Source organism: Mangrovibacterium lignilyticum, from assembly GCF_010882175.1.
Classification (GTDB): Bacteria; Bacteroidota; Bacteroidia; order Bacteroidales; family Prolixibacteraceae; genus Mangrovibacterium; species Mangrovibacterium lignilyticum.
Genome location: NZ_WKLH01000002.1, coordinates 692058 through 807400 on the forward strand (window position 1 = coordinate 692058; position 115343 = coordinate 807400).

Annotated in this window: 82 protein-coding genes and 1 pseudogene (2 of these 83 cut by a window edge); 19 read left to right on the forward strand and 64 right to left on the reverse strand. The window is 45.0% G+C overall.

The window, feature by feature from the left end; translation table 11 throughout:
* The 12 genes from GJV22_RS10140 to GJV22_RS10190 form a co-directional block, all read right to left on the reverse strand.
* A protein-coding gene (locus tag GJV22_RS10140) for an alpha/beta hydrolase family protein (RefSeq protein ID WP_163712518.1) crosses the window boundary here: on the reverse strand, nt 1-1010 show its 5' portion. It extends 379 nt beyond the left edge of the window; the window shows 1010 of its 1389 coding nt (coding positions 1-1010); the start codon lies at nt 1008-1010; its stop codon lies beyond the left edge, outside the window.
* A 96-nt stretch (nt 1011-1106) separates the two neighbouring features.
* On the reverse strand, nt 1107-2195 hold the full coding sequence (locus GJV22_RS10145) for a sialidase family protein (RefSeq protein WP_163712520.1): 1089 nt from the start codon (nt 2193-2195) through the stop codon (nt 1107-1109).
* Nucleotides 2196-2212: 17 nt separating this feature from the next.
* Complete coding sequence (locus tag GJV22_RS22165; protein WP_205461825.1) at nt 2213-3778, reverse strand: MGH1-like glycoside hydrolase domain-containing protein; 1566 nt, start codon at nt 3776-3778, stop codon at nt 2213-2215.
* A 3-nt stretch (nt 3779-3781) separates the two neighbouring features.
* Entirely contained in the window at nt 3782-5626 is a 1845-nt protein-coding gene (locus GJV22_RS22170; RefSeq protein WP_205461826.1) for an exo-alpha-sialidase, read from the reverse strand.
* Between the two features lie 84 nt (nt 5627-5710).
* Nucleotides 5711-6643 carry a glycoside hydrolase family 43 protein gene (locus tag GJV22_RS10155; protein ID WP_163712523.1) on the reverse strand — a complete coding sequence of 311 codons (933 nt, stop codon included), beginning with the start codon at nt 6641-6643 and terminating at the stop codon, nt 5711-5713.
* A 7-nt stretch (nt 6644-6650) separates the two neighbouring features.
* Nucleotides 6651-8048, reverse strand: a complete 1398-nt coding sequence (locus tag GJV22_RS10160) for a glycoside hydrolase family 140 protein (RefSeq protein ID WP_205461827.1) — start codon at nt 8046-8048, stop codon at nt 6651-6653.
* Between the two features lie 20 nt (nt 8049-8068).
* Nucleotides 8069-9640 (reverse strand): sodium:solute symporter, encoded by a 1572-nt coding sequence (locus GJV22_RS10165; protein ID WP_163712527.1) that lies wholly within the window; start codon nt 9638-9640, stop codon nt 8069-8071.
* Between the two features lie 57 nt (nt 9641-9697).
* A complete protein-coding gene (locus GJV22_RS10170; RefSeq protein WP_163712530.1) occupies nt 9698-10852 on the reverse strand; it encodes a four-carbon acid sugar kinase family protein in 1155 nt (384 codons plus the stop codon).
* Between the two features lie 11 nt (nt 10853-10863).
* Nucleotides 10864-11892 (reverse strand): 4-hydroxythreonine-4-phosphate dehydrogenase PdxA, encoded by a 1029-nt coding sequence (pdxA, locus tag GJV22_RS10175; RefSeq protein ID WP_163712534.1) that lies wholly within the window; start codon nt 11890-11892, stop codon nt 10864-10866.
* 4 nt (nt 11893-11896) lie between these two features.
* Nucleotides 11897-12814, reverse strand: a complete 918-nt coding sequence (locus tag GJV22_RS10180) for a dihydrodipicolinate synthase family protein (RefSeq protein WP_163712537.1) — start codon at nt 12812-12814, stop codon at nt 11897-11899.
* 37 nt (nt 12815-12851) lie between these two features.
* Entirely contained in the window at nt 12852-13997 is a 1146-nt protein-coding gene (locus tag GJV22_RS10185; protein WP_163712540.1) for an iron-containing alcohol dehydrogenase, read from the reverse strand.
* Nucleotides 13998-14191: 194 nt separating this feature from the next.
* Complete coding sequence (locus GJV22_RS10190; protein ID WP_163712542.1) at nt 14192-15187, reverse strand: LacI family DNA-binding transcriptional regulator; 996 nt, start codon at nt 15185-15187, stop codon at nt 14192-14194.
* Nucleotides 15188-15403: 216 nt separating this feature from the next.
* On the opposite strand from GJV22_RS10190, the gene GJV22_RS10195 reads away from it, so the two are divergent.
* Nucleotides 15404-16594 carry a glycoside hydrolase family 88/105 protein gene (locus GJV22_RS10195; RefSeq protein ID WP_163712546.1) on the forward strand — a complete coding sequence of 397 codons (1191 nt, stop codon included), beginning with the start codon at nt 15404-15406 and terminating at the stop codon, nt 16592-16594.
* A gap of 79 nt (nt 16595-16673) precedes the next feature.
* On the opposite strand, the gene GJV22_RS10200 is transcribed toward GJV22_RS10195, so the two are convergent.
* From GJV22_RS10200 to GJV22_RS10345, 31 genes and pseudogenes are all read right to left on the reverse strand, one after another.
* Nucleotides 16674-17144: a helix-turn-helix domain-containing protein gene (locus tag GJV22_RS10200; RefSeq protein ID WP_163712549.1), complete on the reverse strand. Its 471-nt coding sequence runs from the start codon at nt 17142-17144 to the stop codon at nt 16674-16676.
* 532 nt (nt 17145-17676) lie between these two features.
* Nucleotides 17677-19716 (reverse strand): aceric acid hydrolase, encoded by a 2040-nt coding sequence (locus tag GJV22_RS10205; RefSeq protein ID WP_163712551.1) that lies wholly within the window; start codon nt 19714-19716, stop codon nt 17677-17679.
* Nucleotides 19717-19719: 3 nt separating this feature from the next.
* The gene (locus tag GJV22_RS10210; protein WP_163712554.1) at nt 19720-22443 is read right to left on the reverse strand and encodes an alpha-L-rhamnosidase; all 2724 of its coding nucleotides are present in this window, start codon (nt 22441-22443) and stop codon (nt 19720-19722) included.
* Between the two features lie 18 nt (nt 22444-22461).
* Nucleotides 22462-22653 (reverse strand): hypothetical protein, encoded by a 192-nt coding sequence (locus tag GJV22_RS10215; protein WP_163712557.1) that lies wholly within the window; start codon nt 22651-22653, stop codon nt 22462-22464.
* Nucleotides 22650-24161 (reverse strand): purine-cytosine permease family protein, encoded by a 1512-nt coding sequence (locus GJV22_RS10220; protein WP_205461828.1) that lies wholly within the window; start codon nt 24159-24161, stop codon nt 22650-22652. Before GJV22_RS10220 ends, GJV22_RS10215 begins: the two co-directional genes overlap by 4 nt.
* 173 nt (nt 24162-24334) lie before the next feature.
* Complete coding sequence (locus GJV22_RS10225; protein WP_163712560.1) at nt 24335-25393, reverse strand: L-rhamnose/proton symporter RhaT; 1059 nt, start codon at nt 25391-25393, stop codon at nt 24335-24337.
* Between the two features lie 10 nt (nt 25394-25403).
* Nucleotides 25404-25730, reverse strand: coding sequence for an L-rhamnose mutarotase (locus tag GJV22_RS10230; RefSeq protein WP_205461829.1), 327 nt, complete (start codon nt 25728-25730; stop codon nt 25404-25406).
* A complete protein-coding gene (locus GJV22_RS10235; RefSeq protein WP_163712563.1) occupies nt 25727-26773 on the reverse strand; it encodes a uroporphyrinogen decarboxylase family protein in 1047 nt (348 codons plus the stop codon). The genes GJV22_RS10230 and GJV22_RS10235 overlap by 4 nt, the downstream gene beginning before the upstream one ends.
* A gap of 34 nt (nt 26774-26807) precedes the next feature.
* On the reverse strand, nt 26808-29129 hold the full coding sequence (locus tag GJV22_RS10240) for a DUF5703 domain-containing protein (protein WP_163712566.1): 2322 nt from the start codon (nt 29127-29129) through the stop codon (nt 26808-26810).
* Nucleotides 29130-29227: 98 nt separating this feature from the next.
* A complete protein-coding gene (locus GJV22_RS10245; protein WP_205461830.1) occupies nt 29228-30658 on the reverse strand; it encodes a sialate O-acetylesterase in 1431 nt (476 codons plus the stop codon).
* Between the two features lie 2 nt (nt 30659-30660).
* Nucleotides 30661-34071: a glycosyl hydrolase gene (locus tag GJV22_RS10250; protein ID WP_163712569.1), complete on the reverse strand. Its 3411-nt coding sequence runs from the start codon at nt 34069-34071 to the stop codon at nt 30661-30663.
* A 19-nt stretch (nt 34072-34090) separates the two neighbouring features.
* Complete coding sequence (locus GJV22_RS10255; RefSeq protein WP_163712571.1) at nt 34091-37390, reverse strand: glycoside hydrolase family 2 TIM barrel-domain containing protein; 3300 nt, start codon at nt 37388-37390, stop codon at nt 34091-34093.
* Nucleotides 37391-37418: 28 nt separating this feature from the next.
* Entirely contained in the window at nt 37419-38183 is a 765-nt protein-coding gene (locus GJV22_RS10260) for an SDR family NAD(P)-dependent oxidoreductase (RefSeq protein WP_163712574.1), read from the reverse strand.
* 22 nt (nt 38184-38205) lie between these two features.
* On the reverse strand, nt 38206-39279 hold the full coding sequence (locus GJV22_RS10265) for a mandelate racemase/muconate lactonizing enzyme family protein (protein WP_163712577.1): 1074 nt from the start codon (nt 39277-39279) through the stop codon (nt 38206-38208).
* Between the two features lie 30 nt (nt 39280-39309).
* On the reverse strand, nt 39310-41724 hold the full coding sequence (gene galB, locus GJV22_RS10270) for a beta-galactosidase GalB (RefSeq protein ID WP_163712579.1): 2415 nt from the start codon (nt 41722-41724) through the stop codon (nt 39310-39312).
* Nucleotides 41725-41749: 25 nt separating this feature from the next.
* Entirely contained in the window at nt 41750-42874 is a 1125-nt protein-coding gene (locus GJV22_RS10275; protein WP_163712582.1) for a glycoside hydrolase family protein, read from the reverse strand.
* Between the two features lie 30 nt (nt 42875-42904).
* Entirely contained in the window at nt 42905-45691 is a 2787-nt protein-coding gene (locus tag GJV22_RS10280; protein ID WP_163712584.1) for a glycoside hydrolase family 78 protein, read from the reverse strand.
* Between the two features lie 339 nt (nt 45692-46030).
* A complete protein-coding gene (locus GJV22_RS10285) occupies nt 46031-47128 on the reverse strand; it encodes an alpha-L-fucosidase (protein ID WP_163714965.1) in 1098 nt (365 codons plus the stop codon).
* A 111-nt stretch (nt 47129-47239) separates the two neighbouring features.
* Complete coding sequence (locus GJV22_RS22410; RefSeq protein ID WP_394367541.1) at nt 47240-47440, reverse strand: RagB/SusD family nutrient uptake outer membrane protein; 201 nt, start codon at nt 47438-47440, stop codon at nt 47240-47242.
* A gap of 50 nt (nt 47441-47490) precedes the next feature.
* A pseudogene (locus tag GJV22_RS10290) lies at nt 47491-48783 on the reverse strand (RagB/SusD family nutrient uptake outer membrane protein); the annotation flags it as partial.
* A gap of 12 nt (nt 48784-48795) precedes the next feature.
* Nucleotides 48796-51981, reverse strand: coding sequence for a TonB-dependent receptor (locus GJV22_RS10295; protein ID WP_163712590.1), 3186 nt, complete (start codon nt 51979-51981; stop codon nt 48796-48798).
* A 151-nt stretch (nt 51982-52132) separates the two neighbouring features.
* Nucleotides 52133-53125 carry a FecR family protein gene (locus tag GJV22_RS10300; RefSeq protein WP_163712593.1) on the reverse strand — a complete coding sequence of 331 codons (993 nt, stop codon included), beginning with the start codon at nt 53123-53125 and terminating at the stop codon, nt 52133-52135.
* A 104-nt stretch (nt 53126-53229) separates the two neighbouring features.
* The gene (locus tag GJV22_RS10305; protein ID WP_163712596.1) at nt 53230-53778 is read right to left on the reverse strand and encodes an RNA polymerase sigma-70 factor; all 549 of its coding nucleotides are present in this window, start codon (nt 53776-53778) and stop codon (nt 53230-53232) included.
* 408 nt (nt 53779-54186) lie between these two features.
* Nucleotides 54187-55836, reverse strand: a complete 1650-nt coding sequence (gene pgi, locus GJV22_RS10310) for a glucose-6-phosphate isomerase (RefSeq protein WP_163712599.1) — start codon at nt 55834-55836, stop codon at nt 54187-54189.
* Nucleotides 55837-56255: 419 nt separating this feature from the next.
* Nucleotides 56256-56576 carry a RagB/SusD family nutrient uptake outer membrane protein gene (locus GJV22_RS10315; RefSeq protein ID WP_163712601.1) on the reverse strand — a complete coding sequence of 107 codons (321 nt, stop codon included), beginning with the start codon at nt 56574-56576 and terminating at the stop codon, nt 56256-56258.
* Between the two features lie 120 nt (nt 56577-56696).
* Complete coding sequence (locus GJV22_RS10320) at nt 56697-58256, reverse strand: glycoside hydrolase family 28 protein (protein ID WP_163712604.1); 1560 nt, start codon at nt 58254-58256, stop codon at nt 56697-56699.
* A gap of 35 nt (nt 58257-58291) precedes the next feature.
* Nucleotides 58292-59671, reverse strand: a complete 1380-nt coding sequence (locus GJV22_RS10325; RefSeq protein ID WP_205461831.1) for an MGH1-like glycoside hydrolase domain-containing protein — start codon at nt 59669-59671, stop codon at nt 58292-58294.
* A gap of 154 nt (nt 59672-59825) precedes the next feature.
* Nucleotides 59826-61235, reverse strand: a complete 1410-nt coding sequence (locus GJV22_RS10330; RefSeq protein WP_163712607.1) for a RagB/SusD family nutrient uptake outer membrane protein — start codon at nt 61233-61235, stop codon at nt 59826-59828.
* 33 nt (nt 61236-61268) lie between these two features.
* The gene (locus GJV22_RS10335) at nt 61269-64757 is read right to left on the reverse strand and encodes a TonB-dependent receptor (RefSeq protein WP_163712610.1); all 3489 of its coding nucleotides are present in this window, start codon (nt 64755-64757) and stop codon (nt 61269-61271) included.
* A 95-nt stretch (nt 64758-64852) separates the two neighbouring features.
* Nucleotides 64853-65866: a FecR family protein gene (locus tag GJV22_RS10340; RefSeq protein ID WP_163712613.1), complete on the reverse strand. Its 1014-nt coding sequence runs from the start codon at nt 65864-65866 to the stop codon at nt 64853-64855.
* Between the two features lie 61 nt (nt 65867-65927).
* Nucleotides 65928-66509, reverse strand: a complete 582-nt coding sequence (locus tag GJV22_RS10345; RefSeq protein ID WP_163712615.1) for an RNA polymerase sigma factor — start codon at nt 66507-66509, stop codon at nt 65928-65930.
* Between the two features lie 262 nt (nt 66510-66771).
* On the opposite strand from GJV22_RS10345, the gene GJV22_RS10350 reads away from it, so the two are divergent.
* Nucleotides 66772-67521: an enoyl-CoA hydratase/isomerase family protein gene (locus GJV22_RS10350; RefSeq protein ID WP_163712618.1), complete on the forward strand. Its 750-nt coding sequence runs from the start codon at nt 66772-66774 to the stop codon at nt 67519-67521.
* 85 nt (nt 67522-67606) lie between these two features.
* Nucleotides 67607-68383 carry an enoyl-CoA hydratase-related protein gene (locus GJV22_RS10355; RefSeq protein ID WP_163712621.1) on the forward strand — a complete coding sequence of 259 codons (777 nt, stop codon included), beginning with the start codon at nt 67607-67609 and terminating at the stop codon, nt 68381-68383.
* 74 nt (nt 68384-68457) lie between these two features.
* On the opposite strand, the gene GJV22_RS10360 is transcribed toward GJV22_RS10355, so the two are convergent.
* The 13 genes from GJV22_RS10360 to GJV22_RS10420 all read right to left on the reverse strand — a co-directional run bounded on the left by GJV22_RS10360 (nt 68458) and on the right by GJV22_RS10420 (nt 88164).
* The gene (locus GJV22_RS10360) at nt 68458-70533 is read right to left on the reverse strand and encodes a beta-galactosidase (RefSeq protein WP_163712624.1); all 2076 of its coding nucleotides are present in this window, start codon (nt 70531-70533) and stop codon (nt 68458-68460) included.
* Between the two features lie 114 nt (nt 70534-70647).
* Nucleotides 70648-72186 (reverse strand): rhamnogalacturonidase, encoded by a 1539-nt coding sequence (locus GJV22_RS10365; RefSeq protein ID WP_163712627.1) that lies wholly within the window; start codon nt 72184-72186, stop codon nt 70648-70650.
* A 366-nt stretch (nt 72187-72552) separates the two neighbouring features.
* On the reverse strand, nt 72553-73899 hold the full coding sequence (locus tag GJV22_RS10370; RefSeq protein ID WP_205461832.1) for a glycoside hydrolase family 88/105 protein: 1347 nt from the start codon (nt 73897-73899) through the stop codon (nt 72553-72555).
* Between the two features lie 118 nt (nt 73900-74017).
* Nucleotides 74018-75382 (reverse strand): glycoside hydrolase family 28 protein, encoded by a 1365-nt coding sequence (locus tag GJV22_RS10375; protein WP_163712630.1) that lies wholly within the window; start codon nt 75380-75382, stop codon nt 74018-74020.
* A gap of 36 nt (nt 75383-75418) precedes the next feature.
* Nucleotides 75419-77236 (reverse strand): alpha-L-rhamnosidase-related protein, encoded by a 1818-nt coding sequence (locus GJV22_RS10380; protein WP_163712634.1) that lies wholly within the window; start codon nt 77234-77236, stop codon nt 75419-75421.
* A gap of 172 nt (nt 77237-77408) precedes the next feature.
* Nucleotides 77409-79376 (reverse strand): RagB/SusD family nutrient uptake outer membrane protein, encoded by a 1968-nt coding sequence (locus GJV22_RS10385; protein WP_163712637.1) that lies wholly within the window; start codon nt 79374-79376, stop codon nt 77409-77411.
* 30 nt (nt 79377-79406) lie between these two features.
* Entirely contained in the window at nt 79407-82844 is a 3438-nt protein-coding gene (locus tag GJV22_RS10390) for a TonB-dependent receptor (RefSeq protein WP_163712639.1), read from the reverse strand.
* Between the two features lie 112 nt (nt 82845-82956).
* Nucleotides 82957-83973 (reverse strand): FecR family protein, encoded by a 1017-nt coding sequence (locus GJV22_RS10395; RefSeq protein WP_163712642.1) that lies wholly within the window; start codon nt 83971-83973, stop codon nt 82957-82959.
* Nucleotides 83974-84042: 69 nt separating this feature from the next.
* Entirely contained in the window at nt 84043-84630 is a 588-nt protein-coding gene (locus GJV22_RS10400; protein WP_163712646.1) for an RNA polymerase sigma factor, read from the reverse strand.
* 134 nt (nt 84631-84764) lie between these two features.
* Nucleotides 84765-85760: an ATP-binding cassette domain-containing protein gene (locus tag GJV22_RS10405; RefSeq protein ID WP_163712649.1), complete on the reverse strand. Its 996-nt coding sequence runs from the start codon at nt 85758-85760 to the stop codon at nt 84765-84767.
* Nucleotides 85757-86452 (reverse strand): GTP-binding protein, encoded by a 696-nt coding sequence (locus GJV22_RS10410; protein ID WP_205461833.1) that lies wholly within the window; start codon nt 86450-86452, stop codon nt 85757-85759. Before GJV22_RS10410 ends, GJV22_RS10405 begins: the two co-directional genes overlap by 4 nt.
* Nucleotides 86453-86461: 9 nt before the next feature.
* Nucleotides 86462-86965 carry a tRNA (N6-threonylcarbamoyladenosine(37)-N6)-methyltransferase TrmO gene (gene tsaA / locus GJV22_RS10415; RefSeq protein WP_163712652.1) on the reverse strand — a complete coding sequence of 168 codons (504 nt, stop codon included), beginning with the start codon at nt 86963-86965 and terminating at the stop codon, nt 86462-86464.
* Nucleotides 86962-88164 (reverse strand): ABC transporter substrate-binding protein, encoded by a 1203-nt coding sequence (locus tag GJV22_RS10420; protein WP_163712655.1) that lies wholly within the window; start codon nt 88162-88164, stop codon nt 86962-86964. Before GJV22_RS10420 ends, tsaA begins: the two co-directional genes overlap by 4 nt.
* 426 nt (nt 88165-88590) lie before the next feature.
* On the opposite strand from GJV22_RS10420, the gene GJV22_RS10425 reads away from it, so the two are divergent.
* The 7 genes from GJV22_RS10425 (at nt 88591) to GJV22_RS10455 (ending at nt 94644) form a co-directional block, all read left to right on the forward strand.
* Nucleotides 88591-89064 (forward strand): transposase, encoded by a 474-nt coding sequence (locus GJV22_RS10425; RefSeq protein ID WP_163712658.1) that lies wholly within the window; start codon nt 88591-88593, stop codon nt 89062-89064.
* A gap of 307 nt (nt 89065-89371) precedes the next feature.
* Nucleotides 89372-90028, forward strand: a complete 657-nt coding sequence (locus GJV22_RS10430; protein WP_163712661.1) for a Crp/Fnr family transcriptional regulator — start codon at nt 89372-89374, stop codon at nt 90026-90028.
* Between the two features lie 542 nt (nt 90029-90570).
* Entirely contained in the window at nt 90571-91197 is a 627-nt protein-coding gene (locus GJV22_RS10435) for a hypothetical protein (protein WP_163712664.1), read from the forward strand.
* Nucleotides 91198-91557: 360 nt separating this feature from the next.
* On the forward strand, nt 91558-92097 hold the full coding sequence (locus GJV22_RS10440) for a hypothetical protein (protein WP_163712666.1): 540 nt from the start codon (nt 91558-91560) through the stop codon (nt 92095-92097).
* Between the two features lie 56 nt (nt 92098-92153).
* Nucleotides 92154-92672 carry a hypothetical protein gene (locus GJV22_RS10445; RefSeq protein WP_163712669.1) on the forward strand — a complete coding sequence of 173 codons (519 nt, stop codon included), beginning with the start codon at nt 92154-92156 and terminating at the stop codon, nt 92670-92672.
* A gap of 341 nt (nt 92673-93013) precedes the next feature.
* Nucleotides 93014-93520 (forward strand): YybH family protein, encoded by a 507-nt coding sequence (locus tag GJV22_RS10450; RefSeq protein WP_163712672.1) that lies wholly within the window; start codon nt 93014-93016, stop codon nt 93518-93520.
* A 248-nt stretch (nt 93521-93768) separates the two neighbouring features.
* Nucleotides 93769-94644 carry an alpha/beta hydrolase gene (locus GJV22_RS10455; RefSeq protein ID WP_163712675.1) on the forward strand — a complete coding sequence of 292 codons (876 nt, stop codon included), beginning with the start codon at nt 93769-93771 and terminating at the stop codon, nt 94642-94644.
* A gap of 72 nt (nt 94645-94716) precedes the next feature.
* Here GJV22_RS10455 and GJV22_RS10460 read toward each other — a convergent pair whose 3' ends face one another.
* Nucleotides 94717-95130 (reverse strand): hypothetical protein, encoded by a 414-nt coding sequence (locus GJV22_RS10460; RefSeq protein ID WP_163712678.1) that lies wholly within the window; start codon nt 95128-95130, stop codon nt 94717-94719.
* A gap of 248 nt (nt 95131-95378) precedes the next feature.
* Between GJV22_RS10460 and GJV22_RS10465 the strand changes: the two genes are divergently transcribed.
* On the forward strand, nt 95379-96317 hold the full coding sequence (locus tag GJV22_RS10465) for a family 43 glycosylhydrolase (RefSeq protein WP_163712681.1): 939 nt from the start codon (nt 95379-95381) through the stop codon (nt 96315-96317).
* A 126-nt stretch (nt 96318-96443) separates the two neighbouring features.
* Here GJV22_RS10465 and GJV22_RS10470 read toward each other — a convergent pair whose 3' ends face one another.
* The gene (locus tag GJV22_RS10470; protein WP_163712684.1) at nt 96444-97247 is read right to left on the reverse strand and encodes an AraC family transcriptional regulator; all 804 of its coding nucleotides are present in this window, start codon (nt 97245-97247) and stop codon (nt 96444-96446) included.
* A gap of 105 nt (nt 97248-97352) precedes the next feature.
* On the opposite strand from GJV22_RS10470, the gene GJV22_RS10475 reads away from it, so the two are divergent.
* The 7 genes from GJV22_RS10475 (at nt 97353) to GJV22_RS10505 (ending at nt 106269) form a co-directional block, all read left to right on the forward strand.
* Complete coding sequence (locus GJV22_RS10475; RefSeq protein WP_163712687.1) at nt 97353-98681, forward strand: TolC family protein; 1329 nt, start codon at nt 97353-97355, stop codon at nt 98679-98681.
* Nucleotides 98681-99742, forward strand: a complete 1062-nt coding sequence (locus GJV22_RS10480; protein WP_163712689.1) for an HlyD family secretion protein — start codon at nt 98681-98683, stop codon at nt 99740-99742. Before GJV22_RS10475 ends, GJV22_RS10480 begins: the two co-directional genes overlap by 1 nt.
* A 3-nt stretch (nt 99743-99745) precedes the next feature.
* Nucleotides 99746-101347, forward strand: coding sequence for an MFS transporter (locus GJV22_RS10485; protein ID WP_163712691.1), 1602 nt, complete (start codon nt 99746-99748; stop codon nt 101345-101347).
* A gap of 482 nt (nt 101348-101829) precedes the next feature.
* A complete protein-coding gene (locus GJV22_RS10490) occupies nt 101830-102285 on the forward strand; it encodes a (2Fe-2S)-binding protein (protein WP_163712694.1) in 456 nt (151 codons plus the stop codon).
* 72 nt (nt 102286-102357) lie between these two features.
* Nucleotides 102358-104613, forward strand: a complete 2256-nt coding sequence (locus GJV22_RS10495) for a xanthine dehydrogenase family protein molybdopterin-binding subunit (RefSeq protein ID WP_163712697.1) — start codon at nt 102358-102360, stop codon at nt 104611-104613.
* 23 nt (nt 104614-104636) lie between these two features.
* Nucleotides 104637-105653 (forward strand): XdhC family protein, encoded by a 1017-nt coding sequence (locus GJV22_RS10500; RefSeq protein WP_163712701.1) that lies wholly within the window; start codon nt 104637-104639, stop codon nt 105651-105653.
* Nucleotides 105646-106269, forward strand: coding sequence for a nucleotidyltransferase family protein (locus tag GJV22_RS10505; RefSeq protein WP_163712703.1), 624 nt, complete (start codon nt 105646-105648; stop codon nt 106267-106269). Before GJV22_RS10500 ends, GJV22_RS10505 begins: the two co-directional genes overlap by 8 nt.
* Before the next feature lie 5 nt (nt 106270-106274).
* Here GJV22_RS10505 and GJV22_RS10510 read toward each other — a convergent pair whose 3' ends face one another.
* On the reverse strand, nt 106275-106466 hold the full coding sequence (locus GJV22_RS10510; protein WP_163712706.1) for a hypothetical protein: 192 nt from the start codon (nt 106464-106466) through the stop codon (nt 106275-106277).
* Here GJV22_RS10510 and GJV22_RS10515 point away from each other — a divergent pair.
* Nucleotides 106465-107583 (forward strand): helix-turn-helix domain-containing protein, encoded by a 1119-nt coding sequence (locus GJV22_RS10515; protein WP_163712709.1) that lies wholly within the window; start codon nt 106465-106467, stop codon nt 107581-107583. The genes GJV22_RS10510 and GJV22_RS10515 overlap by 2 nt on opposite strands.
* 211 nt (nt 107584-107794) lie before the next feature.
* Here the strand turns inward: GJV22_RS10515 and GJV22_RS10520 are convergent, their stop codons facing one another.
* The 5 genes from GJV22_RS10520 to GJV22_RS10540 form a co-directional block, all read right to left on the reverse strand.
* Complete coding sequence (locus tag GJV22_RS10520; RefSeq protein WP_163712712.1) at nt 107795-109216, reverse strand: TolC family protein; 1422 nt, start codon at nt 109214-109216, stop codon at nt 107795-107797.
* 21 nt (nt 109217-109237) lie between these two features.
* The gene (locus GJV22_RS10525; protein ID WP_163712716.1) at nt 109238-112360 is read right to left on the reverse strand and encodes an efflux RND transporter permease subunit; all 3123 of its coding nucleotides are present in this window, start codon (nt 112358-112360) and stop codon (nt 109238-109240) included.
* Nucleotides 112357-113400 (reverse strand): efflux RND transporter periplasmic adaptor subunit, encoded by a 1044-nt coding sequence (locus tag GJV22_RS10530; RefSeq protein WP_163712721.1) that lies wholly within the window; start codon nt 113398-113400, stop codon nt 112357-112359. The genes GJV22_RS10525 and GJV22_RS10530 overlap by 4 nt, the downstream gene beginning before the upstream one ends.
* A gap of 205 nt (nt 113401-113605) precedes the next feature.
* Complete coding sequence (locus GJV22_RS10535; RefSeq protein WP_163712724.1) at nt 113606-114688, reverse strand: PKD domain-containing protein; 1083 nt, start codon at nt 114686-114688, stop codon at nt 113606-113608.
* Between the two features lie 141 nt (nt 114689-114829).
* On the reverse strand, nt 114830-115343 hold the end of the coding sequence (locus GJV22_RS10540; protein ID WP_205461834.1) for a glycoside hydrolase family 30 protein. It continues 956 nt past the right edge of the window; the window shows 514 of its 1470 coding nt (coding positions 957-1470); its start codon lies off the right edge, out of view; it ends in the stop codon at nt 114830-114832.

Sequence of the window (115343 nt, forward strand, 5' to 3'; positions counted from 1 at the left end):
TCAACGTTATTGGTTCCGCCTCCGCAAAGATGAATCGGGTTACCGCTTTCACACGGACAACCGCCATAATGAATGGCCGATAGCATCACAACAGGAACACTCACATCAATCCGGTCATCGATGGCTAAAATCAGCATCGTGTGACTGCCACCTCCTGAACCTCCCGTAATTCCTACCCGATCAGTATCTGCGTAATCAAAGTTGAGCAGATAATCCAGCAGGCGGATACTGTTTAGAGCCTGCACCGTATTGGCCAAACTCTTCCGGTGATATTTCATTGGGAACTGCAAGCCGGATTCACCCCAGCCAAACAGATCGTAGCTAATGCTCATCGCTCCCATGCGGGCCAAACCGGCACAACGCTTTTGAATATCTGGATTGTAACGTCCATCACCAAAATGACCATTTGGGCAAAGTACAACCGGAATTTTTCCTTTGATCTTTGCAGGGCGATAGATCGATCCGCAAACATAAACTCCGGGCAATACTTCCAAGGCTATGTTTTGAATGGTGTATCCGTCCATCTCCCTTACTTTGGTCAGGATTGGCTTCGAATCAGGCTTTGCAGGAGCTTTATCCAAACGAACAGCCGTTGGCAAGCAACTTCTTAGCTCAGCTCGGCGAGCTTCCCATTCTTCCTTATTCGAGTACAACCCACTCAGATAATCCAAAAACTCGCGGGCTTCGGCAACTGTTTTTCGGTGATAACGAAATTCTTCAACCTTATAAACTCCTGATTTTTCATCCTGATTCGCGACCAAATCGAAAGGTGACAAAACGTTTTTTAAGGTTTCTTCCAACTCCGGACGCAAACGCCAATCGGCATAGTTGAGCATTAATCCGGCAACATCTTTCTCTGAGAACTTGATTTGCACATCGTAACGCTGCTCAATGTCCTTTAATACTTCGTTTAAAGGACGTTGATATTTATTATCAGAATTCACCAGTTGCGCATTGGCACAGAATGCCAGCAGTACGATTCCGATGATTGCAAGTTTGATTCGTTTCATCTATTCTTATTTTGAGGCTAAGTGATTAAACATTCACTCATAGTCATTGATGGTCAACTGACTGAAAACGAAGGATGATCACTGCGTACTTCTTCTCTATTCCGGCCACTGTTCGTAAACTATTTTCTCAGTGTCCAGCTGTGTTGGATCGATCACCACGTGTTTTATACGTTCGCGTCGCCAGGTATAAACCACATGCACCAAACCATCGGAGGTTTGAATAACCGACGGATAAGAATACTGGCTAATTTCCGAATCTTCCAGAACCAAAGCTGCCTCCCAATGCTTGCCGTCTTTCGAGATCGCCACGTTCAACGGTGTCCGGTAGCCTTTGGGAGCATTCACCGGCGTCTTCACGTGATTGTACACAATGAGCTGACGGCCGTCTTTCAAACTTACCGCATCGATTCCTGAGTTGTTACTCGGCAAACCGGAAGGCTGCATCAGCGACCATGTTTTACCCTGATCAGCCGACCAGGACGAACCGATGACAGCATTTCTGGTACGGGTAAGGCTTTGCATCCGTCCGTCAGCATAGATCAGCAATGTGGGCTGTATAGCCGAATATATTTTACCATCGTTGATGTAGTCGCCCTTCTCCCAAGTTTTTCCTTCATCCTGAGTAAACTCAAAATAGGTCCTCCACCCGCCATCACCTTCGACACTGGTTGGACAAATCAAAGATCCGTCGGCCAGCAAAAGCGGTTTATTTTTCACTGGCCCGTAAATGCCTTGTGGCAGGCGTTCAGGCTCCGACCATGTTTTTCCATTATCAGACGAACGTATCATCAGTCCCCACCATTCCGAAGGTTTCGGGCCAACTTTATAAAATAACAGCAGATCACCGCCAGGCATTTGAAACAACACCGGATTCCAACTCGGGTAACGCAACGTGTCGTTTTGCACGCCGTTTGCCACCTCCACTGCTTCAGTCCATTTGCCGTTTTCATTGCGGCTCACCCAAATACCAACGTCGGGATTTCGTTCGCGGGTTCCTCCAAACCAAGCAGAGACTAATCCGGTCGGAGTTTCGGCAATCGTTGCAGAATGACAGGATGGATAAGGCGCTTCAGTGTAAATAAACTCGTCAACCAAAATGCCTTTTTTCCATTTATTTTTTTGAGCTGATGCCGGCAAACTAAAAATGAGCCCAAGCAATACAGCCACCAATACTGTTTTTTTCATCTTCCTACCTTTTCAAATTACAATTTGCACTCCAGTTTATGAAGTGTTGCTGTGCGACCAACTTCTTTGCCATCAACCAAGATGTAAAGACCTTTGCCATGATTGTATTTTTCACCGGTTTTATCCCAAACGATGGTCAGCATTTTACCATGATAAAGCACGTTATCGAGGCAAAACCAGTCCCATTTTCCTTCCGGAATCAATGGGTTTACTTCAATCATTTCATCAGCACGCGGACGTAATCCAACCAAGCCGGTGATGACCAAATCGTTAAAGGTTGAATGGTTGTAATAGCGGCTACGTTCCTGGTCGCCTTTCAGCCAGTAGCCGGTAACTTCATCCAGGTACTCACCCACATACGGGCGTCCGCGGTAATATTGCGACTCGACATACAATTCCATTTGGCGGAAGTAGACGCTATCGGTCACTACATCCTGATTATAATTGTTGAGCAAATTGGCTAAACCAGTCAATGTTTGAGCTGTTGCGAACGGCCAAATAGCGCCATCCCACTCACACTTACAACAACCATGCGATCGGAAATCGGGATGGCGACGCTCAGCAGTCGTCAATCCGAAAGGAGCTGAGAAGCCATTATTATCGATAATCTGGTCCCAAGCCACCGACTGCGATGGGGTAGGTAAATTGAAATACCAGGGAATGAATCCAATCTGTTCGCGGACCTTTGCAAAACCACCCGACTCCTTCACTGTCTCAAAAAACTGATCTTCCGAATCCCAAAGATTTTTATCGATCAGTTCTTTCAGCGTATCGGCTTTTGCCGCATATAAAGTTGAAGTTTCATTATCGTCCTTCAGGCGGGCAATTTCTGAAATCGCTTCAGCATTTCCGCACATATAACTGTTGATCGTAGGACGTTCATTTTTCACGTGTCTTCCACCGCTGATTTGTTCTTCCATGCCATCCTTCACATCGTTCTGCCAAAAAAGCCCGTTTGATGTGCGTCGTTCCTGCTCCCAGCGGTTGTAGTCAGTTGTCAAATCCGGTAATAGATCCACCAAATAGTTTTTATCGCTATTCACGTAGTAAGCTTGCAATAAAGCATAAGGAGTCCAGCTACTGAATTTGTGCAATTTACCCATTGGTTTGCCATCATTACCACGGTACCAAACATGTACATATTGCTCAATGTATTCAGGATTATGTAACCAACGGCCCTCCATTATATGGTGCCCCATGGCACAAGCAATCAAGTTATACTTATCGGCATAAGGACGGTCAATCAAAAATTCAGTGATTCCCCAACCTGCCGGAGTTTCTCTGATGTGCTTGCGGTAAGTCCACCAGCGATAGTAATAGATTTCTTCGAAGTTATCCTGTGGGCATTCAAACAAAGGAATATTTGTTTTCATCCAATCCCAGGCTTCTGCGTTCGGAATGGCAAACGATAAATTCTCATCTTCCATGCGGTTGAAATAATCCACATAGTGTTTAAAATCGTCAACCTTTAAAATGCTCTTATCTTTCGATTTTCCGGCGGCTAAAAGGTTTCCCTGGCTTAAACCTGTCAGGGAAACTAACAAAACCATGATGTATAAAGAGACTGTTCTATTGAAATTCATTTTCTATAAATCTTTTGTCGTTAACGAATAAATTGAAAAGCGAGCAAGCGGCGCCGGTTTTCCGGTTTCCTTCAGGTCATAATCCTGATCGGTAGGCGTATCCACATCCGGGAACCGACGAACATCTCCGGTCCGGAAAGTCACGCGCTCAACAGCATGCACTGGAGCGAAACAAAGGCCGGTCGACTTTTTCTCACCATTTACAAAGACATGATAAAAGCGATTTCCCGCAGTCAATTCAATCTTAATGTCATATTCTTTTCCATCTTCATAGCTCAGGATATTCTTCATCCGGTAACCATTCTTTTGCTGCAATTGCCCCTCGCCGTTGAAAGATAAACGTAAAGCGGCTGTTCCCTTTTCATCAACCAGCTCAACATCCAACTGCCCGTGATCATTTTGAGCTGCTGCTATTTTGAACTCGACAGAAACGTTGGCTGTCCGCGGAAAAAGACGTTCTGCTTTGGCATAATCAGATTTATCCTGATCGTTCAACACCAGGCACCGCGTTCCGCTGGCATCTTTCTCGATAGCAACACGCGCCCAAACAGGGCTAAAAATGTTCCACCGATCCAATTCTTTTCCTTCCGGCATCTGGTTGAAAACATCGTTAACATCCGAAGTTTCTTTGTCAACAACCGGAACAGGAACCTTGGAAACCCAAATATCTTCTTTGTTCATGCTGTAAGTCACCCACATATTACCACCGTTAGGAGTACCGTTTCCTTCGGCAATACCTCGGACATATTGCGGTCCGTACGATTTGTAGTTTCCGCCGTAACGCATCGGCGAAATTTCGCCATTCACTAAGAGCAAATTCGTATAATTCAAACCATCGTCGCTGGTCGAAACAGCCAGAGGCCAACGAAAGTCAGAAGGATTGTAAACCGTAGCATAATGACCATCAGAAGTGCGTTGTCCCCAAATTTTTGCGTTACTGTTTACAAACCCCGGTGCACGCGTTGGTTTTGTCCAGGTCTTTCCCTCATCTTCACTAATTGCAGTAAGGGCGTGTTTCCATAAACCAACCACTTTACCGTCAGCTAAATGATAAAAGTTAAATGCTTTGTACTCGCCTTTCAGTGAGATCAACGGATCGTCACGGTCTGCTTCCTCGTTCCATTGTTGCACCATCAACCGGTTCGCCAACAATTCGTCGCAAGCCTTTACAAATGCTTTTTCCTTGCTCTTCTTATAAAAAGGAAGTGTTGTATTTTTTTCGTTCCAGTTGTGGTTGTATCGAATGAAATAAATTGGTCCCCAGCTACCATCTGCCTTTATTTCGCGAACCACGCGACCGATTCCGTTTCCGTCGTTCGGACTGTCCTTTTCATTTAACGAAATAGCCATGTAGGCCAATACCAATAGTTTGTTGTTTGAACTGACATAAAAGCCCATGCGCTGGTGATTCACCGATTGCAAATTGCGTGCAACGGCTGTATCTCCTTCCTTACTGAATCCATCGGGAATATCATATGCCGGGAAGATGACCTCTGGTTTCGTCCACTCGCTACCTTCTTTCGATGTCTGAATCAATGTGGCACCCGGAGCAATGTGCTCACCCACCGGGTCGCTCAAATATTCGAGGAAGAAAGTGTTGTTCCAGTAAGCGATCATTGGCGCATGGTTATAGGTCCAACCCAAGCCATCCGCCATCTCCGGGAATTCGCGATTTGCTCTGAAAGTTTCAATGTTGTGAACACCTAAAACAGGTGCTAGCTGCCCGTGGTGATAATCGGGATTATTTAAGGTTTTTCCGGTATAAGAAGGCAATTCCTGAGCCTGCGACAGCCCGGTTACAGCCGTTACCAGAAAAAACAAGTTGATTAATTTCTTTCCTAAGTTCATGTTTCTGATTATTTATTCAATTGAGTTCAGAAAAAAGCGAATCCGGCTGCATCAAACCCTCTAACCGGACTCTGCTTTTTTTAACTAATTCTCAGTGTCTGCAATCGTCTTTTTCATCAAGGCGTCAACAACCGATTGTTTCGCCTTAAAAATCGTGCCATGTTTGTGTCCTTCCGGCAACGATACCTGGTCGGAAATATCCTCGAACGATTTGAAATCGCCCGTACGAGCACATCCGTATTTCTTGTTCCCATAGTCGTCGTAGTAAATCAGGTAGTCCTCGCCCACCTTCACTACTGTTGGTCCTTCGGATAAAAATCCGGTGAACGGCTCCGAAATATCATTCCATGGGCCTAATGGTGTTTCACCAAAAGCCACTTTTATGTTTCGGTTCGGTCGCGTGTTGTCTTTTAAAACCAGCACATAATCTTTTACTCCCCGCTTCACAATTACACAATCGATCACGCTAAAGTCCGGATCGAGAAATAATTTGGTGTCGGTAAAGCTTTTGAAGTCTTTCGTGGTGGTGTAATACATCCGGTGGTTATTCTTTTCTTCTTCCTCCCCTTTTTCAAATTTGAACGGGATAGTAGAAGCCCAAATAATGATGAAGCGGTCGTTGTCGTCATCGTAGAAAAGCTCGGGAGCCCAAACGTTCACCGTTGCCGTATCGGTCATCACCGTGATGAACTGTTCTTCCGACCAATGAATCAAATCCTTTGAGTTGGCATAGCCAAACCCCAGATCACCGCGCCAGGATGATGTCCAGACCATGTGAAAAGTGCCGTCTGGTCCTTGCACCACCGAAGGATCACGCATCACTTTTTGCTGGCCAACTTCTGGTTTTAGCCAGGGACCACCCAAATCGTTCCAATGGTAGCCATCTTCGCTGTATGCCAGAAACAATCCCTTGTCGGCCGGTTCGCGAAATGTACTGAAAACGTATACTCCCTTTTCCTTCGAGCAGGAAATCAGCGCCAAAAGAGCAATTCCAAATGCTACTATTTGATTTCTCATGATCATCCTATTTTACGCTATCCAAGACCAAAACGTAATCATGACCATCTCCGGCGTCGCCGGGAGGATCAAAGGCCTGCACACCTGTATTGTCAAAAACTCCGATTTCTGCGTATTGCCCGTTTCTTGGATTAAACCAACTGGCCTTCACCTTTTCGCCTTCAATTTTGCCCATGTTGACCGGAATATTGCGCCCGTTGTAAGTATATACGAAAGCATAATCAGAGCCACGAGTAGCAATCAGAAAATCGTACTTTTCGCCATTCTCGCCGGCAATCAGACTTTGATCCGGTACACGCTCAAAATACGGACGCGACAACATCAATTCTTTGACATATTTCATTTGGGTTGCTCCCGGATCATTGATCGCGGCATCCCAATATTTCTTAGCTCCGTAAGCAGCTCCTTTATCCGAAGGTTGGTAAAATTGCATTACTGCACTGCTGCCGTAAGTGTAGCCAAAGGCTCCGGCAAATACCGACCAATAGGCATAACGACGAACATCCGCATCGTTCCAGAAAGGTTGCAGCGTATCGTGTAAACCTTGCGGAATTCCTTCGTAGGAAGGTTCTCCGTCAATTGTAGGACGAACGGGAGTCAAGTCCCAGTCTTCGGTAATGTAACGCCAGTTGTCCTGTCCGTAAGCACGCTCGGTATCATCCTGATCATATCGACGGTGTCCGGATTGAATCATGTTGAAATCCATCCAGGAGGCATCCAAAAACCAGTCGTTCGATTGCATGCGGCCACGAGGGTGAAACGTAATCAGGTGGTTCGAATCATTGTCCCGTAAGGCATTCCCTAAAATATTCCAGGTTGCGATAGAGTCGCTTCCCATGGTATCACCACCATTTAGCCAAATAATATTTTTGCGGTCTTTGTAGCGCTCAGCAAGCCATTTCCCGTAAACAGCGGCCTCATCGCGCGATACTCCTCCGTCTTTCACGTTGTTTCCCCAAACCGGAACCAAGGCCATGTAAAGCCCTTTTTGTGCTGCCAAATCGATGGCATAGTCCATATTGTCCCAGTAATCGTATTGTATTGAATCGTTGAAATCATTTCCGGCTGTCACCTTGGGCATTGCCACATTGTGATCAACCAAAGCAGAATCGCCATAAACGTTAACCGCGCCTAAACCATGCAAAACCATGACCTGAATAACATTAAAGCCCTGTTCTTTGCGGGTTTCAAGGTATTTCCCGGTTTCTTCCCGATTCAATTTCGTAAAAAGTAACCAGCCTGTATCTCCCAACCAGAAAAACGGTTTTCCATCCTCTGTTTCGAAATAGCGATGGTTATCAGAAACTTTTAATAATTCAAGTTCATTTGATTCTTCCTTTTTCACCTGCTGTCCGCATGAGGCCAGCAGCAAAAGGGACAATCCCACAAAAATTAGATTTTTCATGTTCATTCAGTTTTTCAGTTTTATGCTTTGTTTAGTTGCTTTTTCATTTGTTTCCAGCCTTTCCATGTTAAGGATAAATCCACTTCATGACTGCTATAAAGCAGGCTTCCCAGGTAACCGAAAATTATCAGTACTACATGGCTATACACGCCAATCATGTATTTATGATGGGCATAATTAAAATTCCCCAAATCGAGGATGATTGATTCTTTCCCGCTTGTTCCTATCGGCGTTGAAGTGAGCAAAGCCCATGCCGTAAAGACAACGCTTGCACCAATTCCCCAGTACAATCCTTTTTTGTTGGCACGACTACTGAAAATGCCCAACAGGAACATTCCGGCGATACCACCCGAGAAGATCGAATACAGGGTGAAGATGATTCCGAGCACTCCTTCACTTCCGGCATTCACATAAAACAGAGCGACAGCAATTGCTCCCAGACCAGCCAGAACGATGAAAATTCGTCCTGCCATCAGTTGTTGTTTGTCGGTGCTTCTTGGTTTGAATCGTTTGTAATAATCTTCAGTCAGAATCGCAGATAAACAGTTCAAATCCGAGTCCAGACTCGAGATCGCAGCAGCCATCAATGCAGAAAGAATCAGGCCGACAATTCCAACGGGCAATTTCGTTAGGATAAAATACGGGAAAACGGCATCTGCCTCGATCCCGGCAGGCAAGCTATCGCCTGTAATTTGGTAATATGAAAACAGTGCTGTACCAATAAACATGAACATTCCCCACACAGGCACACTCAGCAAAACGCCAATCAGTGATGCACGAATCGCATCCTTATCAGACTTCGCTGTTAAATAGCGTTGGACAATGGTTTGGTCGGTTCCGTATTTCTGAATGGCATAGAATACACCATTCAGAGCCATCACAATAAAGGTGAGATTGACGAAGTCCCAGTCGAAAGGTCCAAAACCGATGTGACCGTTCGCCATCGCAACATTCCACACAGCGACAGGGCCACCTTCCGGAGTAAAAAGTAAGATCAACATAGCAATTACTCCCCCAACAATCAAGAGAAATCCCTGGATCACATCCAGCCAGATAACTGCTTCGATACCTCCCAGCATGGTCAGTAGAATTACAGCAGCACCAATAACCCAGATGATGGTACTTGTTTCAATCCCAATCATTTTACTTAAGGCCAGAGAGATCAAAAAGAACACGGTTCCCATTTTTGAGAAGTGTGTTAAAATGAAACTCAGCGACGTGTAGAAACGAGCAAAAAGGCCGAAACGCTTTTCAAAATACTCGTAGGTACTAAGACGGATCACGTGACGGAACAAAGGCACCACAACTCCCACAATTGCCACCAGTACGATGGGGACCATCAACCCTTGCACTAAGCGAATCCAGTTGGAAGTAAAACCTTCACCCGGATAAGCTAAAAAAGTAATACTACTAATCAGCGTAGCTAAAATAGAAATCCCGATTGCCCATGATGGGATCGAGCCGGCTGCCTTAAAGTAGTTGTCTGTATCTTTCTGTTTTTTCGAAAACCAAAATCCGACTCCCAGCGATACCGCCAGGGTCAGAAACATGATAAAGTAGTCGAGAAAATGTATACTCGGAACAGGATTCATTGGTTTAGATTTGATTTAGTTTGATTGATTCGTTTGATTTAATTCCTTACTGTTGGTTTAATTTGTATCCGGTATAATACTCTCGGGCCAATTATAACTTCCTGGTTTTGTAATGAGGCTTAAACCCGGATAACCGGCAACCTCCATCTGAATTATTCCATAGTCTAACTCCCGTATCGGAGTCAACTGTTTGATGTTTAGATTTTGGATGATTTGAGCTGCTGTTGCTCCTCCTTCAATATACAAGGCATTGATCTCAGCCAAATCGAAAACTTCTTTCACTAAAAGGCCAATTTCATTTCGAACGATTTCAGGCGGAAAATTAATTTCTTCCTGAAAGATCGTTGTAACCACGACTTTGCGGTTTTGCACCAGCCAGCCAGCTATATTCTCCGCTATTTCACGGATATGATCTTTCATCTCATCCAAATGTTGAAAATACTCCTCGGACAAGTTGATAAACATGACCCCGGCGAGCTTTAACTTTGTCATAAACTCAACGGTTTTTGGAAATGTGCTGCCAAAGATAAACAAGGCTTTAGAATCTTCAGCAATTTCCAGACTTCCGTCAACAGGTTTTTCGTCAAATTCCTTCCGAAGAATTGCGTCGAAGAACCCCGCACCACCGGCATAAACAGTATCACTATTCATTCGTGACACCCATTGCTCCAAGTCTTCCTCCGACTCCACATCAGCAACCATAAATCCGGTCGTAACGATATCTTCGCCAAGCCCAACACTTGACACCTGTTCCGGGTAATCACAAAGCAGCTCGCAAACATTGCTCGATTTGGCCGGGAATTCAGGATCGTTGGCAAATGAGGTTTCAGCAAGCGGCGTCCCCTGAATGTAGTAAATACCTTCTTTTATAATTCGTTCGAAATGTGGATTTGCCGGGACAACCAACACATTATCCTTTTTCGAAATATCTTGTTGTGTAATTAATTCTTCGTAAACATTACCGCGCAGTACCGAGTCAATTTTCTTGAAAATGAAGCGAGGCTTCAAATCCAGCAACTGGCTGGTTATCTTTTCAATTCGGGCCTTGGCATCCACCACCGTCTTTGAACGTGAGTCAGCGACAACAACCAACAGATCGGGATTACCTTTTCCAGTCACCTCGGTTTCCAACAACACATTCAGACCGTGTTTTAAGCCTACTCCTCCAATTTCTGCAGCACCGGTAAAATCATCTGCTATAACTGCTATCATATCATTCCGGATTACTGGTTCTCGTGAAGTTTGATGGCATAATCGATTGCATACACCAATGCATCATGACTCGCAATACCTTTTCCGGCAATTTCGAATGCTGTTCCATGGTCAACCGAAGTGCGAATAATTGGCAGTCCAAGCGTGATATTTACTCCTTTCACACTCTTCATGGCTTGTTTTTCCTCATCCCAGATGAAGCCAACCAATTTGAACGGAATATGCCCCTGGTCATGATACATCGCCACACAACCATCGAAACTGCCTCCATTAGCCAATGAAAATAAAGTATCCGGAGGGTACGGGCCTGCTGCATCAATCCCGGCTGCTTTAGCCTTTTCAACTGCTGGTAAAATCTCTTCGGTTTCTTCAGTTCCAAAAAGTCCGCCATCGCCGGCATGCGGGTTTAAACCAGCAACGCCAATCCGGGGATTCTGAATGCCAATACGCTTGAGTGCGTCATTCGTTAAACGAATAACATCAAACACCCGGTCTTTTTTTACGCGGTCGCAAGCCTCACGAAGCGAAACATGCGTGCTGACATGTGTTACTTTAATTTTGTCATCGGCCAACAACATGGTGAATTTTTCGGTATTGGTAAAGTGTGCATAAATCTCGGTATGCCCCGAGAAGTGGTGCCCTGCTTTATTAATGGCTTCTTTGTGGATTGGCCCGGTAACGGTTCCGTCAACCTTACCATCCATTGCCAACTCAATGGCTTTTCGCACAGCTTTAAAAGCTAAGTCACCGGCCTCAGCGCTTACCACGCTGTGTTGTATTTTTTCGAGATCGGCCGGAATGTGAAAAACATCCATTGTTCCAAATTCGAATTTCGCATCTTCAACTTTAGTTACCGGATTCAACTTCAGATCAACACCCGTCAATTGAATCGCCTTTTCCATCACTTCTGCATTTCCGATTAAAATAGGACTGCATTTTTCAAAAACAGATTTATCTGCAAAAGCTTTGGCTGCTATTTCAGGGCCAATTCCGGCAGGATCCCCCATGGTAACAGCAAGTATGATTGAATTATTTTTCATCTTTTTATAATAAGTTCAGGTTTTTCAAAAAGGCGATTACATCTAAGCGGTAGGCTGTTTCGGCCGGTTCTTCCATTTGATATATTGGCGGCATCACCTGTGTTCCGCAAAGTTCTTTTACTTTCATAACCACTTTTAAGGCCGCCAAAGATTCCCCTAGTGTCCGATCTTTTTGGTAAAGCGCTCCCAACTTGTTTGTTAGTTCCTGCAAGCGGTCCGCCTCATCCCAATTTCCTTTTAGAGCGTTGGCATATAAATCAGCATACAATTCAGGTGTAAAGTTTCCGGTGCTTGGCACAATACCGTCCGATCCATTTTTCAAGGCGTAAGAAGATATAGCCGCCCAACCGATTAAATGCACAAAATCAGGGCGATCTTTCCAAAGCTTCAATGCCTGGTCCAATCGCTCCACATCGCGTTCCGAATCTTTCAAGCCAACAACATTCGGGTGATAGCTTAGCTTATCGACAATATCCAGGGGAATTGAATACCCCGTTGTAGCTGTTATATTGTAGAAAATCAAGGGCACCGGGCACGCATCAGCCAGGCTTTCGCAATATTTCGCAGCCTGCGCATCGGTGATCGGATAATAAGAGGGGACATTAGCCACAACGACATCAGCCCCCAAATCGGCGAATCGTTTAGCCATATCAACCGTTTCAACAATACAGTTTGAAGCAATACCGGCATAAATCACCGCTTTACTTTTAGCGTGCGCCACAGTTGCTTTTACCAACTCCTCTTTTTGAGGAATCGAAAGAGAACTTGCCTCCCCAGTTGTTCCTCCAATAAAAGGAGCAACATCGTAGCGCAAAAAATTGTCGACAATTCGCCCAACAGCTTCCGTATCAACTGTAAAATCATCTTTCAATGGTGAAATCATCGGAACGATGACTCCTTTATAGCGATTATTTTCTTTCATTTCATGTATTTGATCAGGCTTTTCAATTGCTATGTCCTTAAAAAGCTCGTTTATAAATTTCTTTCGCATCCTTTAGTGCGATATCACGCACATTGTTTTTCAACAAGCGTTGAACTTTAATCGCCGATTTTGCAATATCATTCAATGCTGATTCCGGGATACCAATAGCTGACAACTTAACCGGAACATCCATGGACTCCATCCATTGTTGAATAGCGGCGATCCCTGCCGAAGCATATTCCTCGTTGGTTGAACACCCTGTAATACCCAAATTTTTAGCCAGCAAAGCAAAGCGCTCGACTGCAGCGGGCATGTTGTATTCCAATACATAGGGCAACATCACCGCATTCGATAAACCATGAGCAATCTTATACTTACTTCCGAGCGGGTAAGCCAAGGCATGAACAGCAGCCGTATTTACCGGTCCAAGACACATTCCGCCGTAAACACTACCAAGCGCCACCGCGGCGCGAGCCTCCAAATCATTACCATGATCGTAAGCCTGTTTAAGATTTTTGAAAATAAGCTGCATGCCATCCAGCGCAAAGCGATCGACTACAGGATGTGCGAAACGGTTGATGAAAGCTTCCAGACAATGCGTGAAAGCGTCAATCCCGGTAAAAGCAGTCACTGCCGGTGGTACGCCAACAGTCAATAGCGGATCAACGTAAGCAGCATCAGGCATCAAAAACGGACTAATAACGCCTTTTTTTTCGTTGTCGGTTGTGTCAAGAAAAATCGCATTCGGTGACACTTCGCTTCCGGTACCTGCAGTCGTTGGCAAACAAGCCAAGTAGGTTGACCTCCCGTTCAGATTACCAATGCCAATGATCTCGGTTGTAGTTTGTGTATTTCTTAGCTGCGCAGCAATGAATTTTGCAGCATCCAGCACACTTCCGCCTCCTATACCAACCACAGCGTCGGCTTCAAACTGTCTGGCTTCAGCCAGAATCTCTTCAACTTCGGCGAAACTTGGCTCAGCCGCTATTTGCTCATTTACACAAATGATGATACCAGCCTGTTCTATTTTATCGTAATATGGTTGTAACAACTGGCGGATAACCGGGATGCTCACGACAAACAAACGCTGCTGTCCCGATTTCAAGAAATCTTCGAAAAACTGAGAAAGACTACCGTCTCCGATAACCAATTGTGAAGGCGTATTTAATTTGATTAGATCCATTAATTTATGTTCTTATTGATGACGATTCCGCGGAAGCATAACTGTTCCGACCTCAGGAAAGAATGCTCTTGATCGAATACTGTGATAGCTTCCAAAGACAGGTCGAAGATAATGTAAACGTTTACATTTTCCAAATTAAACCAAAAAAATAATGTCTTATTTAAAGGACATTATTTCATGTAAACGATTTTCAACTAGCAGGAACTGCGTACTTTCAGTTCGCTGTTTAAAGTCATTTGAATACAGGGACGTTTGGGGTCTTTAATGCGTTGGATCAGCAATTCTCCGGCCCGCTTGCCAATTTCGTAGGCCGGTTGACGAACAGCAGTAAGCGGTGGATTCAGGGCGTTTGACCAATTCATATCGTCAAAACCCAAGACAGCAATATCACCGGGGATATCCAGTTTCCGCTCGTTAACCGCTTCCAAAGCTCCTAAAGTAATCAGGTTGTTACCGGTAAACAATGCATCGGGGCGATTCGCCATATTCAACAGTTTTCCAGTGAATTCAATACCACTGGTATAAGTTGAGTCACCTTGAACAATCAGGTTTTCATCGATTTCCAGACCATGATCTTTCAAGGCTTTCCGGTAACCATCCAATCGTAATCGGCTGGAAGGGATCGTAGGCAAACCACCGATATGAGCGATCCGTTTGTATCCTTTTTCAATCATATAGCTGACTGCCTGATAGGCGCCTTCTTCGTTATTCACCCAAACCACATCTACATCCACACCTTTTAACCCACGGTCAACACAAACAACAGGCAACCCACTACGCAAAAACTTCTTGATCCGCGGGTCATCCTCATGAGCAGGTGCTGCGATTAATCCGTCAATAGCTTCCGACTCAAGAATATCGAGGTACACCGCCTCTTTCTTTTCATCCTGGTTGAAGTTACACATGATGATCACATAATTGTTCTGATAGGCTATGTCTTCGATACCACGCAATACATCAACATAAAAAGGGTTTTGAATATCGGGAATAAGCACACCAAGCAAATTACCGGCACCACTTTTCGAACGCAGACGTTTGGCTACCCTGCTTGGTTGGTATTTAAGCTCTTTAATGGCTTTGAGAATTTTCATCCGGGTTTCTTCATTAACACTGTCGCTGTTATTCAATACCCGGGAAACAGTCGCGATAGAAACACCCGCCCGTTTGGCGACTTCATTCATACTTGCCATAAAATGGATACAATTTGAGGTTTACATTTATACTGATTTCCCTAAAGTAGAAAAAATCACGGCAAATGTAAACGATTTCATTCAGATAATTGTATTTTTCACACAATTTTCCGGAAACAGCCCAATCGTTTTAACTGAAGATTCTTTTTTTCGTTTGGGGGACCTGCTCAAGCAAGATTTTCCGAAGAGATATTATTCAATAAAAACTAAACAAACATGAAGTATTTCGCTTATTTCTGCTTACTGGCACTTTTCACGGCCTGTTCATCGGGCAAACCAAAGCAGAACGATGAAAAAGACACTGAACAAGTAAAATGGAGTATCAAAATGGCTGACGCCGTTATGGAACGCAGCGACAGCCTAGGCCATTACAACGGCCGCACCCGACGCGGCTGGTCGTACGATGTTGCCCTGTTAGGAATGGCGATCGATAAACTGGGAAATGTTGATCCCAAATATTCCGCTTACATGAAAGCTGATATGGATGCGATGGTTGACAACGACGGCCATGTTGCCCGCTACGATTCAACAAAATTCAACATTGACTATGTCAACCCAGCCAAAAACCTCTTGATCTTGTGGGAGAAAACCGGCGACGAAAAGTACAAAAAGGCGCTTGGCCAGTTTGTACGGCAGATGGAGAACCATCCGAAAACCAAAACCGGAGGCTATTGGCACAAGAAAATTTACCCCTGGCAAATCTGGCTCGACGGTGTGTACATGGGAATGCCTTTCCTGGCTGAATATGCCAAAGATTTCGACGATCCGCGCTGGTTCGATGTGGCCACGCACGAAATCATCTTGGTGCACGAGAAAACCCTCGATCCCAAAACCGGCCTGCTGTACCATGCGTGGGACGAAAGCAAGGAGCAAAAGTGGGCTAACCCGGAAACCGGGCAGTCGCCACACTTTTGGAGCCGGGCCATGGGCTGGTATGTAATGGCCATTGTCGATGTGTTGGATTATTTGCCGGAAGACCATAAAGACCGCGCAGAAATCATCAAAATCCTGCAGGAAACCTGCGATGCTTTGTTGAAAGTTCGGGATCCGGAATCGGGCGCCTGGTACCAGGTGCTGGACCAGGGCAACCGCAAAGGCAACTACCTCGAAGGTTCGGGAACGGCCATGTACATTTATGCGTTTGCCAAAGGAGCGCGACTGGGTTATCTCGATCCGAAATACACGGAAATTGCAGCCGATGCATTTGACGACATGGTGGCAACATTCATTGTAACCGGGGCCGATGGCTTGCCCGATATGGTGAATATTTGCGGCAGCTGCGGTTTGGGAGGAAAACCAACCTATCGCGACGGCAGCTACGAGTACTACACCACCGAAAAAATCAACACCAACGACACCAAAGGAGTGGCTCCGTTTATTCTGGCGGCCATTGAAACGGACAAATAACAATCAAACAAAACCACGAATACCAGGGCTCTGATCGTTTGATCAGGGCCTTTTTTGCCGTAATTAGTTGCCCAACGAGCTAGCGTCCGCTGCCTCTAAAATGGTAGCGCCGGCTTCGCCCCTGCTGCTTGAGATTTCGATACTGGTAGGGTTGCATGTTCCGATAAGCCTGGAAGAACTGCGTAAAACTACTGGATGACATGTGGAGAATCTTTCCGATTTCGGTAAACGAGTGGTCTGTTTTTTCCAGCAAGTCGCAGGCCACCAAACAGAGGTATCCGTTAATCCAATCGTGTGCACTCATCCCTGCCATACACCGGATCGCCCCGTCGAGCCATTGCACATCCACGCCGAACTGTTTGGCGTACCAACTCACCGGTCGCTTTCCGTATTTCCGTGCCAGGTTGGCAAACAAGTCCATATAACTGTTGCCGCAGGGATTGTGCTGCCACATCTCGCTTTTCGCTTGAGTTGCCTCATTGGCGGCCTCGCCGGCCAAACCGGCATAAATCATTTCGGGGGTAACGGGTGAATATTCAACAGCTGTCATCGGTCTGATTTTTTGGTTGTTTCCTTCAATTTACGACGATATTTAATGAAAATCAATGTTTTTATAAAAACAACGCACGCACATTTTACCAATTCCCCCATATTCATAAAAAAACCGCGCAGGTTTTTAATGAAATAGCACGAATTCCTAAAAACATCGCGCACAGTTTTTAGGAATTCAACCAACGAGATAAAAACATGGCGCACAGTTTTTAGGAAACCTACCCGATTCATAAAAACTACACGATTTTTAGGACTATTCATACCTGGCGAGGCCAAACATATCATGTAATTCCGGTCCAATTTTCCCGCTTCAACCCACCAGAACAAACAGCCGTTCAATTTGTCAACCTTTTGAAAATAAAAAGCCGCCAACTGTGTTTAAAGCAAAGAAGGCGGCAAACTTAAACTAATCGCTATACTAAAACTATGACGTTCACTAAATTTCGGGTTGAAACGAAGAGGTTCGGAGCGAATCAGATCCGCCCCAAACTCTTCATACAATCAAATAACAATTATCATATCAACAAAAACTATCTCCTAACGGGAATCCAAACGCTCATCTCCCCTCTTCCCCGGTTGTCCCAAGCGTAGTAGGGCACAAATTTGAGCGGGATCCGCTCAGCCGGTTGAACCGAGTTGATGGGCTGGTACAATTTATTTTTCCAACTGTTACCGGTCAGTACAACACCTTCGCCTTTCAAGGCAAGCATTCTGGCACCATCGATTTCGATCGCTTCCGGCTTCAGCTGCGTGGCGGCATCAACAGCGACATTGAACACATCGACCGCGTTGGGTAAATCAGCCGTTTCCACACAATACACTACCGGTCCACGCTGCACAGCCACCAACCCGCGGGTTTCTTCCACCATCGGGTTCGCTTCCATCAACTGCACCGGCATGGGCAAGTTCAGGCTGATTTGGTCGCCCTTTTTCCATTTGCGCGAAACGGCAACATAAGTTCCGGCTTGCACTTTCTCCGAAACAGGCTGCCCGTTCACCTTCAGTTCGGCTCCCGGGCACCAGGCCGGAATGCGCAGGTGCAGGGTCATTTCATTTTTCAACGTCTTTTGCACGTCCAACTCAACCGCCCCGTCCCACGGGTAATCTGTTTCCTGGTTTAGTTGAAGGACATCGCCATTTTCCAATGTTGTGTTCAGCTCATTCGCCCCGTAGAAATTCACATACAAACCATCGTTCGACAAACTGTACATGTAATTGTTGATCTCGGCAATGGTGCGAATGGTATTGGGCGGGCAGCAGTTGCAATAGCTAATGTAGGGCTCTCGATCCTTCGACCAGCGCAGATCGGGCGAAACCTCATCGGCAACGGCCAGCGGATTGGTGTAAAAATGACGGATGCCGTCGAGGCTGATGGCAGCCAGCAAACTGTTGTACATGACCTGCTCCATCACATCGGCATACTTCGCATCGGCAGTCACCTGCAGCATGCGATAGTTCCACAACAGGTTCCCAATGTTCGCGCACGATTCGTTGTGCGCCGTCAGGTTCGGCAGTTGGTAATCCTCGCCGTACGCCTGGTGCACCTGTTGAATGGAAGGCTGGTCGTAGGTGGTTCCGTTGGGCGAAACACCGTCGTACAGTGCGCCGCAGGCCCCGGTGATGTATAGTTTATTCTCAACCAGGTCGTGCCAAATAGCATCCAGTGCTTTCATCAGCGACTCATCGCCCGTTTCGGCATACACATCGGCTGCTCCGGCGTACAGGTAGTTGGCGCGAACAGCATGTCCTTCAGCTTTGGTTTGCTGGCGGAAAGGAATGCGATCCTGGTTGTGATCGTGCCCGTTGTCAACCTGGTCGCGAATATCAATCAAGCCCTGAGCCAGCTCCAGGTAACGCGGATCACCCAGCGTGCGGTACATCTCGGTTACGCCCATGTAATGCGACGGACAAATGGCATTTTGCGCCAGTTCGTACGCGTGCTCTTCGTAATATTTAAACAAAAAATCGGTCGCTTTGATGGCAATATCCATCAGGTTCATTTTCCCCGTCAGGCGGTAATGCACACTAGCCGCCGTCATCAGGTGCCCCATGTTGTAGGTTTCAAAGTCCATGCGCTCGGCAAACTCCGCTTTCTTCTCCGGGTGCTCCCGCTCATTAATCATCACCGGCGTGTGAATGTAGCCATCGGCCCGTTGCGTCATGCCAATCACAGCAATGATGGAGTCGATCTTTTGATCTAACTGTTGATCGTTTGTTTCCGCGGCCACAACAATCGCTGCTTCAAGCATTTTGTAAAAATCGCCGTCGTGAAACGGAGGACCAATATGCTCCCCATCTTTCAGTCCTGCGGCAATCTCGAAGTTGGCATAACCATGGCTGATCGAGTCGTTCAGGTACATGTCCAGCATATGCGGCATCATACTTTTCGCACACACCTGGTAGCGGTCGGCCCAAAAACCGGTGGTCCACCGCACATCCGTCAGGTTCACAGACTCCAGTTTCGCGAATTTGCTTTTCGAGGTGTTCACCAGGCTTTTATCCTGTGCCTGTGCCAACTGAAAGGTCACCAGAACCAGTAAAACCGGCGTAACAAAATATCTTTTCACCATGATTTAATTCGGTTTTTGAATTTGAAATACATACGTTCCGGAGCCAACTTCGACCACCAGATAGTCGCCCTCGCGCCCTGAAACGCGAATGTCTTCTCGGTTCCCGATCGGCTTACCGTCTTCCAGAACAATCGATTTTTCATCGGCCAGTAAATAAACCCGGGCCGACGTATTCGCCGGAAATTCTACGGTTTGCGTAAAACAACTTTCGCTCCGTTCCCATTCCGACCGAATCCAGCCGTACATGGATTGAAACTTCGCTTTGGCAAACTGCAATTGCTCCGTAGGCGTTGGTTTGACGACAATCTTTTTGTAGCCCGGTGTTTTCGGGTCAGCCTGCAAACCGGCAACGGTTTGATACAGCCAGTCGCCCACCGCACCGTATGCGTAGTGGTTAAACGAGTTCATGCCTTCGGTTTGAAAAGAACCATCCGGCTTAATACAATCCCAGCGTTCCCAAATCGTCGTCGCCCCTTTGGTAACCGGGTACAACCACGACGGATAACGCTTATTGAAGAGCAATTTGTAAGCAACATCGGGATAACCGTGATCGCTCAAAGCCTTGCAAAGCAGCGGCGTTCCAACAAAGCCGGTTGTCAAGTGGCCGAAATAATTCACATCGTCGGCCAAGCGTTTAGCCACTGTCGTAACTAGCTTGTCGGGTAGCAAGCCAAAGCACAAAGCCATGATGTATGCCGTTTGTGTTCCCGAGGTCAAGCGCCCGGTTTGGGTTACAAACTCCCGGTTAAAGGCTGCTTTTATTTTGGGTAGAATGTCGGCATATCGTGCTGCATCCTCGCTATTACCAACCAAACTAGCAGTTTGTTGCATCAGCCCGGTCGTGTAATAGAAGTAGGCAGTAGCAATGAGTTCCTTATCGGTGTGTGCGCCTGCATAGCCATAGTCGGGCGCGTTGTAGTTGTACGAGTAATATTCGGCAAACGAAAGCCAGTCGCCAAAATGAAAACCGGTATTAAAGATGAATCCGTCGCCCGATTCAGCAATCATATATTCCACCCAGCTTTTCATGGAGCTGTACTGTTGTTCCAGAATCCGGGTGTCGCCGTAAACGCGGTAAACAGTCCACGGAATGATCACAGCGGCGTCGGCCCATGCTGTTGAGCCAAATCCATCGGACCAACCGGTTCCTCCACCATCTTCCACAACGTTGGGTACCACCCAGGGCACGCTACCGTTGGGCTTCTGGTCGATCGGAAAGTCCTGCATCCATTTGGTGTAAAACGAAGCTGCATCGTTGTTAAAACAAGCCGTTGGCGCGAAAACCTGTGCGTCGCCGGTCCATCCCAGACGCTCGTCGCGCTGCGGACAATCGGTTGGTACATCCAGAAAATTGCCTCGCAATCCCCATTGAATATTTTTCTGCAGCCGGTTGATCAGCTCATCCGAACACTCAAAATCGCCGGTTGGCGCCATGTCCGAGTGAATGGCACAAGCCTCCAAATCTTCAGCATTCACCTCTCCGGGGTAATCACTGATTTTCAAATACCGAAAGCCGTGAAAGGTAAAGCGTGGCGCGTATTCTTCAGTCCCTTCGCCTTTAAATATATATTCATCCTGAGCTTTGGCAGCACGCAGGTTGGCCGTGTAGAAATTGCCATTCTGATCGAGCACCTCCGCATGATTCAGAGTAATTTTGTCCCCTTTGTTTCCTTGCAGTTTAAACTGAACCCAGCCCACCAGGTTCTGCCCGAAATCGAAGACCATGTCACCGTTCGGTGTAATCATCTTTTCAATCGGTTTCAGTCGCTCGGTAATCCGGACCGGCACACCATCCGACGAAACCAAACTCTGATAGCCATAATCGCGAACCGAGACCGGCTTCCAGCTTTGGTCATCAAATCCGGCACGATCCCATCGGTCCAACTCCAGGCGGGCATCGTAAGTTTCGCCATTGTAAATATCCGATTTCAGAATCGGACCGGTGTTTGCCTTCCAGCTGTCATCGCTGCCAATCAGCTCCGTGCTCCCGTCAATGTATTCAAGTTGAAGCTGAAATAATAAACCCAGCTTATCGCCGTATAAATTCTTATTGCCCTGCCATACCAGGAACCCACGATACCAGCCATCTCCTAAAATAGCGCCGATCGCATTCTCCCCTTCGCAAAGCAGGTCAGTTACATCGTAAGCCTGGTATTGCAACCGATGTCGGTAACTGGTCCATCCGGGGGTAAACAAATGATCGCTCACCACCTTCCCATTGAAGCGAAGTTCGTATAAACCATGACAAGTCACATACGCCGTTGCTTTGCGAACCAGTTTTTTCGTCGGGAATTCTTTGCGCAAATACGGACTCGGTGTCGATGTCGAAGTATCTTCATCTAAATCCGGTTCGATCCACTGTGCTTCCCAATCCGATTGAGCAAGCAAACCGGTTTCGAACCAGGCAACTTCACTCCAGTCAGTTTTTTCGCCGTGATTGGTTTCAACCTGAACCTGCCAGAAAACCCGCATCCCCGAGCTTAGCTCGTGACCGGCATATACCATTTGGTTGGACTGCGAACTTTCCAGTTTACTGCTATCCCAAAGCAAGTTATTGCCCGCCACTAAATCGGCTTCCGACAAAGCGCATCGGATTTGACAGGTTTGCTGCAGACTTCCACGCAACTGATCCTCTAATTCCCAGCTGAAACGTGGTTCAGCGGTTCCTACGCCAACTGGGTTGTTTTTATATTCTGTTCTTAAATTGAATAGTTTCAATTGCTTCATGCTTTTCGATCTGAAAACTTAATTACTCTCCTCCTCATCCAACGATTTGCTCTTCATCCAAAACGGGGCCGTTGCAAACCACATAATCATCCCTGCAACCATCAGATGGAAATGCGACTTCAGCTCAATGAACTGTTCGAAAACCAGGATGGAAGGAATAATCGTCAACAGCAATCCGATAAAGGAAACGATGATCAATACTTTTTTCATGACAAACCTCCTTCTGCAATTAGTTGCGTATTCTTTGCTGATTTTTGTTGGTAATAACTGAAGCCGACGTACATCAACGAGGCCAAAATCCATTCGGGGGCAATCAGGTAAGTTAAATCCATATTTATGGCATCCAACCAGCTTGGCAATCCGCCGTTAAGCATGCTCTTCATCCAGGCTAGATGATCTTTTCCGTAAACAATAAAACAAATCAGAAATGATCCCACCCAAGCAATGGCTGCAGGCCAGCTAAAAAGTTTTCTCGATTTTTCGGTGAAGTTGCTGATTAACCCAAGCTTTGGAAAGACCCAAACGTCCATCAATACAAATGCACCCAGCGGTACGAAAAACAGGGCATTGTAACTCACAATACGATCAAGATTGGCATTCACCGCCGGGATACAGGCTGTAAAAATCATGAATGCTCCGGCAGCAAAAGTCACTTTCCAGCGTTTCCAGTTTGGCGTAGCCACCTGAATGGCCAAGCCTGCACGGTACAATGTCGGGTTAGCGGTCGTCCATCCGGCAATAACAACGCTAATCGCTCCGGCGATGCCGGCACCATACAAACCAATTGCACCCGGTTGCGGGTTCACAAAACCTTCAGAAAGGAATGCAGCACATAAGATGCCTGATGCAATCCATGCTCCGAAGTGACCTAAAAACATACCGAAAGCAGATGCAAAACCTTGCGTCCAACTCTTCGCATATCGGAAAATAGTCACATCCGACATTCCAAGATGCTGAGGTGCATTACACAACCACGCAAAGCCGGCCACGTGCCAAAAAGTATACTTGGAGTTATTACCGATCGGAACGCCGGTGAAAATCTTATCGTTGGCAATTTGCCAAAAATCGCTAAAAGAGGTAGCTCCCAGTTTTCCCAGCACGGCAATAGCTGCGGCGAAGAAAACCAACACCATCCACGGTGCACAAATTTTAGAGAAAGTCGCGATCTTTTCGAAACCCAAAACAGCCAGAGCAGCAATAACCACTCCCACGACTAAAGCCAGCCCCATCCATGGAATTGATGGTATCAAATCGCCGGCCACATAATCCGGATTCGGAATTCCAAAGGGAATGGAAATGGCGGTTACAGCCACGGTAACCATTGCTCCTGCCAATAGACAAAGAATGACAGCATAGAATGCACTGTAAGCAATCGTCAAATAAGGTCCGATTATTTTTCGAAGTTGCCAGTATATGGTCAGGCGGGTTTTTACTGCGACCGGCGCTGTCATTAATGCCCAGCTCAAAACGGCCAAAATGTTGCCGACCAATAACCCCAGAAAAAAATCTTTCGCTGACACACCGTGCATCACCATTAATGGGCCAAGTACAAACTCGGTACCGGCAACGTGTTCGCCGGCAAACATGGCAATAAAGGTTTTCCAACCGTGTAATTTCTTTTCGGAAACAGGTTCCCTGTCATATTCATAAAGCGCATCCAGCCGTTCAATGAGGCTACCAGAGCCCCCGCCGGATACTGCTTCTCCTTTCATCTGCATAGTTATTGATTTAGTTTGATTATTATCTTTTGGTTCGAAAAATTTGATGCCCAATTTAGCAAAAACAATTCTAAATATTTTCGTTTATTTTTGTTTTATTTCGTTTTACTTTCTTTTAAAGCACTATTCTTTAAAAAAATGCAAAATATCAACTGCATTTTCTTTCTCTTCAACTACATTTTACTTTCACCAACCATACTTCCGTATGCTATTATTACAAATGAAATTACCAAAATAAAAAGGGACACAAGAAGCAAGACGTAAGTCGAACGGTGAATATTTTTCCATTCTTTCATCAGAACTCCAATAATATAGCTGAAGAAAATAAGCATTGACATGTGCAACACCCAGCTGGCAAACTGGAATCGGCCCATGCTAACATGCCCCAGTCCGTAAAAGAAGAATTGCAAAAACCACATGGTTCCAGCTAAAGCTGACCAAACCAGATTTTTAAATAGCACTTTGTTTTCGATTCCGAGCTTGCCCGTAAACTCACGCAAGGTGTTTTGCTGAATGCCAAGCACCAAAAACCAAATCATGTTCACCACCCAGCATCCTGCTGTTGAGACAATCAATTTGGCATTGCCTTCAAAATGGCCGGCTCCGTTCGCTGCAGCCATGTCGGCAATAGGTTGCCCAAACTCCAGCGAAATGTTGAATACCCCAGACAGCACTCCGGCAACGATTGTCAGAAACAAACCAATCATCATATTGGATTTTTGCCCTGCATCAGTACTCGGTGCCAATTCCTTTTCCCGACGAAAACCGGCCCAGCCACAACCGGCAACACCAATAACTGACACCAGCATTCCAGCCAGCACAATGCCACCTCCGGGGTTGGTAAAATAATCAACCAGCCCTCCGAAGATCACAAGAGGAAGCACGGTTCCGACAATCGCAGAAATACCAATCGCCAATGTATAAGTTAGTGAGTAACCTATGTAGCGAATTGCCACACCGAATGACATACTACCAAATCCGTAAACTGCTCCTAATATAAAAGCTCCCCATAAAGCATGAGAAGGGGCATTTTTCAGGATCGTAAAAAAATCGTTCACCGTAAGCAATCCGATAATTACCGGCATCAAAATCCAGGCAAACATGGCCTGAACTAACCAGAATGTTCCCCATGACCAATTTTTCGTTTTTTGAAAGGGCACATAACACGACGAGGCAGATACGCCTCCAATCGCATGTAACATTGTTCCTAATATTGGGCTTGATGGTACCATAGTATTTCTTTTAATCGAGGTGAAAAATTTCATGCATGGTACTCCAAAACTCGCCGGGTTCCCGATTCTCAATTGGCTCCATCAGTGGTTTTACCACATCCCACCAACGCTGAGTTTCCGCATGAGCAGCCATCTTAGTCATATCCTGTTCAAAGTCAGAACCGTCATATTCAAAGTAAGCGAACAGGTAATTATCTTTGAAAAAGATTGAATAGTTCGCCAGCTTACATTCTTTAATTTTGTCTAAAACACCAGGCCATACTTCAGCATGAAGTTGAATGTATTTGGCTGTTCCCTCCGGCTTCAGCCGAATCATTTGTCCAAATCGTTTGCTCATGATTTACCGTTTAATGCGTCGAACATAGCCTGAATATTTGCCGGTGGAATATCAGGTAAAATAGCTTCATGACTAGGAGAGACAATTAAGCCCGTTGGGAATAGTTCTTTCAATTCGTGAACTTTCTGAGCTACTGACTTTGTATCTCCGTTGACCAGTAAATACTGGGCATCCACGCCTCCGCAAAATGCCGTTTTTCCGTTGAAATGCTTTTTCAGATTGGGTGCATCCATATCGGCCGCCAGTGCCTGAATGGGATGAATAATATCCACCCCCAGTTCAATCAGGTCATCAATCACCGGAAAGATGGAACCACAGGAATGGTGCATTACTGCCAGCCCGTAGCTTTTTGCCTGATCGATCAGCTTTTTTGTTCCGGGGAACACCATGGTTCGCAGCAGATCGGGATCAACCATCAAGCCGTTTTGACTCCCAAAGTCGTTACCAATCAACACGGAATCCAAATAGCCTTTGGTTGCTTCAAAAAATAATTCGTTTGCTCTTAGGTAGAAATCCGTGATTCGATCAATCACTGCCTGAAACATTTCCGGATTCATCAGCATATTCATGAGGGCCGTCTCCATTCCAAAAGCAGAGCATGCGTCCTGAAAGTGGGCACTCCACAAAATCCCCATACGCACGTATTGCGGATCAACGGCTTTTACGCGTCGTAGCGCCTCCTCGCAATCCAGGTATTTGGCCGGATTGGGCCAATCAAAAAGATCCACATCTGCCGGATCGCTGTAATCTTCGAAAAATCCCGGAGCCGTCAATGTCCGTTCATCCGGACTGTCTAAATGCACTGCTTTAGCAAATTTAAAAGCACAGGCAATATGGTTTGAAGGCGGGAAATTGTAGGGCACTTCAACGGGATACACATCATCGTCAATCAGCTGTCGAAGTTCATCCACCGATTTGACACCAAAGTGCGATATCAATGCTTTCTCTGCCTGTGGAACGGGGAGCCCGAGCCAGGAAGCCGGCCGATCAACCGGTTCATTGTTGATGGTGGCATAAAAGCGTTCTTTGTGCGTTAGTTTCATTGTTTATTAGGTTTTTTGGTTTGACTTGTCCGTATCATTCCAAACAATTCACGACATCAGCGCTTCTCTCTTCAGGCCACACATCCAACGTCACTAATTGTCCTCTCTCCCACTTCGCTTCAATCGTGGTTTTATTGGGTAGATGCAGCTTAAACTGCACATCTTTTTCTTTTGGCCAGGCCGGAAACAGGTAAATTTTATCACCGACATTTTGCACCAACATTTCCTGCAAAGCAATCATTCCAGAGCCACCCCAGTTGTGGTCCGGTGTCCAGTCGAAACCAGGCCCCCAGAATGCGGGAAACCGACGACCAGAGTCTTTCAATTTCAACGTCACCAACGAATCCGCTTCGTGAGTCAGGCCGAGGCGGGCAGCGAAAATGGCGTCTTGTTTCCAGCCTTTATGACTGCGAAATTTCAGCGCATCCGGATCATATTTCCAAGTGTTCAGCGCAACCTCCAGATCCGGCAGTCCAACGCCATACATTCCCCACGGATAAATCGGGTATAGTTGTGGCACTTCCGTGTTGTTTACCCGCTCCCACAGCTTGGCCGGAGCGATTGCTTGATGTCCGTCTATTTCCCGAAAATTAATCGATGGAATACGCGTCGCCATCTCTGCGAAAAACTCGCGATTAAGTTGTACTGCATACTCCTCCGGTAATTCCAGCAATTCTTCCAAAACTGTTTTTAGCGCTGCAATTGTGGAGGTGGAGTTGTAGGCCATTTTATATGTTTCACAAGCTGATCCCGGGTATAATACCAACTGTCCGTCACCATTCAATTCCTTTGCACCGCGCTGGCGTGCCAGATACCGGTAATGTTCATCGAAGAACTTAAGCGAACTCTCAATCAGAGGCAGATATTTTGAGATATCAGCTCCCGAGTACTGCTGATCCTGCAGGATCATATGGCAAAACTCCAGAACAGTATCCCACTGGTATTCCAGCCAGGCATTGTATTGTCTGCCTGGGTCATAGTCTCCGGGGCGCTTCCAACCGTATTCGCTTGGATTGGGCAAACCAAAGTTTTCCAACTGCTCGGTAAAACAGGCACCATCGTGTCCCCAATACGTTTTAGATCGAAGCGTCGCATTCTTCAAGGTCCGTAAATAGAAATCGAATTGAGACGGGAGCATATCGAAGTCCCCATTTTTCAGCATGGGGAAATACACCAATCGCTGGTTTTGAGCCGTAAATGTTCCGCCTCCCCAATTCCTGAAATCAGGTGTAAATACCCGCGTTGAATCCGTAAAAACAGGATCAACCGTAAACAGGCCCCCGTTAAATTTGGTCGGATATTTACCATGAGCGTTGCAGGCCAACATGTAGCGGAACAACTGGTAATTCCGTCCAACTTGCCAGCGTTCCGATTGTTCGTTTTTGCTATTGGGCTGAATGAAAACGAAACTTCGATTCCAGAAATCAGCCCACCATTGTTGTGTTTGCTGATAAGCTTCGTTTCCCTGTTTCAAGCTTTGTGAACGCAGAGCTGAAAGTTCAGTCGTCCAAACATCCCAACTTTCAGTTTGAGCTGTATGTAAGTAGATTCTTAGTTCTTGTTTCTTCGCAGGCGACTTACTTTTCAGTTTGAAACCTTTGAACTCGGTATTGACATATTTCCCGGATGTCTCTCCTGCCGGAATCATATCTGTTCCATGCATCAAACCACCAAAAGTGAGATTTTCGAGCGGGTTATAAAGTCGATCTTTTACTCCATCCAACTGCTGCTGGTGAACGGTCACGTCGAACACCGTTTCACCGGAATTTCGATGACAGAACAACACGCCGTCATCAGCAAACTCAACCCGATCGGCTTTAGTCACCAAACCTCCGGGAGCTGCCCATTTGTACGAATTAGCAAAGCTTTCCAGTTTTCCCAACGGACGATCTTCCGTCCGCCAACTTTCGTAAGTCGCTTCCGCAGCAACCGGACGATTCGCTTCCAATTCAAAATGAATTACCGGACGAAACACATCAACCCAAAGCTTGGCTGTAACTTTCAATCCGTCTTTTTCACCATCAATGATTACAAAGCCTTCTTTCAGATGTAATTCCTGCTTGAAGTTTTCACTGTCGAAGGGATTTGGAGTCAGCTTCACCCGAACACGGCCCAACTTCAACATACAGTTATTTTCGTCAAACGTGCCGCTTTGCGAGACATAGAAAAGCAGATCACCGTTTTCAACCCACACATTCAGCCCAACATCACCGCCGCCACAAGGCATAGACTCGGATGAGTTTGCACTTTGGCTGGTCCAAACCAGGTTGTAATCATCCAGCTCGGCGCGTTGTGCCGAAAGCTTTACAACAAGCAGCAAAAGTATCGCAATTGTTATCTGAATGTGTTTCTTCATTTTGGTCTTTTTTTAAAGAACGCGAGCGAGCGGCAATCAAATTACGCGCTCAACTCACATTCCTTTCTTCTAAAACTATAATCCTCAAAATATTTGATTTACCAATCGTCACTTCTAAAAGATGAAACCGGCAATCCATTCGTTCCATAAAGGCTTCCTACTGTAAAATCGTTAAAGGCATAGCGAACCGCTACCGGCTTCTCAACATGTGGTGACGAAAGCACAAGTGACTTACTTCTCAAAAAGACTTCAGCAGGATAAAACACTTTGTTCTCACCGGCAATCTCGAAACCAGTCAATTCTTTACCATAGGTTGTCAATCCGTTCGAAGCGTCGTTGAAAGACACAATCAGTTGGCTGCCTTTTACCTCGAAGGCATTGTATGAAGGACTTTTATAGGCAAAATCTCTTAATCCGTAGGTCTTAGCAAGCGCCCATAAAGCCAAACGCTCGCCGCCTTCTTGTTTGTGCATTGGGTGAATACTGGTTTTCTCACCAACATCCATCAGCACGGCCATGCCGCTGTTCTGAATTTTTGCCTCTGCTTTACGCTGTGCATCGCGCAGGTAAGCCGAGTTGTATTTTTCGTCATACTCTTTGGGAGTAAAAACCGAATAGTCGAACGGCGCAATTTGTGCGTAGTAGAACGGAAAGTCGCCGATTCCCCATAACTCGCGCCATTCCGCCACCATAGTTGGGAAAAGTTCCTCGTAACGATCCGGTTCAATGTAGTTGGTTTCCCCCTGGTACCAAATACAGCCTGCAATTCCGTAGCCAATCACGGGATTCAACATACCGTTGAAAAGCACGGTCGGCGTGCGGTTGGGAACAGGAATACTATCGCCCGGCGCAGGCACTTGCTTGTCTTCGAATGAAACCGAAGTTTTCGGGCTCATCCAGGCTTGAATACAGGAACCTCCATAGCTCACCTCAATCAAACCAACGGGAACACCCAGCATTTCCTGCAACATGCGGCCAAAATAGTAGCCCGTTGCGCTGAAATTGCGAACGGCTGCCGGATCGGCCTCTTTCCACTTGGCTTCAAAATTATCCTGAGCTACAGTTTGCGAACTGCGAGGAACCGTAATCAAGCGAATCTGGTCGTTTGTCGATTTCAGGATATCCATATTGGAACCAACAACCGGCTGTCCCGGAAAACCTTTCATCGGCATCTCCATGTTCGACTGGCCGGTACACAACCAAACTTCACCAATCAAAATATTTTGCAGTACCAACTCGGTACCATCACTGATTTTAATTTCGAAAGGACCACCAGCTTCCGGTGTCTCAACCTGCAGCTTCCACTTTCCTTCCTTATCCGCCTTGGCCGTGTAGGTTTTGTTGTTCCAGGATGGCGTTACTTCAACTGTTGCTTTTGCATCGGCCCATCCCCACATGGCAACTTCGCTTTTCTGCTGCAAAATGGCATTATTGGCAAACAAAGCCGGCATTTTCACTTTTGCCCAAACTGCAGGAGCAGTCAGCAACAGCAATAAAATCAATAAAGGTCTTTGAATCAAATTCTTCATTTCTATTCTTCGTTTTTATTCTGATTTTTAATTGTTACAGGTCCCAGCAAACCTGCCGGAAGCAAGGGTTGATCTTCCAAACGGTAAGGAGCCGTCGTCCACGTAATGCGTTCTTCTTCCGGCAAACCGTGGTCGCTAATCAGGCGGTTATTCCAGGTATTGGCAACTTTAATTGTCAACAAATTTTCGCCTTTTTTCACACTCTTTAAAGCCAATTGATAGGGAGCAGTCCAAAGCACAACAGGTTCGCTATCGTTCAGGCTAACTTCTGCCACATCGCAAACTTTCCCCAAGTCTAACCATAGTCCTTCCGTATCACCATCCCAATTGAACGTGGTTTTGTACACCGCTTCTCCCGAGTAATATTTAACGGCATCATCGGCATTTTTCGACCAATCGGTCAAGGTTTCGAATGTTTGCGGTCTTTTCGGGCCTCCAAAATCTTGATGAAAACTTACTTCCCAGGCATTGTTGATCATTCTAACCTGAGTGAAATCTGACAATTGCAGATTTTCTCCTGTTTCTTGAACTTCAGCCCCGAAGAGCACAAATACCGATTCGTAGGCATGAAAGGGGTATTTTATCATCACCCGCCCGCTTTCCTCGGTTTGATAGGTACATTCAGCGTATGTCCCTGTGGCCGGATTATAAAGAACTGGCTCTTCACTATTCGCCCGAAAGGACATGGTTGCGGTTACGCGATCTGCGCTCTGATTGGCAATAAAGTAGATGTCTTCTTCGTCTGAATTCCGATGGTTCCAGGCTAATTTACCTGTTGCATCTGATGTAAAATCAGGATGAATACCGAGAGGTTCGAGGGTTGAATTTTCAAACGAACCAAATATTAATCGTCCTTTCCCTTTTTGAATATATTTCAGCTTTTCACCGTTTAGCTCAGTGCTTTTCTCCGTTCCGGAAAACATTTCATCGAGAATGGCATTCAAGCGCTCATCATCTTCAATTAAGCTGGTTGTTTTTGTTGGCCTTTGTTGCATCAAAATAGTCGCGCCATTATTTAGCAACTCAAGCAGTTTCCCGGCAACTTCGATACTCATGCGTTCACCTCCCTGAGGAGCCATCTTGCGATTTCCCGGAATAACAAGAATTGAATACTTCATTGCTGAAGCAAACACAACCTTTCCATTTTCAACAGTAGACAAATTCAAGAGGGCATCTTTATTAAATGAATCGTAAGCATATCCCCGCAATGGATCGATCCAATTTTCCGGTCGGGCCATATTCGCCTGCGTACTTACAGTCCGGGGCATTTCGTATTTCGGGAAGCCTTCGTTTTCCAAACGTTCTTTTTCCGACGCAACACGCTCCTTACCGAATAAGCCAGGTAAGGTACTGACAAGCCGATCCGGCAAAATGGCACGTCTGGGGATCTCCTCGCCTGTAAAAACAGCAATATCCACGACCGGCATCCCTTTTTGCAGCAAACGCTGGCTATTCTCCAAATAAGTCCAAATCCCATGGCTCATATTCCACCAGGTTTGCTCCCGTTGCAGGAAGGTTCCAACTTTATCCAATGTCATGCCCGGCTTTCGATCCAACCAAGGGCTGTGTACAAAAACATGATTAACGATTTTATTGATCCCAAGTGCCAGATTTCGATCCGCATAAGGTTTGAGCATCGCCGGCGTTTCATTCCAATCCAATCGGATCTCCGTAAAACTTTCAGCCTGAACAACCGGCTTGCCATAGATATGTGCAGCAGAAACAGCATCTAAAATATCATTCGGTTTGTCGTGTGAGGGGCTCTGGAACCAAAATTCCCCCATCGGATAATCAACATATTTCTGGTGCAGCATCCCATCGACAACTCCCGTTGGCGCGTTACTCTCCTCCACAAACTTCACCCCCAGTTTATGCGCTTCAGCCGCCATTGTACCCGAAAATTTATCGGCAAATAATTCGGCTACCGTTTCGCGAACATCGCGCAACACGCTTTCCGAAAGATTTGCATTTTCCAACGGAATACCAGCCATAACCGGTAAATAAGCCATTAAACTGTAACCTCTGCGCTTTTCAAATTCCTCAGGAAACTTTGCAGTCCAGTTCTGACTGCCGCATTCCCAACTATCGCAAAGCATTCGGGTAAGTGTACCATGAGCATCCTCACCAACCTGATTATAAATTTCGCCAAACCACTTATTAAACTGTAGTTTGACTGCATCTTCATTAAACTTATCGCATTCCAAACCTCGGGCACCACCACCAATATAATTTTCAGTACCGGTTGATGTATATCCCATGCGAATAATCTTCCATTTTCCTTCAGGAACATTCCATTTTAAAACGCCATCCGCAGAAAGGTATTCCGTCACATTAATCAGCGTATTTATTGGAACAAATTGCCCATCCTCTGCATCTATTTTTGTCTCGTCAGCAATACGCCAGATCGACGCATTTTTTCCTTCAAACTGATTGATTCGTGCCGACGATAGCAAACGCAAACCCTTTAATTGTAATTTGGGACTCCATTTGGCATCATCCAAATCTTCTGCACCAGGTTCCGAGCCTCCCTTCTCAAAAACGAAGCGGAAATACTTAGCAGTTACCGGAGGAATGGCCTGAGTATTGTGCTGATACAAATCCTGCCAGCCGCTACGTGGAGGCACCAGGCGTATGTGCTCCCAGAATTTTTCACCATCATTACTTACCTCTACAATCAAACGGTTCGACTGGTAATTCGCCCATCCGGTTAAAATTTGTATCGTCTGACAAGTAAAAGGTTTATCGAAAGCATATTCTATCCAACCTTCATTTTTAGATGTAAAAGTTTTTTCGTTATTCTTTTCAGCCAAATACTGTAAATCGCCTTCTTCCATATTCGAACTAACCTCAGGCAGGATCACCCACGAATCTTGCTCGTAATCAGAAACGGGATAAGCATAAGTTGCAATGTCTTTGTAATAGCCTTTATAATCCTCTGGCTGTGGCAGCGAGAAATGGAGCTGTCCTCCACCTTCGACAATTGTATCTGCCCAAACCACCTTTTGCATCGATAGTTCCGGCGTAATCCAGGGGCCTCCGGCTGTTGTAAATCCATCGCAAGTATTGAAGCCCAAAGATATCCCCAGACGTTTCGCTTCTTTCACCGTGTATTCCACAACATCAAACCACTCGGGGCTATAAGTTACCAGTTGATTTTCGTACAGACCGGCCGTATCGCGAATCGCAAAAATATAGGCCCCTCCAATCCCCTGCTCTTTCATTGATTCAAGGTCGGCGGCAATCCCCTCTTTACTTACAGCTCCATGCACCCAGTGCCAGAAGGTCCAAACAGTAGCGTCATCATCCGTAGGCACTTCAACTTTTGCATTTGGAGCTTTTTCTTGCACACAAGAAATTCCAAGCGCCACCAGGGCAATGGCTAAAAGGATTGGTATCGGTTTGATTCGTTTCATTCGTCAGTTTGGGTTTGAACTAAAACTTGTATTGAAAGATTTGCTTATTGATTTCATTCTTGCCGGCAGCAAAAGGCACCAGGTAAAAACGGTAATGGTAAGTACCCGAAGGAATCTGGTATTGCGGCTCCGGCGCAGCAACATCCGACCAGCTATCGTTACCACCAACTCCCATTTGCTTCAAATCTATATTCAATGTCAGGTAGCCCGTTTCTTTTAACTCATTGGTATGTTTGGCGGCGTTGATATTCGCTTCGGTCCACGGCCAGGCACTCATGCTCAACAGGCTGTCAGCCACGACCAGCAAACCCTCCGTTTTTGGCTTATTCGACAAATACATCCAACGAACGTCCGTGCGGTTACCATTTTCCTGAGGCATTACATAAGGCTCGATAAATCGATCAATGGGAACCGAATAAGTTGAAGCCTCAAAGCCAAAGCTTCGATCGCAATAGTTTTCCAGCGAGCCTTTTCCGTACCAGCTGATCCGACGATAGGCATCAGCGATACCACATTGCATACCAAGTTTAGGAATATTGGGCAACTCCGGTGAAGCTTTTAGTTCATAGTCAACTTTCAAGGCACCATCGCCGCGTAAGGTGTAAACAACGGAGCAAGAAGCGCTACCCGGAACAATCTCGTAATTACTACGAACCTCGATCGTTCCATCTGCTTTGGTATCTGTTCCAACCGATTGCAGTTTAGGCTCGGCATCGTACCAAACTTTCAGTTTCTTCTGCGGTTTCCATCCTCGCTCGTCATTGTCGGTGAGCGGGCGGGTAAAATGCGGCAACAGCGGCGCAAACAACTGCTCCTCTCCTTTCCATTTGTAGGAACTCAGTGCTCCATTAGTTTTGTCAAATTTCAGGTTGAAGTTTTTTCCAGTCAGCACAAAAGCCTCGGGGGTCTCTTGCACTTCAATCGTTGGTTGCGATTTTACAGAAGAAGTTTCCGAACTCAGCCCCGTCAAGGCAAATTGATCGAAAGCCACTTCAAATCCGACATCAGCCCAGCTTGTTTTATCTTTCAATCGGAAGGAAAGAGTCGCCAAATATTCAGCTTCAGCCTTCATTTTCGGTAGTTCATCTTTAAAACTGATCAATGTATCCTTCCCGGCTGCCAAAGAAATCGGGGCCAATTGAACCGTTTTGATCAGTTTACCATCTTCCTGAAATTTCAGGGTCGGCACATAATCAGAAAGGTTTTGAACTGCATGACGGTTGGTGATTTTCACTTTAAATCCATCAGCATCCACCAGCTCGCAACTGACCGGTTGAAACACCCATTTGCATTCGTACATCGCGGCCTTTGGCCGTCCATCCGAAGCAACAATACCGTTTATACAGAAATTATTGTCGTTTAACAACGTGTCGCCGAAATCACCACCATAACCGTAAAACTCGGCTCCGTTTTCATCCTTTTTCAGCAATCCCTGATCTTTATAATCCCAAATACAACCACCAATCATACGCGAGGTTGATCGGATTTGGTCCCACCACTCTTTCAGGTTACCGGTTGAATTTCCCATAGAGTGGGAATATTCACACCAGAAAATTGGTCGGTTATCTCCGTTATCCTGGTTGACCAAAAGCGGACCGGTATACAAAGCCGGATACATGCGGCTAACGATATCGATATATGATTCGTCAAGCGGTGTTTGAATACGGTGCGAATGATCCTTCGGGTAGTTGGGATCACCCGGTGGAATGTAGCCTTTCACCTTTTGGTCGCCCATGGCAGGCTCGTAGTGGACAGGTCGGGTAATGTCGTAGTCGTGACAATAAGCGGCCATAATTGCTGTTGCCGGACCACGGCCAGCTTCGTTTCCGAGACTCCAAATAACGACAGAGGGATGATTTTTATCGCGTTCAACCATGCGAACCACCCGCTGCAGATGCGCATTCAACCATTTTTGATCGTTGGCCAGTTTTCCTCCCAGACCGTGAGTTTCAAAGTTCGCTTCATCGATGACCAAAATTCCGTATTCGTCACACAAATCGTAGAAATACGGATCGTTGGGATAGTGCGAGGTGCGAATACAGTTGAAGTTAAACTGTTTAATTTGCCGCACGTCTTTTAAAATATCTTCCCGGGAAAGCGCCTTTCCTTTCACCGGATCGTGATCGTGCCGGTTGACGCCGTAAATGTAGGTCTCCTTACCATTAACCAACAGCTTAGAAGTTACCGGATCAAACTCTATTTTTCGGAATCCGACTTTACAACTTTTGGCTTCTGTTACAGCGCCGGTGCTGTCCTTCATGGTCAAAACCAGTGTGTATAAATTTGGTTCTTCGTCGCTCCATTTCAGCGGATTCTTCAATTTTGTTTCCAGCAGCCCGAAATTCACATTGTCGAGGCGTGGCCATGTTTCATTTAAAATATCCAAAGCACTTTTATGCAAGGGCTCTTTCAATGCAGGTTTTCCGGAAGGATCGTACAACATAGCTTCCAGCTCATAGCCTTTCACGCTATCTCCTGTCAAGTTCTCAATACGCGGACGAAGACTGAAAGTCGCATCCCGGTAATCATCATCCAATTTGGTTTGATAAAAGAAATCAGCAATCCGCAATTTCGGCTCTGCCATTAGGTACACTTCGCGATGAATGCCACTCATGCGCCAATGATCCTGGTCTTCCAGGTAAGCGCCGTCGCTCCAGCGAATCACCTGTACGGAGACCGTATTTTCACCATCCTTTAAATAGGGAGTTACATTAAACTCGGAAGGCAGACAACTGTCTTCTCCATAACCCAGAAATTTACCATTCACCCAAACTTTGAATCCGGAACTCACGCCGCCAAAATGCAAGGTGATGTTCATATTTTTCCAATTGGCAGGAATCGTAAATGAACGCTGATACGATCCTACGGGATTATAATCATTTGGTACGTAGGGCGGATTAATTGGGCGAAACGGATAAACTGCACTTTTATAGATTGGCTTGTCGTACCCCTTCATTTCCCAATTGGACGGCACTTCAATTTTATCCCAGCCACTCACTTTCGACTTGTAAAAGTCTTTGGGAGCACCTGCAGGTTTCATGGCAAAATAGAAATCCCAGTCACCATTCAAACTCTCATAACGGCCACTGGTTTCCCGATCGCCTCTCAGCGCATCTTCGGTTGACGCAAAGGAATAAGCAGTCACGCGCGACGCATCGCGATTGATACCGCTAACCTCGGGGTTCTCCCATGGTTCGGCCATCTCAGTAGTCTTCAATGGCGGAATACCTGCTAAAACGCCGGTTTCTCCCTGCGCATTTACTCCGATACTCCCGGTAACTCCTAATAATAGTGCCAATATTAGTTTTAGTGGTCTCATTTTCAATGTTTCTTTTTCTTTCAATATTCTAATAACCATAAGTCAATGCTCCGCCATCAACGGAAAAATCCTGTCCATTGATGTAGGTCGCGGCCGGTGAGGCCAGAAAGCAAATCATAGCCGACAATTCTTCCGGTTTTCCAAAACGTCTCATTGGAATCTTTCGCAAAATTTTTTCACGCCGGTCATCATCCATCACCTGCTCGCTAAGCAGCGTAGGAAACCATCCCGGCGACACAGAATTAACCAAAATTCCATCTTCGCGCCATTCAGTAGCCAATGCACGGGTGATCCCCAAAACCGATGCTTTACTCGAGTTGTAGGCTATAATTTCGGAAAACCCCATATAAGAAGCCATAGACGAAATATTAATCACTCGCCCCGGCAAAGTGGACTTTTTCAAGAAAGGATACGCGTGTTTACAGCACAGAAAGATCCCTTTCGAATTGACATTGTGAACTTTGTCCCATTCCTTTTCTGTCAGTTCCTCTGCCTTTTTGCGGAGACTTACACCTGCATTGTTTACCAACACATCGATTCCATGTTGATTACCAATTTCGTTGATTCGATTGGTAACGGAAAGTTCATCCGATACATCCATCGATAGATGCACGATCTGTTCAGGTAAAAGCTCCATCCGCTCAACTTTAGATTGCCCCGTGCGGCTAAGTGCAAAAACTTTAGCACCGAGTTTCGCCATACAAACGGCCATATCCAGCCCTAATCCACTGGATGCGCCTGTCACAACCACAGTCAGTCCTTCGAGCGAATAAAATTTATGCAGTAGATCCATTTTCCTACTTTTTTGACGTTACTTACAGCTCCGTTAAACATTCATCTTTGAACTGAAATCCCCATCCCGGACGATTGTGCGGACGGGCTACTCCATTGACAATCTCAAGCGGATGATCAATCAACGGATCAATCCAGTCGAATGATTCTGCACCCGCTCCGTTAGGTATCGTACACAACAGCGGAATGTCGTAATCTTTATAGTAATGGGGCAAAACCGGGATGTTGAAACTACCGGCCAATGCCGCGCTATCTCTCCAGGCTTCAACTCCTCCCAACCGCAAAATATCGGGCTGCCAAATGTCGATGGCATTCCGTTGCAACAACTCCCGCAAGGGCAAGCTTGAGTACTCGCGCTCACCCATTGCCAGCGAAACACCAGCCTGATTTTTCAATAACTCGAATCCCTGAAAATCGGCATGGTTAATTGGCTCTTCAAACCAGGTAATCTGCAAATCGCGGGCAGCGCGTGCCAAAGCCAAGGCCGAGGGAACATCCATGCCCTGGTTGGCATCCATCATGATGTTAATGTCGTTGCCAACGGCCTCTCGCACCAGGCGAAGACGCTCCATATCTTCCCGCCAGTCGGGTTTGCCGACTTTGATTTTGACCGCCTGAAATCCGCGCGCCTTATAATCGCTCACCTCGCCAATCAATTCTTCAACAGAATAAGATAGCCAACCTCCGCTGCCGTAAATCGGCACTTCGGTGCGCGAAGCTCCCAGAACTTTCCAGATTGGTTGCCCTAGTGTTTTACACCAGGCATCCCACATCGCAATATTAAAAGCGGCCTGTGCCCAACGGTTTACACCCTCCAACCCGAAGTATTCGTTCGCATGATTAATTTTCTCAAATACCTTCACCGTATTGTATACTTCTTCGCCTAACACCAGCTGCCCAACATCGCGGATCGCTCCGGCGATGGCCTGCGGGCTGTACTGAAAACTGAGCAAATAGGATTCGCCTACAATTCCCTTCTGGATTTGAATACGCAAAACCAGAAAGGAAATTTCAGTCAGCGTATGAGTCGAGTCCGCAATAGGCTTTTTCAAAGCAGCCTTCGCCGAATACAGGTTAAAGTTTTTTATTGTTGTCATGAACCGGTTCTTATTTCAAGTTCAAAATATTTAGTTACTTTTTAATTCAATTTGAGTTGTCTCCAAGCCGTCACTACTTGCTGTGACTTTTATCGATCCGGCTTTTTCAGTGCTTTGCACAATCAGCAAACACATGCCGTTAAACGCTTTCCGATAGTTGGCCTTAAACGGCTCGGTGCTCGCCTGGTAACCATTGTCTACGCCAGCCACAAATCCTTCTCCGTCAACTTTAAAATTGACCAGATTGGCTGCGTCGGGCACCATATTTCCATCCTTGTCAGTCACTTTCACCGTAATGAAAGAAAGGTCGCTTCCGTCTGCATTTATCTCGCTACGATCAGCTATCAACTCAATTTTTGCGGCTGGACCAGCTGTGCGAATTTCCTGCTCGGCCACTTTTTCGCCGTTTTTATAACTCACTGCTTTAATGCTTCCGGGATGAAACGAAACCCGCCACATCACGTGGAATTGATCTTTTTCTTTTGATTTCCTGCCTTGAGAAACACCATTCACAAACAGTTCCACCTCGTCGGCATTATTGTAGTAAGCCCACAAATCGACGGTCTGTCCTTCTGTCCAATTCCAATGTGGGAACAAGTGCAACATTGTCTTATCAGTCCACTCACTTTGATACATGTAGTACACATCTTTCGGGAAACCGCACAGGTCGATAATTCCCAAATAGCTGCTACGAGCCGGATACGGGTATGGCAAAGGCTCACCGATATAATCAAAGCCCGACCAAATAAACATGCCCGGGATGAAGTCGTTGTTCTTCACCACTGCCCAAGTATCTTCGTGGGTTGCCCCCCAATAGGCGATACAGTTGTCGAAGGATGAAGCAGTCAAATCCGGATTTCCGTCAAAAGGCGCATTGTATGCAGGAGGCCAGATGCGCACGCTGTCTGACGGAAAATCGTAATGTCCGCGGGTCGACAAAGCCGACATATTTTCGGATGCCAGCATGCACTCGCCCGGGTAACGATCCGGAAATTTCAAATACTCCTCGTGTTTATAGTTGAAGCTCAGCAAATCCAGTGCGCCGGATTTGTAGAGGTTATTTTTCTCCGGATCAGTTTCCGTTAAAGCCGCTGTTATTGGTCGAGTCGTGTCCAAAGCTTTAACAATATCAGCCAACTCGCGGGTAATTCGAATACCAGTCGTATCAAACTGTTCCGGAATTTCGTTTCCGATACTCCAAACAAAAATTGAAGGGTGGTTTCGATCCCGCAAGATCATATCTTCCAGATCCCGCTTATGCCATTCGTCCCAATACAGATGATAGCCTTTCTTGGCTTTCGTTTTCTTCCATTCGTCAAAAGACTCGTCAATCACCAGGAAGCCCATCTTGTCGCACAACTGTAGTAGTTCAGGTGCCGGCGGATTATGGGCCATGCGAATGCCATTCACTCCCATATCCTTGAGAATCTCCAGTTGGCGCTCCATCGCACGCGTATTTGCAGCAGCGCCCAAAGCTCCGAGGTCGTGGTGTTGATTGACACCATGGAGCTTGTATGGCTGACCATTCATGAAAAAGCCTTTCTCCGGGGTGAACTCGAACCAACGCACACCTAGCGGCGTGTCGTACTCATCCAATACTTTTCCGTCTCCGACAATCTCCGTTTTAACATTGTATAAATTTGGATTTCCGGGCGACCACAAGGCCGGTTCTTTCAACTCAAAATATTGAGTCAAAGTTGAAATTCCAGTGATCGCCATTAGCGCTGACTCGGCTTTTGCGACTACTGTTCCTCCGCTATCCAAAACCGATGATTTCACAATCACTTCTTGCTCAAGAGTAGTCGTATTTTCAAGTTGAATATCCAATTTCACTTTCGCCAGTTCAGCCGAAACTTCGGGTGTGGTCACAAAAGTTCCCCAATGTGCCACATGAACCGGATTCTCTTCAACCAACCAAACATGGCGGTAAATTCCGGAACCGGTGTACCAGCGTGAAGCCGGCTGAGCCGAATTATCAACCCGAACAACCAGAATATTATCCTCTTCACCGAACTTCAGGAACGGGGTCAAATCATAGCGAAACGAAATATAGCCATAAGGCCGTTTGCCTAAATGCTGGCCGTTTATCCAAACTTCGCTGTTGCAAAAAACACCGTCAAAATCGATATAGAACTGCTTTTCCGTTGCCGGCTTCACTAGCTGAAAACTCTTACGATACCAACCAATTCCGGTTGGCAAGGCGCCACCTTCCGTGGTTGCCGGTGCATCCGCGCTAAACTCACCTTCGATGCTCCAGTCGTGCGGCACATTTAGCTTACGCCAGGCTCCATCGTCGTAGCTGATCTGATAAGCAAGCGAATCGTCGCCCAACATGAATTTCCAGTCTTTATCAAAGCTTTGACGTTCTGCAATTTTCTTTGGTTGACAACCTCCAAAGGCTGCCACCGCGAAAATAAAAGTGAGTAGTTTAAATCGTTGTTTCATTGGTTTTCCGGTTCGGTTTGAAAAGCTATTTTACGGCTGATTCTTCTGTTGAACTAAAGGTCATCGAGCTTTTGCCCAAGTCTTTTGATGTAGCTAAAGCAATTCCACGATTACCCAATTTATCCACAGCATTGTAGAAGTGATAAACCACCCCGTCAACTTGAATCACATAGGCTTTGTGAGCAAACAAATCGTCGTAGCTTTCTGATGGTTCAATCAGGTGCTGACCATTCCATTCGGTCCAATGCACCAAATCATATGAGGCGGCAAAGCTGTTATAAACAACCGTTTGACCATCGGGCCAATAGGCACGGAAAAAGAACATCACATAGACATCTCCAATCTTCTGAATTACCGCATCGCCGGTAATACCTTTATGATGATTCAACACAGGCTTGTTGCCAAAGCGTTTCCAGCTGACCATATCATCCGAAACAGCCATGCTGATTCGTTCAGCACCGCGATCCGGATTGATGCTGTCACCACGCGCATTGTAATACATCACGAACGGATGCCCCGTCAGGCGCTCTTTGTCTTCGATTATAAAATTCTTATAGATCGTACTGTTATCGTACCAACGAGCATCTTCATCGTTTGAGGTTATTACCGGCTTTTTCAGGCGGTCCCACTGGTGTAAAGTAGCCGGATCTTCTTTCGTAAAAGCCATTCCAACCGACAGCAATCCCTTTTCATACCCGGTTGAATTGCCTCCAAAGTAGCTCATCCAATATTTTCCATCGTAGGTATCAATGCCGTAATCACCACCCCAATCGTAATGAATCAGTGACGGATAGCCCGCTTTTTGATTCACATCCCAATCGGTGGTATCCGAGAACTGCATAATCGCTCCTTGCTCGTCCCAATGAATCAGATCGTCACTCAAAGCCAGATGCGTTTCATAACCGCGTCCGTCGAAAATGATGTAAGTCATCACCCATTGATCATCGTGACGGAAAATAGTCGGGCAATCCATTTTGTACGAATTGCTATCTGGCACCATGATTAATCCATATTTATATGGCGTTTTAACCTCGTTATAAATCTCGTCCATCTTCTGTTGAGACACCGATTCCGGCAATGCTTTCTTTTTGGGCGAGCATGCCACCATTGAAAGCGCTGCAAGTGCTAATGCGAAAAATGTTCTTTTCATCTGTCTATTTCATAGCGGTCAATGACCGGTTTATTGTTTGATTTTGATTTCAAATTCATAGCTGCCCGATTGGATTTCGCAAACCGAGTTTCCGGTCACTTTTTCCTGCAGTTTCATTAGCTCTATGCCATTTTCCGATGGCTGTAAAGCCCGAGCTTCTACCTCACCCTCAAATGGCAAAATTACTTTAGCCGTGGTATTCACCGGAATTTCTACATGCAACATGAATGAGTCTTCATTCTTTTTCCAATTACTTACGATTGTTCCGTAAGGTGAGTCGAATGATACATTGGCGTAAGTCAGTTCATCGACAATCTCCGGTTGAATGACAATTGATTTGTAAGCCAATGAATTCTCCGCTTGCCGAATGCCACCCAATCCCTGGTAGAACCATTCCATCAAATGGCCAAGCATCAAGTGATTTAGCGATTTTGACGGCAATGCCTGCCAAGACTCAGCCAACGAAGTGGCTCTCATTTTAAGCTGATAACCATAACCGGGAACATCATCGCGGTTATTCATTTCATAAAGTAATTCCGATTTCCCGAAGCGAGTCAACGCATCAACCAAATAGTGAAAGCCAACATCACCTGCTGTAATCGCTTTATTATCCACATCTATTTTTGCTACCAGGTTCTCTAAAACTTTTGCCTCATTCGCTTTGTCAACCAGACCAAGACTTAGCGGCATGGCCATCGACGTTTGACTTCCGGTAGCATAAATAGCCGAGTCGGGTTTATAAAATTTGTTATTGAAAGCTGCTTTTATCTTCTGGGCCAATTCTTCGAAATGGTCAGCTTGATCCTTTTTATCCAATTTAGCCGCAACTTTAGCCATCAATTGTGCATCGTAGAAATAGGTAGCGGTCGCCACTAACGGAACCGGAGTCAGTTGTGCATAGCCCGGCTCGTTGGGACCAACATCGTACCAGTCGCCCAAACCATGCGAAAGAATATTATTATCGGCTTTACTTTCCAAATAACTCATGTAACGCTGCATCATTGGCCAGGCCTGAGTCATCACTTCAGCATCACCATACCATTTATAAATCAGCCAGGGTAAAATGATTGACGCACTTCCCCACTCCGGCGAATCGCGGAAAGCAGCATCGTAATATTCAAAGTTGATGTATTCGGGAACAATGCTTGGCACCAAACCTTTTTCAGTTTGGGCGTCTTCCATATCGGCAATCAACTTTTGGTAAAGTTTATAAATATCGAAATTGAAGTGCACACTGGTTCCCATCAACTGGGTTTGCTCAATCCAACCCAATTTTTCGCGGGTTGGGCAATCAGTCATTACCGACTGCAGGTTGCTTTTAATCCCCCAATTGATCAGGTCGAAAGTACGGTTAAATAGCTCGTTTGAACATTCGAAAGTCCCTACTTGGGGAGCCGAATTACGGGTGTGTAAGGATTGTATTTTCAATAGAGCCGGTAACTGCGACCGAACAGAATCGGGATGCGCACCTTCAATCTGCACATATCGAAAACCAACATAGGAAAACCGAGGTTGCCAGCTTTCTTCGCCTTCGCCATTCAAGGTATATTTATAATAGTATGGAGAACCACTACCGCGTTGACTAACAGTGCCATCTTCTTTCAGACTTTCACCTGGAGAGAATTTAACGGTTTGTCCTTTTTCACCTTTCAGCGTTACATCGATAATTCCAGACGCATTTTGACCAAAATCGTACACCCAAACCGTATCGTTAATCTGCTTGATTGTTATAGGATTGAAAGTCTCCATCACTTTAATCGGATAATTCAGGTCGGCTTTTAATTGGCCTGCAGGAGACTGGACCAATTTGACAGGTTGCCAAGCTTGATCGTCAAAACTAGCTTTATTCCATCCTGACTGTTCAAGAGTAGCATCGTAATCTTCACCACCATAAATTCCACTGTAGGTGATTGGAGATGGCGATGTTTTCCAACTATCATCAGAGATAACAGTTTGGATTCGGCCATCGGCATATTTTAATTGTAGTTTGCAAATCAGCTTCGGAAAACCATAAGCGATAATAAGCTTACGATAGCGCTCGCGATTGTTGTAATGGAACGTATTTCCGACAATGGCTCCCAATACATTATCGCCGTTTTGAAGTAATTCTGTTACGTCGTAGCTGTTGTACAAAGCCGTTTTATCGTAATGCGTCCAACCCGGAGCAAGGAAAGCATCACCAACTTTTTGCCCATTCAGCGAAGCTTCGTATTGCCCTAGGCCACTAACGAAAAGCGTTGCCGAAGCGATCGATTTATCAACCGCAAATTCTTTCCGAAACAGCGGTACGATCGCTCTTTCCTCAACCTTATCTTTTGAAACATCACCATAGCCGCTTACTCCTTCGACCAAACGTTTATCAGCGGTTAATTCTTCATATCCAATCCATTTGGCACCATCCCAATCAGCTTTATTCGGCAATCCAACCTGAAAAGAGGAAACTTCGCTCCATGCCGACTCGTTCCCTTTTTCATCCCAAACCTTAACTTTCCAGAAATATCTGTCTCCTGCCTTTAACGCCTCGCCTCCATAAGGGATTAACTGAGCTTGTTTTGATTCGATTTTTCCTGAATTCCAAACTTGATTGGTCTCCAAATCTTTTGAATCAAAGCCAACCTCAATTTGATAAGCAAATTGATTGGTCCCTCCAAAATCAGATTGCATCTTCCAACTGAATTGCGGGTGCAGTGTTTCTATCAATGCCAGTCTCACAGAAAAGCCTTCAAGCGAGCACTCCGATACCTCAATACGGTTCTTCGGAGAAGAACAGGCAAAGAATAAGCTCAGACTAAAAAGGAGAAAAGTTAGTTGTTTCATTAGTTTTAGTTTGTGTTTTCGATCGGTTTTATCGGTCTAAATCCAGCTGCTTATTCATGTAAAACGTCATTTTTTGCTCCCTTTGTCAGTAATTCTGAAAATTGAGTCAGTCTTCAGCTTGATGATAAACTTCTAATTTCTAGAAAATTAATGATAACGTTTACATTTCGTATATCACTGTATTTGTGATCTTTAATTATAGACAATTATTTTTTAATCTGAAAACGTTACGAACGAATTTGGCCATGTTTTTTTGATTCGCCACGCTCTATATCGAGCGCATTTTTAGCTGTAGAATTTCAAAATCGAAAGCTCGTTATCATTTATTCCCTATTTATCCTAGTTTCGACAAAGTTGATACAACCTTTCACATTCGTTCAGCGCATCAATTTGATGTTGGGGTATGAGTCCTCGCTGATCCGGCGACACATTTAGCAGAAAATTCGCACCTCTTTCTTCTGCAATCAAGCGCATTCCCAAAACCTCCGCTGCCGAGCGAACGCGCTTGTGTCCTTTCCAAAACCAATTGTAGCAAATGGTGTCGCATACCTCACCGGGGATATAATACTCTTCCTCCTCTCCCAGGTAATTTTTTACGGTATACCGGGCATTGTATCCATCACGCGAAGCGGGCAGACCGCGTTCCATCGACAACAAGTCGGTTGGCCAGGAATAATCTGTTTTTATTGAATGATTAGGTCCTGCTCCCCCGTTCATCATGATAAGCGTTTCGGGATTAAGGTTTGTAATTTTTTCGTACACCCGAACACGGTCCTGGTAACTGAGCATACCGGGAATATCTACCCAAACCTCCATAAAGGGACCATAATTAGTGATTAGTTCCTCGATTTGGTTCAATTGAAATTGCACATAGTTGGCGGTTGTAAATTTGTCTTCCCATTCGACATTTGAGGGCGTGGCTGAACCAAATAAATGATGATTATCCCAACTGCAATAGTAAAATCCGGCTTTCAGCTGGTATTTTTGGCAAGCGACAACAAACGCCTGTATTACATCGGTCGTATTGCCCGAGTTTCCCACGTGGTAGTCTGTGTACTGGCTTGGCCACAAACAGTGTCCGGATACATGCTTTGCCGTGAGAATAACATACTTCATCCCAGCATCACGGGCAACTTTCACCCATTGATCCACATCGAGCTCTGTTGGATTATACAATGATGCAGGGTCTTTTCCTGTTCCCAACTCTTCACCTGAAAAAGTGCTCATGCCAAAATGAATGAACATGCCGTACTTTAGTTCTTCCCACTTCTTGAGCTGATCCATAGGCAAACGCTGCACAGCTCGCTTGTCAGGAGAAAGATCGGTGCTCTTGGAATCGTATCTACTTTCGGATAAAACCGGAATAAAAACACTAGCTGCGCCGGCCGTTAACGCTGACTTTTTGATAAAGTCACGTCGGTTGTAAAATGAAGTCATGGCGTATTCCGTCAAAATAAATAATAAAACCTGTAGGCTATAAAACAGATCGTCGATAAAGCATAAACAGAGACCCCGAGAGGTCCCTGTTTTTCTAATGCTAATCAAACTTTAATATCCTGGATTTTGATCCAGATTTGGGTTAGAGTTTAGTTGAGATTGTGGTATTGGGTAAATACTGCGTGTTGCAGGCGAATCGCTGTCCTTGAACGTCCAGCGTCCTTGTGTAAAATCGCTAAAGCGGATCTGGTCGTTACGACGCCAGCCTTCCCCGGCAAACTCCCAGCCACGTTCTGCCAACAGGGCATCCATAGGGCATCCATAGTTAAGGTAGTTGTTGTGTATAATTTACCTGTTGTATCTTCAAAAACACGTGCACGAACTTCGTTTACCAAGTCGACAGCCTCGGCAGTTGCAGCTCCCCCGTTTTTACGCATCAGGGCTTCCGCTTTCATCATTAAAATATCGGCGTAACGGATTACTGCATAGTCGCAAGAGACAGTCCAGTTTTTTGCTCCTGTATAATCATACTTTGCTAACCGGGCGCCTTCATCTTCGTATGAACCTTCCAGTGAAGTCAGCTCAATTGAATATGAGAGTGGCTTTCCTGCCAACTCCTGGTTACAATACAATTGCTCACCACTGGATGATAACTGAGGACCTACCAACCAGGCATTGCGTCTTAAATCATCTTCATCGTAAGAATTGTAGAATGAAGGCATAGCACAGAAACCGTTCCATCCGCCTGCTTCCATATTGAAGGTTCTATTGGCAGTAAAGTGCAAAGTCCAGTACTGAAACTGATTCATATACCCCCATGATGTGGTATAGGTATCGTCGAAGGGAATTACGAAAATGTTTTCCGAAGAACCTTCATTTTCAATGGCAAAGTTGGAGTAGTAGTCGCTTGCCAACGAATAGCCACCATTCGTGATAACATCATCACAGGCTGCAATACATTCATCCCACATTTCATCACCAACATAAACTTCTGCATTCAGGTATAATTTGGCTAAAATAGCCTGCGCTGCATAATAGTGCATGCGCCCGTATGTTGTCATGTCTTTCGCTTTACTTAAAACGTCGAGACTACTTTCAAGCTCTGTTCTTATAAATTCAAAAACTTCGGCTGTTGTATTGTTCTCAGGAGCATAACCATCAGGCACATCAAATTTATCAACAATTGGAATGTTCCCAAATGCATCCATACCGGTGAAATATGCAAATGCCCGAACAGCTTTCAGCTCGTTCATAATGCTGATCAATGCATCGCTCTTGTCCTCAATTAAATCGAACTGATACAAAATGCGGTTACAGTTTGAAATGGTATTGTAAACGTATCTCCAGGCGTCGTTAAAATACCCTTCTTCCGAAGTCCAGGTGTGCAATGCCAACCGACGGTAAATACCTCCATTATCCCAGTGGATTCCACGGGTAGGTAATACCGCTTCATCGGTAGACAGTTCATTAATCCCCCACATTCCGGATACCTGAACCAAGCCTCTTAATTCGTTATATGCAGGCCCTGCCGCTGCCAGTACTTGTTTTTCCGTTTGATAAAAATCGTCACTAACAATGGTATCGTAGACTTCCTCGTCGAGGTTCGTGCACGACCACATGCCGAATAGTGCGAAAAGTATGATAAGTTTTTTCATGATTCCTCGATTTTAAAATTTTAGGTTAAAGCCAATTGTATACGTACGGGTACTTGGATAATCTCCTCGATTGTCAGAGCCGGGAGTTAATCCTCCAATTGCGCCTTCCGGATCAATTCCCTTATACCCTGTAATCACAAGCAAGTTCGTTCCTGTAAAGAAGATTCGTCCGGCCTTCAACCATTTTTTGCTTTTCAGAGGTAATGTATAGCCAAAAGTCAGGTTGTCCAATTTTACGAAATCGCCGTTCTCAACATAGTAGCTTGAGAAGTTCTGCGTATCCCATATTTCAGAATCCATTGCTGACTTCATAATGTTCAACGGTAACATGATTGGGTTTTCGTAGAAAATTCGCTTCATGTTAATAATTTGATGGCCAAACATTCCCCGGAACATAATGGACATATCCCAATTTTTATATTTAAAAGTATTGGTCAGCCCTGCATAGAAATCCGGAATACCATTACCAATATCTGTCCGGTCTTCAATTGTAATTCCCTCAACACCATCAGTATCTTTGAAAATCCATTTTCCATCTTCTGTCAGTCCCTCATAAATATAACCGTGAATGTTTCCGATTGAACCACCTTCGTAGTAACGGTGAGTCCAGGCCGAAACACCCGGAGATCCGATTTCACCTACATTTCGGTACTCCAATTGGTAATAATCATTCGATAAGGACAGCAGTTCATTTTTTCTCCAATCCCCATTGAACGAGATATTCCAGGTAAAATCCTTTTTATTCACTGCAAGCACATTCAAGCTCACCTCAATACCCGAGTTGCGCATGGAACCAACGTTCGCCATTGTTTCTTCATAAAGATTTGGAGGAACAGGTACATCGTATAAATGGAGCAAATCTTTAGTATCGCGAATGTAGAAGTCCACTGTACCGCTAAGAATTCCTCTGTTCATCGACCAGTCGATCCCGAAGTTATATTCGTGTTTGGTTTCCCATTTCAGGTTCGGATTCGGGTTACTAACGGGGCCATATCCTGGGATAAACTCACCATTGTAAAAGAAGAAGCCCGACTGCCCCATTCTTGATAAAGACAAATACGGATCGATCCCCTGGTTACCGGTTACACCATAACCAGCACGCACCTTCAATTGGTCCAATTTAGAATCAGCCATAAAACTTTCCCTGGTTAAATCCCAGGCACCGGATACGGCAGGGAAAGTACCCCACTTGTTGTTTGCACCAAATTTAGAAGAACCTTCGCGCCGTACACTGGCTGACAAAAAATACTTTCCTTTGTAGTTATATGACGCACGGGCAAAAAAGCCGACTAGTTTGTTTGCAAGCTTGTAAGAACTCATATCCGCATTTCCATCTGTTAGTTTCGTTCCCGATCCGATGTTGTTATACAACAAATCGTCGGATATGAAATTAGAATTCTCTGCTTCAAAGCCTTCATTGGTGAATTCCTGGAAAGAATAACCGGCTGTTGCACTTACTGTGTGTCCACCCATTTCTTTGTTGAAATCAAGGGTTGTTTCCAATGTTTTGGTTTCGTTGGCCGATGCTACCCGTTTCGCAGTACCTGTGGTACCGGCTGTTTCCTGAGTGAATGCATAGCTCGGCTCGTAATAGCCATCGAGCGAACGGTATTTCTGCATACCACCAACAACGCCTGCTTTCAACCAATCAGTCATGTACAGTTCGACCCCCAAATTGGCAAATAACGATGATGATGTATTATCGCGAGTACGTTCAGTTAATTGGCCAACCGGGTTTTCGTATTGCCAGCCATCAATTTCGAACAAGCTACCATCCTCGTTGTATACCGGCTCGGTCGGGTTACGCTTTATTGCTTGGCGGAATGCGTCGTAGTTTACCGGGTGATCGGTACGGTCAGACAAACCCAACTGAACGGTGAATTGAAGTTTATCATTCAGTGCTAACTGGCGTAAATTCAAATTGGCCCGATATTCGCCCAATTCAGAACTGAGCATCACCCCTTCCTGATCAGTGTAATACATCGATAAACGATAGGTTGTTTTATTCATTCCACCACTTAGCGACAAGTGTTGAACATGGCTGAAAGGTGTGCGGGTAATCTCATCAAACCAATCTGTATCGTAGCCATAGTCCACCATCCCGGCAGCAACTTCTGGATGCGTTGTTTCAAGCTTGGTTTTCATTTGGAGATACTCGTCAGCATTCAATACTTCAACTCTTTTCAGGATCGACTGTGTTGTATATTTCGATGTGAACTCAACCTGCATGTTACCTTGCTTACCGCGTTTGGTGGTAATCAAGATTACCCCATTGGTACCACGCGTACCATAGATTGCAGCTGCGGAACCGTCTTTCAAAATATCCATTGACTCAATATCTTCAGGAGCAATCGCGTTCAGATCGCCACCTGGAATCCCATCAACCACCACCAAAGGCTCCTGATCGGCACTGATAGATGAAGATCCACGCAAGCGAATCTCGAATCCTTCGGTTGGGTCGCCACCGTTGGTGCGGGTTATACTTAAACCGGCAACTTTACCTTGAATAAGCTGCATGGCATCACTGGCTGCAATCTCATTAAAATCTTCAGCTTTCACAGAAGACACAGATCCGGTCAATTCCCTTTTCTTCACTGTTCCATAACCAATGGCAACAACTTCCTCAAGTCCAATTGTTTCTTCTTCCAATTGAACATCAATAACACCACGACCATTAACACTGATTTCCCGGGACTGCATTCCCACAAACGAAAAAACCAATGTCCCATCGGCGGGAACATTAGTAAGGGTGTAATTCCCATTGGCGTCGGTAACCGTACCAACGCTCGTTCCTTTTAGGACGATTGTTGCGCCCGGAATTGCAAAACCATCTGATGAAGTCACCGTCCCATTTATAGTCTTGGTTTGTTGACTATTATAATATTCAGAATTGTTGTCTTCAGAATAAAGTACGTAACTGTTGTTGAACGAGCGATATCTGATATTCGTTCCTTTCAGCAGGATATCCAATGCCTTTTCAATGTCCGAATACTCAAAGTCAACATTTACCTTCTGATCAACGTCAACATTTGCCCGATTAAAAAGAAAAGTAAAATTTGATTCATCTTCGATTTCTTTCAAAACATTAACAATGGATTCGTTAGCTGCTTTGATATGCAACATCTTTGAGTTCTGCGAATAAACGCTTGCAGAAACCTGAAGAAAAGCCATCAGTAAAAACAGGCCAGTTAGTTTCATAATACGCAAAATTTGTTTCGGAAAATACCATAGGGGTATCCGAAATTTCATACCATTTTTTTTCATAAGTTTGTATTGTTTATTATTAACAAATTTGTTACGGCTGCAACCGTAATAAATGGAAAGGGAAGTGCTGCAACACTTTCCTTTTTTAGTTTGGTTTCAATTGTACATGACTACCGTTTATCTCATATTTAAAATTTGAAGTTAATTGCATCATTTTGAATAACTCGCGAATACTTTCTGTTTTAATGGTCATCGTAAAATAATCCCGATTTGCCAGCGCTGGGTCCAATTCTACTTTCACACCGTACCAGCGTTCAATTCGAGGCACCAGTTCTGCAAAAGTGATATCCTCAAATTTTAGTTCATTGTTTCGCCAAACACTATACATTGCCGGATCAACCTCCCGAATCTTTAGCGTCCCATTTTCCAGTATGGCTTGCTCCCCTGGCTTAATCGCCTGATCTTGCGAGAGTCTTTTCCCAAAAAGCTCAATCTTTCCTTCGTCCAAGGTGGCCTCAAATGGCTCGTTTTCATAGTTTCGAACATTAAATTGAGTTCCCAGCACCCTGATATTCATTCCCGATAGTGTCTCTACAACAAAAGGATGTTTCGGATCTTTGGTAATATCGAAGTAGCCTTCCCCTGACAAGTTCACTTTTCGAGGATTGTCGACGTTATAGCTGAGAATTGATTCGGAATTTAACCAAACAACACTACCGTCAGGTAAAACCAGATTTGATTTTTCGCCCGATGGCACTCTCACTGTTAACAACTGGTGCCCGGACTTTTCAATATGGGACAACCGATAAGTTTGAAGACCTGCAAAACCAATACTGATCAGAATTAATACTGACGCCGCAATATTGATCCACTTTTTTGAGGCCTGAAAAAAGATTGATTTCGGCGCCTTCGATTGGGTTAAACGCCGAGAATAAAATTCATCCCACTCTTGATCGACATTGATTTTTGTCGACAACTGATCATGAGTACTTAATTTGTAGGTTTCGTAAAATAGCCTAAGCTCTTCCCTATTGGTTTCAGCTTGCGATGCCCAACCAATAATATCTTTGTCTTCATCCTCCGTTGTTTCCCGAAGAATAAAGCGAACTAATCGTTTTTCGTCAATAATTGAAGCCATGTGAACTATGTTTCTATATAAGCAATACAGTTCACGATTAATTTACCCTGACAAAAATCTTCGATTTATTTTTCTTTTCTTTTGAAAAGCACCAAAATGGTCGTTTACAGATACTCTTTTAGTAGCCGACGAAGGCGTGACAACGCCCTGCTCATTTGTGTTTCAACCGTTTTTACCGAAACGCTGAGTTCTTGCGCAATTTCAGCATACTTTAATCCCATATCCCGGCTCAGTAGAAAAATGCGTCGACATTCTGTGGGAAGACTTGCTACAGCAGCATCAATTTTTTCCTTCAGCTCAATAACCTCCAGCGATTGAAAAACCTGATTTTCACTTCCATCTGCCGTATATAACAAGTAAAGTACGGATTGAAAGTCATCGACAACCCGTTTGTGTTGTAATAAATTCAGGCTGGCATTCTTTACCGATCGAAACAAGTAAAACTTTAAATCATCGTCCATCGGCAATACATCGCGTTTATCCCAAACTTTTAGAAAAACCTCCTGGACAATTTCTTTCGACTCTTCAATATTGTTGGTATATCGATCAGCAAAACAACACAAACGAACAAAATACTCCCGAAAAATTGATTCAAACTGCTTTTCGGTTGGCAAAGCAGTGCTCGAGATTTTTTTCGTCGGTTTAAAGTTCATTTTGGTTGATATCTGGTAAAACAGTAGATCCTACTGCATGAAATAATCAATTAACAAACATATATGAAAACGTTTACAACACAAAAAAAAAGTGAAACTAGAATATTCTCTGAAAACCATCAAGCCATCGCTAAAAACTATTAACGATGGGACCTTCTCTGTCCAATCCAAATAACCCTTGTATCATTTCCATTATTGAAACGTTTTATGCAGAGTTAGCTTTTTTTTTATCAAGATTGCTACTCCCACTCGCTTCCGGGTAAAAATTCATTTTCTCAGCACTCTAAACGTTTTATCCTCTAAAAGGAAATGTCATAAATGAACAATCGGGACAGCTATAAACAGAAAAAACTGCATGATGCAGTTTTTTCTGTTTATATTATTGAATAAATGTAAAATCCAATCTTATTAACGCATCGCTTTGTAAGCGTTAATTAAGCCATTTGTAGAACCATCGTGGCCCGTTACTTTTCCGTCACCACCTAACTCCGGCAAAATTTGGTTGGCTAATTGTTTGCCCAACTCAACGCCCCATTGGTCGAAGCTGAAGATATTCCAAATGATTCCCTGAACAAAAATCTTGTGCTCGTACATTGCGATTAACGCACCCAATGTAAATGGAGTCAATTTTTTGAACAAAAATGAATTGGTTGGAATATTTCCTTCAAACACTTTAAACGGAAGCAAAGCTGCAATCTCATCGGCCGACTTACCTGCTGCCTTCAATTCGGCTTCAACCTGCTCTGGCGTTTTACCGACCATCAAGGCTTCGGTTTGTGCAAAGAAGTTAGCCAACAATTTGGGATGGTGATCGCTCAGCGGATTGTGGCTAATGGCGGGTGCCATAAAATCGCAGGGAATAAGCTTGGTACCCTGGTGAATCAATTGGTAAAAAGCGTGCTGACCATTTGTTCCCGGTTCTCCCCAAATAATCGGGCCGGTTTGGTAAGTAACTTTTTCGCCGTTTCTGTCGACATATTTACCATTACTTTCCATATTTCCTTGTTGGAAATAGGCCGAAAAACGATGCATGTATTGGTCGTAAGGTAAAATGGCTTCAGTTTCGGCTCCGTAGAAATTGTTATACCAAATACCGATTAAAGCTAAAACTACCGGAAAGTTTTCGTCGAAGTTCGCCGATTTAAAATGATTATCCATGGCATGTGCTCCTTCAAGCAGTGCTACGTAGTTATCGAAACCAATGGCGCAGGCAATTGACAAACCTATGGCCGACCACAATGAATAACGACCGCCAACCCAATCCCAGAAACGGAACATGTTTTTGGTGTCGATACCAAAAGCAGAAACGGCACCTGCATTGGTCGATAATGCCACGAAATGCTTCGCAACGGCGCTCTCGTCTTTGGCAGCCTCCAGGAACCACGATTTAGCCGAATTGGCGTTGGTCATTGTTTCCTGTGTCGTAAAGGTTTTCGAAGCAACGATAAACAAGGTTGTTTCCGGATTTACAGCTTTCAATGTTTCGGCAATATGAGTACCATCAACATTTGAAACAAAATGCAGGTTTATATTTTCTTTTTTGTAGGATTTTAACGCTTCAGTGACCATTAACGGGCCAAGATCCGAACCACCGATACCGATGTTTACAATATCTGTAATCGCTTTGCCATTATAACCTTTCCATTCTCCTGAAATTATACTTTCGGAAAAAGCTTTCATTTGGTCAAGCACTTCATTTACTTCAGGCATGACATCTTTACCGTCCACTAAAATCGGCGTATTGCTTCGGTTACGTAAAGCAACATGAAGCACTGAACGGTTTTCAGTTTGATTGATTTTTTCACCTGAAAATTCGCTTTCAATAGCTGATTTTAACCCGCATTCTTCAGCGAGCTGCACTAAAAGTGATCGAACTTTATCGTCGACAATATTTTTTGAGAAATCGAGTAATATCTCTTCGAATTGCAGTGAATACTTTTCAAACCGCTTTTCGTCTTTGGCAAAAAGATCTTTGATTTGTGTCCCGTTAAATTCGGCAAAATAGGCCTCCAATGCTTTCCAGGCTTTTGTTGTGGTAGGATTAACAGTTGGCAACATAATATTTAATTTTATTTTTGATTTGGTTCATTTAATTCTTGACCAGTTGCTCAGGCAATAATGGGAAACAAAGATATAATAGATTGTAAATCTAGAACCATTCAATTGCTCCAAAATCGATTTGTAAACGCCAGAATTAACCGTTCTTTTCTTTTTTCAGAAATCAACTTTTGGGCATAGACTCAATTTTGATTCTTTGCTTTTTATAAATTAACACGAATACCAACTTCACGCCATGCAAACTTACTATCGCAACAAAGTCAGTCCTACTCGAAAACAAACAACACAAAGGGCGATCTGCAACATTCGTGAAAATCACTGCATCAATACAACAAAAGGTCGCCCGAAAACAAATCGAGCAACCTTTTTTTCCAAGATCAAAATTAACTAATTATTCTGCCATATAATCCGGCAACTCTCTAATAACCATTTGTGCCATATTCATCTGCATTATCAAATTGGCTGAGGAAATCGTACGAAATTGGACGCAAATAATTTTTACCGCTAAAGGACAAAGCTGCACGCGGGATCGCTGACGGCAGTCGCTCTTCAAAAGCCTGGTGCCGTTTTAACAGCGGCCAGCGACCAAATTCACCGCAAAGCTCACGGGCATATTCATCGTATACATCTTCCATAGAAGCTGTCGACAACTTCATGTTAGCATCAAAGTCGGCCGCATCGCGACATGCACGCTCACGCAAAACATTCAGATACACAGCAGCCTTTGCTTCGTCGCCCAATAGACTGCCAAATCAAAAAATAGAACCAATTATCTTATTCGAAACAATTATTAATCATGGACCGACAATTTTACGCTACTTAAACTCAAAACAAACAGAGTGCCGCTCCTAATTCCTTTTTTACTTTTCTCCTTCGAGCTTCTGGCAATTTTCCGGTAACACCGAACCAAAAATGGTGATGTTTGAAGTCTCCGCAGCTGCACACCTGACCAATGTTTTTAACGGCTCCGATACCTGCGCATTAAGTATCGCTACATCGTCTGTTTCTTTCATGTAGATTCCAATCTCGCCTCCTTGCATATTCCTGAATTTAGGGCTTTCCATGACTATATTTTCTGCCTGTTCGAAAAAATAAGTTGGCCTTGCCTCTTCACGCATGCTCTGAAAACTGATATTTCTAAATTGAATGTTCTCCGCGTATCGCACATAAAATCCGTAAGCCGGCAAGAAACCAAACATGGTGGACTCCGGGTAGTCTTTTGGCAGATGTTCAACCGGGCGTTCAAAATCGTCCAACGATCCTCCTCCTGCTGTCTGAACTTGTATATCTGACAAGCTAATATTCCGAACAGGAAAACTAGGTTGTCCGGTTATCGAGCAGGCTGTTTTACCGCCATTGCGAACAGTTATCTGACTGATCGAAACATCGCTAATTTCGCCAATATGATCAATTATCAAACCTTTTTGATAGGTTCGGGCACGGTTTCCAAGCCGAATAAAAATAGGACCTTCGGTTCCATCCACGACAATATTGTCAATACTGATTCCTTCCATTTTTCCGCCATCAACGATCTCCAGGGTAATGGCTGAACTCCCTGTTGGCTTACCATAAAAGGTCGGTTCTTTTATCGTCGATGGTTTCACGACACAATTCGAAATGGTGATATTCCGAAAACCACCGTTCGATTCCGTTCCCATTTTAATCGCATTGCAGCGGCTGCTGATGACACAATTTGTAATCGCAATGTTTTCGCAGGGGCGTGGCGAAGTACTTTTTAAGGTCACCCCATCATCGTCCGAATCGCAAATTAGGTCGGAGACCGTCACATTCCGGCAGCCATCCAGATCCAACGCATCGTTGTTGTAATTATTCCGGTTGAAAATTTTTAGTCCCCTAATCTGCAAATCTTCACAAGCCAGGTAATGCTGCATCCAGCAACCGGAATTCTGCAACCGGACATTTTCAATAAGCACATTCCGGCAAGTAATAAACCGCAGCAAATGTGGCCGGGTGATTCCTTCATCATTCCAACTCAGCTTTTTAAAAACAGCCCCTTGCCCATCGATGGTTCCAAACCCACTGATGCTCACATTCGTGAGGTTTTCTGCATAAATAAGCTGAATCGTTGCCTCTTGGGTTCTAAGCGAAATGTATTGGGGCTTTATTTTCTGATAGTCATTCAGATCTTTACTTCCATACAGAACAGCCCCCGTTTCAAGATGAAGATTAACATGACTTTTCAAGAACAGCGATCCTGTTTTAAACAGGCCTGAGGGAACCAGCACGCTACCGCCTCCATTCGTTCCGCAATCATCAATGGCTTGTTGAATGGCCTTTGTGCTAACAACACTCGTATCAGCGACAGCGCCATAGTCGAGTATATTGTATTCTTTGGCAGACAGTTTTCCTACACATAATAACAAGGTAAAAATGCAGCCAATAAGTGCAGTTGATTTCATCTTTTTTGTATTGGTTTTATTTGAATTGATTTTATCTAAAACTCGCCAACCACCGGTCTGTTTTCGAGCCATGCCAGCATATTAATGACCAAGTAATTCCAGTTTTGAAATCCTCTATTCAACAAGGGCTCTCCTGTTTCCGGCTCATAGTATTCGTGGAGCGCCCCGTTCGTTTCAAAGTCGCGGCCAAACAAATTTACCGTTTTGGTCGCCAATTCAGTCGCTTCCTGACCGTATCCATAGCGAACAAGACCACGAAAAACCATATAGTTTGAAATTCCCCAAATCGGACCTCTCCAGTTCGATGGGTTTGCACTGGCTCTGAGGCTGTACATTTTTTCCATCCTGGAAAGCGTACGAACACCCGAGGGAGAGTTAAATGTTTTTGGGTTAGCATAGTGTTCCTGAACGATTCGTTCGGCCTGTTCCGGTGTCGCAATGCCTGCCCATAAAGGCAAAAATCCCGACCATACCTCTATTCGCTGAATCAAACAATCGTAATCCCGGGGATAACCGGCATGAATCATGAATTCCTTTCCCAACGATTTGTCGGGCTGAATCCTGACTGGTCGCAAATTTAAATCGACACTGTAGAAGAAACCATCACGCTCGTCCCAGCAATGCTCCTGAATCGCAGCTTTCAGTTTGACCGCATCGTTTTTAAACTCCTCGCCAAGCTGTGGTATCTTTAAACAATCAGCAAGGTAGACCATCGCCAACAGTTCACGATACATGAGGCAATTCAGGTAAATTGAAGCAGAACTTCCGTTGGGTCTAAAAAAGGTACACGGGTCATTATCGACTCCAATAGCCACATCGGTTTGCCAGTAAAATAAGCCCGTATTTTTATCCCGATGATAGGCGTTATAGGCGTTAACAAAAGCTTGCAGGTAATAAAATTTTTCGCGCAGCCAATCAGCGTCATTATCCTGAACCTGACACAAAAAAGCAGCATGCTGGGCCAAAACCGGCTTGTGCATATTCATTTTATATATTTCGTCGGCTTCGAAATCCCGGGGATTCGAATCTTCCCAGATAACAATCGGGATATAGCCGTCCCAATCACCATAACTCAGAAAATTCAAGACACAGCCTTTTTCATATTCCAAAGCTTCTTTCGAATCAGCAGGAGAACCCACATCCGCTAATATTTGGCGAAGTGCAACATTGCTCAACCAGGAATCCCAGTCCCACAATACATTAGCATACTGGTTACTTCCGGGTGTTAAAAAAGGAAACTTCAAGGCCCCGCTTGGTGGGCGGTACATCTTCTTAAAATCCTGATAGACGTTTGATTTAATGATGTGGGAATACCTGTTTATTTCGCCTTTTGTGTTTTGTGCAGCGGTGCTTCCGGTCAACGCCAGAAATGCCGCAACAATGCCGGAAAGTAATCGGATGGATTTTTTTTTCACAGGTCGTTCGTATTAATTTGGTTTAAAAATGCAGGCAGTCTAAAATTACTAAAATGAGCGAACTTTCTATAAATTGAAACTGCCGATCGGCAGGAATACAGATCGGCAGTGTTCAGCTAGCTATTCAATTTCATAGCGTTTCTATTAACTCCCTTTATTTATAGGCTTCATTTTGCGTTATAACACCCGGATTTTGAGTAATCACCTCCAACGGAATTGGCAACAAAAGTTTTTCCTCCGTGGTCGTGATGTTCTTACTTGAGTTTTTTAGGACTTCAATAGCCCGTCCGGTGCGAATTAAGTCGAACCAACGATGGAACTCCAAGGCAAACTCGACCTGACGCTCATGTTCCAGTGCTAGAGCAACTGTATTGTATGCTGAAGGATAGCCGGCAGCACCATAATGGGGTAAGCCCACGCGATCGCGAACTTCATTCAGATACTGTTCGTCACCGGTTGCTTCGGTCAACATCAACAACACATCCGCGTAACGCAGAATAATAAAGTTGTTGTCGGCCGCTTCGCGCAACCCCGACACTTCCGCATTTTCATCTTTCCACTTTATCGGGAACTTAACTTCGACCGTACTTCCGTCGGTTGACGTGTAACCATCCTGAATGGAGAGATCGCGTCTTGGGTCGTTGGTTTCATAAGCGTCCCACAAATCCGGTGTCACCTGGTTAAAACCGGCTCCCCAAGCTGTAACAATCCGGTTATCCAGCGGCGAAAACATGGCCCAGTATAAGCTGTATGGATTTGAGATACCTCCTTTATATTGAATTTCAAAAATCGACGAAGCGTTGTTTTTCTTGTTCAAATCCCACAAATCGGCATAAGGTACCAATTCGAATTTGCCGTACACTTTTTGAAGTGCCTGAGCGGCCTCTGTTTTCATTCCCAAAGTGAGATACACTTTACCCAGCAAGGTATTTGCCGCATCGCTGTTTGCTGCTCCAACAAAACGTTCGCCAGCTTTAGCCGGTAAATTAGAAGCAGCAAAGTTTAAATCTTCCACGATTAAAGTATAAACATCAGCTTTTGGTGTGCGTCCCTGCGCATAAGCTTCATCAATACTAATTGGATTTGAGACTAACGGAATATCTCCCCAGGCTCTAACCATATCGAAATAATACATCGCTCTCAAAAACCGGGCTTCACCAATCAAGGCATTTTTCGAATCGAAATCGGCTTTTTCTGCATTTACGATAATATTATTCAGAATATAAATGTACTGGTAATAGTTATTCCAGTAACCCAAAACCAACTCATTATCATCGCTCATTGTATGGTTTTCAAACCCTTCATAGTCCTGTATACGACCGGCAGCATTATCGCTATAAGCATTGTCAGACATCAGCTCGCCAAAAAACGAAGGCATACTTTCGGGTGCGTAAGTGGTATAAAGCGTATTGTAAGCCGACCAGAGTGCGGTTTCAATATCAGCTTCAGTTTTGTAAAAGTCCGCTTCATTGGGATTTGAAATTGGAGTCCGATCCAAAAATTCTTCACCACATCCGAAGTAGATCATACTAAATAGAATCAGGATATATCTTAATTTTTTCATTTTTCTAAGTTTTAAATGGTTACATCTGAATGTTTAGAACGTAATGTTTAAACCGGCTGTTGCTACAAACGGATTTGGATAGGCACCATAATCGAAACCTACTAAAACACCAGTCTGATAAGTACTTCCTTCAGGATCATATCCCAAGTAATCAGAGAATACATATACATTTTCCATATTCAGATAAAGCTTCACGCCATCCACTTTCAATCTGTCAACTAAATTTTCAGGAAGATTGTAGCCAATGCGAATGTTTTGGATTCGTACAAATGATCCGTCTTCAACCCAATAACTGGATCCAAAGTCACGAACTGTAGTTGGCAGCATACGGGGTTTCGGAATCATTCCATTACCGGGATCGGATTCAGATCTCCAGAAGTTGGACACTTCTTCGTACATGTTTCGGTTACCACCACCGACGCCTGACTTCAGATAGCGCGCGTTGTGGTTCATCACTTCACCGCCGTGGGCTCCTCTCAACATGACTGACAACTCAACACCCTTATAAGAGAAGGTATTTGTCATACCCCATGAGAAATCCGGCTCATAATTTCCAATAAAAGTACGGTCATCTGAAGTAATCTGATTGTCTCCATTCACATCCCTTACTTTTGGATCTCCGGGTTCGCTACCCGCCCACACTGGATATGCTCCGCTATTTAGTTCTGCTTGCGACATAATAACACCGTCAATAACATATCCGTAATACATCCCGATTGGCCTTCCAACTACCGTACGCGATGTCATACTACTCACATTGATATCAATTGGAGCATCGTTTTCGCCAAGCTTTAACACTTTGTTGCGGTTTGCATAAATATTGAAGTCGGTATTCCATTTAAAATCACGATCAATATTTCGGGTGCTTAGGTTAATTTCAATCCCTTTATTTTCTAATTCTCCAATGTTGGTTAAGGTTGAAGAAAAACCTGTCAAAATTGGTATTGGTACGTCAAGTAACAAATCACGGGTTTTTGAATAATAGACATCTGCAGTCAGGTTGATACGCTGATCAAACATGCTTGCATCGATACCGAAGTTAGTCTGACCTGTTTTTTCCCATTTCAAATTTTTGTCGGCAAAAGTTTCGGTATAAATACCTTGTTCAACTGTTCCATCGCTAACGTATGAAGAATAACCCAGGATACCGATTGACCCGTAGTTTGGAATCTGGTTGTTACCGGTGACCCCATAACTCAATCGAACTTTCAAATTATCGAGCCAGGAAACATCTTTCAAAAATTCTTCCTGAGACATGCGCCAGGCAAGTGAACCTGAAGGGAAGTACCCCCACAAATTATTTGCTCCGAAGCGCGATGAACCATCGGTACGAATAGCTGCTGTCAGCAAGTATTTATCGTTATATGAATAATTTACACGTGCAAGATAAGAGATCAATGACCAGTCTTGTGCTGAAGTACTGCCACTGTTCACAACACCGGCATTTAAGGTATGTACCAAGTCGTTCGGGAAGCTACCGGCGCGCATGTTGCTATAGTCAGTGCGTTGTTCCTGAACACTGTAACCGGCTAATACGCTGATATCATGAACATCATTAATTGTCTTGGCGTAATTAACCGTATTCTCCCAAATCCAGTTAAACGATTGTAAGGTGATGAAATCAGCTGTTGCCGGAACCCATCCGGAGTATCCCCAATTTTGACCTTCGTTCCAGTAAAAGTTGTAGAAGGAATCTTCGATGTTTGTACTCAATGATGATTTAAATTTCAAATCCTTCATCACATCCCACTCGAAGTATGAATTGGCAGTAATGACATTCGTGGTTTTCTTTTTCTGCGCTTCGCGAGTCAGCGAATAAGGATGCCACAGTTGCATACCATACTTGACAAAGGTATTCCAGATCGATTCGGGGTCTTTGAACCCAAGACTTCCGGTCTCAACGTATAAGGGGAAAATCGGATCACTTTGCAGAGCCAAACTCACAACATCCGACTTTCCGGCCGTACCATAAGGAGCTTCTTTTGTTCGGCTAATTCCAACATTTACTCCCAGTCGCAACCTGTCAGAGACCTGATGTTTCAGGTTGGAACGCAGATTGATGCGATCATAGGTATTTTGATCCACAACACCTTCTGAATCCAGATAACCGGCTGAGACCATAAATTGTGTTTTATCACTTCCTCCCGAAGCCGATATTTGCAAGTTATGCGACAGTGCCGTGCGGAATAAAACATCCTGCCAGTCGGTTCCGTTTCCAATGCGTGCAATCCATTCCGGATCGGAAAATTCAGTCGGGACTGTCACGTTTAATCCTCTTGTTGCCGAAGGATTAGCTGCTACAATAGTAGCCCATGAATTATCTCTGGCAGCCGTTTGGAATTCCATCCACTGCTTGGCATCCATCATGTCTGTTTTACGCTTTACTTGCGATACCCCAAATTCGTAATTAGCCTCAACTTTCGTTTTACCGGCCCGCCCCTGCTTGGTGGTAATCAGCACAACACCGTTGGCACCACGAGAACCGTAAATTGCTGCCGAAGAAGCATCTTTCAGCACCTCAATTGACTCAATATCATTCGGATTTATAAAATTCAACGGGTTACGGTTGAAGTCCATATTGCTGCCTGAACTGGCACCGGTACTTGTTGAATTGGTTGTGTTGTCTTCCAAAGGAATACCATCGATTACATACAGAGGAGTTGTACCGGCGTTAATAGACGACGCTCCCCTCACTTTTACGGTTGGTGCCAAACCCGGAGCACCTTGTGTTTGCATGATCTGAACCCCTGACACCTGTCCAGCCAGTGATTGCATGGCATTCGTATAAGGCCGGTCTTCCAATTTATCAGCTCCAATCGAAACCACGGATCCTGTTAAATCTCTCTTTTTAACTGATCCATATCCAATGGCCACAACTTCTTCCAAACCAATCGCATCTTCGACCAAAGTAACATCGATTACTTGTTGACCGTTGACCGGTATTTCCATCGTTTTCATTCCAACAAATGAAATCGTCAAAATTGAACTACCAGGAACATTTGGCAACGAATAATGACCATCAGTGTCCGTGATTGTTCCCGTACTTGTTCCTTTTAATACAACCGTTGCACCGGGAATTGGCTCCCCTTTGGCTGTTGCGACTTTACCACTAACAGTAAGAGACTGTTGACTGAAATCGATCAGACTTTCAGTTCCCTTTTTGTCGGATATAACAATATAACGCCCAACAAATTCATATTGAACTGAGCTACCATTGAGAATCTGATCGAGTACTTCCGAAATAGGTCGGTTTTCAACTTTTAAATCGATCCTGTCATTCAGATTTAGATTGTTGCTATTGTAAGCTATTTGATAGTCAGTCTGATTCTCAAGCATATCAAAAATCTCAACAACCGAGGCCTTTTTTAAATCAAGTGTTACCGTTGATAATTGGGAATAGGATTTTGAAGCAAATGCCATTACGCCCGAAAAGGTTAGAATCAAAATCAGTTTCATAATTCTGAAGATTTTTTTGCATAGCAGATTACTCCACCAATGCGGATAGATTTTACTTTTTTTCATAAGTTTGTTTAGTTTTTCGTTAAACTTCTTGTTTACGTAAGATTTCGGGTAGTTTATGTTGGCGCAGGACTACCCGTTTATCATTTATCTGGGTTTCAACTATTCTCCATCGGCCTTATTTTGATTAGTTTATTATTGATTTCGTAGTCAACGTGCATCACCTTGGAAATAATTTCCATCAAACGATCAATACTTTCCTCCTCCTGTAATTCCAGCGTCAACCGTTGATCGTTCAATCGTTCATGCTGGTATTGAATTTTAACATCGTACCACCGTTCTATTTTCCGAACTAACTTTTCGAACGTGTCATCCCGAAAGATCAACCGGTTATTTTTCCAGCCAACAATCTCATCGGGAACAAACGCCATTTCCTGGTAGCTATTGGTTTGCAGGTTAAAATCCATTTTTTGTCCCGGGATCATTTCCAAAACGGTCTTGCTTTCCAGCCCGTCGTTCAAAATGAAATTGACTTTTCCGCTGAGCAGCGAGGTTTCTACCGTTTCTTCATCAGCATAAGCCTTCACATTGAACTTTGTTCCCAAAACCTTTACAGCTGCATGATTCATGCGAACGACAAAAGGCTTTCCGTTTTGCTTAACGACTTCAAAGTAGGCTTCACCTTCCAAAAAAACATCCCGGGATGACCCGTTTAAAAAGCCTGTTGTATATTTCAACCGAGACCCCGAGTTAATCCAAACATGGCTGCTGTCGGGAAGTATGATTTCCGATTTCTGCCCCTGCGGAACGATTATCTCCGCATATTCACCGGTGCTGTCTGAACGATTGAACAAATAATAGCCCAACAGCAAAAGAATCGGAAAAAAAAGGATGGCTGCAATTTTCTGAAATTGGACGAGGAAACGATGAATCGTTCTATTCGGTTGTTGAAGCGAAGTTTGATACTGCCGATTCAGTTGATTGATCAAAGCTTCAAACTCTACTTCCGATTCAACTTCGTCAGCTCCAATCCATTCTTTTTGCATCCAGCCATGAATTGCCGCATTATTTCCAGGTCGATCAAACCAAAATTTGAGTTCTCGTAATTCACCTTCATTCAAGTGTTCATTCCGAAGAAATTTACCCAAAAGTGATTGAATGTGATCGTTCATAGGTGTGTGTTTTACCTTTGATACGAATACACCAATAGCTTTCCGTGAAGGAAAAATGAAATTATTTCGAGAAAATTGCCAATAGTATCACTTTCACCTTCGTGACCTCTTTGCGAATGAAGTTCAGTGCCAGCCGAATTTGAGTGTCGACTGTGTTTTCGGAAATCCCCAGTTCTTCTGCAATTTGCCTGTAGGTTAAACCGTTGTAACGGCTCATTTCAAATATCTGCCGTCTTCTGTCGGGGAGCTTCTCAATCAGTCCGGTAACTTTTTCTTCCAACTCTATTTTTGCAGTTTCGGCCGTGCTGTCCGAAATCAACAGATCAGAAATTGCCTCGTCACCGACAAAATAAAGTTTCCGATTGATCGCATTCCGCAGTTGATCGACTAACTCATGCTTTGCGATGGTAAATAGAAATGAGGAAAATGATTTTTCGGGCTTGACTTTATCCCGCTGTATCCAAACTTTGATAAACACTTTCTGGACAACCTCATCGGGATCAATTTGAGAAGGCGCCAGTTTCATCACAAAACCGTTAAGCTTGTTTTTATAGCGATGAAATAACAGCTCAAAAGCCAACTGGTCGCCTGAAATAAATCGGGTGACAAGTTCCTTCTCCGTGTTTAGCTCCAGTTTGTGCAAATCAGTTTGGTTCTTCAGTGTTAGGAACGGCTAAGATATTTCTGATTTTTGATTTTTCATAGCTCGAAGGCTAATATCTTGTCGTTGACAGGAAGCACCCGAATCCGGTTAAGCTATCAAAGCATTAAAAACAAAACTGATTTTATTGATATTTTAAAGATGAATTAGAATGTTCTTTAAATTTGACTCCTCATGCCGGACAAATCAAATTTTGTCCCTGTTTCAACATTAACCGCCAATCGGAATAAAAAACACGCACAATATGAATTTCATATCGGTTTCAAAAAATGAAGGAATTGCAACAATTACATTGCAAAGAGGAAAGGTAAATGCCATCAATGAAGTTGTCGTGGCAGAACTGGATGAATGCCTATCGGACTTAGAGATTGATCCGGAAATCAATTCGATCATCCTGACCGGTCAGGGGAAATTCTTCTCCTTCGGTTTCGACATTCCCGAATTCCTGTCGTTTTCAAAAGATGATTTCGCCCAATTCCTAACCCAGTTCACCAACCTGTATACCCGTGTATTTCTTTTTCCAAAACCAATTATTGCAGCGCTAAACGGACATACGATGGCCGGTGGATGCATGTTAGCCTCGGCTTGCGACTGGAAAATAATGGTCTCCGGAAAATCAAAAATAGCGCTCAACGAGATTGGCTTTGGATCGTCGGTATTAGCCGGATCTGTTGAAATGCTGGGCTATTGCGCAGGATGGAAAAATGCGGAAAAGGTTCTCTTCAGCGGATCGATGTATATGGCCGAAGAAGCATTGACACTTGGAATGATTGACCAGGTTTCGACCGAGGAAGAACTAACCAGCGAGGCAGAAGCTAAAGCCCGCGAATTAGGTAAAAAAGACGCGACTGCATTTAACAGCATTAAAAAGCTCTTGCGCGAACCGGTTGCCGAAAGAATGGTAAACCGCGAGAAAGCATCAATTCAGGAAGTATGTGCCATTTGGTATTCGCCAAAAACACGGGAAAATCTTCAGCAAATTAAGATTAAATAGGTGCGACTGTATCTTGGCTCGATCGCTTCAAAGCAGCGGTCTCTGTTGACAGAAAAAGTCGGGACAAAACATTAATTTAGAAATTATGTTCCAAAAATCACTGCTTAATACACGTCTGAACAACGGAATTCTTAAAGTAGAAATCAACCGCCCGGAACAATTGAATGCGTTAAACAGCCAGGTTCTTCGGGAGCTCGATGAAATTGTTGACCAAATTATCTCCGGCCAGGATATAAAAGCTGCCTTCATTATTGGCAGCGGAGAAAAAGCCTTTGTTGCCGGAGCTGATATCAAAGAGCTGAGCGGTCTGTCGGGTGATGGCGCGAGAAAGCTGTCTCAGACAGGACACCACTTGTTTTCCAAGATTGAGAATTGCCCGAAACCCATCATCGCAGCGGTAAACGGATTGGCTTTGGGCGGCGGACTGGAACTTGCCATGGCTTGTCATTTTAGAATCGCGTCGGAACAGGCCCGGTTCGGCCAGCCGGAAATCAATCTGGGCATCATTCCCGGATACGGAGGAACGCAGCGCCTCATCCGGTACATCGGGAAAGGTAAAGCAACAGAGCTGATGATGACCGGTGATTTCATCAATGCACAGGAGGCACTGCAGCTCGGATTGGTCAACCACCTGACACCCAAAGACCAATTAACAACGAAGGTTTTGGAGCTTCTGTACAAAATAATCGCTAAATCGTCGGGAGCAATTTCAAAGGTTATTGAGTGCGCAAATGCCTATTATCAACAGAATGGCTTTGAAGTTGAAATTGACTCGTTTGCGGCGTGCTTTGATACGCAGGACTCGCAGGAAGGTATACAGGCATTTATTGACAAACGGAAACCTGAATTTAAGGGGAAATAACCTACCTCGATAACAACAAAAAACAGCTCATCCGCTTTGGATGAGCTGTTTTTGTTGCGTTGGATAACTAACACTTACTTCAACTTCCAAACCAGCACACCGGCTGTTGGGAGCGTTGTTGTTCCAACTAAGATTTCAGTGCCTTCAGGCAGGTTCATCTCAACGTTTTTATCCGAATAGTTGAGCGCGATGCCAAAGCCGTCGCGATACTCAACGATGATGCCCTCCGGATAGTTTTCAACCGGAATATTCAGCTTATTGTACAGTTTCGTCAACACGGCCTGTTCCAAATCACCCGAATTGCTGTCGGGGCCGACGTAGGTAACCGTACCTTTTCCCAGCTGGTGGAATGTCACCGCTGACTCACCGGCATAGAAATCATCCGAATAGCTGGCCCAGCTTTCGGTGCCGGTGTTTGGTTTCAGAATGTCGCCCCAGCTGGTCCAGGCAAATTTCCGGTCGTCCATCTTCACGGTATCCGGTGCATAAGGGCGCAACAAGTCGTAAAATTCGATCTCCGCGCCAATCATTGCCCAGATGGGGGCAGCATGCGGGGCTTCCCACAAATGCCCAAACCCATCCTGGTGACCACTGCGGCACGACAGCACCAGGTTGCCGCCGTCGTTGGCATAATTCCACAGTTTCGAGATCAATTCCAAACTCATTTGCTGGTAAGCCGGAACCACAATCACCGGGTATTTTGCAAAATCCATTGTGTCGCGGATAAAGTCGACCGGCGCGCCAAAACCTTTCAGCGCCTTGTAATATTTCAGCACATGCGCTTCGGTATCCCATACCGAAGTTTGCTTATTCTGGTTAATGGCAACCGTGTTATCCGGGTCGTACAGCAGGCCGGTTTTGCGTTTCCGGTAGTCGGCCGGTACACTGTTATCGCTGTAGTTTTTCCGCAGCAGTTGCATCTCTTTCATGAACTGTTCAAACTCTAAACCGCCGGATGTTGGTGTCACCCCATCGGTGCCGATAATTCCGGCATGGTACTGTTCGAAACCATAAATCGGCGCACGAAAACGGTAGGTACAGGTAAATTGGCTGCCTCCGGCAAACACATGCCACAGCCACAAATGTACCGCACCGGGCAGCGGCTGCGAGTTAATGCTTCCCCAGTTAACCTGTCCGGGTTGCAATTCCATTACTCCATAGAGCGGCGTCAATGGCCTGAAGTAATCGTTTGCCATAGCAATGCGCGAATATTCTCCCACCCGGTAACCTTTGGGCCCAATGCCGGGATGCTCGCCATAAACCATGTAGCGGGTGTAGCTGATAAAGTCGAGCTCCTTGCTGGCGCCGATGTAACGGGCATCGTAATTCGGAATATAGTTGGTGGTAATCCATTGTTTCGGCCCGGCATACTGGCGAATCACCTTAGCCTGCTCATCCAGGAAGTTTGCGGTTTCGAAATCGCAAAAGCGACTGTGATCCAAACGCTGATACAGGTTCATGCCCCACTGGCTGTGCTGCGGAATGTCAATCTGGTTGAAGTCGGTATAAGTGCCGCTCCAGAAATTGGTTCCCCAGGCCTTGTTCAGGGCGTCAATGGTTTGGTATTTGGCTTTCAGCCAGGCACGGAAACGCGTTTGCGCATCTTCACCAAAATCGACATTCGAAGCCGGTTCGTTATCGAGCTGCCAACCCATAATGCGGCTGTCTTTGCCGTAATGTTTGCCCAGCTCGGTAATCATTTTCATCGAATACTGCCGGTACAGTTCGCTCGAGAACGAGGCATGCTGCCGCGAACCGTGGTCCATTTGAGTTCCGTCTTCGCGGGTTTTCAGCACTTCGGGATATTTGCGTACCAGCCACACCGGCGGCGTAGCTGTCGAGGTACACATAATGACTTTCAACTTATTGTTGGCAGCCAGTTCAACAGCCCGGTCCAACCAGGCAAAGTCATACTTCCCTTCTTCCGGTTCCAGCTGTGCCCAGGCGAACTCGGCAAAGTGGGTGTACTCGAAGCCCATGTCGGCCATCTTTTTCAGATCGCGTTCCCATTGGTTCTCATTCCAATGTTCAGGATAATAGTAGGCTCCAACGGTGGTCAGCTCATTATCGGGGAACCAGGCTTGCGGGTTTTGAGCCAGCGCACTGAACGCCCAGCTCAGCAGGATTCCAATCGTGAATAGTTTTCTCATCAGGTTTATTTTATTCGTGTTTAGTTTGAAGCTTTAGGGGTGCAGCGGTTTCCAACCGCTGACTCTATTTTCGCGACACGCTTGGAAAACACATCACCCATGACTCCGTTTGAATTACAAGTTTAAGCTTTTTACTTCTTTTTCGTTCCTGTCGTCCAGGTCGCTTACCCGCTGCAGGTCGAGGTTTTCAACGTCTTTCAGCTTGAAAAGCGGACCTTCAGACTGGTTCACCACCCGGATATCCGAGAACGAAACTCCTTTCACATCGTCGAGGATGAATGCCGGGCGGGCATCGGGAATTTCGGTTTCGAGGGTGATGTGATGCATACTGATATTGCGGGCATGGCGCATGTAAAATCCCCAGGCGGGAATATCGCCGAACTCCTGCGGATCGGGATAGCTGTTTTCCAGCTCCGGAACCTCAACCAGCGCCTGAGATGCCGGAGCTCCTCCTTTCACCCGAATCCAAATGTTTGAAAAGACAATATCTTCGACATCATGCCCGGGAATGCCCATGAGCATGGAGCCATACTGCGGGTTCGAAGCCGTTACGATAACATTGTCGACCAGCACGCGTTTGAAGCTCCCCACCGGCAGCTCTTCGGGGCCGCGCATCCGACTACCCAATCGGAAAAAGAAAGGTGCATTCAGAATATCTTTCATCACGATGTTGGAGACGGTAATATCTTCCAGTACCGAGCCGTCAACCGTTTCGAGTGCCAATCCGCGGCAATGCTCGAAGGTGCAGTTTGAAATGGTGATATTCCGGAAATTGCCATTCGACTCAGTTCCCAGTTTAATACGCCCGGTAACAACGCCTTTGTCGGGCGCGACTTGCTGTGTTGTTTGATACGTGCCGTCGAGGAAAGTCCCTTCGTCGAAGCCAAAAACCGCACAGTTGGTAATGGTTACGTTTTCGCAGGGAGCCGCATAGCCCAGCGCGTACGAGGCTTTCAGCACCAAAGCATCGTCGTTCGGCGAATTCAGCGAACAGTTTGAGACCCGCACATGGCGGCAACAATCAATATCGATGGCATCGCGGTTCGTGTCAATCTTTAAATTATCGATGGTCAGGTTATCCACACCGGTCGCGATAATGGCGAAATGCCCGCCATGTAAAATTGAAAAATCGCGCAGCACAACATTGCGGCATTTCTTCATAGCAATGGATTTATTCCCTAAACCGGGCCGTGGATTGCCCCACTTCTGCAAGCCCTTTCCATGAATTAAACCGGGTCCGGTGATTGAGATATTCACCAGATTTTCACCCCAAATTAAACTGTTCTGAAAATGGCTGTGACCAAAATCCTGGTAGTGCAACGAGTCGCCCCACATATTCGGTTCCGGATCGTCGTATTTCCCGTTGTGCTCGTCCATATTGGCGGCTACCAGGGTCGCTCCGGCTCCAAGGTGCAAATTAATATTGCTTTTCATTCGGATTGAAAAGCTGAGGTACTCACCGGCCGGAAACAGCACCGTTCCCCCGCCGGCCTGCGATGCCGCATCAATCGCGGCATGAATGGCTTCGCTGTCGAGCTGCACGCCATCGCCCGACGCGCCAAAGTCTTTCACATTGTACACGCCGGCCTGCTGCGCCCGAAGCGTAACACCGGCCAGTAGTAAGAAAATTAAGACGAGTGATTTTTGAAACATGGGTCGTTTAGTTTGATTTGAATCGTAGTTGCATGCAAATTTAATGATTATCACCATAAACGCTGGCCATTTGCCGGTTGAAAAGACGAACAACTCGCCGCTCGTTACAAACAAAGTGCAGCCGGCGCTTTAACTATTTAGTCACGGGCTCCCGCTTCGCCGGGGAAGCTTTAACTATTTAGTTACGCCGCCACCGATGCTTCGGGCGGGCTTTAACTATTTAGTCATGCCTCCACCGGAGCGTCGGGCAGGCTTTAACTATTTAGTCACGCTCCAACCGGGGAGTTCAGCGTGCCAACAGCTAAAAAAAACAGCCGGGCAGCGCTTTTACCCCTACCCGGCCGTCTCCATCCACGTATCCCCGGTTTATTCGTCGTAAAACTGAACAGAGCTGTCGTTTATGCTGGTGTTATGCTTTTTCACCAGTTCAATCATTTCTGCACCGGCCAGCAACACCGGGCCATAGCCGTGTGCGGCGTACACATTAATTGGGCGGTAATAGTAGAATGCCGGGTCGAAACCCATGCCGGTACCCACGCAGGTTCCTTCCACTTCACCTTTTTCGTTCACCTTGCTGGCTACAGCATTCCAGGCCAGGCAAGCCATTGGGCCATATACTTTGGCATCGACATAACCGCGATTAATCGCGCGGGCAATGGCATAGGTATAGATGGCCGTTGCCGAAGTTTCCAGGTAGGTATCGTTGCGGTCCAGCAGCTGGTGCCAGAAACCCGTTCCGTCCTGGTAGTTGGCCAAACCGCGAATATGTTTGCGCAGGAGATCCAGCACCTGGTCGCGACCGGCGTAGTCCTGAGGCAACACTTCCAGCAACTCGACCATGGTCATTACAGCCCAACCGTTGGCGCGTCCCCAGTGAAACTGCGGATGCTCGTCCATTCCCTGAATCCAACCGTGCATAAACAGGCCTTTGTCGTAGTTAAACATGCGCTGACCAAATTGCACCACTTGTTTCACGGCGTCGTCGTAGTATTTGGTATCGCCGCTGTAGCTACCCATTTGCGCCAAAGCCGGAACGCCCATAAACAGGTCGTCGAGCCAAAGCGAGTTGGGTTGCGGGCGGTTGCGGGCGAGCGTGCCGTCTTCCAAACGGAACTCTTTATCGCTGATGTAGTCGATGTATTTGTTGATGATACCATCCTGTCCCTCCGCCTTACCGGCTTTGGCTGCTTTGATCATGGCCGCGCAAATAGCGCCGCAATCGTCGAGCGCATGCGGATGCACCGAGTGATATACCTGGTAATCTTTGTTCTTACTTTTTTGTTCGAAGGCTTCGAAAGCCTCAAGCGCTTTGACTAAAAAGTTCAGGCGTTCGGTTGTGTAAGCTGCATATTTCGGGTCGCCAGTTTGTTCCGAGACCAGTAACATGCCGGCATAAGTAACCCCCCATTCGTAGCTGGTCAGGCGGAAGTCGCCCGGTTTCAAAATGGTATTTTCGTCCACTTTCGAAAGGTCGGTTACTTCGGCGCCCGTGTTTTTATCCACCAAACTGGCCGGTGTTGTTGCATCCAGATAGTCATAAATCCGGGTAAGGGTTTGCTCAATGGCAGCCACTCCCGGCTTTCCGTAAGGCGTGGGGTAATCAGGTTGAAGCAGATGCAGCGGAGTCGTTACATCGTTCACCTTTTGTGCACTCGCGCTGTTCCAGCCCAATGCCAGAACCAAAGCGCTCAGTAAAATAGCTTTCATTTTCATCGTTTATGGTTTTTAGTTTATCAATTTACAACAAGTAATTTTTCAATCGTCACGCTATTGCCCGAACTACCCGATTGCAGTAATCCCGGGGGCAATTTTCAGTATCTGGCATCTCCTGTTACTGATCCCAGGTGAAGCCTTCCAGGTTTTCAGCAATGTTCCGCTCTTCCCGAATCGTGTCGGCATCCACATTCGTCAGGCCGACCCGTTTAACCGGCATCTCCCGCTGCCCTAATATCCGGTAGGTAAATTTCACATTATTGGCTTTTATATTTTCGAGATAGACGTCGGAAATCGGTGTCAACCGAACCTCGTACGTGGGCACCAAATCGCGCCATTGGTAAAGCACATCGGTTTCAATGCCCAGGATGCCCTCACGCATTTTGTCGGCTTTAACATTCGACACGTAAATATTTTTCACAAAGCCACCCCGGCGTTCATTGGTTTTAATGAAAACCAGGTGAAACATACTTGCGCCATCGGCAACAGCGCAGTTGTCCATCAACACGTTCTCAACGCCACCCGACAATTCGCTCCCGACCGCCAGCAACTGGTGTCCGTTTCTCACAAAACAGTTCCGAATCACCAGGTTCCTGGTTGGTGTGTCCAACCGCCAGGCATCCTGGTTCCGTCCCGATTTAACTGCGATGGCATCATCGCCCTGGTCGAACACACAGTCTTCAATCAACATATTTTGAGTCATTTCCGGATCGACGCCATCATTGTTGTGGCCGTGTGCATAAACCTGCAAATTACGAATGACCACATCTTTACACAGGTAGGGATGAATGGTCCAAAACGGGCTGTTAGTGATTTTAACACCATCGAGCAACACATTTTCACTCCGGTTAAACTGAATAAACTGGGGGCGCATGTTGGCTGTGTCATTCACCATTTGACGATCTTCAACAGGAACTCCCTTTCCTGCCAGTTCATACAAGCGCTTTAAGCTGTTCATGTGACCAGCAGGACGCGAGAACCAGTTTTTCCAAAAGTCCATCCGGGCTTTCAACTCTCCCTCACCGGTAATGGCCACATTTTGACATTCGAAGGCGTAAATCAACGGTGAATAGTTGTAGCATTCCAACCCTTCCCAAGTGGTGTGCACGGCTGGCAAATAGTCTTTCGGATTATCGGAAAACAACAACACCGCGCCTTTTTGCAGGTGTAAGTTGACGTTGCTTTTAAAATGAATCGTACCGGTCAACCATTCGCCTTCAGGAATGACCACCGAAGCACCGCCGATCTGGTTAGCCGCATCGATAGCTTTGGCAATGGCCTTGGATGTTTTTTGCTGATCGCCTTGGGCTGCTCCAAAATCAGTAATCAGAAACGCCGGACAATCGCTGAAATCCGGGTAAGAAATGGCCGGCATGTCGAAAGGCGCTTTAACGGTAACTTTTTTAATCTTTAGTTTGTTTTTCGTCGGTGTACATGACGAGAAAATGGCAACAACAATCGCGAGTAGTAATAAATTTTTCATGAAGTCTATTAATTGGTTTTAGTAGTCTCGTTTCATTTAGTCAACAATTTCTATTCCATCAGGTACCCTTACCGTTGACGTCATGTCCCCGTTTTCATCCTTCTCATATCTCAGGAAAACAACGCCCATTGGTGTCGGGAAAGTACCTTCGGCCCACTCCAGATCACCCAGATGCGGTTCAATCTTCAGCTTTTTGCAGCCCGGCTCCAGTACTTGTACCCCGAGCACATGCTCGCTTAACCAGGCTGTTGGTCCCGATGCCCAGCCGTGGCAAAGGCTCCGGCGCAAACCGATATAACAGTAGTCGCCCGTGTCGTGGTGGTAATCCAGTTTCCCCTCCGGAACAACACTGTCAATCGGAGCAGCATTGGTTGCTTCCTCCAAATCGAAATCTTCCCAGAAGGTTGTCGCTCCCAAATCGAGCATGCCTCCCCAATACTGACGGATATTATCCAGTGCCACCCTATATTCGCCGGCCATTGCTTGTGCCTGAAGCATGTAATATCCGAAGAAAGTTGAGAAGTTTTGGGGTCCGCCAACTTCAATAACCGCCTGATTTGCTTTTGCCGCATCCATTAAACGGGAAAGCGCCAGCAACGAAGCAGCCTGCTTCGACTTATTGGGATCAGGAACATTTTCGCTCATCTTTGCTGCAAGTTTCGAATAATCTGCTGCTTTTAGATCTTCACCCAGAAATCGACAAAGCCGGGCTCCTTTTTCAAAAGTCATGACCATCAAAGCCTGTAAACCCGCGTGTACAGCCTCCTTATTATCGAATGAGGGCCAATCCATGAATCGCATCCCAACATTCTCGAGCTTTTCATGGCCGTCGTCATCAACATAGTGCGTAAACTGATCGAGTAAAGCGAGCAAATACCCTTTTTGTTCCGTCAAATAATCCAGCCGTCCCTGGTACATATACCAGTCGTGCTGCATAATCACCCACCACATCGAATACGAAGGAATGCCATTCATAAAGTTCGGCAGCGGCGTGTGCTCCCGCAGAAAATCCAGTGTTTTCGGAACGACTTCATTATAGCCGAATACGGCATTAATGGTCATTATTTCAGGATGCATATCTCCTGCCCAAACCATGCGGTCACGCTTGATCCCGTCCCACAGGTAATCCTGCATACAAAGATGAACCGTGTAGGCGCCGGTTTCCCAGATCTTATTCAGTCGTTCGTCACTGCACTTAAACGATCCCAGGTAAGGAATGTCTCTCAGGGTAGCCACTGCACGAACTTCTTTAATCGCAACAAAAGCATCTGGTTCCAGCAAGTCAATCCGCACAAAACGGAAGCCTGTATTACCGACTGTAGCCGATCCATAACCCGGTAAAGTCAATTCAAAATCGCGCATGGCGTGGTGGTTGGTTGCGCCGCCCGCCTCGCCGGTTGTTCCGTCGCCAATAACATCGCTGCTGGTTTCGCTCACCGACTCTCCTAAGCGTACGCGCACTTTCCGCGTCACACGATTACTTTGCGATGTGGTAATCTGAATCCCTCCTTGAATCTCTTTGCCAAAATCAAGAATAATTCCCGATGGGGAATCGCCTTTATTGATGATTTTACAAATCGGTTGAGAGCCAAAGAACGCTTGGCTATTGCCTTTATTCAGTAAAACATCGGGATTCGTAATTAGTGAATCGGGCGAAGTCCACACAATTCGCTGGGGTGCAAGATAGATTCTCGTCAGCGGATCAACTTCAGCTTTCGCAACCATTTCGGTGGAATAACACGGTGGGAATTGAGCAAACACCCCTTGAGCTTGCAGAAACAGAAATAGAATCAGTATTTTGAAATGAGCGGACGCAAATTTCCGGGATGGGTGGACACTGCGGTTAGTTTTCATTGGTTTAAGTAGTTTTCTATAGTAGCGAAAAGTCTCTGCAAGATAACATTTAAACAGCTTTCATCTATCGTAAAGCGCTAACATATGCAACGGCTAACCTAAATCAATCAATAGGTAAAAAAGAAAATACAGGGGAAAATTCCCCTGTATTTTCATATCATCAAACGAGCAATTAATAACCCGGGTTTTGCATAGCAGACTTCTCATCTGAAGTCAGTGGACGTCCCTCGGTGTAAACTCCATCCAGGAATGTCTGCGGGATCGGCCGGAGGTTATGATAAGTCTGAATATTCGGAGAAGCTTCAGGATTATAGGCGCGTACTCTGTCTACCAATGTCATGGTACGGCTTAAATCTTCCCAACGCAACCATTCACCGCAAAGCTCTCGCGTGCGTTCGTTCAGAACCAAACACATCATGCGATCATAGTCACTTGAATACCCTAATGTCGTCATTATCGCTTCATCTTCTGCCGGTAAGTTCGAAGTACTGCTAATTGTCAAACTGGTAGCAGCTGTGGTCTCCGGAATGTTGTTGGACTCGTAATATGAATTTTCATTCATATAAGAGTTATCACTAAACGGCTGAGTATAATCGGATGTCGGATAGGATTCGGCACCATCCATATAGTATGAACGGTCTTCTCCGGCTTGATAAGCGCCACGGTTACGAACTTCATTAATATAAGGCAGTGCATCGGCATAGGAACCGGTGCCCAAAGAAGCCAAACGTATTTTTGCTTCAGCAAGCATCAAATAAGTCTCCGCAGAACGGGCCAGAATTTCATCGCGCATACCTCTGTTATCATTGATGGCTGTCCGGTCTGATTCAAAGTGCTTTGATAATGAAGGCCACCTTGGGTTTGTCAAGAGCCCTACACCATCGGCAGCATGTGCCACATATACGTGAGGGATCGTCTTTCCTGTTTCACTGTACAAGATATTTGGATCGTTGTTATTTACCGTGTTTGAAAAACGGGTATCATCAGCAGAGTTGATCACATACATGATTCCTAAATCAACACCCGGAGTGTAAGTGATACCACCAAATTCGCCTCCTTTGTTTACCCGATGTTTCGTGCGGAATACTTTCCAAAAACGGGAATCATTGATATGGTCAAACACATCATAAGTGAAATAGGTACAAGCCATACGGCTATAAGGGCGCATTCCCGTCAAGTCACGTTTCATCATTGCCATGTCATCGTAACGGGCTGTAAAAAATACGTGACTTTGGTTATAAGTGTCAAGCGCGGGATCACGACTAAATGATGCCGACAAAATTAATTCCGGCAGTGATTCATTATCGCCATCAGGTTCAGTATAATACCAAAGATCCTGATAATTGTCGGCGAGCGGGTGATTGGCAATCACTTCCTCCGACAAGCTCACCACTTGTTGTAGGTCTGCTGCCTTTGTATCTGAGTTCCAGTAGTCATTAATTTCACTGGCACGTGTTAAATAAGCTTTTGCCAGGAAATGGGCGGCCGCATCTTTCGTGATTTTATTCGGCGTTGAAGCTGAGTTATCTAACAATTCATAGGCTTTGGTAAAATCCTCAATTACTTGCGCTAATACCTCTTTTACGCTTGCACGTGTGAATTCTAATTCAACGCTCGTACTTGGTGCCAATTTTAAAGGAACACCACCATATTGACGAGCTAATTTTAAATAGTCAAAGGCGCGTAAGAAATAGCCTTCGCCCAAAGCCGTTTCTTTGATCGCATTGTTTGTCGATTCAATATTGGTTGCCGATTCGATTAACTGGTTAGCATAGCCAATACCGAGATAAGCATTATCCCAGGGTTCCTCAGCGGTAGTCCTGATCGTAGTGATACTGGAATTAAAACGGCTGTCATAATTATTCCATGCACTATTGGTATCGTCACCTCCTACATGAAACTCATCGGTTCCGTAATTGGTAGTACCAAATTGATATTCCGTGCGAAACGGATAAGCAAAAATATGGTAATAAGCACCTACTGCTAGTTCCTGAATCCCTTCCTCTGTATCAAAATATGAAAGGTCCCTTTCTGTTTCCAAGGTTTCTTTCAAAAAGGAATCCTGGTTGCAGGAAGTTACACCTACTATTAATGCAAAAAGCGTTAATAGGTGTGTATATATTTTTATATTCTTTTTCATAAGTCTCATTCTTTTTGAATTTAACATGTCTTAAAATTGTAGATTAACACCCATTACAAAACCTCTGTTCGCATAGTGTTCTTTCGTATCCATATCCCTGAAAGACACTTTTTTGAAAACATAACCAGGATTTAATGCCTGAACATAGACCCGTAGCTTGGAAACGCCCAGTTTACCGGTAATCATATTAGGTAAATTATAACCTAAAGAAATATTTCGGATCTTTAAGAAAGAACCATTTTCAAAGCCCAACGATCCATAATACTGGTCACCAAAGCCGGCAGAATAGATTGGTTTTTGATAATCGGAGTTGGTGTTATTCGGAGTCCAGTAGTTAATCTTTCTTTGTTGATAGCGTCCAACCTCTCCTTCACCTTCGGCGTCATAAGTATATCCGAAACGTCCGTACATGAAGACTGATAACTCTAAGCCCTTATAGGTAAACGTATTGGTTAAACCCAAAATATATTTCGGAATCTCACTACCGATGATGACACGGTCGTTATTCGCATCTATCTTATAGTCACCGTTCTGGTCTACCGGACGGACATTACCTGCTGTAAATGTATGCCCGTTGTCATTGAATTTTGCCATTTCAGCAGCATCCGATTCCTGCCAGATTCCGGCAGCCGCATAGTCATAAATGATGTCTTGAGATTCACCGATAAACCACTCATTGTTGATGTCGTCTTCTTTACCGTTTGCCAGCGAAACAATTTCGTTGTTTTGGTAAGAAGCGTTAAACGTGGTTGTCCATTCAAAATCATTGACGGAAACATTGACGGTGGTTAATGTTAAATCGAGACCGCTGGATTTGGTTTCCCCAATGTTAGCATAGGTATCAGAATAACCTGTAACAGTAGGGATTGATTTTTGCAATAACAGATCGGTCGTGTGAGAAGTGTAAAAATCTAAACTACCGGAGATTCTTGACTTCACTACTGAAAAATCAAGTCCGACGTTGTATTGCGTGGTTTTTTCCCATCCCAAATCTTTATTGGCGAAGGTTGGATCAGTATATTGCCCGGCTGTAGAAACGTTTGAAAATGGATAGAATATGGCAGTCAGCCTACCCTTTGTAGAATACGGGTCAATAGCTGCATTACCGGTAGCCCCAACACCCAAACGTAATTTTAACTGGTTTACCCAATCAACATCAGCCATAAAGTCTTCCTGGTCCATACGCCATCCCAAAGCAGCACTGGGGAAGAATGACCATTTGTTGCCTTCTGCCAATTGTGAGGCTCCATCGTAACGCCCTGATGCCGTTAACAGGTATTTACCCTTATAACTATAGGTTAAACGTGCCATGTAAGAAAGCAATGATGATTTGGTGATGCCGGAATCCCAACTTTTAAGGGAACTAACAGCATCAAACGCATTCCATTTTTGGCTTTCAAGCGGAATATTATCTGCAGCCATCAAATTGCTTTCTGATTTAAATTTTGTTTGACTCTGCAGTAAAGTCACCCCAAAATCGTGTTCCCCAATCGTTTTATTATATAACAATAAGTTGTCGAGCGTATAAGACAACCGCTGTCTTTTTTGTAAAAGAGCATAGGCAGAACCGCTTCGGATGACCGAATTTCCGTCAATATAGACACCGTTGCGCCAGTTTTCCATATCCGGACCAAAATTGACGCGGTATTTCAAGCCTTCCAATACCGGCAGAATATTACCGATATCCACCATACCATAAAAACTACCAAAAGTACGCACGGTAGTCCGTTGGTCTTGTGAATATTTATCTTCGTCGATGATTGTCTTTACAGCAATATCACCACCGGGATAATCAATTTTGTTGCCCTCAGAATCATAAGGCAATGTATAAGTGAAGACACTATAGGCCTGGTCGTACAACCCGTCCCGAACAGATACCGCAACGTTACCTGCAGTAGACTGACCGAATTCCTGGATACTGTAAGACGAATTCAGCTTAACACCCATTGAGAACCAATCGGTGGGGGTAACGTCAATACTAACGCTTCCGTTATAACGCTGGTAACCTTGTCCTTTTACAACACCTGTATTATCGGTATATCCAAAGGATCCATAGGCTGTCATCTTTTCAGTACCACCACTGGCGCTGATTGTATTTGTGGTGGTCATACCGGTACGGGTAACAAAATCAGTCCAATTTGTTGTTGTTAACTTTGATGGATCCCAAGTGCCACCGGCCCAGCCTTTTTCGATATTACTGAAAGCGGTTTCATCCCCGGTAAAAATTAAGGCATCATTTTCCAGTGTAGGCTGATCACCTCTCGGATAAACGCCCGGAGACGCCAGTTCGTAATGTTTTGCCCAACGACGATATTCAACATACTCGCCAGCACTGAACAAAGGCGCGTATTCGTGTACCTTTTCCATCGTAACCGAAGAATCGAAAGTCAAGGTAAACTTGCCGGCTTTCCCTTTTTTGGTGGTAATCAAAACAACACCGTTTGCACCACGTGATCCATAAATGGCTGTAGCCGATGCATCTTTTAAAATGTCAATCGATTCAATGTCGTTTGGATTCAGGTTGTCAATTCCTCCAAATGTAAATTGGTTATTATCGTCCCCCTGTATATCTGAAGTTGAGGAAACCAAAGGAATACCATCGACGACATAAAGTGGCGTGTTAGACGCAGTTAAAGAACGCACACCGCGAATGGAAATGCTTCCAACTGTACCGGGACGTTCGTTCGAAGAAATATCGATCCCTGCAGCTTTACCCTGCATCGCCTCAACAGCATTTTTCACCGGCCGGGAGGTTAACTCTTCAGCGCTAACACTTACCGTAGCACCGGTTACATCCGACTTCTTTTGCACACCATAACCGATGGCAACAACTTCTTCCAAACCAATTGTTTCTTCTTCCAAAACAACGTTGATTTGAGTTTTCCCGGCAACCGGTATTTCCTGCGTTTTCATACCTACAAAAGAAACTTGCAGGATCGCCTCTGCCGGAACATTACTGATGGTATATTTACCGTCGAAATCGGTTATTGTACCATTGCTGGTTCCTTTTACGACAATGGTCGCGCCGGGAATCAGTTCTCCGCCAGCTGATTTCACAACTCCGGTTACAGTTCCTTGCTGTTGCTCGCTGGCAAACGGATTTTCTCCGTTTCTCATTAAAATAATCTGGCGGTCAGCAATTCGATACGAAACGGCTGTTCCTTCGAAAACTTCACTCAGGATTTCTTCAATATTGGCATTCTCCAGACTTACAGAGACATTCCGGTTTACATCAACATCTTCATTCGTATACAGAAAGAAGAAATCAGTCCGATCTTCAATTGATTTCAAAACTTCCCGGACTTTTGTGTCTCTGAAGGTTAGGTTCAGCTTTGTTTGCTGAGAATAAACGCTTGCACTTAAGTGCATGCATGTAACTAAGAGCAGGATAGTGGTCAGTTTCATAATACGCAACCATTTTTGAAGAAGACATAATTCTTCCTCCGTACTAAACAATTTTTTTTTCATAAGTTTGTAGTTCTAGTGTTACAATTTTCCCTGTTAAGGGGGTTTGTTACGCAAATTCATGCACCGCGTGAAAAATTAGAGGGAAGTGGTTCCAGCACTTTCCTTTTTTTTTTCAACGATGACTGATAAATACTTGGTCTTCGTCTATTTCATAGTTCATTGGTGTTGTATAAGACAATAAATTCAACATTTCACGTAAACTTTCCGTTTTAATGGTCATAGTATATAGTTTGGTGACGTTTAGGTTCTTTTCTATTGTAATGTCAACATCGTACCAGCGTTCCATTTTCTTGACAACTTGTTCGAAACTGGCATCCTGAAAACGTAACAGATTTTCTTTCCAGGAAGTGTATAATTCGGTAACAACTTTCCGCTGAGTTGTTTCACCACTTGAAATATCCAATGAAAGTTGATTGCCTGGGAGTAGATCAGCATCCTCATGGGTTGCATTGTTAATCGCAAGGATTTTTCCTTCTTCCAACGTTGTAGTGACTTTGTGGTCTTCACTATAAGCATTAACATTAAACCGAGTGCCCAATACTTTGATGTCCATCGCCGGTGTACTGACAACAAACGGTTGTTCGTTGTCTTTACGAACAACGTCAAAAAAAGCTTCACCATCCAGTAGAATTCTTCGTTCGTGCGTTGAAAACGAGGTAGGAAATGTGAATCGGGTTCCCGAGTTCAGCCAAACCCTGGTACCGTCGTAAAGAACGATCTCAGACCGTTCTCCATAAGGAACAATAATCTCATTAGTCGCAACGACTTCCTCCGACATAACTGAAAAAACTGTTTTATAGCCCCATGCGCCAATCATTAGGGCGATAATAAAGACTGCGGCATAACGCAGAAAACCAGAATAGGCTAAAATCCGTCGGGGTGCCGTTTGCTTTTTAAAGTTGCCCCACATTCGATTGATTTGCTCTTCCGAAGCGGAAGATTCTGCCAAGTGCTCAAAGCCTTCCAATATAAAGATCGCCTGGTCAATATCGGCTTTCTTTCTAGGATAGCGATCCAAAAACAACGCCCATTCGCCAGCAGACTCTTTGGACAATTTACCCAAAGCCCAAGCTCTGAACTCGTCGTCCATTACAAAATCGTCAGCTGTATATTGAGCGTATTTTTTCATTTTATTTCGGGGTCACTTACACAAATAAGGCAACCGGAAAGAAAACATCATCACGAAAAATGAAAAAAATTAATGTTTTTTTAAAATACCGTAGATAAAGAGCATACTTGCCGATAAAATTTCTTCTTGCAGCATTTGCCGAATTGACTTAACAGCCCTGTAAATCAAATTCCTGCAAGCCTCAACACTTATTCCCAGAATTTCGGCAACGGCATCGTAATCCAATTCTTTTTTAAAACGGAGATAAATCGCTTCACGCTGTCGGGGACTCAACTGTTCCAGGGCTTTATTAAACCGAATCCATTTAACCTGCTCGGTTTCATTCATAATTAAATTATCCTCGGGAGAAAGATAAATACCAAAAGTGATTTCGGAACCGGATTCCGCAGTATATCGACTTTCTTTTTTTAAGTGCCGGAGTAATTTTCGGCGAAAGGATTTTAGCAAAAACAACTTAATGTTATCGGTAGCACCAATGGTTAAGCGATTCCGAAACAAATCAACAAAAAGATCCTGAACGGTATCTTCGATCAGCTCTTGATTTTGAGTGAAGCGGAAACCATATTGATAGAGTATTTGGAAAAACTGATGGTATATGCCAGAGAATGCTTGTTCATTCCCACGCTTAAACCGCTCCCATATAATGGTGTCTTCCATAACCAAGTTTAGTTCAGTTTAGCGAGTATCTATGTGTCATCACAACCCAATGGATCATTGAGACATACACAAACTTAAACTAATTTTCAGAAAATACAAAGGCTTCAGAAAATACCCAGAATGCAATCAATAGTTCAAAACGCCCCGTGGTATTCGTTCCCCAAACGGAAAAAATTGCGGGCCTGCTGCATTTTCCGATCAATCTCGAACAGCTCGTCGTAATAGGCTTTTTCGTGTTCGTTGGTTTGAATAATCTTGTGCATGCCTCCATTTTTAATGACGACACGGCGGTCGGCCTGTAAGATGAGTAAAGGATCGTGTGTGGCCATCAGAACGATCTTTTCCTGGCTTACCAACACTTCCAATGCTTTACGTTTATCGACCCCGGCATTTTCAATTTCGTCAATCAATACAATGGGCGCTTGACCAATACAGGCCACATCGGCAATCATTAAAGCACGCGATTGGCCACCACTTAAAAAGGTCACCGGTGTAGTCGGGTCGAAGGTTTCTCCGGAAAGCTGGTTGGCTAAGTCAATAACTTCGGCCACTTTTTCATCGGCATTGGCCAGGAAACGGCTTTGAGCATGCAACAACAAAAAACTTTGCACATCCATGTCGAGCACAAAGTTCATATTCTGCGTAATCTGCGCGATGAGCTTTCCTCCGAAACTACTCTTCAGGTTTTCGTCGGGCAGTTCGCCATTCAGCAACACCCGCCGTTTGGTTGGAGTGTCAAAATCGGCTAACCATTCAATGTCGGCTAACAAACGGCTTTTCCCCGATCCGGTTGGACCGACAATACAGGTAATCTCTCCGGGTTTAATCAGGAGGTTACAAGCTTCAGGTTCGCCCAGTTTATTTTGTCCACCGATCACTTCCAGTGAATGAATTTGCTGAACAGAGGCCGCATCCTGCATCCCCTCAACAAAGTCGACAAACTGACCGGCTAGTTCATCGGCATTGGTTTCAAACTCGTTCCAAAATTCAGCCGACAAGCTGGCAGCCAGTGCTGCAAAACTTTCATTGGCGACCTCTAAACGATAGGCCGACAGAAAATCAAGCACTGGCGGGCAATCCTTCACCAATTCGCTTAAGGGTTGTTGTATGATGTTTTCAGTAGCGATCATGACAGTTTAATTTTGCGGTTCAGGCCCACCTGAAAATCTTCTCCGACACGGGTTTCACCCAAACAATACGAACACAAGGCAGCAGGCATTGAAAAACGAAGTTTAAGTGTTTCAGCATTGGCAACCGATTGGGCTAAACCAATCATCCGAGCCAGTTTATCAGCGCCCTGCCCTGTAATTCCATTGATAAACAAGACCGTCGCTTTGGGATTCACCTGTTGGATTTTAAAGCGGAACACTTCCCGCTCGGCTTGCGAAACCAGATCGCTTTTAGTGACAATCACGACATCGGCTAATTTGAGCATTGGCCCTGTCTTTTGCGGTGTATTGATTCCACTCAGGTTGTCGAGCACACAAATGGCCATCATTTCTTTTAAATGCGGAGCACAGCGGTTACACAAACCGGCACTCTCGGCAATTAAGGTAGTTAGTTGGTTCGACCGGGCCCAATCCAGGCAAGCTTCAATATTCGACACAAAATAATGATCGGGACAAAGGTTTCCGGCAATACCGGTTTGAGCTGTAATACCGACCGAAGCATAACGTTCTTCATCGAGCGAACTGATGCAGTCGAACTTAATAACCCCGCAGTGCTCTTTTAGCCCCGGTACACTTTCAATCATTTTTAAAATGACCGATGTTTTTCCCGACGAGGGCGGTCCGGCAAAGGTTATCAGGCGAATTCCATCCATAGCTTCTCTTTATTTCGTAAAACGATCGTCCGAACGTTGACTGTGAGCCATCTTATCATCCTTTTCATCCAACCAACCCGAAACAGCATGGAGGCGGTTATCGGTTTGCCTGAAAAAAGGTTTCAGGTCCAACAAAGGAGTCCCGTCCAACATGTCAGCTCCTTCAAAATAGATCCGGTTTCCTTCGATGCGGCTTAACTTAACCGTCGAGATACCGATTGCATTTGGACGTTTGGGCGAACGGGTAGCAAATATACCGTGCTTCTTATCGTCCATAAACGGTTTTACCATCAGCTCATGTCCCTTTATTTCGTGCAGGTGGTAGATGAGGGTAATATGCGAGAACGCTTCCAGATCGGTCAGCCCTTCCTGCAGCTCGGGATTCAACTTAATCATTCCTTCCATGCCTTTTGCACCAACAGGTTGAATAGGCATATTCACCAGGTCATGATGTGGCGTGTGAATCAATCCGATGGGCTGAAAACAAATCGACTGTAAATCGGCTATACTCATACAACTGCTTTTTGTTTCCAGACTTCCATAAATACATCGCGGATTTCATCCTTGAGTTTTCCAATATCGTTATTATTCAGAAAGTCCCACCCCAGCCATTTCACCGGTTCGGGAAGGGTGTTTTTGACATCGGGATGGATGGCCGGGAAAAAACGACTCACCAGCAGTTCACCGGTTTCCTTCGACAACAGGAAGTTCAGCAACGAGCAGTGTTTCTCCATGGCCGATTTCCGCACCATCATAAACACAGGGCTGGCAATCGCACCGTCAGTGGGCCAAAGCAATTTCACGTTCGGGTTCTTTATTTTCTTTGCAAAGAAATAAGGCATAATATAAATCGTCGCAGCATCGTCCCCACCCTTATCTGCGAGCTTCACCATCTCTGCAGGGTGTTTACCGGTCCTGATATTTTGAGCCATTTGCCGGATGGCATAAAAACCATGCTCCTTGTAGAAAGGCAGCATGATCGCATTACAGAAGAAATCGTCCTCCCCCCGCATGATAATCTCATCGGTAAAGGCTTCAGACAACAAATCGGACCACACTTCAGGGATTGGCGTGTTACCCAAACGTTCAGTATCAACGGCCATCACCAACATATTTGCCGTCAGCATGGTGTAGTTGCCCGACGGATCGGCAAAACCCGACTTCTCCAAATACGGGTTGGGCGTGTAGGGTGTAAAGGTTTCGAAAATGCCTTTCCCCACAAAGCGCTCCTGAAACGGACGGTGAAAGAAGTTATTGACATCGGAAGCCAGCATAATCTCCGGCAACTCATCGGCCGACGAAACATGATCCAACATCGGGTAATACGACAGCTCGTGATTCACATTCCCTTCCGTCAGGTAATCCAAACCGGCATACGCTTCGGGATGATCCAAAATATGGCTTTCCAAAAAATCTTTAAACGGATTGCGCAGTCCGCAAGGCAACATGGCCATAAAGTGTAACTCATGAATGGCCTTCTCTTCAGTCGAAACCGCTGCGCCCTGGCTTAACTGTTCGTTCAGCATGCCCAGGAAAGCCTCAACATCGATGTTTGCAGAACGCAACAATGTCCCCAGTCGGGTAAACCGGCCTATCTTCTTCAGGCTTTCGGGCTTGAAGTAACTGGCAAACCCACTTTTTTCAAATTGAGGAATTAAATCGGGATACTGATCTGCAATTGTTTGAATGGTATCGTTTTGGGTGATCGGCATATCTATTGGTATTTTATATTCAAATATAAGGACGAATAAGGAAACTAAATTTCCTTCCTGATTTTGTTTTTCAGTCGGTGTCAATGTCAAATCTTGTTATTCACCCAACAGATAACGCACCAAAAACGCATCCTTGCAAAAGGCTATCTGATGATCAATCGATTACAATTCCTCAGTTTTCAAAATCATACATTTTGGTAGGATTTCGAAAGATCGAATCAACTGAAATGTCGGTTTCTGAATTCGATAGCCATGCTATTCATTTCGACGATGACGGAAGGACTTCTTACAATTGTTCAAGCCCGTTCACAATCGCTTAAACACGACTCTTCATTCTGAATAAAACCACCTTTTTTACATGGAAAAACGGCTAAAAATCCGTAACTTATTAATCGATTAACTCCTTAGCCCATAAACCAACTGACGATGAAACCTGCATCTTATTCGCAATTGTATATTCACATCATTTTTGCTGTGGGTAATCAAAATGCATCCATAACCCCCGCCATCCGCAAACATATATTCATGTACCTGGATGCAACGATTACACAAATGGGACACAAGTCGATTATTGTTAACGGGACGTCCAATCACGTTCACCTGTTCTTTGGTTTGAATCCCAATAAATCCATTTCGGAGACTGTTCTTGATCTCAAACAAAATTCGGCCCTTTTTATCAATGAGGCCAAGCTTTGCCCGGATCAGTTTTACTGGCAAGCGGGTTATGGAGCCTTTTCATACAGCCATTCGAACGTTGTTCCGATTTATTACTACATTTTAAACCAACATATTCATCACCGCACGAAAAGCTTTCGGGAAGAATACATCTGCATTCTCGAAAAGTTTGAAATCAATTATGATGAGCGTTACCTGTTTGATTTTTGGGATCAGGCTGAATAGCAATCTTACTTTTTTTGTTTAGCCAACAAGGACTGCTTCCCACTAAACCAGGATTTGCACGCACCGCTGTCTTCCGTACCAAGGGCGCATAACATCAACACAGGACAACTGTGAGCAATCTTTCCCGCTCCTCCACCGACCAAACAAAACACCGGAGGTAACTTATCGTTCTATTTTACGTTAAAAAAAATTATTAGCAATTCGATAAATACAATTGGTAGTTGGAAGGACCTGCGGTTGGATTGAGGGGAGAGCTGTGACTCCGCTATCAGCTGAAGTAACTGTTGAACTTCACTGGTGATAAAAAATGAAAAAGCAACCTCGTTTGGACTTAACTGAGCTGCTTAACAGGTGTCATCGCGATCCAACGATCCCGAAAACATTTATGAGCGAATACTTGCCGCTATTGCTTCCCCGCTTTAGCGAGCTGGAGATACTGGCTAAACACGAACTGCAACAACTCTTTAACTTTCACCGGTGTAAACGGCAGACATGCCTGCAAAAGATCGATAAGCCCTGGTCGCACCTTTGGTTAATCGAAAAAGGGATTGCCTGTTCCGAGATTCCAACCAGCCAGGGAAACGTTATCCGCGAGTTCTATTTTCCCGGACAGTTCGTGAGTAACCTGAATGCCTATAAAATAAACCGGCGGAGCAGGGTGCAGATTAAAGCGCTGACCAAACTGAGCTACTGGTCGATCCATTACAGCGACGTGCTGTACTGTTTGAATACATACCAACCGGCCCGCGAAATTATTGAGCAGTTTAGTTGCTGTTACAACGAATGGCAAAACGAATTACTGCTGTGCATGAAATCGCTTACCCCCAAAGAACATTACCTGTACCTGAAAGATCATTTTCCGCAGTACTTCCTGCTAATCAAGCTGAGATACCTGGCCTCTTATCTAAAGGTGTCTGATGCCACCTTGTACCGCCTGATGAGTGAGGACGAAGATGGGGAGTAAGGAGCTTCGCCCCCGTATTTAACCATATACCATTAAACCAGCCTGTTTTTCAATCAAATGAACGATTTTTCGCATGCTTTCTTTTCGGAACTTGCTGTAACCAATTCGAAATGAATGGCATTCGTTCTTTGACAGATTGATGATAAAAAATAACTGTTCATCACCGCCTCGGTCGATAAAAACACAAAAATCAGGCAAATTTTGGTGAGTATTGTCGCATAACTCGCGAGTTAACTCAAATTACTCGCGAGTTAAGTCAAATTACCCGCGAGTAATGTCACAATACTCGCGAGTTAAATGAAATTACTCGCGAGTATTGTCGCTTAACTTGCCAATCAAATCAAATTACTCGCGAGTAATCGCACATTACCCGCGAGTTAAGTCAACTAACTCGTGAGTATTGAGACCAGATAGAGAGTGTCCAAAAAAGTGTGTAAATGAGTTAGCCCCTGATAGGTTACCGTTTTTATTCGCCCGCAGCTTAATCGAACAGCAGGAAAAGTGCCTGAAATTCGCCCTTAAAGATACAAAGCTTAAAAATAATGACAGCTTATAGTGTATCCAGGAATTTCTCATCCAACAAACTCACCAATGCCGGTTTAAGCGTTTTTGCCGGTAGTGTGAAGGAAAAGATGACGGCCAACCCCAATTTTGTCACCCCCGTGCCAACGCTCGAAGAGCTGACAGCAGCGCTCGATGCTTATGATACAGCATTGGACCAGGCACGTGATCGCGGCACATTGGCTACATCCGTTAAAAATGATAAAAAAGACGCACTGATTGTTGTCCTCAAAGCCCTGGCCGACTATGTTGATGAAACCAGCGGCGGCGACCGGACCATTATTCTTAGTAGTGGTTTCGAGTTGACTAAACCCCGCTCAACAATTGGCCCTCTACCGCGTGCTACCGGTTTGGTAGTCGAAGCCGGAGACGGACGCGGCTCTCTGAAACTCTCTTGTGATGTATTACACAATGCCCGTGCTTACCTGTTTCAATACACCGATGCTCCATTGACTGCCGAAAGCATCTGGCGCGAAACAACAAACACCAGGCATATAATCCAAATTGATAACCTCACTCCGGGGAAGGAATACGTGTTCCGCGCTGCTTATGCCGGCTCCAACCCTTCCCGCAAATGGAGTGATCCGGTTAACAGCTACGTTCTCTAAGCCGTTCCCGAACGAACAGCTACTACGCAGGCACTTTTTCTTTTTTTATCCATCTGTTACTGTAAACGCGAGTTCCGTGTTTTTAACTCAGCCCCCTAAAACCAACAACATGCTCGTCCCGGTCTGCTGCCAGGCAGGTCTCTCGCTTTAGAGCGGGATAAAAGGGTGAGTCCTGCTTAACAAGAATCATTCTAATTTAATGCTGATTATTATCAAATTATCAACTCGGGTTATCAATATCAAATATTATTGGTAATTTGGGAAATGCCTTTAATGAAAGGGACAAAAGGTGTACAATAAACTCAAAATAAGAAAATATTGTGTGGTTTTTTACACATATAAATTAGTAACTAATTTGAAATGAGACTAACTTTTACAATATTAATCTTGCTTTTGTCCTTCCAGAATTTGTTCAGTCAAGCTGATAGTGCATTTATTGTTTTGGATTTTGGAGACCATGTAGATACAATTGGAAAATACAAAATACCATACTCAAAAACGTATTACTACAAAGCTGATTTAACTCCTTGGGCAACGCTCAAAGACAGTGGTTCATACAATGGACAAAACGAAAAAATTGGTTTTTGGAGAGAATACCCGATTGACACAACGGTATTAAATTCAAATACTAATATCAGAACACGAACATCTTTATCAGAGATTTATAAACCAAAGATTGTCAAACTAGAAGGGAAATATCTTAACGGAGAGAAAGAGGGTATTTGGAAAAAATATAGTGCAAATATTCGTACACGACCGTTCTTTTGGAGTCTTGAAACGACGACTGAATATAAAGACAATATGAAAAATGGAGAAAAAATAGATTTTGACCCTTTCTCAAAAGACACAACAATGATCATTATTTATAAAAATGACGAGCCGATAAAGCAAATAAAATAAAAACGGGTTACAACTTACAAGTGACCGTTACAAACCAATTTGAAAAGAAAAGATAAATGAATCATTTATTATCTGAGAAATTAATTAAGCTTGAGACGATATCTTCCAATATAAGATCGTCAATAATTGACAGGACAATAACAATAGAGGCGATAATATCAGAGTTACTAATCAATCTTCTATCAACTGAAAAGACTAGACAGTCAATAGACAAATATCTATTTTCAGACACACTAACATTTGACCAAAAAATTAAACTTTTTAACTCTTTAAGAAAAGCAAATATCTTTGATTTTCATGGAAATGGTAAAGACATCGGAAAAAACTTAGATTTTATTAAAAATCTAAGGAATACGATGGCTCATTCAATGCTTAATTCATCAGATGAGTTTTTAGAAAAAACAGATTTGAAAACAATTGAATATGTCTCATTCACGGATAAGGGAACAATAACCGTTAGAATAATAATAGAAAGCGATGTTGAGAATCAAAACGATAAAGAATATGGAGAAAATCTAATCGCTATCAGAATCAATTACCTTATCGACATCCTCAATACGTTCAAGAAGGCTTGATCTACTTAATGTAAGACAAATAATACCTCACCTAGAGAAAGAACTGATGCTGCGGATTTAGAATAGCCGCTCTTCAGGACATGTCAATACTGACCGGCTGTTTAAACAGGATGACAAATCCGGAGTTACAAAGGATCGGATTATAAATCCTGTCCGGCAAGCGTGCGGTGCATTGTCTCCGCTCCTCTCCCGGCGGTCCCGTTTTATCTCACACTGAGGCTCTTCGAAATCCGTGCCGCAACTTGGACCATCCATTGTGCGTAATGCTGAACAACGAAATGGCATTAAAAATGGGGTGGCCGAAAACCAACCAGAGTAGGCAAGTCACTAAATCTGATAAAATGGAAACAACATCAAAAATCGTAACACTTTTGGCTACAGCACTTGTTTTATCTACGCTATTGAGTTGCAGTCAGCAAAGTAAAGATTCTAAAGTCGCAGAACTGCCCCAATCAGCAACTGTTGAAGAGCTCGGACAAATGAACAGAGATTTTGCAAAGGCCTTAACGGCAAAAGATGCGTTGGCAGCGGCTAATCTTTATGACGAGAATGCTTCCCTACTACCTCCCAACGAGCCTATCGTTACAGGGCGTACCAACATACAAGCCTATTGGCAAGGTGCCATCGATGCGGGTATTATTGATGCATCCGTAAAAACAATTGATGCAAAAAGCAATGGCGATTTAGCTTATGAGATTGGAACATTTACATTGCGTTTTTCCGGGGCAGCGAATGATACAATCGTGGAGGTCGGGAAATACACCGAAATATTAAAACGAAACGAGGAAGGCAAGTGGATTTCAACCTATGGCATGTGGAGTAGTAATGACCCCGTACCAACTGAATAAAGGCACATGTCCACCGATGCTAATTCTATTATCTTATAACAGTAAGACCGCCTCCGCTCGTCAGGATTTGAAATCCGCCCCGTGTTAACATTGGATTAGTAATCTTAGCTGGCGCAGCTTTGTAATCCTGCTTAAGCAGAACGGTTCTATATTTCGCTTAATCCTTGATTCACAGATTGAATACAGATTGGGCAAACCAAAACAATTTGTAATTTAGACAGCTGACTCGACGAACTAAATTACAGCTTATGAAACAACTAACGCTACTCTGCTGCCTGCTGTTTTCAATCGAACTGCTGGCCCAACTTCCCCCCGAACACCCCTTGTATCCCAATGGTATTGCCGACAATCCGGTCAGCTATCCGGAGCCGGAACTATTTGTCGACTCGGGTGTCCCCAGCCAATCGCTCTCCGGTTTAAACCGCGTTTACCGGTACGTTACCGAACCAGGCTATATGCTCTTTCCGGCGAATCAGGAACTAAACCGGCACCTTGCCGTCGTTATTTTTCCAGGTGGCGGCTTGCGCAATGTGTGGTTGGATAAAGAAGGGACCGACATTGCCTTGTGGCTCAGCCAACAAGGAATCACCTGTATGGTTGTGAAATACCGAACCAACTGGCGGGACGAAGATGACGACTGGATCATCGACTTTGACGACTACAAAGGGGCGGTGTACCAGGATGCTCGCACGAGTATGTTAATGATGAAGTCGCTGGCCGACAGTTTAGACTTCGATGTCAATAAGGTTGGTATGATGGGCTTTTCGGCCGGTGGCTGGTTAGCCGAGCGTGTTACGTATAAATATTACGAAGGCGACTATGAATGGAACCCGGCCTTTGTGGCACTGATTTATCATGGGAACAACATCAAACTGATCAGGAATGCCGACAACCCGGAAAAGCTTCCTCCGTTCTTTATGGCCATCGCTCAAAACGACGAGAAACTACCAATGAATAAAGTCATCCCCTATTTAAAGATGGTCGCAAAGGAAGTGCCTCATTCCGAATTATGGATTTATCCGGATGGTCACCACGGTTTTGGACTGGCGTACGATGAACAACAGGAAGTCTCGAACTGGAAAAAAGCCTTTGTCCATTGGGTGGATCAATTTAGACAGGAATAACCGGATTCCTCTCCTGCCCCTAAGGATTTGGAATGCCAACGATGTTGTACCAGAAGCAACAGGAGCTACCTGTCAAAAGTGAATTCGCAATGTGACCGACGGTATTGGCTGATTTCGGCGAGCAACCAACCAATTCTCCGGAGGGTAGAGATTTTGGTAATCAAGTGTGAATGTCGCGGCTCTCCTTTTGTTCTTCCCTGCTGATATGAAGACCGGGATACTCGCAATATCCATCGCAAAACCGGCCACCATTAAAAGCGCATAAAAGTCAGCTGCACTTCCCTCATCCCCGAAGTTTTTATTCATCGCGGCCATTCCCCCTGCAGCGAGCGGTGTACCAACGCCCAGCAGAATCCACCCCGTCTTATTCAAACGTTTACTTTTCTCCAGAAAGTAATCCCGGTTTATGTCCTGTTCATTGCTGGTCTGGCTATAAAGATTTAGCAAGATGAAGAAGCATGTAAGCAAACAGAAACTTCTCTTCACGATCGTTAATTTTTGGTTTGTTTTTGCCACTAAAAAAAGCTTTAGTGATAATCAATAACCCCGATACGTTTGCAGAGAGGAATTTGTTTCCTCATCGAAGGTTAACTAAACTTGTGTCAAAGACTTATATTCCGCACCACTTTAAAGCTCCCCGACTGATGCTGCGAATCTGTAATTCTGCTATCTTTAAACAGTAAAACCGCTCTGCAACAAGAACTAACCATTGCTCACCATAAGACAACGACACCATGAAACATTTGAAATTAATCGTTCTACTGCTAATCGTTGGAAACGTCTGTCAGGCTCAGAATCCATTTATAACGCATATGTACACGGCAGACCCTTCGGCAAGAGTGTTTAACGACATGCTGTATGTCTATCCGTCGCACGATGAAGACACAGCCACGAAGTTTTATATGCAGGACTGGCATGTTTTCTCGACAACCAATATGAAGGACTGGACCGATCATGGCGTCGTATTTTCACTCAATGATATTAGCTGGGCAAAGGAATTCGCATGGGCTCCTGATTGTATCGAACGAAATGGGAAATACTATTTCTATTACCCGGTCGAGAAAAGTAAAATCGGGGTTGCCGTTAGTGACCGGCCTGATGGTTATTTCAAAGACCCCTTAGGCGCGCCCTTAATCGATATTAATTCGCCCGGGGTGGTTTGCAACCGCGACTTTATTGATCCGGCAGTCTTTATCGACGATGACGGGCAAGCTTATCTTTATATGGGGCAACTGGTTGTTAATGCCATAAAACTCAATGACGATCTGATTTCGTACGACGGGAAAGTATACCTGCTGGAAGGGACTGATGATTTTTTTGAAGCAATCTGGATGCATAAATACAAAGGCTTGTATTATCTCTCCTATGCTGCGGAGAGTGGTGAAATTAAATATTGCACCAGCGACAATCCACTGGGGCCCTTTAAATACCGGGGAGTTATTCTGCGAAAGATGAATAGCGGCACCAACCACCATTCCATTGTCGAATACAAAGGACAATGGTACCTGTTCTATCATAACTCCGACCTCTATTACAGGAATCACCCCGAGCTTGAAGAAAAATTTGGGTGGGGACATGAAGGAAGCCCTCATCCTTACCGCCGCTCGATTTGCTTCGACAAATTATACTATAATGAAGATGGCACCATTCAGGAGGTCATTCCAACGAAATAGCGAATAACTGAACGAAAGGAGCTTGTCCAATTACTGAAAAGGAAGAAATCCGGCAATGAACCGGTTTGCTGGCCCATGACACGTCAGCCACTCCTCCTGCAGGGTATTACCCCTCACAGCAGACTATTAAATCTGCCTGGTTCTCTTTCGGAATTCGGCTGGTGATGAACGGACAACCTTTTGAAAAGCAAAACTAAAGGACGACAGGCTGTTGTAGCCACTGCGATAGCTAATCTCACTGATCGACAAATCGGTCTGCAACAACAGCTCCATGGCTTTAATAATCCGCAATAGTTTCACGTATTGCAGAAAAGAAGTGTTGATGTTTTGCTGAAACAAGCGCGACAACGATCGGGTGCTGTAGCCATATTCTTCCGCAAGTTGCTCCAGCTTCAATGGCTGTTCAATATGGTGGTGAATATGCCGCAAGATGACTCTCAGGTTTTCATTTTGTGTGGTCGGCAGTTCAATGGGGATCGGTACTTTCGCGGCTTCGACAATCACATTCGCCAACGTAATCAGGAACTGGTATTTTTCGGTTTGGTCGCTTGTAATGTCGCCGTTCCAATCGTTGATATAATTGATCATTTCAACCAACAAATTCGTCACCGGATAAACGCCGGCTCTTTCTTCGAGCTTTTTATTTGACCCGATTAAGGCACTTGGGATATAAACGTTATGCACCATTTTGACCAATGTCCGGGGGCTTATGTTATGCTCTAATCCGGCAGGAATCCAAAGGAAATGGTGAGCCGGCAGGAAAAAGGAGTTCTCCGGCGTATTGAAAAACGCGATGCCATTTTCCAGATAGTACATCTGGTGTTTGTTATGCGTGTGCATCGGGAACTGGCGTTCGATCTCCGAGTTAATCACAAAAAAGGACTCGTCATACCGGTTAATCTGCTCGATGATACTTGTCGGTTGCTTCATAGTCTTCAAAGTTTGGCATAAATTCGAAAACAATTGGCTAATTATAAGAAATACGCCTCGAAAATTAATAAGAAATTTGCACCCGAATTATCTGAGGGAAAGAATATGAGGAAAGTTTTAGGGCTTTTGACGGTCAGTTTAAGCTTGCTAACACCATGCCTGGCACAAGAAATGAAAGCTGACAGTTTGCCTTTGAGCTTAGAGGATGCCTGGCAAAGAGCCGACGACTATAGCCTGGAGTTGCGCTCGAAACGACTGGATCAACAAATCAACAACGAGCATATACAGGACGCCCAACAACAAAGGCTTCCCCGCGTGGAGGCGAGTGCCAGTTATGGGAAATTAGCCAACATCCCTGTTTTTGTGGATGGTATTTTGAATGAACCGGAGTACATTCCAATCGAGGACCATTCGACCTACGATGTAGGAATGGAAGCTTACTTCAACCTGTACAACGGGCACAAAACAAAACTGGCTATTGAAAAGGCCCGGTCGCAAGCCGACCTGTCGGAACATATTGCACAGGCCACGCAATCGGAGATTCATTACGAAGTGGCTCAGTATTACCTGGACATCTTGCGTTCAAAAGAATTCGGTGAAATTATTGAGCACAACATTGCCCGCAACGAGCAACGCCTGTCACAAATTACGCAGCTTTATCAAAACGGCGTGGTGCTGAAAAGCGACCTGCTTCGGGCACAGTTGCAGCTGTCGCAACAAAAGATAAACCGGCAAAAGATGCTGAACAATGTCGGTATTGCGAGTCAAAAGCTGAATCAGATTTTAGGCTTTGAGGATAATCATCCGCTTAGGCTTGCCGATAGCATATCCTTTACAACGCTTGATTCGGAACGTCAATATGCCGATTATGTGGCCTTGGCTATGGAACAGTCGCCTTTTGAGAAAATGGCTGAAACGCAAATTAGCTTAAGCGAGCTTAATGAGCAGGAAGTGAAGGCGGAAAAGCGACCAAGAATTGGTTTGTTTGGTGAGTACAGCTATTCCTATCCGCAGATTATGCTGTACCCCTATTCGAATTCGCCCTACCTGCTTGGAGTTGCCGGAATTAAGATTTCGTATGATCTCTCGTCGCTTTATACTCACAAACACAAACACGCTGCTGCCAGTCTGCAGGTGCAACAACAACAGGTGGCCAAAGCAAATACCGAAGAAAGCCTGCGAAGCAAAATTAAAACGGCTTACCTGCACTTCCGGGAGGACCAGGATAATATTGACGTGAGTAAGATTAATATTCAGCAGGCCGAAGAAAACTACCGGATCGTCCATCAAACCTATTTCAACAAGCTGTCTTTGTTAACCGATTTACTGGAAGCAGATACTGAACTGTTGCGAGCGCAGTTCGATTTGGTTAACAACTACATTTCAGCACGCCTACACTTCTATCAGTTACAAAAAATTACAGGTCAATTATAATGAGCGATAAGTTAGAAAAATACCGAAAAGTAGATCATGTGGTTTTAAAAATATCCTATGCGGTGGCCTTGGTCATTCTTGCCGCCTTGCTGGTCTGGGGAGCGTTAAAGCTGTTTCGTTTTTCCCAATACGAAGAAACCAATGATGCCCAGGTTATGGAATACATTAACCCGATATTGAGCCGTACCAAAGGCTTTGTGCAGGAAATCAGGTTTCAGGACCATCAACAAATTTCGAAGGGTGATACCTTGGTTGTTCTCGATAAAAATGAAGCCCTGGTGCGCTTGCAGGAAGTGAAAGCGGAGATTGCCTCGGCCGAAGCTCAGCTACAGGTTTTGCAGTCTAATATTCATGTGGCTTCGAGTGGTGCCAACATCCACCAGGCACAAATTAGTGCTGCTGAAGCGCAATTATGGAAACAGCAAAAAGATTTTGAGCGTTACCAGGAATTGCTGAAAGGCGAAGCAGTTACCCTGCAACAGTTCGAAGCGGTAAAAACCCAACTGGAGATCGCCAAATCGAACTATCAAACGGTGAAGAACACCTATCTTAATTCGCAGGATCAGATAACTGATGCCGAAGCAAGAATAGCAGTGGCCAAAGCGAACCTGGAACAAAAGAAAGCCCAGCTGGAACGCGTGAAGCTCGATCTTCAATACACCGTTATTTCCGCTCCGTCAGATGGTTTTATGGGAACAAAGAAACTGCAGGTGGGGCAATACATTCAGACCGGGCAAACGATCGGCTACATGGTCGACAAACAACAAGGGTTATGGGTGGTTGCCAATTTTCAGGAAACACAGATTGCGGCGATTCATGAAGGACAACAAGCTCTGATAACCATAGATGCTTATCCGGGTGAGTCTTTTCAGGGAACTATTGAATCGTTCTCGCCGGCTACCGGATCGCAGTTTAGCCTGTTACCGTCAGACAATGCCACCGGCAATTTTGTGAAGGTTACCCAGCGCTTCCCGGTGAAGATTCAATTTACAGGGAGTAACCCGGTGCTGAGCAAACTAAAGGCCGGGATGAATGCGGAAGTTTCCGTTATAAAGGAATAAGCGATGCCAAATGACAATAACAACAAGATTTTTAAGGATTGGGTGCCTACCTGGTTAGTCTTCTTTTCCTTATTTCTCTTTTTAGTGCCCATTGCTGCTGCTTTGGGCATTTATATGGGAGGGATGAGCACCGCCTCCAGTTATTATGGAGTCGATACAATCGATATCCGCTATTCGGTTGTCATTTACTACCTGGCCATTGTTGTCAGTTTTCCGCTAGAGGCCCGGTTCTCGGGGAACTTCACCTCCAAGCCCTATTTGATTGGCTGTGTCGCTGTTTCCATCTTCATTAACGGCATCCTTTATGTCAGCCACAGTTTCGCCCTGCTTCTGGTCATGCGCTTTGTGGCAGGAACAATCTCGTTGGGCTCAATAGGCATCGTCTTCACCTTGGTTTTTAGTCAGTTTCACGAACAGCGAAGCCGTGTTCTGGGATACGCCACCATGTATGCGACCTTGTTCGGATCGGCTCCCCTATCCTATTTACTGGATGCCTGGCTCTTTTCCAATTTCAATTTCAACAGTGTGTTTCTATTCGGTGTTTTTGGCGCCCTCCCCGGATTGATCTTGCTGTGCGTCATTCTTCGGAATGATATTGACCTGAGACGAAATGGAAAGACGTCACTAAAATCATTGGATTGGGCTAGTTATGTGCTGTACGCATCAGCAATGCTCACACTGGCTTACTTTATTTTGTATGGTCAGTATTACCAATGGTTGCAAAGCCGGAGAATGGTTTTTTGTTTGGGTGCCGCCCTGGTTCTGCTGGTCTTGTTCCTGATCAGGCAACTCATTTTGAAGACTCCGTTCATTGATTTGCGGGTTTTCAAGTCTCGCAATTTTAGAATTGGCATGGGCCTGTTGGTTTTATTCTACCTGGGCAAAGGCGATATGAGTTTGCTGTCGGGTTTTATAAGCAACAGCGTTAACCTGGATGTGTATCACTACGGCTATGTCATGTTAATCAATTTCGTTGGTATTGTCGTCGGTGTGTTTCTGGCTGCCCGTTATCTGCTGGAAGGCATGCGAATACGAATCATCTGGATGATGGGATTTGGGGCACTTTTAGGCTACCACCTTTTCAGCTTGTCGATTATAAACACCCAGGCTGAAATAAGCGATCTTCTGTTACCTTTGTTTTTACAAGGATTGGGTAACGGCATGCTGATAATTTCCATTGTTCTGTTTTATGTGACGGCAGTGCCGCCCGAGATTGGCTTTTCCGCATCGGTAACCGGTGTTGCTTTCCGGGCATGTACGTTTACAAGTGCGATGGCCCTCACCAATGCTTCAGGATTGTACTTCAGAAAGATTCATCAACAAAGCTTTAGCAGCTCTATTACCCAGGCAGATCCCTTACTGGCAGATCGTTTAACGCAGTACAAACAAGCCCTGCTGGAAGGTGGTGCATCCATCCCGGAGAGTCGTTCCGGAGCGATGAGACTGTTGGGAAAAACGGTGGCCAATCAAAACAATTTGCTGTTCATCAAAGACTATTTCTTCTACATGAGTTGTTTGCTTATACTTGTATTGATAGCTATTGCGACCATTCCTCATTTCAGCTACCACATCAAAAAAATCAAGACAAAGTTGATTCCGGTATAAAGACCCACTTGCGATTGCACCACGAATTCAGACGATCGCAAGAGCTTTCAACTTTCACATTGGCATGGGCGATCTGCTTTCCAAGCCGGATGGAAGGGACTGGATTGCCTTTCTACGGACCCGAACAACACCCATTCTGAAAACAAGCCGGCCAGCCTGTTGAACGACTACCATATTTTTAGTCCGCCCCTCCTTTCCCGACTCCAACCGGCAAAGCAACGCTTCCGATCTCTAATAAACTGTCCAACAAGAATAAGCGACAAGCCTCAACTGAAAAAACCAGTTCAAATCGTCTGAATAATTAAACTATTTGCGTATCTTCTGTACTCAAAATAAATCAGCAGAAATTTCAAAAAAGAAGTTGACGACAAAATAAAGCCTCACTAGGCAGTTTCGGTTGATTAAACGGGCTGCTGACGACCAAATACGACAGAAAATGAGGCCAACAGAAAGAACAGTTAATCACAAAAACACGCAAACACATGGCAATTTTTAATCTTAAAATCAACGGTAAGCAACATGAAGTGGATGTCGACCCGTCCACTCCCATGCTTTGGGTACTCAGGGATCATCTCAACCTGGTTGGAACTAAGTTTGGTTGTGGAATGGCTCAATGCGGAGCCTGTACCATTCTTGTAAATGGCTTCGCTGTGCGTTCGTGTATTACTTTTGTGGATTCAGTTGGCGATCAGGAAATAACGACCATTGAAGGGCTTTCTGAAAACGGAGACCATCCGCTTCAAAAAGCATGGATCGAACACGATGTTCCGCAATGTGGTTATTGCCAGTCGGGACAGATCATGAACGCTGCCGGTTTGTTAATGAGTAATCCCCATCCCAGCGATGCCGATATTGAAGCGGCCATGAATGGCAATATTTGCCGTTGTGGTACTTACAACCGAATTAAAGCAGCAATTAAAACGGCCGCGAACTCTTAGGGGACTTTCCGGTCCAATCGCATCACAAATTACCTTGTTGACAGATGAATAGTTAATCTAAAATCAAGTGACATGACAATTGTAAAGACAAAATTCAATAGACGTTCCTTTCTGAAAAGTTCTGTATTAGCGGGTGGAGGCATGCTGATTGGCTTTAACTGGCTGGCGGCTTCCTGTAGCACAAATGCGCCCAAAGGCCTGACGATTCCCGACGAGTGGTTCGAAATCAATGGTTATTTGAAGATTGGTGAAAACGGAGTGGTCACAATCATGTCTCCCAATCCCGAAATTGGACAAAATGTCAAAACGTCCATGCCGATGATTGTGGCGGAAGAACTGGATGTAGACTGGAAAAATGTAATTGTTGAACAGGCGCCGCTTAACACCGACATTTTTGACCGGCAGCTCGCCGGAGGAAGTGATTCTATCAGACAAAGCTGGAATGCGCTCCGCGTGGCCGGTGCATCAGCCTGCAAAATGCTGAAAGAAGCTGCAGCCCAAAAGTGGGATGTTCCGGTCGAAGAAATCACAACCGAATTGGGGGTCTTGTTTCATCAAAACAGTGGTAAAAAGATAGGCTATGGCGAAGTCGCTTCAGCGGCAGCAGTACTGCCCGTTCCGGAAGAAGTGGAACTGAAAGATTTGACAGATTTTAAAATTATCGGGACATCCAAGAAAAATGTGGATGGATTTAAGATCGCAACCGGTCAGCCCTTATTTGGTCTTGATTACAAAAAAGAAGGGATGCTAATCGCCATGATTGCCCATCCTCCGGCATTTGGCATGAAACTGAAATCATTCGACGCAACCGAAGCGAAGGCCATGCCGGGTATTTTAGACGTTTTTAGTTTCAAAACCTACACCGAGGACTATGCATTACAGTGGTCCGATACAAGCTCATTCCCCGAGCTGGTGGCCATTGTTGGTCAATCGACCTGGGAAGTCATGAATGCCAAGTTGATGTTAACGGTAGAATGGGAGCCCTTTGCTGATTATGAAATGAATGCCGCAGGCTGGGGAGCAGGAGTTCAAAAGGTGACAGTACCTGCCGGGCTTGAAAGTACAAGCGGTCACAATGCAAAGATGGCAGCCGCCGCAGCTAAACCCGGTCGAACAGAACGCAAGGACGGCAAGCCGGAAGAAGCCTTCAAAAAGGCTGCGAAAGTGATTGAACGTGCCTATACGGCTCCTTTTCTGGCTCACAGTCCAATGGAACCGATGAATTTCTTTGCCGATGTCACAGACGATGAAGCGGTATTAGTTGGACCAATCCAATCTCCCGAATATATGGAAAAGACCTTGTCAGCGCGACTGGGCTTGCCACTCGAAAAAATCGACATCCAGATGACCCGAATGGGCGGTGGATTTGGACGTCGTTTGTACGGACACTTTATGGTTGAAGCTGCTTTGATTTCGAGAACGATGAAAGCACCAGTGAAACTGATATACTCGCGGGAAGATGAAATGACCTTTGGAATCTATCGCCCGGCTTATCATGCTTTATACCGGGCAGCACTTGATGCAGATAATAATCTCATTGGCTTCCACGTCAAAATGGGTGGTATCCCCGAACATGCCCTTCACGCAAACAGATTCCCGGCAGGAGCTGTCGATAACTATTTGGCCGAAAGCTGGACCATTGAGTCCAACATTAGCGTTGGAGCGATGAGGGCACCAGGCTCCAACTTCAATGCTGTGGCGGAACAGTCATTCCTCGATGAAGTGGCTGAAGCGGCAGGCAAAGATCCGATCCAATTTCGTCTCGACCTGTTGAATCGGGCCATGGAGAAGCCCGTCGGTGAGAATAACGATTACGATGCTGCAAGATATGCCGGCGTACTTGAACTTGTACGCGAAAAATCAGGATGGGACACCGGATCAGGCAACAAGAACCGCGGCGTGTCCGCTTATTTTTGCCATCATTCGTATGTGGCAAATGTGCTGGATATTGAGCTTGAGAATGGCGAACCTGTCATTCAAAAAGTTTACGCGGCCATTGATTGCGGCATTGTTGTCAATAAAGATGCAGCGGTTAACATGACCGAAGGAGGCATTATTGATGGAATTGGGCAGTCCATGTATGGCCAACTCACCTTTACCGATGGTCAACCGGATCAAAATAATTTCGATGCTTATCGGCTTATTCGTCATACCGAGGCACCAAAATCAATTGAAGTCCATTTTGTTGACAATGATATTCATCCGACCGGACTCGGCGAACCGCCTTACCCTCCGGTGATGGCGGCACTGGCAAATGCCTTGTACAAAGCAACCGGCGAACGGTACTACCATCAACCATTTATCAAAAACACGTTCGAGCTATCGTAGTCAAAAAAGAAATCTTTGGGAGCATGACACACGAAATCAAGCAATTGTTTCATACGCTGAAAAACTGGCAACAACAGGGTGAAAAAGCTGTTTTTGTTTCAGTTGTAGCCCTCGATGGCTCATCATACCGGCGTCCGGGGGTTCGTATGATTATCAATGACTCGGGCGAAATGGCAGGCGCCGTTAGCGGAGGCTGTGTTGAAAAAGAAATAGAGCGGCAAGCGCAAAGTGTTTTCCGAACGGGGATCGCTAAACTAATCAGTTACGATGGCCGCTTGCGAATCGGATGCGAGGGCATTATTTACATGCTCATTGAACCGGCTTATCTAAGCGAAGAACTTTTGAATGCGTTCGATTCGCTGCTGAAAAAACGGCAACCTTTCAAAATGGAAACTTACTACCAGCTGACGATTGGAGAAACAGCAACAGCTGGTACACTGATTCATTTTCCCGGCAGGGTATTCCCGTTAAATCCAGCATTCAACAGCAATCAAGCTGAAAAGCAAGCGTGTTTCGCCCAACATTTCGAACCGCTGTTTCAACTTTATATTTTTGGCGCAGAGCATGATGCAGTGCACTTGTCACAAGCTGCCAACCTACTCGGATGGGAAGTAACCATTGTCGCATCTGCCGACGAACCAAAGTCCTGTGATTACTTTCCCGGCGCTGACTCGTTAATCACACCTGCCTTCGACGCCATTGGCAAGCTGGTGTTAGATGAACAAACCGCCGTTGTATTGATGACGCACAGTTTCAATAAAGATGTTCAGTATTTGCTCGCGTTGAAAAATATCCACCCGGCCTACCTTGGAATGATTGGTTCGATAAAACGACGCGAACGGGTACTTTCCATGCTGATGGATTACGATCCGGAGATATCGCCGGAATTCCTTGACCTGATTCACGGTCCGGCTGGAATCAATATCGGCGCCGAAAGTGCATCGGAAATTGCTGTTTCCATTTTAGCTGAAATTCTGAGTGTAATCCGACATCAAAAACCAATCGCTTTGCGGGAAAAGGTAGGCTCAATTCATGGCTAAAATCTGCATATTACTGTTAGCCGCGGGAGAATCGTCCCGGATGGGACAAGCCAAACAACTCCTCCCCTGGGGTAATTCCACGCTGATTGAGCATCAACTTGAAAAGCTGCTCGCCACGGGACATCCGGTATTCGTTGTTTTAGGTTCGCGGGCCGATCAAATCAGTTCCCTGATCGAAAAATACCCGGTTACAATGCTGATCAATGAGCAGTGGCAAACCGGGATGGGCAGCTCCATTTCCGCCGGAGTCAGTCACCTCATGAAAACGCTTCCTGAAACTGAAGGCATACTAATTACATTAATTGACCAACCGATGGTAACAACGGAGTATCTCAACAAGCTAACAGCGGAATTCACGCCTCGACTGAATCAAATAATCGCATCGCAATCAGCCGATGGCTGGCGCGGCGTTCCCGCGTTATTTGATCAAAAATACGTCAATGATTTAATGAATCTGAAAGGGCAAAAAGGTGCGAAACGACTAATCCGCGAATTTAGCGACCAGGTGATTTGTCTTGAATCAAACCAGAAGTTGGATGATATGGATACAACCGAACGCTATGAACAATTGCTGGCTGAATACCTAAAAAACAGCCCTTCAATTAAAGGTCGCTAAAAGCCCTACTGCTTGTTCTTCCCGATCAATCCGTTCTCCGCCTGTGTGGATTGAGTTCCTCGTATCGTTGATTCAGCAAAACCGAAACGACAAGTAAATTTCAGTTTGTCACTTTCCTTCTTAGTTGCCATTAATTCGCAAAACGATATTTCGTTATCTTTGAAACCAAACAACAACCCAACAGCTCTAAACTCCATGATCGAAAATTTGGCTTTCAAAATATTCAAATCAAAATATTTCGTCGGTCCCATTGCAACAGTATCACTGTTTTTCGCTGCTATTGCTGTTTACTTTTCCCTAATTCCTGATCAAACCATCTTTCCCAACTCCGATTTATATAATTACGATTCTTACACCGACGAATCAGATGGTGGAAAATCACAAATAGAGCGTTTTTCGGTAACAGATTCGCTACTTTGTTTGAAATTCAGATTAAATGAAGGCTTTTTCAGTCCATACGCCGGCTTAAGCATCACACCAAAAACAAGCCACTGTATTGAAGCAAAACGATACAATCAAATCTCCGTTCAAATGCGGGGAATCCGAATTGATCGGGTTGGCATTGCCTTATACAACCCACCACTGAGTGACCAGAAAAACAAGACGCAGGATGAAACGCTTTACCATTCTTATTTAAGCATATCCGATCAACCCGAAACTTACCATATTCCTTTTGGGCAGCTTAAGCATCCGGAATGGTGGGAAGATCTGCACCAAATGACGGAAACAAACAACGACCAAATCGATTTAACAGAGATTCTTCACCTGAATATTGGTTCCGCATTTTCTCCGGATATCGACGAACTAAAAACACTGGAGATCTATTCAGTCGCTTTCACTAGAAACAATCGTCGGCTTTATACCACATTGACCTTCGCTTATCTCGCCCTCGTTTCGTTGATCTATGGATCTCTTTATGCCGTCATGTCCGGGAAACATAAGACGACACGGATCCTGGTGTCCTATCAACCGGTAGAAACCACTGAGGAAAAAACAAGCGACGAAAAATGTATGGCGTATATCAACCGGAATTTTCACAATAGCGAACTGAACCTCGATCTTGTTGCAAAAGAAACAGGTATCCCACAGCGTCGAATAACCAATGCCATTAATGCCGGTTTTAACTGCAACTTCAAAACCTACATCAACCGAATCAGAATAAACGAAGCCAAACGATTGTTAGCCGAATCGGACCTGAATATTGGGGAAATTGCTTACAAAGTCGGCTTTAACAGTCAAAGCCATTTCAACCGGGTATTTAAAAGTGAACTGGACACAAGTCCATCTGCCTATCGAACTAACAAGCAAGCATAGGCCGACCGGTGCGATTGGTCTCTCGACAAACGAAAAGATCCGGCGCCAACAGGTTTACCAATCCGGTTAAGTCCCTGACGATTGATACACCCTGGTCATTAATTAGCTGACTAAATTTTTAAGCTTGAGCCCCCACTTTTCGGGCCCAAACACGGTCCGGCACGTCGGAAAAACGGCCAGTCTGAAAATGCGTTGAGGTCAATGAAAGACATCACTTCCCGGTTGATTCCCCGGAAAGGAGTTGGGAAGTAACCCGCAGGTATTCTGTTTCGCTGAGTTTATAGCTTGTTTGGGCTTCGATCAGCTCGCTCGAGGCTCTTTGCCATTGCGTTTGCGCAATCAAGAGGTCTGTCATCAGTTCGCGACCGACATCGTAATTGTCCTTGCTGACACGCAAATTTTCGGCGGCTTGTAGGAGCGCATCTTCCGAAATTTGAATGCGTAGAGCAGCATCTTTCAGGTTGAGTTTCGCTTTCCGGATCTCCAGCTGCATCAGTTGTTTATTCTTTTCCAATTCCTGTTCTTTGATGCTTTTGACAACCTGGGCTGCTGCAACTTTTTGTCGCCCTTCACCCCAATTAAACAGTGGAATTTTCACATTCGCCATCACATTAACCATCCCCTCGTTAATCTTGTTGTCGCTCAATTCAACATGGCCCAAATAATCGTAGCCCGCGCTAAGACCTATTGTTGGCAGGTAATCGGACCGAACGTTACTTATGCGTTTTTCTTCCAACTCAATATTCTTGTTGAGCAGACGATATTCGGGTCTTAAAGTAACATCTTCGTCACCGGTTTGCTGCCGGAATTCATCCGAAACAACACGAATAGAATCTGTTTTGATGGCGGTTGCAAAGTCTAAACCGGTAACCCGACAAAGCGACATACGGGTTAACTCCAGACCGCTTTGGGCTTTTTGTAAATCAAGCCGCGCCTTATCGAATTCAACCTGGACTTTCAACACTTCGTTTCGCTTCGCCAAGCCAACATCGTAGCTATCCTGAGCACCTTTCAGCAAAGCTCCCAACATGTAGAGATTGGTTTCCGCCAACTTCACTTTCGACTGTACCGACACGTAAAGCCAGTACGACTTATCGGCCTCCACAATTGTTCGCATACGTTGAATATCCAGATTTTCTTTGGCCATTTCAACGCCGATGTCAGCCATTCGGTTACCCGAGCTTATTTTGCCACCGGTAAAAATAGCCTGTTCTACCTTAATACCCGCCAGGTAAGCCCCTTTCAAACTTAACTCGAGTGGCAGAAAGGCATATAAACTAAACAACTGACTTCCATCACTTCCGACAAGCGGTTGCCCGTTCTGATCGAGGATTAAATTGGGCTGCAGTTCACCGGTTACACCATCGGCTGTGTAAGTTGGCAAATACATTTCGCTTCCAAAATCATCGGCCAAATAGATTCCGGTGGCCGAAGCCGATATAACAGGCAGGTAACTGGTGCGGGCTGCTTTTTGATCGTATACAGACTTGTCCAGCGTGGATTCCGCAATCTTCAAATCCTCGCTTTTCTTCAGGGCCATTTGCCTGGCTTTATGCAATGTCATGTATTCCTGAGCCTGCATCGTTGTTGCGGCCAGAAGCAAGAACAAACTGTATATCATTTTCTTCCTCATAAAGCTTCGTCTATTCAACATTTATATGCCCCATAAATCCGGTTTATTATACGAGTACGATTTCTCGTCCGACAGATACTCCTTGTCTTTCCGTCTTATTATTTTCAGATAAAGGACAGGAATGGTTATTAAAGCCATGATCATACTCCAAACCACACCAAAAGCAATTACACTGGCCAGCGGAGCCCAAAGTGACGATCCGGATAAGATCATGGGAACAACTCCGAAGGCAGCCGACATCGCCGTTAAAAAAATCGGTCGCAAACGCCTCTCGGCAGCATCCATGGCCGCGGTTCTGATATCCATCCCCAGGTTGATGAGTTCATTGGTATGTTCAATCAGGATGATCGCATTACGAACCACAATGCCCGACAAACTGATAATTCCGAGAAAAGCAGTGAAGCCAAAGTTACTTTCGGTGATTGCCAGGCCCGAAACAGCACCAAAAAGGCTCAAGGGTATGGTGAGCATGACAAAACTGACTTCTTTAATATTTCGAAACTGGAATAACAGGATCAGAAAAATAGCCACCAAACTGATCCCCAGGGCAACAATCATTTTCCCCATGACTTCCTGTTTGTTGTCCTGCTCACCACCATAGGCGATGCGGTAGCCAACCGGAAGTTTTATTTCAGCAATTTTAGGTTGAATTTCATTCAGCAAAGCAGATGGTAATACTTGTCGGGTTGTTTCGCTGCCAACTGTCAGACAGCGCATGCCATTGCGGTGCATAATTCTTCCGGCTTGCCATTGCGGTACAACCTGGGCAATCTGCCGCAAAGGAACGTTCTCACCTGTAACCGGCGATTCAATGTACATGTTTTCGAGGGCCTCAATACTCCTTCGCTTACTTTCGTCCATTCGCAGAACGATCGCTATGACATTATCACCTTCGTACATTCTTGAGACGGAAGCACCGCTGGTACTAATATACATGAGCTTGGCAACACTACCTGTTGTAAACCCGAGGCGCGAGGCCTGGTTATTCAATTGAATGCTGGCACCAAAATAGTCTTCCCGAAAATCATCGTGCACAAAGTGGCTCCCTATACTTTCCCGAAGAACATTTTTCACCGATGCTCCGATTTTTTTTAAGGTATGAATGTCGTCGCCAAAAATGCGTACCTCAACCGGAGACTGAAGCGGTAGCCCTTGTTGCATCAGCTTTACCTGAACCGTTCCCTCAGGCACCAGTGCCTCCACTTCCTGCGAAAGTTCTGCCGCCAGTTCATCGGTCGTTTTTTCACTGGTTGTATTAATCAGCATCTGAGCGTAATTGCTAACCGGAAATTCAGGCGAAAAATTGTAATAAACGCGGGGAGCGCTCATCCCCGTAAAGGTCGCATAGGAGACAACACGATCATCATCTTTAATCCAGCTTTCAACTTTCAAAATAGAGGCTAACGTTTGCTCGACTTTGGTACCGGTTGGCATCCATAATTCAACGACAAATTGATTTCGCTCGGCAGCGGGAAAGAATTTCTGCCCGACATACAATTGAAACAGCAGACCAGCCAAAGCAATTGTGAGCAAGCTACCGGCAACAGTCAGAAAGGCATGTTTAACGCACCATTGAATAATTTTGCCGTAACCGGTTTGCATGTGATCGAGCAAGGACTTTTTCTTTTCCTTCTGATCCCACCGCACAGTGCGATCATGTAACCCTTTTTTGATAAATGCAAAGCAAAGCATGGGCGTGAAGAACATCGCCACAACAAATGAAGATGCCAGCGCTACGGTAACAGTAATCGGCAGATCGTGAATAAACTCGCCAATAGCACCTTTTAAAATAGTCATCGGCAGAAAAGCTGCTATGATGGTGATGGTGGCCGTAAAAACCGGGATGACCAAATCATTGGCACTGCGCCAGGCGGCAGTCCAGCGATGCTCGCCACTATCCAGCAATTCAACGTAATTATCTGCCACCACGATTGCATCGTCAACAACCATCCCCAGCACCACGATCAAGGCAGCCAGCGAGACCTGGTGCAATTCAACCCCAATGGCGTGCAAAACAGTAAATGTTACGGCAATTGTGATCGGTATGGCAGTCGCAGCAACCGCTGCAATCCGGAAAGGAAGCAGCAACAAGATGACGACGATTACAGCTAGAATCGCGATTAGAAACTCACGCAAGAACCGACTGACATTTTCATCGACCAAAAGCGGCTGATTGGCCACAAGGCTTATCTCAACATTCGATGGGATCAGTTCCTTCACCACCGAAATAGCCGAATCAACCTGTTCGCCATATTTGACAATGTTGTTGCCTTCATTCATTTGCACTGAAACAATCACGGCTTTTTTGCCATTCACCCGAAGATCGTTTTCCGGTTCCTGGTATTCGCGCTTGATGGTCGCAATATCGCTCAGGCGGATCACTGATCCGATTTCGGAAGTGCCGATAACCTGATTCGCCAGCTCCGTTTCAGTATTGTAGTAACCTTCGGTATGCAGCGCGACATTATTCCGATCTGTTTTAATAACACCGGATGAACTAATGGTATTTTGCGATTGCAGGACCTTAACAACCCATTCCAGATTAACATGATATTGAGCTAATTTGTCCGGATTGAAGTAAACTGAAATTTGTTCCTTCTGCTCTCCAATGCGTTTAATTTTTGATGTTGCCGGAATTGTCCGGATGTGGTCTTCCAGTAACTTGGCATATTCCTTCAGCTGCGTATAGGAAGATTGATCAGACTCCACACTGATCAGCAAAGCCTCGGTGTCGCCAAAATCAGAATTAACAATTGGGCCAATAACTCCATCCGGCAATTCCAGCACTTTGGCTACAATCAGCTGGTGGCGAAGCTTACTCCAGAAAATTTCCGGATGGGTAATTCCGTCGTTCAACCAAACGTTAACAACCAACTCACCATCACAGGTCGTTGAATATGTTTTCTCTTTCCGGACCTCGGGGAATTGAAATAAGTACTCTTCAATCCGGGAGGTCAGTTGCTCTTCAACCTGAATAGCGGTTGCTCCCGGATAATAAGCAATTACCAATCCCATGGGTGATGATATTTGCGGATCTTCACGCCTTGGCATCGTCCATAACGAATAGATTCCGGCGACAAAAACCATCACCAGAACAGTTACGGAAACCTGCCTGTATTTTAAGGACGCTTTGACAAAATTCATCCCGGATTATTTAAAGTCACTGAAGAACCATTATTTAACTTCGACATTCCGGTGGTAATAACCAGGTCATTGGGCAACAATCCACTGGTAATTTCAATTTGATTTCCAATAATCCTCCCAACTGAGACCAAGCGTTTAAACGCCTTGTTTTTAACCGTGTCAACAACAAATACAAAGGATGAATTATCGGAATCCCGCAATATACAAGCGGCCGGAATAGCAATGTGAAAGGTCTCTTTATCGGTCTCCATTTGAATTTCGGCAGTCATTCCCGGCCGAAGCAGTAAACCCGAATTATCCAGTTCTATTTTTACGGAGAAGGTTCGCGTGGCAGGATCGGCCAATGCTCCGATTTCGACAATTTGACCTGTAAAGGTTGAATCGACCGAAGCGACATATACAAAAGCATCGCTACCGACCGACATATAACGGAGCTCCATCTCGGGTATTGCTCCCAAAACCTTTACTTTACTGATATCGGAAACCGCAAAAAGTTGCAGCCCTTTGTCGATAATCTCGCCCTCTTCAACGCCTTTCCGGATCAGGATTCCGTCAATTGGAGAATATAATTTTGAATCTCTTAAGTTTTTAGCCTGTAAACGCTGCTGAGCTTTAGCTGCTCTCAAAGACATGGTTATTTTAACCAGATCACTTTCTGACAGACTGTTTCGATTGTACAGTTCTTTCAAGCGATCATAATCATCCTGTAACTGATCAACCTGAGCATCAGCCATAACTTTGGCAATCTGGTAACTTTCCGGATCGATACTAGCCAGCAATTCACCGGCTCGCAGACTATCTCCTTCCTCAGCAGCTATGAAATTGATTTTTCCGGCAACCATAAAACCCAGGCGGACAGTCGTATTTCCTTCGATATTACCACTAAACGAGAGGCTTTTCCGGACTTCCATCGACGAGACTTTGAGCACTTCAACCATCGGCGGTTTTTCAGCATTAGCTGACTCATTCCCTCTAATCTTACATCCGGTTATTCCCAACAAAGCAATTAGCACGAACCCACATATTCTATTAAACCACATATCGAATGTTGATTTCAATTAGCAGGTAACTATATTGTTTGGGAGTGCGAGGTTGATTACCAATCAATTTACCACTTAATCTTCAAATTAAGGATATAAAATTGCGGCTAATCAATAAGTCACGTCATAATAAATATAAAGACAGCCTGTCGTCGCAGTTTATTATTCCGTTTTAATCCGGTAAAATGAGGTGGATAACGGAAGTCTATTTTACGGCCACATCCCACAATTTGGCCATGCGCGATTTTCCTGCGGGTCCTTCAACCCAAAGTACAACAAGGTATTTTCCAGCCTCGGCATATTCGTGAACCGGATTTTGTTCGGTTGACGTTTGTCCATCTCCAAAATCCCAACGCCACCTGGTCACTTCGCCATATGAATGATCAGTAAAAGCAACCCTCCGCTGATTTGGATCGATCAGCTTAAAAGCCCATTCTGCTTCAATTGGCTTTCGATAGCTGGAGTCAAGCGGCATGAGTTTGAAGGGCAATGCATAAGAGGCGTTGCCGTACATGGTGTGCTCTTTCGATAAATTCCAAAATCCATTGTTTGCTTCCTTATCTACATCATCGTAATCGATTACCGCCCAACAAAGACCGATCAACTTGTTTTCAGTCAGAACGGACTCCACGGCGCGCGAAGGATCATTGCCGGCATAGTCAAACGGAGTAACCCAGAATTCAAGCGTTAACTTACCGGACTCGCCGGGTTCGAAATCGTAGCCGTAAGCCGCATTGGCATAGGGCAGTTCCTTTATCCAGGGTTGGCTTCCCCACACCAACGTCCAGTCCTTTCCTTCTGCGGGCGTGAAAATATGGTAGTTCTGCGCATGCACGCCATGAAATGAGAAATATCGATCCATTTCGGAAAGTGACTGATTTGGGTGAAAACGATCAACAAACGGCCCTCCCGACTGATCACTGTCAACAATCAGCTCGAAGGTATCGTTATGCAAGCCGGGTTTCGAAAAATCCCAGTAATCATCGTAAGCTTCATACAAAAAGTACAACCGGTTCATTCCTTTCACCCAGCCAACCGTTACGCTGAAGTCCAGGTTATCCGGATTTGTTTCCGAATGCTTTTTGCTGTCATCCCACACTTCATTCATTCCAACCGTAAAGCCTTCAGGCACCAGGTCCCAATCGGAGCGATCGCCATTAATCACGGGAATTTGATTGGCCGGAAATTGAAAGACTTGAAATACACGATTATCCTGAGCTGTTGCGATCGACGCGTGAAAAGCAGCACAAGTAAAAAGAAAAACAAAAAGCAGCAATGATCTTCTCATGTCGGAGTTAATTTTAGGAGCAATTAGTCAGCCATGAAGATAAACATTCTGCAAATGAAAACCCTTTTATGCGATCGGCCTTTTAAAATCCGAAAACATAAACGGGTTGGTTTAGGTTCGTTCCACGGGCTACCAGTCCAACTACAAAACCAGCGTTTGTATTGAATGTGCCTGACTTTCTATTTGGACCGCTTTTCCTGCAATCCACAAATGATAGGGCGTGTCCTTCTCACTTGCATTCATCACGACAATCACCAAGCTGCCATCCGGATTTTCAAAGGCTGTACTTTCCAGAAAATCACGGCTGGTAGAACAACTGATGCGTTTGGCTCCGGGTTGAATAAATTTAGAGAAATGGCCAATGTAATAGTAACTATTGGTATAAATCAACTCTCCTGTTTGCGTATCGGCATGCACTGGTGCGAAACAAAAATTACCCACATGGTTTGGACCACCACGCTCGTCAAGCAATATATTCCAGTCAGTCCAGGCAACTGTTCCGGCATTAAAATCATGAATCATAGAATGACCATAACGCTCACCCAGCGCCCAATTACCGATGCGATCCATCCCGAAACGTTCCACACAGCCTTCTGTAAAAATCAGGTTCACATCCGGAAACGACTCTTTCACCCGTTTGAGGTTTTCGAACTGC

Bases quoted from the DNA above. Each gene is read 5' to 3' on its own strand.
- GJV22_RS10145 (WP_163712520.1), bottom strand. From the start codon at position 2,195: ATGAAAAAAACAGTATTGGTGGCTGTATTGCTTGGGCTCATTTTTAGT.
- GJV22_RS22165 (WP_205461825.1), bottom strand. From the start codon at position 3,778: ATGAATTTCAATAGAACAGTCTCTTTATACATCATGGTTTTGTTAGTT.
- GJV22_RS22170 (WP_205461826.1), bottom strand. From the start codon at position 5,626: ATGAACTTAGGAAAGAAATTAATCAACTTGTTTTTTCTGGTAACGGCT.
- GJV22_RS10155 (WP_163712523.1), bottom strand. From the start codon at position 6,643: ATGAGAAATCAAATAGTAGCATTTGGAATTGCTCTTTTGGCGCTGATT.
- GJV22_RS10160 (WP_205461827.1), bottom strand. From the start codon at position 8,048: ATGAAAAATCTAATTTTTGTGGGATTGTCCCTTTTGCTGCTGGCCTCA.
- GJV22_RS10165 (WP_163712527.1), bottom strand. From the start codon at position 9,640: ATGAATCCTGTTCCGAGTATACATTTTCTCGACTACTTTATCATGTTT.
- GJV22_RS10170 (WP_163712530.1), bottom strand. From the start codon at position 10,852: ATGATAGCAGTTATAGCAGATGATTTTACCGGTGCTGCAGAAATTGGA.
- pdxA (WP_163712534.1), bottom strand. From the start codon at position 11,892: ATGAAAAATAATTCAATCATACTTGCTGTTACCATGGGGGATCCTGCC.
- GJV22_RS10180 (WP_163712537.1), bottom strand. From the start codon at position 12,814: ATGAAAGAAAATAATCGCTATAAAGGAGTCATCGTTCCGATGATTTCA.
- GJV22_RS10185 (WP_163712540.1), bottom strand. From the start codon at position 13,997: ATGGATCTAATCAAATTAAATACGCCTTCACAATTGGTTATCGGAGAC.
- GJV22_RS10190 (WP_163712542.1), bottom strand. From the start codon at position 15,187: ATGGCAAGTATGAATGAAGTCGCCAAACGGGCGGGTGTTTCTATCGCG.
- GJV22_RS10195 (WP_163712546.1), top strand. From the start codon at position 15,404: ATGAAGTATTTCGCTTATTTCTGCTTACTGGCACTTTTCACGGCCTGT.
- GJV22_RS10200 (WP_163712549.1), bottom strand. From the start codon at position 17,144: ATGACAGCTGTTGAATATTCACCCGTTACCCCCGAAATGATTTATGCC.
- GJV22_RS10205 (WP_163712551.1), bottom strand. From the start codon at position 19,716: ATGGTGAAAAGATATTTTGTTACGCCGGTTTTACTGGTTCTGGTGACC.
- GJV22_RS10210 (WP_163712554.1), bottom strand. From the start codon at position 22,443: ATGAAGCAATTGAAACTATTCAATTTAAGAACAGAATATAAAAACAAC.
- GJV22_RS10215 (WP_163712557.1), bottom strand. From the start codon at position 22,653: ATGAAAAAAGTATTGATCATCGTTTCCTTTATCGGATTGCTGTTGACG.
- GJV22_RS10220 (WP_205461828.1), bottom strand. From the start codon at position 24,161: ATGCAGATGAAAGGAGAAGCAGTATCCGGCGGGGGCTCTGGTAGCCTC.
- GJV22_RS10225 (WP_163712560.1), bottom strand. From the start codon at position 25,393: ATGGTACCATCAAGCCCAATATTAGGAACAATGTTACATGCGATTGGA.
- GJV22_RS10230 (WP_205461829.1), bottom strand. From the start codon at position 25,730: ATGAGCAAACGATTTGGACAAATGATTCGGCTGAAGCCGGAGGGAACA.
- GJV22_RS10235 (WP_163712563.1), bottom strand. From the start codon at position 26,773: ATGAAACTAACGCACAAAGAACGCTTTTATGCCACCATCAACAATGAA.
- GJV22_RS10240 (WP_163712566.1), bottom strand. From the start codon at position 29,129: ATGAAGAAACACATTCAGATAACAATTGCGATACTTTTGCTGCTTGTT.
- GJV22_RS10245 (WP_205461830.1), bottom strand. From the start codon at position 30,658: ATGAAGAATTTGATTCAAAGACCTTTATTGATTTTATTGCTGTTGCTG.
- GJV22_RS10250 (WP_163712569.1), bottom strand. From the start codon at position 34,071: ATGAAACGAATCAAACCGATACCAATCCTTTTAGCCATTGCCCTGGTG.
- GJV22_RS10255 (WP_163712571.1), bottom strand. From the start codon at position 37,390: ATGAGACCACTAAAACTAATATTGGCACTATTATTAGGAGTTACCGGG.
- GJV22_RS10260 (WP_163712574.1), bottom strand. From the start codon at position 38,183: ATGGATCTACTGCATAAATTTTATTCGCTCGAAGGACTGACTGTGGTT.
- GJV22_RS10265 (WP_163712577.1), bottom strand. From the start codon at position 39,279: ATGACAACAATAAAAAACTTTAACCTGTATTCGGCGAAGGCTGCTTTG.
- galB (WP_163712579.1), bottom strand. From the start codon at position 41,724: ATGAAACAACGATTTAAACTACTCACTTTTATTTTCGCGGTGGCAGCC.
- GJV22_RS10275 (WP_163712582.1), bottom strand. From the start codon at position 42,874: ATGAAAAGAACATTTTTCGCATTAGCACTTGCAGCGCTTTCAATGGTG.
- GJV22_RS10280 (WP_163712584.1), bottom strand. From the start codon at position 45,691: ATGAAACAACTAACTTTTCTCCTTTTTAGTCTGAGCTTATTCTTTGCC.
- GJV22_RS10285 (WP_163714965.1), bottom strand. From the start codon at position 47,128: ATGACTTCATTTTACAACCGACGTGACTTTATCAAAAAGTCAGCGTTA.
- GJV22_RS22410 (WP_394367541.1), bottom strand. From the start codon at position 47,440: ATGGATGCCCTGTTGGCAGAACGTGGCTGGGAGTTTGCCGGGGAAGGC.
- GJV22_RS10295 (WP_163712590.1), bottom strand. From the start codon at position 51,981: ATGAAACTAACTGGCCTGTTTTTACTGATGGCTTTTCTTCAGGTTTCT.
- GJV22_RS10300 (WP_163712593.1), bottom strand. From the start codon at position 53,125: ATGGCTTCAATTATTGACGAAAAACGATTAGTTCGCTTTATTCTTCGG.
- GJV22_RS10305 (WP_163712596.1), bottom strand. From the start codon at position 53,778: ATGAACTTTAAACCGACGAAAAAAATCTCGAGCACTGCTTTGCCAACC.
- pgi (WP_163712599.1), bottom strand. From the start codon at position 55,836: ATGTTGCCAACTGTTAATCCTACCACAACAAAAGCCTGGAAAGCATTG.
- GJV22_RS10320 (WP_163712604.1), bottom strand. From the start codon at position 58,256: ATGAAATCAACTGCACTTATTGGCTGCATTTTTACCTTGTTATTATGT.
- GJV22_RS10330 (WP_163712607.1), bottom strand. From the start codon at position 61,235: ATGAAAAAATTAAGATATATCCTGATTCTATTTAGTATGATCTACTTC.
- GJV22_RS10335 (WP_163712610.1), bottom strand. From the start codon at position 64,757: ATGAAAAAAAGTAAAATCTATCCGCATTGGTGGAGTAATCTGCTATGC.
- GJV22_RS10340 (WP_163712613.1), bottom strand. From the start codon at position 65,866: ATGAACGATCACATTCAATCACTTTTGGGTAAATTTCTTCGGAATGAA.
- GJV22_RS10350 (WP_163712618.1), top strand. From the start codon at position 66,772: ATGAATTTCATATCGGTTTCAAAAAATGAAGGAATTGCAACAATTACA.
- GJV22_RS10355 (WP_163712621.1), top strand. From the start codon at position 67,607: ATGTTCCAAAAATCACTGCTTAATACACGTCTGAACAACGGAATTCTT.
- GJV22_RS10360 (WP_163712624.1), bottom strand. From the start codon at position 70,533: ATGAGAAAACTATTCACGATTGGAATCCTGCTGAGCTGGGCGTTCAGT.
- GJV22_RS10365 (WP_163712627.1), bottom strand. From the start codon at position 72,186: ATGTTTCAAAAATCACTCGTCTTAATTTTCTTACTACTGGCCGGTGTT.
- GJV22_RS10370 (WP_205461832.1), bottom strand. From the start codon at position 73,899: ATGAAAATGAAAGCTATTTTACTGAGCGCTTTGGTTCTGGCATTGGGC.
- GJV22_RS10375 (WP_163712630.1), bottom strand. From the start codon at position 75,382: ATGAAAAATTTATTACTACTCGCGATTGTTGTTGCCATTTTCTCGTCA.
- GJV22_RS10380 (WP_163712634.1), bottom strand. From the start codon at position 77,236: ATGAAAACTAACCGCAGTGTCCACCCATCCCGGAAATTTGCGTCCGCT.
- GJV22_RS10385 (WP_163712637.1), bottom strand. From the start codon at position 79,376: ATGAAAAAGAATATAAAAATATATACACACCTATTAACGCTTTTTGCA.
- GJV22_RS10390 (WP_163712639.1), bottom strand. From the start codon at position 82,844: ATGAAAAAAAAATTGTTTAGTACGGAGGAAGAATTATGTCTTCTTCAA.
- GJV22_RS10395 (WP_163712642.1), bottom strand. From the start codon at position 83,973: ATGAAAAAATACGCTCAATATACAGCTGACGATTTTGTAATGGACGAC.
- GJV22_RS10400 (WP_163712646.1), bottom strand. From the start codon at position 84,630: ATGGAAGACACCATTATATGGGAGCGGTTTAAGCGTGGGAATGAACAA.
- GJV22_RS10405 (WP_163712649.1), bottom strand. From the start codon at position 85,760: ATGATCGCTACTGAAAACATCATACAACAACCCTTAAGCGAATTGGTG.
- GJV22_RS10410 (WP_205461833.1), bottom strand. From the start codon at position 86,452: ATGGATGGAATTCGCCTGATAACCTTTGCCGGACCGCCCTCGTCGGGA.
- tsaA (WP_163712652.1), bottom strand. From the start codon at position 86,965: ATGAGTATAGCCGATTTACAGTCGATTTGTTTTCAGCCCATCGGATTG.
- GJV22_RS10420 (WP_163712655.1), bottom strand. From the start codon at position 88,164: ATGCCGATCACCCAAAACGATACCATTCAAACAATTGCAGATCAGTAT.
- GJV22_RS10425 (WP_163712658.1), top strand. From the start codon at position 88,591: ATGAAACCTGCATCTTATTCGCAATTGTATATTCACATCATTTTTGCT.
- GJV22_RS10430 (WP_163712661.1), top strand. From the start codon at position 89,372: ATGAAAAAGCAACCTCGTTTGGACTTAACTGAGCTGCTTAACAGGTGT.
- GJV22_RS10435 (WP_163712664.1), top strand. From the start codon at position 90,571: ATGACAGCTTATAGTGTATCCAGGAATTTCTCATCCAACAAACTCACC.
- GJV22_RS10440 (WP_163712666.1), top strand. From the start codon at position 91,558: ATGAGACTAACTTTTACAATATTAATCTTGCTTTTGTCCTTCCAGAAT.
- GJV22_RS10445 (WP_163712669.1), top strand. From the start codon at position 92,154: ATGAATCATTTATTATCTGAGAAATTAATTAAGCTTGAGACGATATCT.
- GJV22_RS10450 (WP_163712672.1), top strand. From the start codon at position 93,014: ATGGAAACAACATCAAAAATCGTAACACTTTTGGCTACAGCACTTGTT.
- GJV22_RS10455 (WP_163712675.1), top strand. From the start codon at position 93,769: ATGAAACAACTAACGCTACTCTGCTGCCTGCTGTTTTCAATCGAACTG.
- GJV22_RS10465 (WP_163712681.1), top strand. From the start codon at position 95,379: ATGAAACATTTGAAATTAATCGTTCTACTGCTAATCGTTGGAAACGTC.
- GJV22_RS10470 (WP_163712684.1), bottom strand. From the start codon at position 97,247: ATGAAGCAACCGACAAGTATCATCGAGCAGATTAACCGGTATGACGAG.
- GJV22_RS10475 (WP_163712687.1), top strand. From the start codon at position 97,353: ATGAGGAAAGTTTTAGGGCTTTTGACGGTCAGTTTAAGCTTGCTAACA.
- GJV22_RS10480 (WP_163712689.1), top strand. From the start codon at position 98,681: ATGAGCGATAAGTTAGAAAAATACCGAAAAGTAGATCATGTGGTTTTA.
- GJV22_RS10485 (WP_163712691.1), top strand. From the start codon at position 99,746: ATGCCAAATGACAATAACAACAAGATTTTTAAGGATTGGGTGCCTACC.
- GJV22_RS10490 (WP_163712694.1), top strand. From the start codon at position 101,830: ATGGCAATTTTTAATCTTAAAATCAACGGTAAGCAACATGAAGTGGAT.
- GJV22_RS10495 (WP_163712697.1), top strand. From the start codon at position 102,358: ATGACAATTGTAAAGACAAAATTCAATAGACGTTCCTTTCTGAAAAGT.
- GJV22_RS10500 (WP_163712701.1), top strand. From the start codon at position 104,637: ATGACACACGAAATCAAGCAATTGTTTCATACGCTGAAAAACTGGCAA.
- GJV22_RS10505 (WP_163712703.1), top strand. From the start codon at position 105,646: ATGGCTAAAATCTGCATATTACTGTTAGCCGCGGGAGAATCGTCCCGG.
- GJV22_RS10515 (WP_163712709.1), top strand. From the start codon at position 106,465: ATGATCGAAAATTTGGCTTTCAAAATATTCAAATCAAAATATTTCGTC.
- GJV22_RS10510 (WP_163712706.1), bottom strand. From the start codon at position 106,466: ATGGAGTTTAGAGCTGTTGGGTTGTTGTTTGGTTTCAAAGATAACGAA.
- GJV22_RS10520 (WP_163712712.1), bottom strand. From the start codon at position 109,216: ATGAGGAAGAAAATGATATACAGTTTGTTCTTGCTTCTGGCCGCAACA.
- GJV22_RS10525 (WP_163712716.1), bottom strand. From the start codon at position 112,360: ATGAATTTTGTCAAAGCGTCCTTAAAATACAGGCAGGTTTCCGTAACT.
- GJV22_RS10530 (WP_163712721.1), bottom strand. From the start codon at position 113,400: ATGTGGTTTAATAGAATATGTGGGTTCGTGCTAATTGCTTTGTTGGGA.
- GJV22_RS10535 (WP_163712724.1), bottom strand. From the start codon at position 114,688: ATGAGAAGATCATTGCTGCTTTTTGTTTTTCTTTTTACTTGTGCTGCT.